Origin of the sequence: Allobosea sp., assembly GCF_017308075.1 — a bacterium.
GTDB lineage: Bacteria > Pseudomonadota > Alphaproteobacteria > Rhizobiales > Beijerinckiaceae > Allobosea.
Window position 1 is genome coordinate 55,262 of the sequence record NZ_JAFKFX010000024.1, and the last position, 114,207, is coordinate 169,468.

The 114,207-nt window shown below is 67.3% G+C and carries 100 protein-coding genes (1 of these 100 running past the window's edge); 54 read left to right on the top strand and 46 right to left on the bottom strand.

Annotation, left to right across the window (positions count from 1 at the left end; translation table 11 throughout):
• The 9 genes from purF to rpsF form a co-directional block, all read right to left on the bottom strand.
• A protein-coding gene (purF, locus tag J0J10_RS03595; protein WP_291645327.1) for an amidophosphoribosyltransferase crosses the window boundary here: on the bottom strand, positions 1–1,160 show its 5' portion. It extends 313 nt beyond the left edge of the window; only the first 1,160 of its 1,473 coding nucleotides appear in the window; the start codon lies at positions 1,158–1,160; its stop codon lies off the left edge, out of view.
• Positions 1,161–1,188: 28 nt separating this feature from the next.
• Positions 1,189–1,887, bottom strand: coding sequence for a CvpA family protein (locus J0J10_RS03600; RefSeq protein WP_291640040.1), 699 nt, complete (start codon positions 1,885–1,887; stop codon positions 1,189–1,191).
• A gap of 193 nt (positions 1,888–2,080) precedes the next feature.
• The gene (gene radA, locus J0J10_RS03605) at positions 2,081–3,505 is read right to left on the bottom strand and encodes a DNA repair protein RadA (RefSeq protein ID WP_291645328.1); all 1,425 of its coding nucleotides are present in this window, start codon (positions 3,503–3,505) and stop codon (positions 2,081–2,083) included.
• Positions 3,506–3,511: 6 nt separating this feature from the next.
• On the bottom strand, positions 3,512–4,642 hold the full coding sequence (gene alr / locus J0J10_RS03610; RefSeq protein WP_291645329.1) for an alanine racemase: 1,131 nt from the start codon (positions 4,640–4,642) through the stop codon (positions 3,512–3,514).
• Entirely contained in the window at positions 4,639–6,129 is a 1,491-nt protein-coding gene (locus J0J10_RS03615; RefSeq protein ID WP_291640047.1) for a replicative DNA helicase, read from the bottom strand. The genes alr and J0J10_RS03615 overlap by 4 nt, the downstream gene beginning before the upstream one ends.
• A gap of 153 nt (positions 6,130–6,282) precedes the next feature.
• Positions 6,283–6,849, bottom strand: coding sequence for a 50S ribosomal protein L9 (gene rplI / locus J0J10_RS03620; protein WP_291640049.1), 567 nt, complete (start codon positions 6,847–6,849; stop codon positions 6,283–6,285).
• Positions 6,850–6,885: 36 nt separating this feature from the next.
• Complete coding sequence (locus tag J0J10_RS03625) at positions 6,886–7,830, bottom strand: DUF2232 domain-containing protein (protein WP_291640051.1); 945 nt, start codon at positions 7,828–7,830, stop codon at positions 6,886–6,888.
• Positions 7,831–8,009: 179 nt separating this feature from the next.
• Complete coding sequence (gene rpsR / locus J0J10_RS03630; RefSeq protein ID WP_038367644.1) at positions 8,010–8,255, bottom strand: 30S ribosomal protein S18; 246 nt, start codon at positions 8,253–8,255, stop codon at positions 8,010–8,012.
• A 3-nt stretch (positions 8,256–8,258) separates the two neighbouring features.
• On the bottom strand, positions 8,259–8,708 hold the full coding sequence (rpsF, locus tag J0J10_RS03635; RefSeq protein ID WP_291640053.1) for a 30S ribosomal protein S6: 450 nt from the start codon (positions 8,706–8,708) through the stop codon (positions 8,259–8,261).
• A gap of 344 nt (positions 8,709–9,052) precedes the next feature.
• Here rpsF and fabD point away from each other — a divergent pair, with 344 nt between their 5' ends.
• The 7 genes from fabD (at position 9,053) to gmk (ending at position 15,688) form a co-directional block, all read left to right on the top strand.
• Positions 9,053–10,000 (top strand): ACP S-malonyltransferase, encoded by a 948-nt coding sequence (gene fabD, locus J0J10_RS03640; protein ID WP_291645330.1) that lies wholly within the window; start codon positions 9,053–9,055, stop codon positions 9,998–10,000.
• Between the two features lie 76 nt (positions 10,001–10,076).
• Complete coding sequence (fabG, locus tag J0J10_RS03645) at positions 10,077–10,814, top strand: 3-oxoacyl-[acyl-carrier-protein] reductase (protein WP_291640057.1); 738 nt, start codon at positions 10,077–10,079, stop codon at positions 10,812–10,814.
• 253 nt (positions 10,815–11,067) lie between these two features.
• The gene (locus tag J0J10_RS03650) at positions 11,068–11,301 is read left to right on the top strand and encodes an acyl carrier protein (protein WP_066468900.1); all 234 of its coding nucleotides are present in this window, start codon (positions 11,068–11,070) and stop codon (positions 11,299–11,301) included.
• A 53-nt stretch (positions 11,302–11,354) separates the two neighbouring features.
• Complete coding sequence (fabF, locus tag J0J10_RS03655; protein ID WP_291645331.1) at positions 11,355–12,620, top strand: beta-ketoacyl-ACP synthase II; 1,266 nt, start codon at positions 11,355–11,357, stop codon at positions 12,618–12,620.
• Between the two features lie 136 nt (positions 12,621–12,756).
• Entirely contained in the window at positions 12,757–14,070 is a 1,314-nt protein-coding gene (gene mltG, locus J0J10_RS03660; protein ID WP_291645332.1) for an endolytic transglycosylase MltG, read from the top strand.
• A gap of 83 nt (positions 14,071–14,153) precedes the next feature.
• On the top strand, positions 14,154–15,035 hold the full coding sequence (locus J0J10_RS03665) for a YicC/YloC family endoribonuclease (protein WP_291645333.1): 882 nt from the start codon (positions 14,154–14,156) through the stop codon (positions 15,033–15,035).
• The gene (gene gmk / locus J0J10_RS03670; RefSeq protein ID WP_452116317.1) at positions 15,035–15,688 is read left to right on the top strand and encodes a guanylate kinase; all 654 of its coding nucleotides are present in this window, start codon (positions 15,035–15,037) and stop codon (positions 15,686–15,688) included. Before J0J10_RS03665 ends, gmk begins: the two co-directional genes overlap by 1 nt.
• 35 nt (positions 15,689–15,723) lie before the next feature.
• On the opposite strand, the gene rsmA is transcribed toward gmk, so the two are convergent.
• The 5 genes from rsmA to lptF are packed head-to-tail and all read right to left on the bottom strand — an operon-like array spanning position 15,724 to position 22,492.
• Complete coding sequence (rsmA, locus tag J0J10_RS03675) at positions 15,724–16,587, bottom strand: 16S rRNA (adenine(1518)-N(6)/adenine(1519)-N(6))-dimethyltransferase RsmA (protein ID WP_291640070.1); 864 nt, start codon at positions 16,585–16,587, stop codon at positions 15,724–15,726.
• Positions 16,584–17,603, bottom strand: coding sequence for a 4-hydroxythreonine-4-phosphate dehydrogenase PdxA (gene pdxA / locus J0J10_RS03680; protein ID WP_291645334.1), 1,020 nt, complete (start codon positions 17,601–17,603; stop codon positions 16,584–16,586). The genes rsmA and pdxA overlap by 4 nt, the downstream gene beginning before the upstream one ends.
• Positions 17,604–17,648: 45 nt before the next feature.
• Entirely contained in the window at positions 17,649–20,165 is a 2,517-nt protein-coding gene (locus J0J10_RS03685) for an LPS-assembly protein LptD (protein WP_291645335.1), read from the bottom strand.
• Positions 20,166–20,213: 48 nt separating this feature from the next.
• A complete protein-coding gene (gene lptG / locus J0J10_RS03690; RefSeq protein ID WP_291645336.1) occupies positions 20,214–21,302 on the bottom strand; it encodes an LPS export ABC transporter permease LptG in 1,089 nt (362 codons plus the stop codon).
• On the bottom strand, positions 21,302–22,492 hold the full coding sequence (gene lptF, locus J0J10_RS03695) for an LPS export ABC transporter permease LptF (protein ID WP_291645337.1): 1,191 nt from the start codon (positions 22,490–22,492) through the stop codon (positions 21,302–21,304). The genes lptG and lptF overlap by 1 nt, the downstream gene beginning before the upstream one ends.
• A gap of 179 nt (positions 22,493–22,671) precedes the next feature.
• On the opposite strand from lptF, the gene J0J10_RS03700 reads away from it, so the two are divergent.
• Genes J0J10_RS03700 through J0J10_RS03710 form a run of 3 tightly spaced genes read left to right on the top strand, consistent with a single transcriptional unit; the run spans position 22,672 to position 25,072 of the window.
• Positions 22,672–24,165: a leucyl aminopeptidase gene (locus J0J10_RS03700; RefSeq protein ID WP_291645338.1), complete on the top strand. Its 1,494-nt coding sequence runs from the start codon at positions 22,672–22,674 to the stop codon at positions 24,163–24,165.
• Positions 24,166–24,212: 47 nt separating this feature from the next.
• Positions 24,213–24,665: a DNA polymerase III subunit chi gene (locus J0J10_RS03705; RefSeq protein ID WP_291640082.1), complete on the top strand. Its 453-nt coding sequence runs from the start codon at positions 24,213–24,215 to the stop codon at positions 24,663–24,665.
• On the top strand, positions 24,662–25,072 hold the full coding sequence (locus J0J10_RS03710) for a hypothetical protein (RefSeq protein WP_291640084.1): 411 nt from the start codon (positions 24,662–24,664) through the stop codon (positions 25,070–25,072). Before J0J10_RS03705 ends, J0J10_RS03710 begins: the two co-directional genes overlap by 4 nt.
• Positions 25,073–25,220: 148 nt before the next feature.
• On the opposite strand, the gene J0J10_RS03715 is transcribed toward J0J10_RS03710, so the two are convergent.
• Positions 25,221–27,095: an ABC-F family ATP-binding cassette domain-containing protein gene (locus J0J10_RS03715; protein ID WP_291645339.1), complete on the bottom strand. Its 1,875-nt coding sequence runs from the start codon at positions 27,093–27,095 to the stop codon at positions 25,221–25,223.
• Positions 27,096–27,249: 154 nt separating this feature from the next.
• On the opposite strand from J0J10_RS03715, the gene J0J10_RS03720 reads away from it, so the two are divergent.
• The 6 genes from J0J10_RS03720 (at position 27,250) to J0J10_RS03745 (ending at position 33,630) form a co-directional block, all read left to right on the top strand.
• Positions 27,250–27,426 (top strand): hypothetical protein, encoded by a 177-nt coding sequence (locus tag J0J10_RS03720; protein WP_291645340.1) that lies wholly within the window; start codon positions 27,250–27,252, stop codon positions 27,424–27,426.
• A 95-nt stretch (positions 27,427–27,521) separates the two neighbouring features.
• Positions 27,522–29,627 (top strand): methyl-accepting chemotaxis protein, encoded by a 2,106-nt coding sequence (locus J0J10_RS03725; RefSeq protein WP_291645341.1) that lies wholly within the window; start codon positions 27,522–27,524, stop codon positions 29,625–29,627.
• A 39-nt stretch (positions 29,628–29,666) separates the two neighbouring features.
• Positions 29,667–30,167, top strand: a complete 501-nt coding sequence (gene coaD, locus J0J10_RS03730; RefSeq protein WP_291645342.1) for a pantetheine-phosphate adenylyltransferase — start codon at positions 29,667–29,669, stop codon at positions 30,165–30,167.
• 120 nt (positions 30,168–30,287) lie between these two features.
• Complete coding sequence (proS, locus tag J0J10_RS03735; protein WP_291645343.1) at positions 30,288–31,619, top strand: proline--tRNA ligase; 1,332 nt, start codon at positions 30,288–30,290, stop codon at positions 31,617–31,619.
• A 13-nt stretch (positions 31,620–31,632) separates the two neighbouring features.
• Complete coding sequence (locus J0J10_RS03740; RefSeq protein ID WP_291641979.1) at positions 31,633–32,931, top strand: lipoprotein-releasing ABC transporter permease subunit; 1,299 nt, start codon at positions 31,633–31,635, stop codon at positions 32,929–32,931.
• 9 nt (positions 32,932–32,940) lie between these two features.
• Positions 32,941–33,630 (top strand): ABC transporter ATP-binding protein, encoded by a 690-nt coding sequence (locus tag J0J10_RS03745; RefSeq protein WP_291641981.1) that lies wholly within the window; start codon positions 32,941–32,943, stop codon positions 33,628–33,630.
• A gap of 56 nt (positions 33,631–33,686) precedes the next feature.
• Here the strand turns inward: J0J10_RS03745 and J0J10_RS03750 are convergent, their stop codons facing one another.
• Positions 33,687–34,634: a DMT family transporter gene (locus tag J0J10_RS03750; RefSeq protein ID WP_291645344.1), complete on the bottom strand. Its 948-nt coding sequence runs from the start codon at positions 34,632–34,634 to the stop codon at positions 33,687–33,689.
• A 449-nt stretch (positions 34,635–35,083) separates the two neighbouring features.
• Between J0J10_RS03750 and dnaE the strand changes: the two genes are divergently transcribed.
• From dnaE to J0J10_RS03765, 3 genes are all read left to right on the top strand, one after another.
• Complete coding sequence (gene dnaE / locus J0J10_RS03755) at positions 35,084–38,554, top strand: DNA polymerase III subunit alpha (protein WP_291645345.1); 3,471 nt, start codon at positions 35,084–35,086, stop codon at positions 38,552–38,554.
• A 242-nt stretch (positions 38,555–38,796) separates the two neighbouring features.
• A complete protein-coding gene (locus J0J10_RS03760; RefSeq protein ID WP_291645346.1) occupies positions 38,797–39,519 on the top strand; it encodes an FkbM family methyltransferase in 723 nt (240 codons plus the stop codon).
• 139 nt (positions 39,520–39,658) lie between these two features.
• Positions 39,659–40,264 (top strand): nicotinamidase, encoded by a 606-nt coding sequence (locus tag J0J10_RS03765; protein WP_366824910.1) that lies wholly within the window; start codon positions 39,659–39,661, stop codon positions 40,262–40,264.
• A 65-nt stretch (positions 40,265–40,329) separates the two neighbouring features.
• Here the strand turns inward: J0J10_RS03765 and J0J10_RS03770 are convergent, their stop codons facing one another.
• A complete protein-coding gene (locus J0J10_RS03770; protein WP_291645348.1) occupies positions 40,330–41,496 on the bottom strand; it encodes a GGDEF domain-containing protein in 1,167 nt (388 codons plus the stop codon).
• Between the two features lie 476 nt (positions 41,497–41,972).
• On the opposite strand from J0J10_RS03770, the gene J0J10_RS03775 reads away from it, so the two are divergent.
• The 3 genes from J0J10_RS03775 (at position 41,973) to pyrH (ending at position 44,883) form a co-directional block, all read left to right on the top strand.
• Positions 41,973–42,977 carry a 30S ribosomal protein S2 gene (locus tag J0J10_RS03775; protein ID WP_291641993.1) on the top strand — a complete coding sequence of 335 codons (1,005 nt, stop codon included), beginning with the start codon at positions 41,973–41,975 and terminating at the stop codon, positions 42,975–42,977.
• A 167-nt stretch (positions 42,978–43,144) separates the two neighbouring features.
• Positions 43,145–44,068 (top strand): translation elongation factor Ts, encoded by a 924-nt coding sequence (tsf, locus tag J0J10_RS03780; protein ID WP_291645349.1) that lies wholly within the window; start codon positions 43,145–43,147, stop codon positions 44,066–44,068.
• Positions 44,069–44,175: 107 nt separating this feature from the next.
• Complete coding sequence (gene pyrH, locus J0J10_RS03785; RefSeq protein ID WP_291641997.1) at positions 44,176–44,883, top strand: UMP kinase; 708 nt, start codon at positions 44,176–44,178, stop codon at positions 44,881–44,883.
• A 24-nt stretch (positions 44,884–44,907) separates the two neighbouring features.
• Here pyrH and J0J10_RS03790 read toward each other — a convergent pair whose 3' ends face one another.
• Complete coding sequence (locus tag J0J10_RS03790) at positions 44,908–45,321, bottom strand: VOC family protein (protein WP_291645350.1); 414 nt, start codon at positions 45,319–45,321, stop codon at positions 44,908–44,910.
• A gap of 266 nt (positions 45,322–45,587) precedes the next feature.
• Here J0J10_RS03790 and frr point away from each other — a divergent pair, with 266 nt between their 5' ends.
• The 12 genes from frr to lexA all read left to right on the top strand — a co-directional run bounded on the left by frr (position 45,588) and on the right by lexA (position 58,570).
• Complete coding sequence (frr, locus tag J0J10_RS03795; protein WP_291642002.1) at positions 45,588–46,151, top strand: ribosome recycling factor; 564 nt, start codon at positions 45,588–45,590, stop codon at positions 46,149–46,151.
• A gap of 57 nt (positions 46,152–46,208) precedes the next feature.
• Positions 46,209–46,976 (top strand): isoprenyl transferase, encoded by a 768-nt coding sequence (locus J0J10_RS03800; protein WP_291645351.1) that lies wholly within the window; start codon positions 46,209–46,211, stop codon positions 46,974–46,976.
• Entirely contained in the window at positions 46,973–47,800 is an 828-nt protein-coding gene (locus tag J0J10_RS03805; protein ID WP_291645352.1) for a phosphatidate cytidylyltransferase, read from the top strand. The genes J0J10_RS03800 and J0J10_RS03805 overlap by 4 nt, the downstream gene beginning before the upstream one ends.
• 5 nt (positions 47,801–47,805) lie before the next feature.
• Positions 47,806–48,987 carry a 1-deoxy-D-xylulose-5-phosphate reductoisomerase gene (gene dxr, locus J0J10_RS03810; RefSeq protein ID WP_291645353.1) on the top strand — a complete coding sequence of 394 codons (1,182 nt, stop codon included), beginning with the start codon at positions 47,806–47,808 and terminating at the stop codon, positions 48,985–48,987.
• Positions 48,988–49,010: 23 nt separating this feature from the next.
• The gene (rseP, locus tag J0J10_RS03815; RefSeq protein WP_291645354.1) at positions 49,011–50,159 is read left to right on the top strand and encodes an RIP metalloprotease RseP; all 1,149 of its coding nucleotides are present in this window, start codon (positions 49,011–49,013) and stop codon (positions 50,157–50,159) included.
• A 334-nt stretch (positions 50,160–50,493) separates the two neighbouring features.
• Positions 50,494–52,989 carry an outer membrane protein assembly factor BamA gene (gene bamA, locus J0J10_RS03820; RefSeq protein WP_452116505.1) on the top strand — a complete coding sequence of 832 codons (2,496 nt, stop codon included), beginning with the start codon at positions 50,494–50,496 and terminating at the stop codon, positions 52,987–52,989.
• Between the two features lie 45 nt (positions 52,990–53,034).
• Positions 53,035–54,099, top strand: coding sequence for a UDP-3-O-(3-hydroxymyristoyl)glucosamine N-acyltransferase (gene lpxD / locus J0J10_RS03825; protein WP_291645355.1), 1,065 nt, complete (start codon positions 53,035–53,037; stop codon positions 54,097–54,099).
• An 89-nt stretch (positions 54,100–54,188) separates the two neighbouring features.
• Positions 54,189–54,647, top strand: a complete 459-nt coding sequence (gene fabZ / locus J0J10_RS03830; protein ID WP_291640535.1) for a 3-hydroxyacyl-ACP dehydratase FabZ — start codon at positions 54,189–54,191, stop codon at positions 54,645–54,647.
• Between the two features lie 64 nt (positions 54,648–54,711).
• The gene (gene lpxA / locus J0J10_RS03835; protein ID WP_291645356.1) at positions 54,712–55,521 is read left to right on the top strand and encodes an acyl-ACP--UDP-N-acetylglucosamine O-acyltransferase; all 810 of its coding nucleotides are present in this window, start codon (positions 54,712–54,714) and stop codon (positions 55,519–55,521) included.
• Complete coding sequence (locus J0J10_RS03840; RefSeq protein ID WP_291645357.1) at positions 55,518–56,387, top strand: LpxI family protein; 870 nt, start codon at positions 55,518–55,520, stop codon at positions 56,385–56,387. Before lpxA ends, J0J10_RS03840 begins: the two co-directional genes overlap by 4 nt.
• Positions 56,384–57,562 carry a lipid-A-disaccharide synthase gene (lpxB, locus tag J0J10_RS03845; RefSeq protein WP_291645358.1) on the top strand — a complete coding sequence of 393 codons (1,179 nt, stop codon included), beginning with the start codon at positions 56,384–56,386 and terminating at the stop codon, positions 57,560–57,562. Before J0J10_RS03840 ends, lpxB begins: the two co-directional genes overlap by 4 nt.
• A gap of 276 nt (positions 57,563–57,838) precedes the next feature.
• Positions 57,839–58,570: a transcriptional repressor LexA gene (lexA, locus tag J0J10_RS03850; protein WP_291640527.1), complete on the top strand. Its 732-nt coding sequence runs from the start codon at positions 57,839–57,841 to the stop codon at positions 58,568–58,570.
• Here lexA and J0J10_RS03855 read toward each other — a convergent pair.
• Positions 58,564–60,750, bottom strand: a complete 2,187-nt coding sequence (locus J0J10_RS03855; RefSeq protein ID WP_291645359.1) for a ComEC/Rec2 family competence protein — start codon at positions 60,748–60,750, stop codon at positions 58,564–58,566. The two genes, lexA and J0J10_RS03855, sit on opposite strands and share 7 nt — an antisense overlap.
• Before the next feature lie 249 nt (positions 60,751–60,999).
• Here J0J10_RS03855 and gltX point away from each other — a divergent pair, with 249 nt between their 5' ends.
• Together gltX and gltA are read left to right on the top strand one after the other, a co-directional pair.
• Positions 61,000–62,418, top strand: a complete 1,419-nt coding sequence (gene gltX / locus J0J10_RS03860; RefSeq protein WP_291645360.1) for a glutamate--tRNA ligase — start codon at positions 61,000–61,002, stop codon at positions 62,416–62,418.
• Positions 62,419–62,728: 310 nt separating this feature from the next.
• Positions 62,729–64,018, top strand: a complete 1,290-nt coding sequence (gene gltA / locus J0J10_RS03865) for a citrate synthase (protein WP_291640521.1) — start codon at positions 62,729–62,731, stop codon at positions 64,016–64,018.
• Positions 64,019–64,422: 404 nt separating this feature from the next.
• On the opposite strand, the gene J0J10_RS03870 is transcribed toward gltA, so the two are convergent.
• The 9 genes from J0J10_RS03870 to J0J10_RS03910 all read right to left on the bottom strand — a co-directional run bounded on the left by J0J10_RS03870 (position 64,423) and on the right by J0J10_RS03910 (position 70,878).
• Positions 64,423–65,634, bottom strand: a complete 1,212-nt coding sequence (locus tag J0J10_RS03870) for a molybdopterin molybdotransferase MoeA (protein WP_291645361.1) — start codon at positions 65,632–65,634, stop codon at positions 64,423–64,425.
• Positions 65,631–66,119, bottom strand: coding sequence for a cyclic pyranopterin monophosphate synthase MoaC (moaC, locus tag J0J10_RS03875; RefSeq protein WP_291645362.1), 489 nt, complete (start codon positions 66,117–66,119; stop codon positions 65,631–65,633). The genes J0J10_RS03870 and moaC overlap by 4 nt, the downstream gene beginning before the upstream one ends.
• Complete coding sequence (trpC, locus tag J0J10_RS03880) at positions 66,116–66,928, bottom strand: indole-3-glycerol phosphate synthase TrpC (RefSeq protein ID WP_291645363.1); 813 nt, start codon at positions 66,926–66,928, stop codon at positions 66,116–66,118. The genes moaC and trpC overlap by 4 nt, the downstream gene beginning before the upstream one ends.
• A 7-nt stretch (positions 66,929–66,935) precedes the next feature.
• Positions 66,936–67,949: an anthranilate phosphoribosyltransferase gene (trpD, locus tag J0J10_RS03885; RefSeq protein ID WP_291645364.1), complete on the bottom strand. Its 1,014-nt coding sequence runs from the start codon at positions 67,947–67,949 to the stop codon at positions 66,936–66,938.
• Positions 67,950–67,963: 14 nt separating this feature from the next.
• Positions 67,964–68,581 carry an anthranilate synthase component II gene (locus J0J10_RS03890; RefSeq protein ID WP_291645365.1) on the bottom strand — a complete coding sequence of 206 codons (618 nt, stop codon included), beginning with the start codon at positions 68,579–68,581 and terminating at the stop codon, positions 67,964–67,966.
• A 143-nt stretch (positions 68,582–68,724) separates the two neighbouring features.
• A complete protein-coding gene (locus J0J10_RS03895) occupies positions 68,725–69,255 on the bottom strand; it encodes a DUF1579 domain-containing protein (protein WP_291645366.1) in 531 nt (176 codons plus the stop codon).
• Between the two features lie 103 nt (positions 69,256–69,358).
• A complete protein-coding gene (locus J0J10_RS03900; protein ID WP_291645367.1) occupies positions 69,359–69,778 on the bottom strand; it encodes a DoxX family protein in 420 nt (139 codons plus the stop codon).
• A gap of 119 nt (positions 69,779–69,897) precedes the next feature.
• The gene (locus J0J10_RS03905; RefSeq protein WP_291645368.1) at positions 69,898–70,323 is read right to left on the bottom strand and encodes a VOC family protein; all 426 of its coding nucleotides are present in this window, start codon (positions 70,321–70,323) and stop codon (positions 69,898–69,900) included.
• Between the two features lie 138 nt (positions 70,324–70,461).
• A complete protein-coding gene (locus J0J10_RS03910) occupies positions 70,462–70,878 on the bottom strand; it encodes a VOC family protein (RefSeq protein WP_291645369.1) in 417 nt (138 codons plus the stop codon).
• A 105-nt stretch (positions 70,879–70,983) separates the two neighbouring features.
• Here J0J10_RS03910 and J0J10_RS03915 point away from each other — a divergent pair, with 105 nt between their 5' ends.
• On the top strand, positions 70,984–71,508 hold the full coding sequence (locus J0J10_RS03915; RefSeq protein WP_291645370.1) for a MarR family winged helix-turn-helix transcriptional regulator: 525 nt from the start codon (positions 70,984–70,986) through the stop codon (positions 71,506–71,508).
• Between the two features lie 61 nt (positions 71,509–71,569).
• Here J0J10_RS03915 and J0J10_RS03920 read toward each other — a convergent pair whose 3' ends face one another.
• The 5 genes from J0J10_RS03920 to J0J10_RS03940 form a co-directional block, all read right to left on the bottom strand.
• A complete protein-coding gene (locus J0J10_RS03920; RefSeq protein ID WP_291645371.1) occupies positions 71,570–72,364 on the bottom strand; it encodes an ABC transporter ATP-binding protein in 795 nt (264 codons plus the stop codon).
• Complete coding sequence (locus J0J10_RS03925) at positions 72,361–73,284, bottom strand: ABC transporter permease (protein ID WP_291645372.1); 924 nt, start codon at positions 73,282–73,284, stop codon at positions 72,361–72,363. The genes J0J10_RS03920 and J0J10_RS03925 overlap by 4 nt, the downstream gene beginning before the upstream one ends.
• A gap of 78 nt (positions 73,285–73,362) precedes the next feature.
• Positions 73,363–74,340 (bottom strand): ABC transporter substrate-binding protein, encoded by a 978-nt coding sequence (locus tag J0J10_RS03930; RefSeq protein ID WP_291640494.1) that lies wholly within the window; start codon positions 74,338–74,340, stop codon positions 73,363–73,365.
• 218 nt (positions 74,341–74,558) lie between these two features.
• Positions 74,559–76,073 (bottom strand): anthranilate synthase component I, encoded by a 1,515-nt coding sequence (gene trpE, locus J0J10_RS03935; RefSeq protein ID WP_291640492.1) that lies wholly within the window; start codon positions 76,071–76,073, stop codon positions 74,559–74,561.
• An 11-nt stretch (positions 76,074–76,084) separates the two neighbouring features.
• Positions 76,085–77,998 (bottom strand): SurA N-terminal domain-containing protein, encoded by a 1,914-nt coding sequence (locus tag J0J10_RS03940; RefSeq protein WP_291645373.1) that lies wholly within the window; start codon positions 77,996–77,998, stop codon positions 76,085–76,087.
• A 149-nt stretch (positions 77,999–78,147) separates the two neighbouring features.
• Here J0J10_RS03940 and tpiA point away from each other — a divergent pair, with 149 nt between their 5' ends.
• The 7 genes from tpiA to J0J10_RS03975 all read left to right on the top strand — a co-directional run bounded on the left by tpiA (position 78,148) and on the right by J0J10_RS03975 (position 84,595).
• Complete coding sequence (tpiA, locus tag J0J10_RS03945) at positions 78,148–78,909, top strand: triose-phosphate isomerase (RefSeq protein WP_291645374.1); 762 nt, start codon at positions 78,148–78,150, stop codon at positions 78,907–78,909.
• A gap of 126 nt (positions 78,910–79,035) precedes the next feature.
• Positions 79,036–79,437 (top strand): preprotein translocase subunit SecG, encoded by a 402-nt coding sequence (gene secG / locus J0J10_RS03950; protein ID WP_291640486.1) that lies wholly within the window; start codon positions 79,036–79,038, stop codon positions 79,435–79,437.
• Positions 79,438–79,594: 157 nt separating this feature from the next.
• Positions 79,595–81,223 carry a CTP synthase gene (locus J0J10_RS03955; RefSeq protein ID WP_291640484.1) on the top strand — a complete coding sequence of 543 codons (1,629 nt, stop codon included), beginning with the start codon at positions 79,595–79,597 and terminating at the stop codon, positions 81,221–81,223.
• Between the two features lie 182 nt (positions 81,224–81,405).
• On the top strand, positions 81,406–81,807 hold the full coding sequence (locus J0J10_RS03960) for a DUF350 domain-containing protein (protein WP_291645375.1): 402 nt from the start codon (positions 81,406–81,408) through the stop codon (positions 81,805–81,807).
• Between the two features lie 10 nt (positions 81,808–81,817).
• On the top strand, positions 81,818–82,453 hold the full coding sequence (locus J0J10_RS03965) for a DUF1190 domain-containing protein (RefSeq protein ID WP_291640481.1): 636 nt from the start codon (positions 81,818–81,820) through the stop codon (positions 82,451–82,453).
• Positions 82,454–82,455: 2 nt separating this feature from the next.
• Positions 82,456–83,622 (top strand): glutathionylspermidine synthase family protein, encoded by a 1,167-nt coding sequence (locus J0J10_RS03970; RefSeq protein ID WP_291645376.1) that lies wholly within the window; start codon positions 82,456–82,458, stop codon positions 83,620–83,622.
• Between the two features lie 94 nt (positions 83,623–83,716).
• Positions 83,717–84,595, top strand: a complete 879-nt coding sequence (locus tag J0J10_RS03975) for a VOC family protein (RefSeq protein ID WP_291645377.1) — start codon at positions 83,717–83,719, stop codon at positions 84,593–84,595.
• Between the two features lie 13 nt (positions 84,596–84,608).
• On the opposite strand, the gene mdoH is transcribed toward J0J10_RS03975, so the two are convergent.
• Together mdoH and J0J10_RS03985 are read right to left on the bottom strand one after the other, a co-directional pair.
• On the bottom strand, positions 84,609–86,828 hold the full coding sequence (gene mdoH, locus J0J10_RS03980) for a glucans biosynthesis glucosyltransferase MdoH (protein ID WP_291645378.1): 2,220 nt from the start codon (positions 86,826–86,828) through the stop codon (positions 84,609–84,611).
• Positions 86,816–88,345 (bottom strand): OpgD/OpgG family glucan biosynthesis protein, encoded by a 1,530-nt coding sequence (locus J0J10_RS03985; protein WP_291645379.1) that lies wholly within the window; start codon positions 88,343–88,345, stop codon positions 86,816–86,818. The genes mdoH and J0J10_RS03985 overlap by 13 nt, the downstream gene beginning before the upstream one ends.
• 358 nt (positions 88,346–88,703) lie before the next feature.
• Here J0J10_RS03985 and glmU point away from each other — a divergent pair, with 358 nt between their 5' ends.
• Positions 88,704–90,059 carry a bifunctional UDP-N-acetylglucosamine diphosphorylase/glucosamine-1-phosphate N-acetyltransferase GlmU gene (gene glmU / locus J0J10_RS03990; protein ID WP_465247157.1) on the top strand — a complete coding sequence of 452 codons (1,356 nt, stop codon included), beginning with the start codon at positions 88,704–88,706 and terminating at the stop codon, positions 90,057–90,059.
• Between the two features lie 107 nt (positions 90,060–90,166).
• On the top strand, positions 90,167–91,993 hold the full coding sequence (glmS, locus tag J0J10_RS03995; protein WP_291645381.1) for a glutamine--fructose-6-phosphate transaminase (isomerizing): 1,827 nt from the start codon (positions 90,167–90,169) through the stop codon (positions 91,991–91,993).
• Between the two features lie 18 nt (positions 91,994–92,011).
• Here the strand turns inward: glmS and J0J10_RS04000 are convergent, their stop codons facing one another.
• The gene (locus J0J10_RS04000; protein ID WP_291641726.1) at positions 92,012–92,407 is read right to left on the bottom strand and encodes a YbaN family protein; all 396 of its coding nucleotides are present in this window, start codon (positions 92,405–92,407) and stop codon (positions 92,012–92,014) included.
• Positions 92,408–92,532: 125 nt separating this feature from the next.
• Between J0J10_RS04000 and J0J10_RS04005 the strand changes: the two genes are divergently transcribed.
• Positions 92,533–93,255 (top strand): DUF502 domain-containing protein, encoded by a 723-nt coding sequence (locus J0J10_RS04005; protein ID WP_291641727.1) that lies wholly within the window; start codon positions 92,533–92,535, stop codon positions 93,253–93,255.
• Here the strand turns inward: J0J10_RS04005 and J0J10_RS04010 are convergent.
• Together J0J10_RS04010 and J0J10_RS04015 are read right to left on the bottom strand one after the other, a co-directional pair.
• Positions 93,245–94,078, bottom strand: a complete 834-nt coding sequence (locus J0J10_RS04010) for an AraC family transcriptional regulator (RefSeq protein WP_291641728.1) — start codon at positions 94,076–94,078, stop codon at positions 93,245–93,247. The genes J0J10_RS04005 and J0J10_RS04010 overlap by 11 nt on opposite strands.
• Before the next feature lie 69 nt (positions 94,079–94,147).
• Positions 94,148–95,041, bottom strand: a complete 894-nt coding sequence (locus tag J0J10_RS04015; protein WP_291645382.1) for a LysR family transcriptional regulator — start codon at positions 95,039–95,041, stop codon at positions 94,148–94,150.
• A gap of 99 nt (positions 95,042–95,140) precedes the next feature.
• Between J0J10_RS04015 and J0J10_RS04020 the strand changes: the two genes are divergently transcribed.
• Positions 95,141–95,989 carry an SDR family oxidoreductase gene (locus J0J10_RS04020; RefSeq protein WP_291645383.1) on the top strand — a complete coding sequence of 283 codons (849 nt, stop codon included), beginning with the start codon at positions 95,141–95,143 and terminating at the stop codon, positions 95,987–95,989.
• Positions 95,990–96,070: 81 nt separating this feature from the next.
• Complete coding sequence (locus tag J0J10_RS04025; RefSeq protein WP_291645384.1) at positions 96,071–96,496, top strand: RidA family protein; 426 nt, start codon at positions 96,071–96,073, stop codon at positions 96,494–96,496.
• Between the two features lie 8 nt (positions 96,497–96,504).
• On the opposite strand, the gene recG is transcribed toward J0J10_RS04025, so the two are convergent.
• Positions 96,505–98,607 (bottom strand): ATP-dependent DNA helicase RecG, encoded by a 2,103-nt coding sequence (gene recG / locus J0J10_RS04030; RefSeq protein ID WP_291645385.1) that lies wholly within the window; start codon positions 98,605–98,607, stop codon positions 96,505–96,507.
• 143 nt (positions 98,608–98,750) lie between these two features.
• On the opposite strand from recG, the gene J0J10_RS04035 reads away from it, so the two are divergent.
• Positions 98,751–99,047 (top strand): FAD assembly factor SdhE, encoded by a 297-nt coding sequence (locus J0J10_RS04035; protein WP_291641733.1) that lies wholly within the window; start codon positions 98,751–98,753, stop codon positions 99,045–99,047.
• Positions 99,048–99,227: 180 nt separating this feature from the next.
• Positions 99,228–102,776 carry a transcription-repair coupling factor gene (gene mfd, locus J0J10_RS04040; RefSeq protein ID WP_291645386.1) on the top strand — a complete coding sequence of 1,183 codons (3,549 nt, stop codon included), beginning with the start codon at positions 99,228–99,230 and terminating at the stop codon, positions 102,774–102,776.
• 102 nt (positions 102,777–102,878) lie between these two features.
• Here the strand turns inward: mfd and J0J10_RS04045 are convergent, their stop codons facing one another.
• Both J0J10_RS04045 and J0J10_RS04050 read right to left on the bottom strand, forming a co-directional pair.
• Entirely contained in the window at positions 102,879–103,910 is a 1,032-nt protein-coding gene (locus J0J10_RS04045; RefSeq protein ID WP_291641735.1) for an AMP-binding protein, read from the bottom strand.
• A 9-nt stretch (positions 103,911–103,919) separates the two neighbouring features.
• The gene (locus tag J0J10_RS04050; protein ID WP_291645387.1) at positions 103,920–105,773 is read right to left on the bottom strand and encodes an extracellular solute-binding protein; all 1,854 of its coding nucleotides are present in this window, start codon (positions 105,771–105,773) and stop codon (positions 103,920–103,922) included.
• A 273-nt stretch (positions 105,774–106,046) separates the two neighbouring features.
• On the opposite strand from J0J10_RS04050, the gene J0J10_RS04055 reads away from it, so the two are divergent.
• Positions 106,047–106,868: an invasion associated locus B family protein gene (locus J0J10_RS04055; protein WP_291641737.1), complete on the top strand. Its 822-nt coding sequence runs from the start codon at positions 106,047–106,049 to the stop codon at positions 106,866–106,868.
• A gap of 81 nt (positions 106,869–106,949) precedes the next feature.
• Here J0J10_RS04055 and mazG read toward each other — a convergent pair whose 3' ends face one another.
• On the bottom strand, positions 106,950–107,789 hold the full coding sequence (mazG, locus tag J0J10_RS04060) for a nucleoside triphosphate pyrophosphohydrolase (RefSeq protein ID WP_291645388.1): 840 nt from the start codon (positions 107,787–107,789) through the stop codon (positions 106,950–106,952).
• Between the two features lie 37 nt (positions 107,790–107,826).
• Here mazG and arfB point away from each other — a divergent pair, with 37 nt between their 5' ends.
• Both arfB and J0J10_RS04070 read left to right on the top strand, forming a co-directional pair.
• The gene (arfB, locus tag J0J10_RS04065; RefSeq protein WP_291642628.1) at positions 107,827–108,246 is read left to right on the top strand and encodes an alternative ribosome rescue aminoacyl-tRNA hydrolase ArfB; all 420 of its coding nucleotides are present in this window, start codon (positions 107,827–107,829) and stop codon (positions 108,244–108,246) included.
• An 88-nt stretch (positions 108,247–108,334) separates the two neighbouring features.
• Positions 108,335–108,796 (top strand): regulatory protein RecX, encoded by a 462-nt coding sequence (locus J0J10_RS04070; RefSeq protein ID WP_291645389.1) that lies wholly within the window; start codon positions 108,335–108,337, stop codon positions 108,794–108,796.
• A 27-nt stretch (positions 108,797–108,823) separates the two neighbouring features.
• Here the strand turns inward: J0J10_RS04070 and J0J10_RS04075 are convergent, their stop codons facing one another.
• The 4 genes from J0J10_RS04075 to J0J10_RS04090 all read right to left on the bottom strand — a co-directional run bounded on the left by J0J10_RS04075 (position 108,824) and on the right by J0J10_RS04090 (position 114,163).
• A complete protein-coding gene (locus J0J10_RS04075; protein WP_291642624.1) occupies positions 108,824–109,804 on the bottom strand; it encodes a Bug family tripartite tricarboxylate transporter substrate binding protein in 981 nt (326 codons plus the stop codon).
• A gap of 169 nt (positions 109,805–109,973) precedes the next feature.
• Positions 109,974–112,286, bottom strand: a complete 2,313-nt coding sequence (locus tag J0J10_RS04080) for a molybdopterin guanine dinucleotide-containing S/N-oxide reductase (protein WP_291645390.1) — start codon at positions 112,284–112,286, stop codon at positions 109,974–109,976.
• A gap of 19 nt (positions 112,287–112,305) precedes the next feature.
• Complete coding sequence (locus tag J0J10_RS04085) at positions 112,306–113,694, bottom strand: FAD-binding oxidoreductase (protein ID WP_291645391.1); 1,389 nt, start codon at positions 113,692–113,694, stop codon at positions 112,306–112,308.
• A gap of 76 nt (positions 113,695–113,770) precedes the next feature.
• On the bottom strand, positions 113,771–114,163 hold the full coding sequence (locus J0J10_RS04090; RefSeq protein ID WP_291645392.1) for a carboxymuconolactone decarboxylase family protein: 393 nt from the start codon (positions 114,161–114,163) through the stop codon (positions 113,771–113,773).
• Between the last annotated feature and the right edge of the window lie 44 nt (positions 114,164–114,207).

The following is a 114,207-nucleotide window of genomic DNA, read 5'->3' on the forward strand; positions in this document are numbered from 1 at the left end:
GCGCCCGCCTCGCGCATCATCTTGACGATCTTGAACGAGGTCGTGCCGCGCACGATCGAATCGTCGACGAGCACGATGCGCTTGCCGGCCACGACGCTGCGATTGGCCGAGTGCTTCAGGCGCACGCCGAGCTCGCGGACCTTCTGGGTCGGCTCGATGAAGGTGCGCCCGACATAATGGTTGCGGATGATGCCGAGCTCAAACGGGATGTTGCTGGCCTGGGCGAAGCCCAGCGCCGCAGGAACGCCGGAATCCGGTACCGGCACGATCACGTCGGCATCGGCCGGCGCTTCGGCGGCGAGCTGGGCGCCCATCGCCTTGCGGCGCTCATAGATGCTCTGGCCCTTCACGACCGAATCCGGCCTGGCGAAGTAGATGTACTCGAAGATGCAGGGCCGTTCCGCCGCCGGCGGGAAGGGCTTGTGGCTCTCGATGCCCTGCTCCGAGATGACGATGACCTCGCCATTCTCGACCTCGCGCACGAATTTGGCGCCGATGATGTCGAGTGCGCAGGTCTCGGAGGCGAGGATCGGGCAACCGTCGAGCTCACCGAGGACCAGCGGCCGGATGCCGAGAGGATCGCGCACGCCGATCAGCTTCTTGTTGGTGATGCCGACGAAGGCATAGGCGCCCTCGATCTGGCGGATCGCCTCGACCAGCCGGTCGATGAAACGCGTCTTGCGGCTGCGCGCCACCAGATGCAGCAGCACCTCGGTGTCCGAGGTCGACTGGTAGATCGCGCCGTCGCGGACGAGATTGCGCCGCAGCGTCAGCGCATTGGTCAGATTGCCGTTATGGGCGACCGCGAAGCCGCCGCCATGCAGCTCGGAAAACAGCGGCTGGACATTGCGCAGAATGGTCTCGCCGGTGGTCGAATAGCGCACATGGCCGATCGCCTGCGTGCCCTTGAGCTTGTCGATGACGCCGGCATCCGAGAAGGCGTCGCCGACAAGGCCGAGCCGGCGCTCGGAATGGAAGCGCTTGCCGTCGAAGGAGACGATGCCGGCTGCCTCCTGGCCGCGGTGCTGCAGCGCATGCAGCCCGAGCGCGGTCAGCGCCGCCGCATCGGCATGTCCGAAAATGCCGAAGACGCCGCACTCCTCGCGCAGGCGGTCGGCATTCGGGTCGAACGCAGCCTCGCAATCGCGGATCTGGCTCATCTGTGGCTCCATCGGGATGGCTCTCCACTCAGGGGCGCGCTGCCGCGGCCCCGGTGCTTCCTGTTGCGCCGGTGGAATCGATCACGCGCTGCAGGGCCTGACGGTCCGGCGCGCCGGGGGCCTGCGTACGACGTTGCGGATCGGTCGAAGGCGTGCCCGCGGGCGGGGTGCGCGGCTCCTCGGCCGGCGCCTCGGTCGGTTCACCGCCGGTCTTGGGCTGCAGCAGCTTCTTGATGAATTCGGAGTCGATGTCCTGCGGCAGCATGGTCAGCAGGCTGCGCCCGGTCTCCTCGAGAATCGGCTTCGAGCGGGAATCGCGCGCCCAGGCCGGCTGCATCTTCTCGGGCACCAGGGCGGTGAAGAAGAGGTAGCCGACGACGGCCAGGAGCAGGCCGCGCCCGGCGCCGAAGACGAAGCCGAGCGTACGGTCGAGCGCGCCGATGCGCGAATCGAGCACGAAATCCGAGATCCGCGCCGTGATCAGCGAGACGATGATCAGCGTCGCCAGGAACAGGCCGGCGATCACCACGACCAGCGCCACCGTCTTGTTCGGGATGTGCTGCTGGGCGATCGGCAGAAGCTGCGGGTGGAACACCCAGGCGATGATCGCGGCGGCCGCCCAGGAGGCGATCGCCAGCACCTCGCGGGTAAGGCCGCGAACGGCCGCCAGCAAAGCGGAAACGAGAACCACGCCGATGACGACGAGATCGAGAAGGGTCACAGGCATGTCAGGGCCGCTTCGCTGAAAATTCGGGTCCAGCCCGCTGGAGATGGGGAGGCCAGGCGGATTTTGCTATACAAGTTCAAGCCTCGCGCGTCACCCATGCAGTCGGCTCATTTTGCACTGCGAGAACCGGCCCGGATCAGGCCGCCCGGCCTGATCGCTGAATCCGTCTCTCCGCCTCCGGATCAAGGCCGTTCTATTGCTCGGCTTGCCGGGCACGCTGACCGGAACGAGCACGCGGCGCGGTCGCGGCAATCTCGGCGACGAGCTCGCCAACATGGCTGATCCGTTTGAGCCCGAGCCCGCCGCCATCGCCCGATTCGGCCCCGCCGACGGCCATGACCGCGCTGCCGAAGCCGAGCTTCGCGGCTTCGCGCAGCCGGGCCGCCGAAACCGAGACCGGGCGGATGGCGCCCGAAAGTGCGATCTCGCCGAAATAGACCGAGCCTGCCGGCAGCACCGCGCCGGTCAGCGACGAGACCAGTGCCGCCGCGACCGCGAGATCGGCGGCCGGCTCGGCGACCCGCAGCCCGCCGGCGACGTTGAGATAGATGTCGTGCTGGCCGAGCTTCAGCCCGCCATGCGTTTCCAGCACGGCCAGGACCATGGCGAGGCGGCTGTTCTCCCAGCCCACGACAGCACGCCGCGGCGTGCCTAGCGCGGTCGGCGCCACCAGGGCCTGGATCTCGACCAGCACTGGCCTCGTGCCCTCGACGCTGGCGAGCACGGCGGCGCCCGGCGCGCCCTGGTCGCGGCCGGTCAGGAACAGGGCCGAGGGATTGCCGACCTCGGAAAGTCCCTGACCGGTCATCTCGAAGACGCCGATCTCGTCGGTAGCCCCGAAACGGTTCTTCTGGCCGCGCAGGATGCGGAAGGCATGCGCGCCTTCACCCTCGAAGGAAAGCACCGCGTCGACCATGTGCTCGACGACGCGCGGGCCGGCGATCTGTCCGTCCTTGGTGACATGGCCGACCAGGATCAGGCAGGCGCCCGAGGTCTTGGCATAGCGGATCAGGGCCTGGGCCGAGCCCCGGACCTGCGTCACCGTGCCGGGCGCGCTCTCGACCTCGCCCGACCACATGGTCTGGATCGAGTCGATCACCACCAGGGCAGGGCGCTCGCCCTGGCCGAGCGTCGCGATGATGTCCTCGACATTGGTCTCGGCCGCGAGGTCGACCGGCGCCTCGGCGAGGCCCATGCGCTGCGCGCGCAGGCGGACCTGGCTGGTCGATTCCTCGCCCGAGACGTAGACGACGCGCCGCCTGGTCAGCGCCATGGCGGCGCAGGCCTGCATCAGCAGCGTCGACTTGCCGATGCCGGGATCGCCGCCGATCAGCAGGACCGAGCCGGGCACGAAGCCGCCGCCGGTGACGCGGTCGAGTTCGCCGATGCCGGAGACGATGCGCGGCGCGTCCTGCGTTTCGCCCTTCAGGCTCTCCAATGCGAAGACGCGGCCGCGTGCCCTGCCGCCGCCGCTGGCCCTGCCGCCGCCGGGCACCGGTGCGGCCTGCGCCTCCTCGGACAGCGACGACCAGGTGCCGCAGGCATCGCATTTGCCCTGCCAGCGATGATAGACCGCGCCGCAGGCTTGGCACGCATAGGTCGGACCGCGCTTGGCCATTACGGCCTAGAGCCCGACATAGCGCCGGGCATGGCGCCGCCCGAGGCTGGTCAGGACTTCGTAGCCGATGGTCTTGGCGCCGGCGCCGACCGCTTCGAGATCGAGCTCGCCGCCGATCAGCGTGACGGGCGCGCCGCGTACCGCTGCACCGGCCGGGGCATGCGTGACGTCGACGATGATCAAATCCATCGAGACGGTGCCGACGAAGGGGCAGCGCAGCCCGCCGACCAGCGCCGAGCCGCCGGGCGAAGCATCGGTCCAGCTCGCATTGCGCGGATAGCCGTCGGCATAGCCGAGGCTGATCGTCGCGAGCCTGCGCCGGCCTTGGGCGGTCCAGCGGCCGTTATAGCCGACCTGGGTGCCGGCTGCGACCTCGCGGACCTGCAGGATGCGGGCTTCCAGCCCGACGACAGGCTGCATCGGGTTCGGCCGGCCGGGAGTCGGGTTGCCGCCATAGAGCGCATAGCCGGGACGGGTGAGCTGGTAGGACGGGCAGTCCGGCAGGAAATGGGCCGACGAATTCTTGAGTGAGGCCGGCACGCCCGGAAACGCCGCCGCGATCTCGGCAAAGGCCGCGATCTGGCGGGCATTGGCCGGGTCGGCGACATCTTCCGAGGAGGCGAAATGGCTCATCACCAGTCCGATCTCGGCCGCGGCGATGACGCCGGAGCGTTCGCGGGCGAGATCGAGCCCTTCGCCGACCCAGAGCCCGAGTCGGTTCATCGCGGTGTCGACATGCAGTGCTGCCGGCCTGACCCTGGCCCCGCCCTGGCGGAAGCCGGCCCATTCCAGCAGCTCCTCATGCGAGCCCAGCACCGGCGAGAGATCGTGCTCGGCATAGGTCGCGCAGCTCTCGGGCGGCAGGCCGTTCAGCACATAAATCGTTGCGTCGCGCGCGACTGCACGGGCGCGGATGCCTTCGGAAAGGTGCGCGACGAAGAAATTCCGGCAACCGGCTGCGGCAAGCGCTGTCACGGCGGGCTCGATGCCGATCCCGTAGGCATCGGCCTTGACCACGGCAGCGGCCTCGGTACCGGCGCGCGCACCGAGGGCGCGCCAATTGGCGACGAGCGCCCCGAGGTCGATCGTGAGAGCGGGGCCGTGGTCGGCGTTCTTCGGCGTGTCGAAGGGGCTCATTCAAGGCGCTCCGGGAGATGGCTCTGGTCGGCCCTGTCGGAGAAGCGCGTCACGTCGGCGTCGAACTGCAGGGCGATGGTTCCGGTCGGGCCGTGGCGCTGCTTGCCGATGATGAGCTCGGCCAGGCCATGGGCCGCTTCCATCTCGATCTGCCATTTGTTGTGCTCTTCGGTGCCGGGGCGCGGCTCCTTACCCTTCAGATAGTACTCGTCGCGATAGACGAACATCACCACGTCGGCGTCCTGCTCGATCGAGCCGGATTCGCGCAGGTCGGAGAGCTGCGGGCGCTTGTCGTCGCGGCTCTCGACCTGGCGTGAGAGCTGGGAGAGCGCCACGATCGGGACCTCGAGTTCCTTGGCCAGCGCCTTCAGGCTGGTGGTGATCTCGGTCAGCTCCTGCACGCGGTTCTGGCTGTTCTTCGAGGAGCCGGCGAGGAGCTGGAGATAGTCGATGAACAGGACGTCGAGCCCCTTCTGGCGCTTCAGCCGCCGGGCGCGGGCCATCAGCTGGGCGATCGAGATACCGCCGGTCTGGTCGATATAGAGCGGCAGCTTCTCGATCTGCGCGGCGACATCGCTGAGCCTGGCGAACTCGGCCTCGGTAAGGCGGCCCTGCCTGATCTTGTAGGAGGAAATGCTGGCCTGCTCGGCGACGATGCGGGTCGCGAGCTGATCGGCCGACATTTCGAGCGAGAAGAAGCCGACAATGCCGCCATCGACGGATTTGAGCTCGCCGTTCTCCTGGCGCTCGGCCCGCCAGGCCTTGGCGATATTGAAGGCGATGTTGGTGGCGAGCGAGGTCTTGCCCATGGCGGGGCGCCCGGCGAGCACGATCAGGTCGGAGCGCTGCAGGCCGCCCATGCGCTGGTCGAGATCGCGCAGGCCCGAGGAAATGCCGGAGAGGCCGCCGGCGCGCTGAAAGGCGCTGGCCGCCATGTCGATGGCGAGCCGCATCGCCTGGTCGAATTTCTGGAAGCCGCCCTCATAGCGGCCCTTTTCCGCCAATTCGTAGAGCTTGCGCTCGGCATCCTCGATCTGCTCGCGCGGCGCCATGTCGACGGGCGCGTCATAGGCGACGTTGACCAGTTCCTCGCCGACACCGATCAGCTGTCGCCGGATGGCGAGGTCGTAGATGGTGCGGCCATAGTCCTGGGCGTTAATGACGGTGGTGGCTTCGGCCGCCAGCCGCGCCAGATATTGCGAGGCGGTGATCCCGCCGAGGTCGAGCTCGCCGACATAGGTCTTCAGCGTGATCGGAGTCGCGATCTTGCCGGCGCGAATCAGCCCCGACATCAGCTCATAGATGCGCCGGTGCAATTCCTCGAAGAAGTGCTCGGGCAGCAGGAAGTCGGAGACCCGGTAGAAGGCGTCGTTATTGACCAGGATCGCGCCCAGCAGCGCCTGCTCGGCCTCGATATTGTGAGGTTGGACGCGGAAATGCGCCTCGTTGTTGTCGAGGCGGGCGATGAGGGCGGTGGCGCTGGACATGGCCTTGGATAAGTCAGAGTCGCGGGGTCATGAACCTGAACGAAATAGGAACATTACGAATACCGAAAACCGTGCCCGCTGTCCACAGCACCAACGAAAAGGGCGCCGTGTTGCCACGGCGCCCATTGACTCCGGACTGGGCCGGAAAGGCGATCAGCGATCGTCGTCTTCGCCGGCCTCGGCCAGCGCAGCGCCGACCTCGAGGCCGAGATCGTCGAGGTCGAAGGCCTCGCGGGCGGTGACGTCCTCGCCGCGCACCTGGCGCTCCGCCTCTTCGGCCGAACGGGCGATGTTGACGGTGACGGTGACCGAGACTTCCGGATGCAGCACGACCGGGACGCTGTGCAGGCCGAGGGTCTTGATCGGGGTGTTCAGGGTGATCTGGCCGCGGTCGACCGAGAAGCCGTCACTCTTCAGCGCTTCGGCGATGTCGCGGGTCGAAACCGAGCCGTAGAGCACGCCGGACTCGCCCGACTGGCGCAGCATCACCACCGAATGCCCGTCGAGCGACTCGGCGACCGTATCGGCTTCGTGCTTGAGCTCGAGGTTGCGGGTCTCGAGTTCGACGCGCTGGTTCTCGAAGCGCTTCTTGTTCTCTTCGGTGGCGCGCAGGGCCTTGCCGCGCGCGAGCAGGTAGTTGCGGCCGTAGCCGTCGCGCACGCGCACGGTCTCGCCCATCTGGCCGAGCTTGGCGACGCGTTCGAGCAGGATGACTTCCATGGTTCTTCTCCTTGATGTTTCGTCGAGAGGTCGATGTCAGGCGGTAGGCGGCGTCGACGATCCGCGCCGGCGCAAGTCGATCAGCGCGTCGGCGATGCCGAGCAGCGCGAGGAAGGGGAACACCGTGATCAGCATGACCAGCAGCGCCAGATAGACCGCGAACAGGGTCGGCATCCGCCAGGCCTTGCCGCGGCTGAGATCGTGCACCGCCGCCAGGCCGGCCAGGCCGAAGGCCGCGATCAGCGCGCCGGTGACGGCCGCGCCGGCCAGGCCGACGAAGCCGCCCATCAGGCTCACCACGAAGCCGGCGATGAGCGCCGCGACCGCCTTGGCGGGCAGGCGGGTCGCCGGAATGAAGGGCCAGGGCCGCGGCAGCCGCCCGGAAAGCTGCACCGCCTTCGCCGCCAGCCAGAGATTGGCGACGATCATCGGAACGAAGGAGGCGCCGGCGGCGGCCGGAACGAGCGCCGCGAGGCGGGCGGCGAGGTCGGCGGCGTCGATGCCGTTCGGCAGGCGTACGGAAGGGCCGACGCCCTCGCCGCCGCTGAGCACGAGCTGCAAGCCGCGCGTCATTATGCTGCGATAGGTCTCGTAGTCGGGTGCGATCGCGAGGGCGCCGCCAACCGTCACCAGCGTGGCGACCGCGGCGATCCAGACCAGCAGCCGTCCGAGCGGATACCACTCGCTAGACCCCTCGCCGTCGGTGCGCGCCAGTAAAGCAAGATAGGCGATCCACCAGGCCGGCAAGGCGGCGCCGATGGCGAAGGCGAGGCCGAGCGGCACTTTCAGCACGACCGCGACTGCAGCGGTGCCGCAAGCCGTCGCGACCAGCCCGGCCCGATGGTTCCAGCCGAGCGCGGCGATGAAGACCGGGAGCGGCGCGACATAGGACAACAGCAGCGCCAGCGGCGATCCGGTGATCACCACTGTGAACAGAAGGGCTGAAACCAGCCCCGCGCCGATGCCGACGATGGGTAGCATGTCCGTCCTGCTGTCCCGCTGCTCTCGCGCGCTTTCCGTCAGATCGGAACAGGCTCGCGGCAGGGTGAGAGGGCTTTTCGCCTCAACATACCCGGAGGGGTTTCACCGCCGGGCGACCAGTAGTTCATCAGTTTGGCAGACCGGTGGCGCCGAGGCGCCACCGGGAGATGTTCAGCCGCTCAGCGGATGACGTAGGGCAGCAGGCCGAGGAAGCGGGCGCGCTTGATCGCCTGGGCGAGCTCGCGCTGCTTCTTGGCCGAGACGGCCGTGATGCGCGACGGCACGATCTTGCCGCGCTCGGAGATGTAGCGCGAGAGCAGACGCACGTCCTTGTAGTCGATCTTCGGAGCGCCTTCGCCCGAGAACGGGCAGGACTTGCGGCGGCGGAAGAAGGGGCGGCGGGCGCCGGCAGATGCGGTCGACATGGATCAGGCCTCCCCGGCGGGGGTTTCGGTGGCTTCGTCTTCGCGGCGCGGACGCTCGCGGCGCGGGCCGCGGTCGAAACGGTCGCCGCCCGGACCGCCACGGTCGAAACGGTCGCCGCGCTCGTCACGGTCACGCTTCTGGAGCATGACCGACTGGCCGTCCTCGAGCGCCTCGACGCGGATGGTCATGAAGCGCAGCACGTCTTCGTTGATGCGCATCTGGCGCTCCATCTCGGCCACGGCGGCCGGCGGGGCGTCGATGTTCAGCAGCGAATAATGCGCCTTGCGGTTCTTCTTGATGCGGTAGCCGAGGGACTTGACGCCCCAGTACTCGACCTTGGCGACCGAGCCGCCATTCGCCTCGAGGATCCCCTTGAACTGTTCGACAAGGGCCTCGACCTGCTGCGCGCTGACATCTTGTCGCGCGAGCAGAACATGCTCGTACAATGCCATGAGTGGCCTTCCTTCTTTCACCTGCTTCGTCCGGCGCGGAGCCCTTCGAGCCCTGGATAAGGCCCGACAGGATTTCATCGAAGGCGGAGACACGGGATGGTGGCTGCCCGGAAGAGCAGCCGAGCGGAGCGGTTCCGGAAGGGAGCGCTCCGCCATCCGTTCAGCCTCCGGCCGAACAAGCAAGGGGCTCGTTACAGGCAGATGGCGCTTTACGCAAGCCGAAAACACCGCAAAATAGCCGCGCAAGTCGAGTTTTGGCCCGTCCGAGCCTTGACTTGGCTGCCCACCGGGTGCGACTGCGCCGCGCAACGTTAACCAGGCGCGATCTTCAGGACCAGCAGGACATGGCGACGGCTTTCATCTTTCCAGGGCAAGGTTCACAGGCGGTCGGCATGGGCAAGAGCCTTGCCGAGGCCTTTCCGGTGGCCCGCGCCGTTTTCGACGAGGTCGACGCAGCTTTGGCGCAGAAGCTTTCGGCGCTGATGTGGGAAGGGCCGTCCGAGGAACTCACCCTGACCGCCAACGCTCAGCCCGCGCTGATGGCGGTGAGTCTGGCCGCGATCCGGGTGCTCGAGGCCGAGGCCGGCCTCTCGCTGGCGCGCGACGCGACCTTCGTGGCCGGGCATTCGCTCGGCGAGTATTCGGCGCTGGCGGCGGCCGGCACTTTCTCGATCTCCGATGCGGCACGCCTGCTGCGCATTCGCGGCGACGCGATGCAGAAGGCCGTCCCGGCGGGTGAGGGAGCGATGGCCGCCCTGCTCGGCGTCGATCTGGATCAGGCCCGTTCCATCGCTGCCGATGCCGCCGAGGGGCAGGTCTGCGAGGCAGCCAATGACAATGGCGGCGGCCAGGTCGTGCTCTCCGGAGCCAGGGCTGCCGTCGAGCGTGCCATCGCGCTCGCTGGCGAGCGAGGCGTGCGCCGCGCCATGCTGCTTCCAGTGTCGGCGCCCTTCCATTGCGCGCTGATGCAGCCGGCGGCCGAGGCGATGCAGGCCGCCCTGGCGGAGGTCGCGATGGCGGCGCCGGTCGTGCCCGTGATGGCCAATGTCGGGGCGGCTCCGCTTTCCGATCCCGCCGCGATTCGCGCCTCGCTGGTGGCGCAGGTCACCGGCACGGTGCGCTGGCGCGAATGTGTCGAGGCCATGGCCGGGGCCGGCGTGACGCAATTCTTCGAGGTCGGCTCCGGCAAGGTCCTCGCCGGGCTGGTCAAGCGCATCGCAGCGGGGGCTGCCGCCTCTTCGATCGGCTCGCCTGACGATGTCGCGAGCTACAAGGCCCAGCGTGGCGTCTAGGACTGTTGCGACGATGAGGGCCGGCTCCTCGCATGGGCCGGCCGACATGACGGCAGAATGCCGAAAAGGAGGAAGAATGCTTGATCTGACCGGGAAGAAGGCGCTGGTGACCGGCGCCACCGGCGGGCTCGGCGGTGCCATCGCCCGGCGGCTGCACGCGCAGGGCGCGGCCGTCGCCTTGTCGGGGACCCGGGTCGAGGCGCTGGAGGCCCTGGCGAAGGAGCTGGGCGAGCGCGTCGAGATCGCGCCCTGCAATCTCGCCGATCGCGATTCGGTCGAAGCCCTCGTGCCGGCGGCCGAAGCCAAGCTCGGCGGCCTCGACATTCTCGTCAACAATGCCGGTGTCACGCGCGACAATCTGTTCATGCGCCTGAAGGACGAGGATTGGGATCTGGTGCTCGCGGTCAACCTGACCGCCGCCTTCCGGCTCTCGCGTGCCGCGGTGAAGAGCATGATGCGCCGGCGCTATGGCCGCATCGTCTCGATCGGCTCGGTGGTCGGCACCTCCGGCAATCCCGGCCAGGGCAATTACGCGGCGTCGAAGGCCGGGCTGATCGGCATGTCGAAGTCGCTGGCCTCCGAGGTGGCCAGCCGGAACATCACCGTCAACGTCGTCGCGCCCGGTTTCATCGAGTCGCCGATGACCGAGGTGCTGAACGAGAAGCAGCGCGAGAGCATCCTCGCCGACGTGCCAATGGGGCGTTTGGGTGTGGGTGACGATGTCGCCGCGGCGGTGGCCTATCTGGCGAGCTCCGAAGCCGGCTACGTCACTGGCCAGACTATCCATGTCAACGGCGGAATGGCAATGATCTGAGTGGGTTGCGATGGTTTTCCGGAACGTTTCGATGCTTCTGGAGAACTCTCGCCAGCCTATTACGAGTGTGTTAACTACCCAGCCGGCGGCGCGACGATCGCCAGCCGGGGGGCTTGACGCCAACCCGGTTGTTGCGTTTGTGCAGCCATGAACACCCGACCGGCGCCCGCGGAGGCGCGAGGGCCGGCCGGGAAACCGATTTCAACGACGCGTCGCTGTCAGCGGTGTGTTTTCAAGGTTTGAGGATAGACCCATGAGCGATGTCGCCGAGCGCGTGAAGAAGATCGTGATCGAGCACCTCGGCGTCGACGCCGACAAGGTCGTCGAAGGCGCCAACTTTATCGAGGATCTCGGTGCGGACAGCCTCGACACCGTCGAGCTGGTGATGGCGTTCGAGGAAGAGTTCGGCGTCGAGATCCCTGACGATGCCGCCGAGACGATCGTGACGGTCGGCGACGCCGTCAAGTTCCTGTCGAAGTCCGCCTGAGCGGCTCAGAGTCCAGCGCGCGAACCAGCGTCTTGACCGAGCGAGGAATACCGATGCGACGTGTTGTCGTCACCGGACTTGGCATGGTGACCCCGCTTGGCTGCGGGGTCGATGCGACCTGGTCCCGCCTGATCGCTGGCGAGAGCGGCGCCGGCCCGATCACGAGCTTCGATGCTTCGGATCTCCCCGCCCGCATCGCCTGCAACATTCCGCGTGGCGATGGCTCCGCCGGCACCTTCAATCCCGATGATTGGATGGAGTCGAAGGAGCAGCGCAAGGTCGACGACTTCATCGTCTTCGCCATGGCTGCCGCCAGCCAGGCGCTGGGCGATTCGGGCTGGAAGCCGGAATCCTACGAAGAGCAGATCCGTACCGGTGTCGCCATCGGCTCCGGCATCGGCGGCCTCGGCGGCATCTATGACGGTTCGCTGCTGCTGAAGGAGCGCGGACCGCGCCGTCTCTCGCCCTTTTTCATCCCGGGCCGGTTGAGCAACCTTGCAGCCGGCTATGTCTCGATCGAGCACGGGCTGAAGGGCCCGAATCACGCCGTCGTCACCGCCTGTTCGACCGGAGCGCATGCCATCGGTGATGCGGCCCGCATGGTGGCGCTCGGCGACGCCGAGGTGATGGTCGCCGGCGGCACCGAATCGGCGATCAACCGCCTCGGCATTGCCGGCTTCTGCGCCTGCCGTGCACTTTCGACCAATTTCAACGACACGCCCGAGAAGGCTTCCCGGCCCTATGACAAGGACCGTGACGGCTTCGTCATGGGTGAGGGCGCCGGCGTCGTCGTGCTGGAAGAGCTCGAGCACGCGCTTGCCCGTGGTGCCCGGATCTACGCCGAGATCGTCGGCTATGGCATGTCGGGCGATGCCTATCACATCACTTCGCCGTCCGAGGACGGGGACGGGGCCTATCGTTGCATGCAGGCGGCGCTGAACCGTGCCGGGCTGCGCGCTTCCGATGTCGACTACATCAACGCCCATGGTACCTCGACACAGGTCGGCGACGAGATCGAGCTGCGCGCCGTCGAGCGCCTGCTCGCGAACGCGCCGCAACGCCCGGCGATGTCCTCGACGAAGTCGGCGACCGGCCATCTGCTCGGCGCTGCCGGGGCGATCGAGGCGATCTTCTCCATCCTGGCCATTCGTGACCAGGTTGCGCCGCCGACGATCAATCTCGACAATCCCTCGGTCGAGACCGAGATCGATCTCGTGCCGCACAAGGCCAAGCAGCGGAAGATCGACGTCGCGCTGTCCAATTCCTTCGGCTTCGGCGGCACCAACGCATCCCTGGTGATGCGGCGTTTCGTCGACTAAGTCGGGGAAAGCGCGCTTTCGCCATAATTTTCGCTAGCCTGTCGCGACCGCGCTGCCAGACTATCGGGCGCGGCCGAGAGGTCGATTCCATGCCGGCAAAACGGCTCGTGATGTCGGAAGATCAGGCGTAAGCACTATGAATCAGCCGCCCCGCGTTGCGCCGAGGAGCCCAAACGAGGCGTTGAAGCCGGTAGCGCCTCCTTCGCCGCCGCCGAAGGTGCGTCGCCGCCGGCGTTCGCCTTTCATCGCGATGCTCAGCGGGCTGTTCACCGCAGCGCTCGTACTCGCCGGCCTCGTCGGTGGCGGCATCGCCTTCGTCGAGAGCCGCAGCCGTGCGCCGGGGCCGCTCGCCAATGATCGGGTGCTGATCATTCCGCGGGAGAGCGGGCTGACCGAGATCGCCGAGCTGCTCCAGCGCGAGGGGCTGATCGAATATCCCTGGGCCTTCCGCCTCTCCGCGCTGCTGTCGGGCAACTGGACCAAGCTCAAGGCCGGCGAATACCTGTTCAAGGCCCGCGTCAGCCAGCGCGACATCATCGACATCATTGCCGAAGGCAAGGCGGTCGAGCATTCCGTGACCATTCCCGAGGGCCTGACCAGCGAGCAGATCATTGCGCGCCTGAAGGAGAACGAGCTGCTCACCGGCGAGATCATCCAGGTTCCGCGCGAGGGCGCGATGCTGCCGGACACCTACAAGTTCCAGCGCGGCTCGACCCGGCAGGCCATGGTCGATCGGATGACGCGCGACCAGCGCCGCATCCTCAACGATATCTGGGCGCGCCGTCCTGCGGATCTGCCGATCAAGACGCCTCAGGAACTCGTCATCCTGGCCTCGATCGTCGAGAAGGAGACCGGGCGAGCCGATGAGCGCACCCGCGTCGCAGGCGTCTTCATCAACCGGCTCAACCGCAAGATGAAGCTGCAATCCGACCCGACGATCGTCTATGGGCTGGTCGGCGGCAAGGGCACGCTCGGACGCGGCATCCTGCGCACCGAGATCAGCCAGGCGACGCCCTACAACACCTATGTGATCGACGGCCTGCCGCCGGGGCCGATCGCCAATCCCGGCCGCGCCGCGCTCGAGGCCGTGGTCAACCATTCGCGGACAAAGGATCTCTATTTCGTCGCCGACGGCAGCGGCGGCCACGCCTTCGCCGAGAGCTTGGAGCAGCACAACCGCAATGTCGCGCGCTGGCGCCAGGTCGAGGCCGGCCGACGCGAGGCCGGCAAGCCGGCGCCCGAAGCGAGCATCGACAAGGCCGAGCCGCCGCCATCGCCGGACTCGCGCACCGAAGCGCCGGGCGGGGCGCGCTCCCAGTCGGCGCAGGGCGGCGCCGAGGGCACGCGGGCGCGCGCCTTCGACGCGTCCGAGGGGACCGATCGCGACCCGCTCCTCAATCGTAGCTTCGACCTGAACAGTCCCAAGGTCGTACCCGCTTTGCGGCCCTGACCGGGGCTTTCCACTTCTCGCGCTTGTCGTCGTGACAAGCCCTGTCTAGGGTCCGGCCGCATTCGCGGCAGGAATTACGCACCATGGCAATCGAAAGCATGACGGGTTTCGCCCGCGAGGCCGGGACCGTCGCCACCCACGCCTTCGCCTGGGAGGTGCGCAGCGTCAACGGCCGTGGCCTTGATGTCCGCGTTCGCGTGCCACCGGGCTTCGAGCAGTTCTCGGAGGCGGCGCGCAAGCAGATGTCGGCGGCCTTTTCGCGCGGCACGCTGCACGTCAATCTCGCCATCACCAGCGCGGCGGCCCCGGCGCGGCCGCGCATCAACCAGGACGCGCTCGCCGGATTGCTCGATGCCGCCGCCCGGGTGCCGCTGCCGGCCGGCATGGCGCCGGCCTCGCTGGACGGCCTGCTCGCCATTCGCGGCGTCGTCGAGATCGCCGAGGAGGCGGAGGATACCGCCTCGGTGCTCGAGAAGCCGGTCCTGGCGGCGCTGGACCGGCTGGTCGGCTCGCTCAAGCAGGCGCGGCTCGGCGAGGGGCAAGCGCTCGAGAGCGTCCTTGCGGGCCATCTCGGCACCATCGCCCGGTTGACCGGCGAGGCCGAAAGCCACCCGGCCCGCAGCGTCGAGGCGGTGAAGGCCCGGCTCGCCGGCCAGGTCGCGGCCCTGATCGAGACCAGCCATACGCTCGACCCGCAGCGCCTGCATCAGGAGGCGGCATTGCTCGCCGTCCGAGCCGATATCCGCGAGGAGATCGACCGGCTGCACGCTCATGTCGCCGGCCTGCGCGAACTGCTCGCCCAGGGTGGGCCGATCGGCCGCAAGCTCGATTTCCTGGCACAGGAGTTCGGTCGCGAATCCTCGACGCTCTGCGCCAAGGCCGGCGATCCCGGCCTGTCGCGCATCGGCCTCGATCTGCGCACGACGGTCGACCAGCTGCGCGAGCAGGTCCAGAACGTGGAATGATGGCGATGGTCGATCTCGTCCGCCCGGCCCGTCGCGGCCTGATGCTGATCCTGTCGTCGCCCTCCGGCGCCGGCAAGTCGACCCTGACGCGCACGCTGTCGCAGAAGGAGACCAATCTCGACCTCTCGGTGTCGGTGACGACGCGGGCGCGGCGCCCCTCCGAGATCGAGGGGGTGCATTATCACTTCATCGAGCGCGAGGTCTTCGACGGCCTGCGCCAGCGTGACGAGCTGCTAGAATCCGCCGAGGTTCACGGCAATGGCTATGGCACCCCGCGCAAGCCGGTCGAGGAGGCCTTGAAGGCCGGCCGCGACGTGCTCTTCGACATCGATTACCAGGGCACGCAGCAAATCCTCGAAAAGGCCCGCGAGGACGTCGTGGCGATCTTCATACTGCCGCCTTCCATGGCCGAGCTGCGCTCGCGCCTGGTGCGCCGGGCCGAGGACGCGCCCGAGGTGATCGCCAAGCGCCTCGCCAATGCCCGCGACGAGATCGCGCGCTGGAGCGTCTATGATTACGTCATCATCAATGACGATCTCGGCGCCGCCTATGAATCCGTGCGGGCCATCCTCGTCGCCGAGCGCCTGAAGCGTGCGCGCGCCACCGGCATGGCGAGCTTCGTCGAGCAACTGCTCGACGAGCAGACGGCCTGAGGAGCCGGCGGCAGCGCTGATTGCGCCGCTGCCGCTTACAGCGCTTCCGCCAGCGCGTTCGCCAGTCGCACGAAGCCCGAAACCGGGACCTCCTCGGCCCGCGCCGTCGGCGACAGCCCGGCCGCCTCGATGATCGGCGTCGGCTCGGCCAGCACCGGTTTCAGGCTCTGCCTGAGCATCTTGCGACGCTGTCCGAAGGCCGCGAGCGTAATGCGCTCGAGCAGGCGCCGGTCGCAGGGCTCGGGCCGTTGCCGCGGGATGAGCTGCACGATCGAGGAGGTGATCTTCGGCGGCGGCACAAAGGCGCTCTTGGGCACGTCGAACAGGATCTTCGCTTCGCAGCGCCAGCCGGTGAGCACCGCCAGGCGGCCATAGGCGGCACGCTGCTCGGGCGTCGCGACGATGCGTTCGGCGACCTCGCGCTGGAACATCAGGGTCAGCGAGCTCCACCAGGACGGCCAGGGCTCGGCGCTGAGCCAGCCGACGAGCAGCGGCGTTCCGATATTATAGGGCAGGTTGGCGACGATGCGCGCCTCCTGGCCGTGCAGCAAGGCCGACAGGTCGACGGCGAGCGCATCGCCGTCGACGACTTCGAGACGCCCGGGATAATGTGCCGCGATCTCGGCCAGCGCCGGCAGGCAGCGCCGGTCGCGCTCGATCGCGATCACGCGCTCGGCGCCGTTCGCCAGCAAGGCCCGTGTCAGTCCGCCTGGGCCGGGGCCGATCTCGACGACGGTCTGCCCGGAGAGCGGCCCTGCGGAGCGCGCGATGCGGCCGGTCAGGTTGAGGTCGAACAGGAAGTTCTGCCCGAGCGCCTTCTGCGCCATCAGGCCGTGGCGCTCGACCACCTCGCGCAGCGGCGGCAGCCCGTCCTGGGCGAGGCTTTCGGGCGCGCTCATTTCCGCTGTTTCCTCTCGGCCTCTGCCATCCTGCCCGCGAGCTTGAGTGCCGCGCAAAGACTGTCGGGTCGGGCAATGCCCTTGCCGGCGATGTCGAAGGCGGTGCCATGGTCCGGCGACGTCCGGATGAAGGGCAGGCCGAGCGTGACGTTGACGCCCTCGTCGAAGGCGATCGTCTTGATCGGGATCAGGGCCTGGTCGTGATACATGGCGAGCGCGACGTCATAGCCGGCGCGTGCGCGTTCATGGAACATCGTATCGGCCGGGTAGGGCCCGCTCGCTTCGATGCCGAGCGCACGCAGCTCCGCGACCGCCGGGGCGACCACGGCGTCGTCCTCGCGCCCGAGCGCACCGCCCTCGCCGGCATGCGGATTGAGACCGCTCAGGGCCAGTCGCGGCCGGGTGATGCCGAAGCGCCGCGCCAGGTCGGCGGCGACGATCCTGCCGGTCGCGACGATCAGTTCGGTCGTGAGAAGGGCTGGCACCGCCGCGAGCGGGACATGGATGGTCACGGGAACGACCGCGAGCCCCTCCGACCAGATCATCATCACCGGTTGCGGCACGGTCTTGCCGCCGCGCCCGGCGAGCTCGGCGAGGAATTCGGTGTGGCCGGGGTGGCTGAAGCCCGCGGCATAAAGCACGCTCTTGGCGATCGGATTGGTGACGAGCGCTGCGGCCCAGCCGTCATTCACGGCCGCGACCCCGGCTTCGATCGCCGCGATCACGCCGGCTGCATTGGCCGGGTCGGGTTTGCCCGGTGTCGCAGGGCGCGCGCCCGCGATCTCGATGACCGGCACGGCTTCGTCGAAGATCGCCTCGGCCTGGTCCCAGTCGACGCTGCGGATCGGGACTGGCAAGCCCAGCCGATCCGCGACGGCCTGGAGGCCGATGGCGCTGCCGAGATAGGCGAAGGCCGGCAGATGCTGCTGCTTACGCAACAGCCAGGCCATCACGCTCAGCTCCGGGCCGACCCCGGCTGGATCGCCCTGGGTCAGGGCGAGCAGATGGTTGCGCAAGCGCGGCCTCCCTCCGGAGCGATGGCGAGACCGCGGCTGGTTTCGTCAGTTGCTGGCGACGCCGTCGCCCGCACTGCTCGTGCCGAGATTCTGCGAGTAGCTGACCTCACCCAGCGTGCGCAGCTCCAGCCGGAACATCACGGTCCGGGTGTCGTTCTTCGCGCCCGCCTGCCGGTCGGCATAGGATTGCGAATAGGTCACGTCGAAGATCGTGCACTCATCCTGGTATCTCAGGCCAGCCGACAGCGCGGCCGTCTGCAGCGGTCCGGTCTTCGGGTAGATCGGAGCGGCATAGGACGCCGGGTAGAGCTGGTGCAGCCCATAGGCGTCGCGATAGCGCTCACGGTCATATTTGTACTTGTCGAGGTCGAACAGCACGCTGCCGCGGACGCTCCAGTACTGCGCGAAGCTGAACGACTGGCTCAGGCTGAGGCCTTCGCGGCGCCGCGGAATCCCGAGCTCGGGCTGCGGCTCATAGCGGCTGTAGCCCAGCGTCGTCGAGAAGATGCTGTGCGAGTACGAGGCCGAGGCGTCGATGCGCTGCGCTTCCCAGTTCGACTCGTCGAAGCGCGCGCCACCCTGGAGCAGCAGGCCCTTGAACGGCTGGTACTGCGCGCGGGCGACATAGTCCGAACGGCGCGTGTCGAGACCCGATTCCAGGCCGGTATTGAGCATGTCGCCGGTGGCGTAGGAGTTGCGTCCACCGAGATGGTAGGACTGGCCGAACAACAGGTTGGCGTAGGAATCCTTGCCGAACGTGCCCGAATAACGCAGGCCGATATTGGCGCGGCTGCCGCCCTCGACGCGGTCATAGCCGGAGAACTTGTTCCACTCGAACAGGTTCGTGTCGTCGAAGACCATGCTCTGCGCATCTTCGTTGGCGATGCGCAGGCTGTTGGTCTCGTTCGGCCGGGCCACGACCTGGGCGACCGGCTCGAGGATATGGGTGCCCCAGGACGTCGTGGCGACGAAGGGATAGCGATAGAGCAGGCCGACGGCCGGCATCGCGCGCCCGAACACCTCGTCCGAGGGGTCGGCGATCGTGGTGACGTGGTAGTTCGTATAGCTCGTCGTGTTCGGATTGATCGAGAACACATCGGCCCGGAGCGAGGCGTAGGGCATCCACACCTGACCAAACGAGTCGGTGAAGTTGCGGCGCCAAGCCACTTCCGCCGTCGCACGCGCAATGTTCCCGGCGAGGCCGCGGATCAGGCAGCTGTCCTTCTGGTAGACCGCGCAGCCATCGAACAGCGAGTATTTCGGCGTGTTGATGAGATAGGTGTTCTGGTTCGGGATCTGCTTGAACGCCGCCGCTTCGCGCGACAGATGCGTGATGTTGACGGTGAAGGAGAGCTCGCCGCCGATCATCGAGGGCTTGTGGAGCCGCTTGTTGTAGTCGATCGCGGGCGCCACGATGGGCTGCTGCTTCTGCCAGTCGAGATAGGTCAGCGGCTGGAAATAATAGCCGCGCATGTCGAACCAGGCATTGGCGCTCTGGCCGTTCAGCGCGACCGTCGAGGTCGATTCCTGCAGGAAGCTGCCGCTGGTGATGCTCTCGCTGCGGATCCGGTAGTTCTTGTAGAAATATCGGTCGGTCGAGCCGGCGACATCCCAGCTGAAGGTCCAGCGTGGATTCAGGAAGACCTTGCCGGATGTCTCGATCGAGCCGCGGAACTTGTCGTTGCCGGCGCCGAACGGGCTCGGGAGGAACGCAGCCTTGTCCTGCTGAAAAATGCCCGCGGCGCGGATGTTGTACGAGCCGTTGGAGAAACGGTGGCGCCATTCCGCCTCGCCGAGCAGGCCCTGGCGGGTGAGATAGGTCGGCGTCAGGGTGACGTCGTAATTCGGCGCGAGATTGATGAAATAGGGCAGGCCGACGCCGTAGCCCAGGGCCGAGGTGTTGACGAATTTCGGCGACAGGAAACCGGTCTTGCGCTTAACCGTCGCGTCCGGCCCCGACATGTAGGGGATATAGGCGATCGGGACGCCGGCGAACTCCAGCCGGGCGTCCTCGTAATAGATCATCTGCTCGGATTTCTTGTGGATGATCCGAGCGGCGCGAACCTGCCAGAAGGGTGGCTTTTCCGGATTTTCGGCACAGGGCTCGCAGGCGGTGTAGATTCCCTTGTCGAAGACGAAGACCTCGCCATCCGTGCGCTCGGCGCGCGGTGCGGAGAAGCGCGTCTTGTCGGTGTTCACGACGCGCAGGGAATCGATGAAGCCGTCGCGGAAATCGTCGGTCAGGTTGAAGCGGTCGCCGGTGATGACGGTGCCGTTCGCTTCGGTGATGCGGGCATTGCCGTTCGCGACGACGCGCTTGCTGATCCGGTCGTAGACGACGCGGTCCGCTTCGATGGTGCGGCCCTGGTAGAGAATCTGGACGTCGCCGACGGCCGAGACGGTATTCTTGTCCTTGTCATAGACGAGTTCGCGCGCGTCGACGACCATCCGCTCCTGCGGCTTGGCGGCTTCCTGCGCCCAGGCGAGGTCCGGTCCAGCGAAAACCGGCGCGAGCGTCGTCGCCAGCGCGGTCGCTGCAGCAAGGCGCGCAATGCGTCTCACGCCGGGAACCATGAACTCAATCCAAAATTAACCATAGGCACCGTACTATTAGCCATCTTCCTGATGAAGGAGGGCGAGGGCGCCGAGCAAGCTGCCCACGATTGCGGGCAGCCATGCGGCCACCGGGGCGTTGACGATTCCCGATGAGCCCAACTCCTCAGATAGTTGTGTCGCCACATAGAGCATGAACCCGGCCGCCACGCCACCTACCACCAGTTTGGTGACACCACCAAATCGGAAAAATCTTAAGGAAACGGATGCTGCTAGGAGAATCATGGCGATGAGCAGCAGCGGGCGCGCTTTCAGCGATTCATAGCGCAATTCATAGCGCGTCGTATCGAGTCCGGCCTTGCGCGTCCGCTCGATCACCGTCGGCATCGACCAGAAGCCGACCGAGTCCGGTGGAGTGAAACTTTGCCGCACCTGCTCGGGCTCCAGATTCGTTGCGACGAGGTATGTCGAGTAGCTCTGTGGCTCTTCCATGACCGAGGTGACCCTCGCATCCGTCAGCTCCCAGTAGCCGTTATGCAGGACCGCCTGCCGCGCCTCGATCCGTTCGCTGAAGCCGCCATCGGGGGCGTAGTTGAAGAAGGCGACCTGCGCCAGGCCGACGCCGTCCTCCAATGCGGCCGCGGCGCGGATGATCGCCTGACCGTCGAGGCTGCGCTGGCGGATCCAGATCTCCTTGCCGCTGGCCAGTTGCCCGGTTCGCGCGAACAGCGAAGCTTCCAGCTTGGTGGCGCGCTGCTTCAGCTCTGCCGCGACGGGATTGTAGATCCCGATCGAAATCAGGCCGACCAGCCCCGCCACCAGCGCCGCCGGCTGCAGGAACTGCCAGGCGGAGATGCCGACCGAGCGTGCCACGACGAGCTCGAGCTTGCGGCTCAGATTCAGGAGGGCGAACATCCCGCCGAACAGCACGGCGAAGGGAAAGATCTGCTCGGCGACCGAGGGGGCGCGGTACAATGCGAGCTGGATGATGCTCGGCGTGGTTGCAAGCGGGGAATCGCCGGCGCGGCGCATCAGCTCGACGAAATCGAGCGTCAGGATCAGGAAGAAGAACGTCCCGAACACGCTCAGAATGGCGCGGAAGAAGCGCTGCGTGAGATAGCGCCCGAAGGTCTTGAACAACAGCATCAGCTTCGCCGAAAGCGCGCCGAAAGGGCGAGGAAAGGTGCTGCGAGCGGCTCTGTCAGCCGGTCCATGACTACCCGAGCGCGGGCGCCGAAGGCGATCATGCTCGCAGAGATCGCGATCGTGACCAGTGGCAGAAGGTAGAGCAGGACGACGGCGAAACCGGAGCGGACGCTGGCGGTCCAGGCGGCATAGGCTCCGATCCGGATCGCTCCGACCAGCAAAATCGCGAGCTGAATCGCGACGGCGCGGCCCTGGCGGGTGGTGCGTGCCTCGCCGAGAAAGGCGAAGGCGACGAGCATGAAGGCGATCGGATAGAGCGGCGCGGACAGGCGGTTGTGCAGTTCGGCGCGGAAGCGGCCTTCCTGGATCTTGTAATAGGGCTCGTTCGGGTCCTGGGTCAGCAACGCCCAGGTCGTCCGCTCACGTGGCTTGTAGATCACCTTGTCGCCATCGCCGCCGCCGGCGCCGTCGGAATCGCCCGACAGCGCCGAAAGATTGAGCGCGTAGCGCTCGAACGAGATGATTGAGCTCGAGTTCCGGTCGCGGCTCTCGCGCTGGATCGTGCCCTTCTCCAGCATCAGGAAGCTGTTGCCGTCGGCTTCCGCCGTCTGGCCGCGCTCGGCGATGTAGACGGCGGGCTGGTTCGGATCGCGCCGGTCCTGCATGAAGATGCCGAGCAGGGCCTGTCCGGAGCGCTCGCGGTAGTGGAAGGTTACGCCGGAATCGAGCGCGACGAACTGGCCTTCCTTGACGACATTGGCGACGAAATCGGCCCGGATCAGGGTGATCAGGTCGCGCAGCGAGCGGAAGCCGGCCGGCATCACCGACAGCGACATCCAGCCGACCAGCGCCGCCGTCACCAGCGTCAGCACGACGAAGGGCCGGGTCAGGCGCTTGGGCGCGACGCCGGTCGCGTTCATCACGATCAGCTCGGAATCGCTGTTGAGCTTGTTCAGCGTGTAGAGCGTCGCCATGAACAGCGCGACCGGCGCGATGCCGGCGATCAATGCCGGCAGCGAGAGCAGGGTCACGGTGAAGAAGATCATCACCGTCTGGCCCTTGCCGGTGATGAGATCGACTTCGCGCAGGGCCTGCGTCACCCAGATCACGCTGGTCAGGCCGACGAGCAGAATGACCGTCGCCGCCGCGGCAATCTTGAGGATGTAGCGGTCGAGCAGTCCAAAACGCACGCGGTTCGATCCTGGGCAGGCGGGCACAAGGGCGAAGGCGCTGCCCTTGGACGGCTCGCCTCGAAGCTCCTATGGTATAGCTTCGATCGTGGCGCAAACGGGAATCGTTTGTGGCCTTCCCGCGCCATTGCCAGTTCATCCCGCCCCTTCCGCCCGCCCTCCGCCAATGTGAGCCGTCGATGTCGCAGCGCCTGAAGCTTGAGATCAAAGCCATGAACGCCATTGCCGGGGAGGACCTCGTCGTCCTTGTCTCGGACAAGCTGATCCCTGCGCCGGCGGCGGAGGAGTGGCTGGGCGAGGGCGGTCGCAGCCTGATCGCCCGAGCGGCGGCGGCCGAACGCTTCAAGGGCAAGGCGCTGTCCGGCCTGACGATCCTGGCGCCGGAGGGGGCAGACTATGAGCGGCTGATCCTTGTGGGGGTCGGGCCCGAGGGCGAGCGCGACAAGCTCGACTTCGCCCTTCTGGGCGGAGCCATCGCCGGCAGACTTGGCCATGGCCGCAGCGCCGACATCATCGCCGCCCTGCCGGGAGGCGATGTCTCCGCCGCCGAGATCGCCGAGATCGGCCTCGGGCTGCGGCTGCGCTGCTATGCCTTCAACCAGTACAAGACCAAGAGCCGCGATGCCGAGCAGAGCGAGGCGAAGACCGCGATCCTGCGTGTCGCCGACTCCTCCGCGGTCAAGAAGGCGCTGAAGGCGCGCGAGGCGATCGCCGGTGGCGTCGAGCTGGCTCGCGATCTCGTGAACGAGCCGCCGAACGTGCTCTACCCCGAGGAGTTCGCCGAGCGCGCGGCGAGGCTCGAGAAGCTCGGCGTCGAGGTCGAGATTCTCGACGAGAAGCAGCTGAAGAAGATCGGCATGCGGGCCTTGCTCGGCGTCGGCCAGGGCTCGCGGCGCGAGAGCCGCGTCGTGGTGATGCGCTGGAACGGTGCTGGCAAGGGCGAGCAGCCGGTCGCCTTCATCGGCAAGGGCGTGACCTTCGACACCGGCGGCATCTCGATCAAGCCGGCTGGCGGCATGGAGGACATGAAGGGCGACATGGCCGGCGCCGCCTGCGTCACCGGGCTGATGCACGCGCTCGCCGCCCGCAAGGCGAAGGTCAACGCGGTCGGCGTCATCGGTCTCGTCGAGAACATGCCGGACGGCAATGCTCAGCGCCCGGGCGACATCGTGACGTCGCTCTCCGGCCAGACCATCGAGATCATCAACACCGATGCCGAGGGGCGGCTCGTTCTCGCCGACGTGCTCTGGTACACGCAGGACCGCTTCAAGCCGCTCTTCATGGTCAATCTGGCGACGCTGACCGGAGCGATCCTGGTCGCGCTGGCACAGGAGAATGCCGGCCTGTTCTCGAACAATGACGAACTGGCCGAGCGGCTTTTCGTCGCCGGCAAGGCGACCGGCGAGACGGTCTGGCGCATGCCTCTCGGTGCCGCCTACGACAAGATGATCGATTCCAAATTCGCCGACATGAAGAACTCGGCTGGCCGTCATGGCGGCTCGATCACCGCGGCGCAGTTCCTGCAGCGCCATGTCAACGACACGCCCTGGGCTCATCTCGACATCGCGGGTACCGGCATGGGTTCGCTCTCGACCGAGATCAACCGCTCCTGGGGCTCTGGCTGGGGCGTACGCCTGCTCGACCGGCTGGTGGCGGACCACTACGAGGCTTGATTCGCATTATCAGCCCGCGCGCATAAGCTGCTGGAAAAGCCGGCATCATGGCCGAGATCTGGTTCTACCACCTGCAGTCTCGTCCGCTCGAGCAGGTCTTGCCGACGCTGCTCGAGCGCTCGCTGGCGCGCGGCTGGAAGGTGGTGGTCGAGTGCTCCAGCCGCGAGCGTCTGGCTGCGCTCGACGACCGGCTCTGGACCTATGCGGACGATTCCTTCCTGCCGCACGGCACCGCAGGTGAACCGGATGCCGCCGGCAATCCGATCGTGCTCACCACCGATGCCGGCAATCCGAATGCGGCGCAGGTCCGTTTTTGCGTCGATGGCGTCCGCATTCCCGACGCATTGGACGATTATGAGCGCGTCATCCTGATGTTCGACGGTGATGATCCGGAGGCACTCGCCTCCGCCCGCGAGGACTGGAAGAAATTGCGAGCGCGGGGCCTGGCTGCGACCTATTGGCAGCAGGATGAGACCGGCCGCTGGGAGAAAAAAGCGTGAAAATCTCCGTGATCGTCGCTCTGGCCATCGGCCTGGGCGGCTGCGCCGTCGACATGGGCGGCTTTTCCTTCGTCTCGGACGAGCGCGGCACGCGCACCAGCAGTGCCACGGCCCGCATCTCGACGCAGGAGGCGATGCTGACGCCGGATGGCGAGTGCGCTGCCGATGTCTCGCTCGATCCCGCGACGCGACCGCTGCCGAAGGAGATCGCGCCCGGTATCACCGAATGCGAGCTGGTCAGGCTGAAGGCCAAGCGGCCGACCGACGTGCTGATCGGCGAGAGCGGCAAGGGCCAGCGCGAGGTCCAGGTACTCTATAACGAGCCGGGCGGACGCGAGATCTACATGTTCACCGACAACCGCCTGAGCCGGATCGTCAAACCGGGCCAGCCCGAGCAGCAGGGCTAGCACGCTCCGGCCGGCTCGTAAGATCATTCCGGCTGGAGCGAAGCGGAACGCCGGAAGCCATCAAAGGTCTCCGGGGGCTCACCGATGGATTCCGGAAAAGTGCCGCGACGCGGCTGGTCCGGAGTGACCATGCAGCCGCGGCATTGCCTCAGGCGCTCTCCAGTTCCTCGCTGAGCGACAGCCATTCCTCTTCGGCCGCGCCGAGCGCCTCGGCGAGCTCGGCGCGCTGGCGCGAGAGCTGCAGCGCCTTGTCCGGATCGCGCGCAAAGGCCGCGCCATTGCCGAGCACCTCGTCGACCTTCTCGATCAGCCCGGTGAGCTTGGCGATGCGCGCCTCGGCGAGGTTGAGCTTCTGGCGCAGTGGTCCTTGCGCCGCGCGCTTCTGGGCGTTGCCCTTGCGCTCGTCGGCCTTGCCGGGGACGGGGGCTTCCTGAGCGGGTTTCTCCCGTTTCGCCTGCTTCTCCTTGCCGAGCACGAAGCTGCGATAATCCTCCATGTCGCCGTCGAAGCTCTTCACCGTGCCGTCTGCGACCAGCCAGAGCCGGTCGGCGCAGGCCTCGATCAGGAATCGGTCATGGCTGACCAGGATCACAGCGCCGGGATAGTCGTTGATCGCCTTGACCAGCGCGGTGCGGCTGTCGATGTCGAGATGGTTGGTCGGCTCGTCGAGGATGAGCAGATGCGGGCCGCCAAAGGTGGCGATGCCGAGCATCAGCCGGGCCTTCTCGCCGCCGGAGAGATTCTTGACCGGCGTGTCGGCCTTGGCTGCGGGGAAGCCGATCTGCGCCGTGCGGGCCCGCACCCGGGCCTCCGGCTCGTCCGGCATCAGCTGGCGGATATGGCCGACCGGCGTGTCCTCCATGCGTAGCTCGTCGAGCTGGTGCTGGGCGAAATAGGCGGTCTGGAGCTTGGACGAGCGCTTCATCTCGCCGGAGAGCGGGGCGAGGCGGCCGCCGATCAGCTTGCAGAAGGTCGACTTGCCGTTGCCGTTCGAGCCTAACAGGGCGATGCGATCGTCCGGCGCCAGCGTCAGGTTGAGTCGCTGCAGCACCTTGCGCTCGCCATAGCCGGCGCTGGCACTTTCGAGCACCACCATCGGCGGCGAGAGCGGCCGTTCCGGCTCCGGAAAAGAAAATGGCTGGACGTCGCGATCCTGGATGACCGCGATCTCCTGCATCTTCTCGAGGCGCTTGACGCGCGACTGCGCCTGTCGCGCCTTGGTCGCCTTGGCCTTGAAGCGGTCGACGAAGGCCTGGAGATGCTTGCGTTCGGCATCCTGCTTGTCGCGCGCCTTGGCGAGATGAGCCTGCTTCTCGGCGCGCAGCTTCTCGAAGGCGCTGTAGCCGCCGCGATAGATCGTCAGCTTGCCCTGGTCGAGATGCAGGATGTGGTCGACGCAGGTATCGAGCAGTTCGCGGTCATGGCTGACGACCAGAACGGTATGCGGGTAGCGCTCAAGATAGTCGTAGAGCCAGAGCGTGCCTTCCAGGTCGAGATAGTTGGTCGGCTCGTCGAGCAGCAGAAGGTCGGGCTCGGAGAACAGCACCGCGGCGAGTGCGACGCGCATGCGCCAGCCGCCCGAGAAATCCGAGCAGGGGCGCTGCTGGGCTTCCTCGTCGAAGCCGAGGCCGTGCAGCACGGTCGCGGCGCGGGCCGGGGCAGAATGGGCGCCGATATCGGCGAGCCGGGTCTCGATCTCGGCGATGCGCATCGGGTCGGTCGCGCTCTGCGCCTCCTTCATCAGGGCGGCGCGCTCGGTGTCGGCGGCGAGGACGACGTCGATCAGCTTCTCGGGCCCGCCCGGCGCCTCCTGCGCCACCCCGCCGATCCGCATGCCCCGTGGCAGGCTGACGCTGCCGCCTTCCGGAGAGAGGTCGCCGGTGATGATGCGGAACAGGGTGGTCTTGCCGGTGCCGTTGCGGCCGACCAGCCCGACGCGCGCGCCTGCCGGCAGTGCCGCGCCGGCCTTGTCCAGCAGCAGCCTGTCGCCGAGCCGGTAGGTGATGTCGCTGAGGGTGAGCATGGGCTGGCTTTAGGCAAACTTGCCAGGGCGATGCAAACCAGAAATGGGGCAGGGCGGCCCAGTCACGAATTCGACATATTCCGGCCACGCTGGGGCCCGCCGCCTACCGCACCCAGGAAATCGATGTAACGCCCTGATTCGCAAAGAACAATCCATGCAGATCGGCTTCCTCGTCCCGTATCGGCGTCGCGTTTCGCTCATGGCTGTCTTCGTCATCCTCCTGGCCTTGGTGGTCGGCAGTGCCGCCGCGCTCGCGGCGCTCGCCCCGTCTCCGCATCCATTCCGTGGTATTACGACGCCGTCCTCCGCGCCGGTTGCTGACTTTAGGTAAAGTTAACCTACTTCAGGTTGTATCTCTCCCGATTAGCGTTAGATCGGGCGGGGAAAACAGCGGTGTACAGCCTTAGGGTACGGCTTCCCGCCGCTATGCTCGCGCTTGCCTGCCTCGCTGCGGTGACGGTCGGTGTTTCAGCCTATCTCGCCGTCACCAGCTGGGCCCGGGAAGCGTCGCGCGCCCGGCTCCATGCGCTGGCCGAAAGCCATTCGCGCGCCATCGAACGGCGGCTGGTGTTGCTGCGCTCGGAGCTGGCCGTCCAGGCGCGCAGCGCCTTTACGGTGGCGGCGCTCGACGAGCTCGGCAAATGGCTGGAACTGGGGCCGCATGACCTGAATGCCGTTCTCAGCCATTATCAGGGCGATGGCATGCGGCCGCTGCCGGAGCGTCTGGCGTTGAACGGCCACGGCCACCAGCACGGCTACTCCTGGCGCCATGTCCGGATCCACGAGACCTATGCCGCCGCGCTGAAGCAATTCAACTACGCCGACATCTACCTTGTCTCGATGAAGGGACGGGTCGTCTACAGCGCCACCAAGGGGCCGGAGTTCGGCCGCCTTCTCAGCGATCCGGAGTTCGTCGGCAGTGGTCTTGCACAGGTGGTCGAGGAGGCGCGCCACCAGCCGGCAGGCACGCAGATCCTGCGGGATTATGCCCCCTATGACCTGATCGGCGGCGAGCCGCGCGCCTTCCTGGCCGCCCCCTTCTACGATATCGAGCTCGATGCCACCGAGCAGGTCGGCACGCTCGTCATCGCCGTCAATTCAGGGTTGATCGACGATGTTCTCAGCGCCAACGCCGCCGGGCGCGGCGAGATCGGCGTCTATGTGGTCGGCGAGGACGGCTTCACGCGCTCGAGCCCGGCAGCCCGCCGCGAGGCATCCGCCCCGAGCGATTCGCTCGACCAACGCCGACTCCCCAGCCGCGGGGATGATGGGCTGCTCCGCATGACCAGTCATGACGGAACCGCGCTCGTCGCCACCGGGCGCTCGATCGCGGCCGGCGACTGGCGTTGGCAGCTCTGGCTGACCGAGCCGGAGCGCGCGGCCTTCGCCGTCGTCGGCAAGATCCGCGGTGCGATCGTCACCGCCGGCCTGCTCGTCCTGGCGCCGCTGCTCGGCTTTGCGATCCTGCTCGGCTGGTCCGTGGCGCGTCCGATCGGCGGCCTCTCCGATGCGCTTGCCGGCATTGCCGCCGGCCGCACCGACCAGGCGATTCCGGGTGCGCAGCGCCGCGATGAGATCGGTGGCATCGCCGCTTCGATCGGCACGATACGCGAGACCCTGCAACGCGAGACGCAATGGCGCGAGGCGCAACAGGAGACGCGCCGCGCCGAGGCCGAGCGGCATCGCCGCAGTCTGCTTGGTGAGCTGGCGGGCGAGCTCGAGCAATCGGTGCGCACCGTCAGCACCTCGGTGGCGACCGCGGCCGGTGCGCTCGCGGCGACCGCCAACCAGCTCAGCGAGAGCGCCGGCGCGGCGAGGACCGGCGCTGCCGATGCCGAGCTGTCGACCGGGAATGCGATCGCCCGTGTCCATTCGATCGAGCGCGCGGCCCAGGATCTGCTCGGCGCGGTCGAGAGCCTGTCCGGCGAGGTCAGTCGTTCCGATGTCACGGCCGGGCAGGCGAGGCGGCACGCCGATGATGTCAGCGAGGTCGTCGACGGGCTGGCGAGCGGCGCGGCCCGGGTCTCGGAGGTGGTCGGCCTGATCTCGGCGATCGCCGGACAGACCAATCTGCTCGCCCTCAACGCGACCATCGAAGCGGCGCGTGCCGGCGAGGCTGGCCGCGGCTTCGCGGTCGTCGCCGCCGAGGTGAAGTCGCTTGCGGCCCAGACGGCCGGTGCGACCGAGGATATCGCACTGCAGATCGACGCCATGAACAAGGCGACGGCGGCGACCGTCGACGGCATGGCCGGCATCCATGCCATGGTGCAGGAGTTGAGCGAGGCGACGCGGCGTACCGCGCAGACCATGCTGCGCCAGCATGAGGCGACCCATGCGATCGCCGCCGACGTCGTCGCCGCGACACGGGAGATCGTCCAGATCGGTCAGGCGACCGGCCAGCTTTCGCTCGCCTCGCGCCACACCGCCGGCTCGGCCGATGCGGTGCTGGCTGCGGCAGATGAGCTGACCGGGCTGGCGCAGGCGCTGGAAGGGCGCGTCGACCGGCTGATCGCAGAGCTTCGCGTCGCCTGAACGCTTGTCGACGCCCGGCGCTTTGGCTAACGCTGGCGCATGCGTACCGCCTTCTACACCGGCTCCTTCGATCCCGTCACCAACGGCCATGCCGACGTCATCGCGGCAGCGGCGAAGCTGTGCGACCGGCTCGTGCTCGCGATCGGGGTCCACCCCGGCAAGAAGCCGGTGCTGTCCGTCGAGCAGCGGGCCGAGCTGCTGCGTGTCGTCGCCGAGCCGCTGGCCCGGGCGGCCGGCGCGCGCGTCGAGGTCGTGACCTTCGACGATCTCGCGGTCGACGCCGCGCGCAAGGCCGGAGCCAGCATCATCATTCGCGGCCTGCGCGACGGCACGGATCTCGACTACGAGATGCAGATGGTCGGCATGAACGCGGCGATGGCGCCGGAGCTGCAGACCGTGTTTCTGCCGGCGACCCCGCTGACCCGCCATATCACCGCCACCCTGGTGCGTCAGATCGCTGCGATGGGCGGCGATATCTCGGCCTTCGTGCCGGCGCCGGTCGAACACGCGCTGAGGGCTGCCTTCGCCACCGAGAGGTGAGGGCGCTGTCCAGCGTTTAAGGCACTCGCCGGGTTGCAATTTCGCGACCGGGATGGTGTTTCTGGAACCTTGCCGACTCGCTGCGCCGGCCGGCGCAATCTCCTCCTGAAGAGCCCTGCGATGCGCCTCTCCCGCTATTTCCTGCCGATCCTGCGCGACACGCCCAAGGAGGCCGAGATCGTCTCGCATCGGCTGATGCTGCGTGCGGGCATGATCCGCCAGCAATCGGCCGGCATCTATTCCTGGCTGCCGCTCGGTCTGCGCGTCCTCAACAAGATCAGCGCCGTGGTCCGCGAGGAACAGAATCGCGCCGGCGCCGTCGAGATCCTGATGCCGACGATCCAGTCGGCCGATCTCTGGCGTGAGAGCGGGCGCTACGACGCCTATGGCAAGGAGATGCTGCGGATCAAGGATCGGCACGACCGCGAGATGCTCTATGGCCCGACCAATGAGGAGATGGTCACCGAGATCTTCCGCTCCTATGTCAAGTCCTACAAGGACTTGCCGCTCAACCTCTACCACATCCAGTGGAAGTTCCGGGACGAGGTCCGTCCGCGCTTCGGCGTGATGCGAGGCCGCGAGTTCCTGATGAAGGACGCCTATTCCTTCGATCTCGACCAGGCCGGCGCGCGCCATGCCTACAACCGGATGTTCACCGCCTATCTGCGCACCTTCGCGCGCCTCGGCCTGAAGGCGATCCCGATGCGTGCCGATACCGGCCCGATCGGCGGTGACCTCAGCCATGAGTTCATCGTGCTCGCCTCGACCGGCGAGAGCCAGGTCTTCTGCCACCAGGATTACCTGAACTTCGAGACGCCGGTCGTCGACACTGATTTCGACAGCGTCGCCGGGCTGCAGGGCGTCGTCGACAAGTGGACCAGCCTCTACGCCGCCACCGAGGAGATGCACGACGAGGCGGCTTTCGGCGCCATTCCGGCCGACAGGCAGGTTTCTGCCCGCGGCATCGAGGTCGGCCATATCTTCTATTTCGGCACCAAATATTCCGAGCCGATGGGCGCGACGGTCGCCGGCCCGGACGGGCGCGAGACCCCGGTCCATATGGGCTCCTACGGCATCGGCCCGAGCCGGCTCGTCGCCGCGCTGATCGAGGCCGGCCATGACGAGGCCGGCATCGTCTGGCCCGACGAGATCGCCCCCTTCGACATTGCGGTGCTCAACCTGAAGACCGGCGATGCCGCGACCGACGCCGCCTGCGAGCAGCTCTACAAGGGCCTCGCCGCCAAGGGCTACGACATGCTCTATGACGACCGCGACGAGCGGCCGGGCGGCAAGTTCGCCACCGCCGACCTGATCGGCATGCCCTGGCAGGTGATCGTCGGGCCGAAATCCCTCGCCGAGGGCAAGGTCGAGCTCAAGCGCCGCGCCGGCGGCGAGCGCGAGCTGGTCTCGCTGGAGGCGGCGCTGGCCCGCTTCCCCGGCAAAAGCGCGTGAACGGAGCGTGGCGATGAGCACGGCCAGCGAGGCGGCGCCCGTCGCAGCGGTGCCCACCGGCACGAAGCCCTTCGCCGGCTTCGAATGGCTGCTCGCCGGCCGTTATCTGCGCACGCGCCGCCGCGAAGGCTTCGTCTCGGTGATCGCCGGCTTCTCGTTCCTTGGCATCCTGCTCGGCGTTGCCACGCTGATCATCGTGATGTCGGTGATGAACGGCTTCCGCAAGGAGCTGCTGGAGAAGATCGTCGGCGTCAACGGCCACATCTTCGCCACCCCGATCGACCGCCCGCTCGATGACTACGAGGCGGTGGCGCAGCGCCTGCGCAAGGTGCACGGCATCAAGTTCGCGATCCCGCTGGTCGAGGGGCAGGCGCTCGCCTCCTCGCAGGTCGGCAATGGCGGCGTGCTGGTGCGCGGCATCTCGGAGGAGGACATCAAGTCGATCCCCTTCGTCGCCAACAACATCAAGCAGGGCACGCTCGACGGCTTCGGAACGGCTGGCGGCGTCGCCATCGGTCGGCGGCTTGCGGCCTCGCTCGGCCTGCAGGCCGGCGACACCATCACCATCGTCACCCCGCGCGGAGCCTCGACACCCTTCGGCACGGCGCCGCGGATCAAGGCCTACCCGGTCACGGCAGTGTTCGAGATCGGCATGTCGGAGTTCGACGCCTCCTTCGTCTTCATGCCGCTCGGCGAGAGCCAGGCCTATTTCAACCGTGACGGCGACGTGAACGTCATCGAGATCTTCATCGACGATCCCGACCGGACTCAGGCGGTGCGCGATGCCATCGAGGCGGACGCTCCGCGCCCTCTGGTCCTGTCCGACTGGCGCCAGCGCAACCGGACCTTCTTCAACGCGCTCGAGGTCGAGCGCAATGTGATGTTCATCATCCTGACCCTGATCGTGCTGGTCGCGGCGCTGAACATCGTCTCCGGCCTGATCATGCTGGTGAAGGACAAGACCGAGGACATCGCGATCATGCGCACCATGGGGGCCTCGCGCGGCACGGTGCTCCGCGTTTTCCTGATCACCGGCGCGACGATCGGCGTGGTCGGGACCCTGGGCGGATTGCTGCTCGGCGTCGCCTTCGCCAACAACATCAAGTCGATCATGGGGGCCATCAACTGGATCACCGGGGCCAATCTCTGGGATCCGACCGTGCGCTTCCTCAGCGACATCCCCTCGGTGATCGATTGGCGCGAAGTCGCCAGCGTCGTCGGGATGGCGCTCGTCCTGTCGCTGCTGGCGACGCTTTATCCGGCCTGGAAGGCGGCGCGGCTCGACCCCGTCCAGGCCCTGCGGATGGGCTAGGGGCAGGCCATGGCAACCGAGACCCCTGCGCTCTTTCTGTCCCAGATCGAGCGCTTCTATCCGCAGAGCGACGGGCCGCTGGAAATCCTGCGCAAGGCCGATTTCGCGATCTGGCCGGGCGAGCTCGTCGCGCTGGTCGCGCCGAGCGGTACCGGCAAGTCGACGCTGCTGCATGTCGCCGGCCTGCTGGAGAGCCCCGATGCCGGCGAGGTCTTCATTGGCGGCGTCGCGACCTCGCAGCTCGACGACAAGGGCTTGACCCGGCTGCGACGCACCGAGATCGGCTTCGTCTACCAGTTCCACCATCTCCTGCCCGAGTTCTCGGCGCTGGAGAACGTCGTGCTGCCGCAGCGCATTCGCGGCCTCGGCAAGCAGGAGGCTTCCGAGCGGGCGACCGAGCTCCTGACCTTCCTGGGCCTGGGGGACCGGCTCGACCATCTGCCGAGCGAATTGTCGGGCGGCGAGCAGCAGCGCGTCGCCATCGGCCGCGCCGTCGCCAATGCGCCGCGCGTGCTCCTGGCCGATGAGCCGACAGGCAATCTCGACCCGCACACCTCGCTGCACGTGTTCGGCACGCTGGTGGCGCTCGCGCGTGCTTCGGGCCTCGCGGCACTGATCGCGACCCATAATCTCGACCTCGCCTATCGCATGGACCGGCGCGTCACCATTCGCGACGGGCTGGTCGTGCCGCTCGACTAGGATCAACTCAGATCGCGGCGCGCTGAGCGGTACGAGGCAGGGCTCTTTGCGCGGACTCAGGGCGATCGCGCTTTCCGGCGCGGCGCCACGACGATCAGGCCGGCGATGACGATCACCGCGATGCCGGCCCAGGTCGCCGGCGCCGGAAAGTCGCCGAAGATGACAAGGCCCAGCGCCGTCGCTCCGACCAGTTCGAGATAGACCAGCGGCGACAGCGTCGAGACCTGGGCGAAGCGGAAGGCGCTGATCGTCATCAGATTGCTGGCGGCCGAGATCAGGCCCATGAGCAGGATGAGTATGATGCCCTCGCGGTCGGGCATGCTCCATTGGAAGATCACGAAGGGCGTCAGCATGGCGATGCCGAGCGCGAGCTGCAGCGTCAGGGTCGAGAGCGGCGAGGAGGCCTTCGCCGTGGCACGCGTCATCACGAGATAGCAGGCCATCAGCGCGCCCGAGGCCAGGGCGATCAGCGTGCCGCTGCTCGTCTCGGCGCCGGGGCGGACGACCAGGAGCGCGCCGCCAAAGCCGAGCCCGACGGCCGCCAGCCGGCGCCAGTCGAGTCGCTCGCGCAGGATCAGGGTCGCGAGCAGGGTGGCGACGATCGGGGCGACGAAATAGGCACCGAGCGCATCGGCGAGCGGGACATGCGTGATCGCCATGTAATAAAGCGTCATGGCGCTGACGAGGAAGGCGGTCCGGATGATCTGCGGCAGGAGCTGCCCGGGCGCGATCAGCGGCTCCGGCGAACGCCATTGCGCGATGGCGACGACCGGAAGCAGGAAGCCGAGCGCGGCGACATAGCGAGCCCAGCTCAGGAAGGGTGCCGAATGCGCACCGCTGAGATATTTGGCGATCGCGTCGGAACTCGGGATGATCAGCATCGAGCCCGCCATCAGCGCAATGCCCAGTGCGGCGCTGCGTCGCTGATCGGAGCCGTTCGGCTGAGGGGCCTCGCCCGCCACCGCGGTGGCTGCGCGCGAGACCGATTTCTGATGCGTATCCATAACCCGATCCCGAGCGCCGCCTTCGCTCCGATGAAGACGAGCGCCGCGCCGGGCTTGGCCCGGACTCGAACCAGACGCAAGCATCCGGAGCGGGTAAGTTTTTGTTAACCGCGGTCACTTGCCCAGCAGATGGAAATAACCCATCGGCATTGACCAGAACAAAAAGTGAACTAATCTGAACATAGATCGAACACAGGAGATCGACATGCTGATCGCTCGCAAGCTGATGGCCGGTGCCGCCGAATTCTTCGCCCTCGCGCTCTTCGTCGGAATGATCTGGGTCTGGGCTGCGCTGGCAGCTGGCCCGAGCGTTTGAGGTCGATGTCGCCCGACCTGCCGGCATTGCCGCGGCACTGTCCAGGTCGTGCCGCTTCGGCGTCCACAGTCCGGGCCATGTGATGTCTCGACCCTGGAGCGGCGCTGCGCGATAACCCGCCCGAGAGGGCATCATGAGCGACCGGAAGAACGATTCGCAGGTTGAGGACGAGGTCGGATTCGTCCACCTCCATGTCCATTCGAGCTATTCCCTGCTCGAAGGCGCGATCCAGGTCGGTGCGCTCGCCAAGCTCGCGGCCGGCGACGGTCAGCCGGCCATGGCCCTGACGGACACCAATAATCTGTTCGGCGCGCTGGAGTTCTCCGAGAAGCTCGCCGGCGTCGGCGTGCAGCCCATCGCCGGGGTGCAGCTCAGCGTCGATTTCGGCGATGACGACACTGGCGGTCGCAAGCCGGTCCAGCCGGTGATCGGCCATCTCGTCCTGCTCGCCATGAACGAGGCCGGCTACGGCAATCTGATGAAGCTGGTGAGCCAGGCCTGCCTCGCCGCCGGCGCCGGGCAGCCGGTGGTGACCATCGCGCAGCTCGCCGAATCCGGGGAGAATCTGATCGCCTTGACGGGCGGTGCGGGCGGCCCGCTCGACCTTGCCTTGCGTGCCGGCCAGCAGGCGCAGGCGCAGGCGCGATTGCAGAGCCTGCAGGCGATCTTCGGCGACCGGCTCTATGTCGAGCTGCAGCGTCATGAACGCGAAGACGGTCCCTCGGTCGAGGCTGCGCTGCTCAGGCTCGCCTATGATGCCGACCTGCCGATCGTCGCCACCAACGAACCCTATTTCGGCAAGCCCGCCGATTTCGAGGCGCACGACGCCCTGCTGGCGGTGGCGGCCGGACGGCTGCTCTCCGACCATGAGCGCCGCCGCGTCACGCCCGAGCATTATTTCGCGACGCGTGCAGAGATGAAGCGCCGCTTCGCCGATCTTCCGGAGGCGCTGGCCGCGACGGTCGAGATCGCGCGGCGCTGCTCCTGGCGCGTCGGCACCCGCAAGCCGATCCTGCCGCGCTTTGGCGAGGAGGGCCGAGACGAAGCCGAGGAGCTCGAAGCGCAGGCTCGCGCCGGCCTTGCCGCCCGCCTGGCCAAGCACGGGCCGGCCGCGAACTTCACCGCCGAGGATTACGACAAGCGGCTCGATTTCGAGCTGTCGATCATCACCCGGATGAAGTTCCCGGGCTATTTCCTGATCGTGTCCGACTTCATAAAATGGGCCAAGGACCATGGCATTCCGGTCGGCCCCGGCCGTGGCTCGGGTGCCGGCTCGCTGGTCGCCTATGCACTGACCATCACCGACGTCGACCCGCTGCGCTTCGGCCTGCTGTTCGAGCGCTTCCTCAACCCCGATCGCGTCTCGATGCCGGACTTCGACATCGACTTCTGCCAGTACCGGCGCGAAGAGGTGATCGAATACGTCAAGCACCGCTATGGCGAGGAGCGCGTCGCCCAGATCATCACCTTCGGCACCTTGCAGGCGCGCGGCGTGCTGCGCGACGTCGGCCGCGTCCTGGAAATCCCCTATGGCCAGGTCGACAAGCTGACCAAGCTGGTGCCGCAGAACCCGGCCAAGCCGATCACGCTGCCAGAGGCCATCGCCGGCGAGCCGAAGCTGCAGGAGGCCGCGGCCGAGGAGCCGGTCGTCGGTCGTCTGCTCGAGATCGCGCAGAAGCTCGAGGGTCTGCACCGCCACGCCTCGACCCACGCCGCCGGCGTCGTCATCGGCGATCGGCCGCTGGAGCAGCTCGTCGCGCTCTCGGTCGATCCGCGGACCGGCATGCGCGTCACCCAGTTCAACATGAAATGGGTCGAGCAGGCCGGACTGGTGAAGTTCGACTTCCTCGGCCTGAAGACGCTGACGACGCTGACCATCGCCGTCCAGCTCATCGCCCAGCGCAATATCGCGGTCGATCTGGCGCAGCTGCCCTTCGATGACCCGCCCACCTACGCCATGCTGGCGCGCGGCGAGACCGTCGGCGTGTTCCAGGTGGAATCGGTCGGCATGCGCAAGGCGTTGGTCGAGATGAAGGCCGACCGGATCGAGGATCTGATCGCGCTGGTGGCGCTCTACCGCCCCGGCCCGATGGACAACATCCCGACCTATTGCCGCCGGAAGCTCGGGCTGGAGGAGCCAACCTATCTCCACCCCGGCATGGAGCCCTACCTCTCCGAGACGCATGGCATCATCGTCTATCAGGAGCAGGTGATGCAGGTGGCGCAGGCGCTCTCGGGCTACTCGCTCGGCGAGGCGGATTTGCTGCGCCGCGCCATGGGCAAGAAGATCAAGGCGGAGATGGACGCCCAGCGCGACCGTTTTGTGAAGGGCGCCATCGACAACGGCATCAAGAAGGAAATCGCCTCGGAGATCTTCGACCTGCTGGCGAAGTTCGCCGATTACGGCTTCAACAAGAGCCATGCCGCGGCCTACGCGGTCGTCGCCTTCCAGACCGCCTATCTCAAGGCGAATTTCCCGGTCGAGTTCATGGCGGCGTCGATGACGCTCGACATCGGCAATACCGACAAGCTCTCCGAATTTCGTCGCGAATCGGAGCGGCTCGGCATCAAGGTCGAGCGGCCCTCGATCAACCGTTCCGGTGTCGATTTCGACGTGGCCGATGGTGCGATCCGCTACGCGCTCGGCGCGATCAAGGGCGTCGGGCGCGCCGCGGTGGAATCGATCGTCACGGCGCGGGCCAAGCAAGGCCCTTTCCGTGACCTGGCCGATTTCGCCCGCCGGATCGATACCCGCCTGGTCAATCGCCGCACCATCGAGGCGCTGATCTGCGCCGGCACGCTCGACGAGATCGAGCCGGAGCGCGCCAAGGCGATGGTCGCGGTCGACGGCATGCTTGCGCTCTCGAACCGCGTTCGCGACGAGGCAGCGGCCGGACAGCTCGACATGCTCGGCAACGGCGGGAACGCGGAAGCCTTCCGCATTCCGCCCTTCGAGCCCTGGGCTCCCGCCGAGCGCCTGCAGCGCGAGCACGATGCTGTCGGCTTCTTTCTCTCCGGCCACCCGCTCGACGATTACGAGCATGTGCTGAAGCGGCTGCGGGTGCAGAGCTATGCCGACTTCGCCCGCGCCGTGCGCGCCAGCGGCACATCGATCGCCAAGGTCGCCGCCTCGGTAATCGACAAGTCGGAGCGGCGGACCAAGTCCGGCAACAAGATGGGCATCGTCCAGCTCTCCGATCCCACGGGCCAGTTCGAGGCGATCCTGTTCTCGGAAGGCTTACAGCGTTATCGCGACCTGCTCGAGCCCGGCGCGGCGCTGGTGATCAGGCTCTCGGCCGTGCTCGACGGCGAGGAGGTGCGCCCGCGCATCGAGGATGTCGAGCGGCTCGACGAACTCGCCTCGCGCCAGAAGCAGGATCTCTGCATCTTCCTGCGTGACGACAAGGCGCTCGGCTCGATCGCCGAGCGGATCAAGTCTCGCGGCGATGGCGCCCGCGCCGTCGGAAAGGTCTCGCTGGTGATGATCCTCGACGACGGCGCCCAGGAGGTCGAAGTCGAGCTGCCCGGCCGCTATCCGATCAACCAGCAGGTCGCGAATGCCGTCCGCGCCGCGCCAGGCGTGATCAACGTCGAATTGCGCTGACGGACGGCAGGACGAAGCAGAGGCTGCCCTGGCCTTCATCCTGAGGAGCAGCCGGAGGCTGCGTCTCGAAGGATGTTCCCGGAGGCTCAGCAACCAGCTGGGCCATCCTTCGGGACGCGTTCCCGTTGCGCACGCTTCAGGATGAGGGGGGAGAACGGCCGGAAGCGGTTTCTTGAGCTTGCGCCGTAAGCTGCTGCTGGCTCAGAGTGTTTGCAGAAGACGATGACGTCCGGGGGGACTTGATGAAGCAGTATGTCGCGCGCATTCCGATGAGCCTTGCCGTGCCGGACGCCATGCATTGGGCGATCAAGGACGTGCTCGAGGGCGAATACGAGGCGGGCTTCGACGGGGGCGGCCTCGACATTCTCGATATCGGCGCCAATGTCGGTTCCTTCGCGCTCTGGGCGACGGCCCGTTGGCCGGGCAGCGTCGTCACCTCCTATGAGCCACATCCCGGCACCTTCGAGTTCCTGAAGCGCAACACCGATCGGCGTCGCGACATCCGGCCGGTCAATGCGGCGCTGTTTCCCGGCGGCCTGAAGACGGCAAGCTTCGTCAGCCGCTTCGCCGGCGACGGCGAATCGGGCCTCGCCTCCTATGCCGGCGACACCTTCGTCGATGGCGCCATGGTCGAGCGCTACGAGGTCGCGGTGGTCGATCCGGCGAGCCTGCCCTCGGCCGATATCGTCAAGATCGACATCGAGGGCGGCGAGGGCGACGTCCTCGACCATCTCGACCTGTCGAAGACGTCGCTGGTGCTGCTCGAATATCAGAACCGCAAGAACCGGCTGCAGCTCGAAGCCCGGCTCGCTGCGGATTTCGACCTCGTCGACACCGTGGAGCATATCTGGGACCCGCTGCTCGAACAGGGCTGCTATCGACAGGACCTCGCCGGCGACGTCTATGGTCGCATGTTCGCGGCCCGCAAGGGTATGACGCGGATGACGAGGTCGGCGACGCCGTGACGGCGGGCCGATCGGGCGCGGCGCCGCCCGTCAGGGCGCGAAAGCGCGCGGTCGGAGGGAGAATTCAGTGATCGATGCCGGGACGGCGCTCGTCGTCGTCGATGTCCAGAACGATTTCTGCGCTGGCGGCAGCCTCGCAGTGCCCGGGGCCGACGAGATCGTGCCGCTCGTCAATGCGCTCGCCGCCCGTTTCTCGACGGTCGTCCTCACCCAGGACTGGCACCCGGCCGGCCATGCCTCGTTTGCCTCCAGCCATACGGGGCGCGCGCCCTTCGAGGAGGTCGAGATGCCCTATGGTCCGCAGGTGCTCTGGCCGGATCATTGTGTGCAGGGGCAGGATGGCGCCGACTTTCATCCGGCACTTGAACTGAGCGCCGCACAGGCCGTGATCCGCAAAGGTTTTCACCATGCGGTGGACAGCTATTCCGGTTTCGTCGAGGCCGATGGCCGCACGCCGACCGGCCTCGCCGGCTATCTCCGCGAGCGCGGCGTCGGGCGTATCGTCATCGCTGGGCTCGCCACGGATTTCTGCGTCAATTGGACGGCGCAGGATGCGGTCCGAGGCGGCTTCGAAGCGATCGTCGTCGAGGAAGCATGCCGCGCAATCGACCTCGAAGGCTCGCTGGCGCGCGCCTGGGCGGCAATGACGGCACTCGGCATCCGGCGCGCGTCCATGGCGGAAATCGCCGCCATAGCATCGGACCGAAAAGTGGACTCCACTTTTCGGAAAACTCCGATGCGATAACAAAAAGCTAGATCACCGTAACGGCGTCCGAACGGACGCGCGGCGATCTAGCTGCGGTTCCGCCTTCAGCGCCAAGCCGTCGCCGGATGGAGCTCGGCTCGGTCGCGGCCGAGGCGTTTTGAGCGATAGAGCGCTTCGTCGGCCTGCTCCAGCAGTGCCTGCAAGCGATTCTCCGCTGCGTTTCCTTCGGCGATGCCGATGCTGAGCGTCGGCTTCACCCTGGCCTTGCCCCAGGCCTTCAGGGCCCGGTCGAAGGCGTCGCGGATGCGATTGGCGACGCCGATCGCCTCGGCCGCCGTCAGATGCGGGAGCACCACGACGAATTCATCGCCGCCATGCCGCGCCAGAATATCGCTCGCCCGCAGCTCGCTGCGCGCCGCATCGGCGAAGATCAGCAGGATCTGGTCGCCTGCGGCGTGGCCATGGGTGTCGTTGAGCCGCTTGAAATGGTCGATGTCGATGAGCAGGACCGCGAATCTGTGCGGCCGCTTGGCTGCCTCCGCCGTCAGTTCCTCGATTGAATGCTCCAGCCCGTTTCGATTCAGGGTGCCGGTCAGTGCGTCCTGCTGCGCGAGCGAGACGAGAGCGTTGCGATGGCGCTCGGTGACCAGCAGCAGGAGGGCGCAGCCGCGCAGCAGCAGGAAGGCGGTGCCGGTGACCGCCAGCCAAGGCTGTGCGGCGTTGGGCGTGAAGAGTTCGGGGCCGAGCTGGCCGGAAGCGGCAAGATAGCCATTGAGGGCAAAGACCGTCACCGTCGGCGCAAACAGGCCGACGAGGATCGCACCGGAGATCAGCCGCTCGCGCCCCAACAGATTGAGGCCTTCTCGCACCACGGCCGCGTCGCAGCAGGCCGCGAGTACCGACATCAGGATGACGCGATTGGCAAAGCCTTCCGGCCCGCTCCAAAGCAGCAGCAGGATCCCGGCGACCGCGACGGCGCCGAAATAGACTGGCAGGCGGGGCGGGCGCCTCGCGAAATCCCTGATGCTGTAGAGCGTCAGCAGATAGCCGGTCCAGCTGGTGAGATTCGCGAGTGGGATCGAGACCGGATCTGGAAGCGAGCCGCGCAGCGCGATCCCGACCACGCCGATTCCGACCAGCAGATTGCTCAAGCCCCACCAGAGCGGCCAGCGCTCGAAGCGCCCGGTGGCGAAGGCGAGCAGTTGTACGAAACCAAGGAGAGTGCAGGTGATCGCGCCTGCCAGATAAATCGTCCTCAGGTCTAGAACCAAGCGTCCAGGTCCATCTCTGCTGCCTGCGGACTCCCTAGCCTAGCTGAGTGAATCCTTGGTTCACGCGGCGTCAGCGAACGGCAATCCGTCGCGGTAGTCCGGTGGTGCCCTCGCTGCTGTCCGATGAGCGTGCGGCAGCCCGCCTGCGGACAATGGCGCGGTCGATCATTGTCGAGCTTTAATGCGATAATTGATAAATGCAATAATATCAATATATTGATAGTATATGTTGATTGTTCAGTTTATCGGCCGGTTTCCTGTAAACGGTCGGCTGAGCCCATTGTCTCTGTCTCTTTTGAGACGTCGACCGAGCCGTTCCGGCTTGGCTGCGCCTTGCAATTGCGCGGAGTCCGCTGTAAGGCGCAGGCCATTCCACATGGGGAGCATCACCTCGGCATACGAGGCGTTCCGGTGACCGGCCAGCCCATGGCCGGCTCATTCGCTCCCCAGAGGCTCAACCGGAAGGACAAGACACCATGGCTCTGCCCGATTTCTCCATGCGCCAGCTGCTCGAGGCCGGCGCCCACTTCGGCCACCAGGCTCACCGCTGGAACCCGAAGATGTCGCCCTATATCTACGGGACGCGCAACAACATCCACATTCTCGACCTGTCGCAGTCGGTGCCGATGCTCTCGCGCGCCCTCCAGGCGGTCAGCGACACTGTCGCGCGTGGTGGTCGCGTGCTTTTCGTCGGCACCAAGCGCCAGGCCCAGGACGCCATTGCCGACGCCGCCAAGCGTTCGGCCCAGTACTATGTCAACTCCCGCTGGCTCGGCGGCATGCTGACCAACTGGAAGACCATTTCGGCCTCGATCCAGCGCCTGCGCAAGGTCGATGAGCTGCTGAACGGCAGCGGCACCGGTCTGACCAAGAAGGAGCGCCTGATGCTGGCTCGCGAGCGTGACAAGCTCGAGAAGGCGCTCGGCGGCATCAAGGACATGGGCGGCACGCCCGACATGATCTTCGTGATCGACACCAACAAGGAGCAGCTGGCGATCAAGGAGGCTCAGCGCCTCGGCATCCCGGTCGCCGCCATCGTCGACTCGAACTCTGATCCGGACGGCATCACCTTCCCGGTTCCGGCCAATGACGACGCCGGCCGCGCCATCCAGCTCTATTGCGACCTGATCGCCCGTTCGGCCATCGACGGCATCTCGCGCGCCTCGGGCGACCACGGCATCGACCTCGGCGCCGCCGAGGCCCCGATCGTCGAGACCGCTCTCGCCGATTCGGCCGTCGACGCCGCCCCGGCTTTCGAGCTGCTGACCGCGCCGCGCGGCGCTCCGGACGATTTCATGAAGCTCTCGGGCATGGGCCCGGAGATCGTGCAGAAGCTCAATGATGGCGGCATCTTCCACTTCTGGCAGCTCGCTGCCATGAGCCCGGCCGATGTCAGCAAGGTCGATCACGATCTGAAGCTCGCCGGCCGCATCGAGAGCCAGGGCTGGGTTGCCCAGGCGCGCGATCTCGCCGACGCCTGATTTTTCGGGATGGCGGCGCGTCATCGGCGTGTCGCACTTCCACACTGACTAGAGCCGAAGCAGCGCCGGCGGCCGGAAACGGAGCGTCGGCGTTTGCCGATCGGAACCAGAACCAGAATTGCGGCACGCCATCGGGCGACGCCGCCAAGACAGCAAGGACGACGCAAATGGCTGCGATCACCGCCGGCATGGTGAAGGAACTCCGCGACAAGACGGGCGCGGGCATGATGGACTGCAAGGCCGCGCTCTCGGCCACCGACGGCAACATGGAAGCCGCCATCGACTGGCTGCGCGCCAAGGGCCTGTCCAAGGCCGCCAAGAAGGCCGGCCGCGTCGCCGCCGAGGGTCTCGTCGCCGTCGTCGTGCGCGGCACGAGCGGCGTCGTGGTCGAGGTCAACTCGGAGACCGACTTCGTCGCCCGCAACCTCGAATTCCAGGCGCTGGCCCGCACCATCGCCGATGTCTCGCTCGAGCGCGGCGGTGATGTCGAGGCGCTTGCCAGCCATCACTATCCGGGCGGCGGCACGGTCGCCGACGCCATCGCCAACGCCATCGCCACGATCGGTGAGAACATGACGCTGCGCCGTGTCGCTCAGGTCTCGGTTTCGGCCGGCACCATCGGCTCCTATGTCCATGGCGCGGTCACCGACGGTCTCGGCAAGATCGGCGTCATCGTCGGTCTGGAAACCTCGGGCCAGGGCGACGATCTTGCCGCGCTCGGCCGCCAGGTCGCCATGCACATCGCCGCCAGCAACCCGGTCGCGCTCGACCTCGCCTCGGTCGACCCCGCCGTGCTGGAGCGCGAAAAGGGCATCCTGGCCGAGAAGAACGCCGGCAAGCCCGAGCACGTCCTCGCCAAGATCGTCGAGAGCGGCATGAAGAGCTACGCCAAGGAATACTGCCTGCTCGAGCAGGCCTATATCCATGACGGCTCCAAGTCGGTCGCCCAGGCGCTCAAGGAGGCCGAGGGCAATGTCGGCGGCCCGATCAAGATCACCGGCTTCGCGCGTTTCGCGCTCGGTGAGGGCATCGAGAAGGAAGAGCAGGATTTCGCGGCCGAGGTCGCCGCCGCCGGCGGCACCGCCGGCTGAAAACCCGGTTGATAGAGAACAGAAAGGCCGCGCCTTGCGCGGCCTTTTTTGCAAGAAGCTGAGATCGCTCCGAATCCGAGAGTGGCAGCACGAAACGGAGAGCCCCGATGAGACCTAAACGCGTGCTTGTGAAGCTCTCGGGCGAAGCCCTGGCCGGCGCGACCGGAAATGGCCTCGACGGCGCGACGCTGACCGCGCTGGCGGCGGATATCTCGGCTGCGGCGCGCGAAGGCGTCGAGATCGGCATCGTCGTCGGCGGCGGCAATTTCTTCCGTGGCGTCCAGGGGCTGAACAAAGGCCTCGACCGCACCAGCGCCGACTCGATCGGGATGCTCGGTACGGTGATGAACGCGCTCGCGCTCGAACATGCGATCGAGACGGCCGGCGCGCCGGCCCGCGCCATGTCGGCGGTGCCGATGCCCTCGCTTTGCGAGAGCTATGCGCGCAAGCGGGCGCTCGACCATCTCAGCAATGGCAAGGTCGTGATTCTCGGCGGCGGTACCGGAAATCCCTATTTCACCACCGATACCGGCGCGGCGCTGCGCGCGGCCGAGCTCGATTGCAGCCATCTGCTGAAGGCGACGCAGGTCGACGGCGTCTACACCGCCGATCCGAAGACGGATCCGAATGCCGTGCGTTTCGATCGGCTGACCCATGTCGAGGCGATCACGCGCGATCTGAAGGTGATGGACACCGCCGCCTTCGCGCTCGCCCGCGATGCCGGGCTGACCATCGTCGTCTTCTCGATCGCCGAGCCCGGCATGCTGGCCGCGGTGCTGCGCGGTGAGGGCAGGGCGACCTACGTCACCCCCTGATCGCGCAGATATAGCGAGCGCGCCTCAGTAGTTCGGCCACAGGCCGGGCGTCGCCAGCTCGAGCATATGGCCGTCGGGATCGCGGAAATAGAGGCTCCTGCCGCCGCGCTCCCAGCTCATCCGCCCTTCGATCGCGATCCCCTGCTGCTGCAGCCGCTCGTCCCAAAGGGCGAGCTCGGCGGCCTCTACAGCGAAGCAGATATGCAGGGGGCCGTGCCCGTCATGCGGCGGGATGCTTCCCCCGGCGGAGGATTGCGTTCTGAGCGACTGGCCGCGCAGGAACAGCAGCAGCACGCTTTGGCCGCCGACGTCATAGGCGCACAAGGTGCCCGTCTCGAGCATCGGTGCCAGGCCGAGCTTGCCTTCATAGAAGTCACGGGCGCGTCCGAGGTCGTCGACATAGAGCGCGGTTTCGATGATGCGGCTGAGGCGGGGCACGGGCTCGCTCCTCGGTGGTTCGCGACAAAAGGGCCGATGGACTAGCGCTGCTGTCCAGATCGGCTATGAAGCAAAGGGCGGCTTGCTTGCCGCCGCAAGGCTTCGCGGGCGGGTGCAGTACCGGCCTTGGCGAGGCTCCTGTCCAGTTTGCTCCGGCAAGATGCCGCCGAGGCACGAAATCCTTGACCCTGTGCGAGCCGCTCGCCATGGTCGCGCGCATTTCCGGTTCGGTCCTTTGCCGGGTTTCGACAAGGTTTTTGAAGACGATGGCCCAAACCACTTTCGATCTCGCCGATCTGAACCGCCGCATGGACGGCGCCGTCCAGTCCTTCAAGAGCGATCTCGCTTCGCTGCGCACCGGTCGCGCCTCGGCCAATGTGCTCGATCCGATCACGGTCGAGGCTTACGGCGCGCGTACGCCGCTGAGCCAACTCGCCACCGTCAGCGTGCCGGAGGCGCGCCTGCTTTCCGTGCAGGTCTGGGATCGCAGCATGGTCCAGGCGGTGGAGAAAGCGATCCGGGAATCCGATCTCGGGCTCAACCCGCAGACGGAAGGGCAGGTGCTGCGCATCCGCATCCCCGAATTGAACGAGCAGCGCCGCAAGGAGATGGTCAAGGTCGCGCATAAATATGCCGAAGAGGCCAAGATCGCCGTCCGCCATGTCCGCCGCGACGGAATCGATCTGCTCAAGAAGCTCGAAAAGGACGGTCACCTGCCCAAGGACGACGTGACGCGCCAGTCCGATCAGGTGCAGAAGGCGACCGACAAGCATATCGGCGAGATCGATCAGGCGCTGGCGTCGAAGGAAAAGGAAATCCTGCAGGTCTGAGTTTCGGCGCAGGGCGGCAATCATCGACGGACGGGCACGGCCCGAAGAGGCATAGGAATGTCAGACGGCCCGCGCCCGCTATCGCCCGGCATCGAATCAGCCCCGGCCCATGTCGCGATCATCATGGACGGCAATGGGCGCTGGGCGCAGATGCGTGGCCTGCCGCGGCAGGAAGGCCACCGCCGCGGGCTCGAGGCCTTGCGGCGCACCGTCCGCAATGCCGGCGATCTCGGGATCCGGGTCCTCACCCTCTATTCGTTCTCGACCGAGAATTGGCGCAGGCCGAAGGCGGAGGTGTCCTTCCTGCTCGGCCTGCTTCGCCGCTTCGTCGAGAACGATCTCGCCGAGCTGCATGAGGCCGGCGTACGTGTCCGCATCATCGGCAGCCGGGCCGATCTCGCGCCGGATCTGCGCCTGCTGATCGAGCGTGCCGAGAGCATGACCGCCGGCAATCAGGGGCTGACCCTGGTGGTCGCCTTCAACTACGGCTCACGCGACGAGCTCGCCCGCGCCGCCCGCGCGCTCGCCGCCGATGCCGCCGCCGGCCGGCTGGACCCGCAAGCGATCGACGAGGACATGCTGGCCGCCAGGCTCGACACCGTCGGCTTGCCCGAGCCGGATCTGGTGATCAGGACGTCCGGCGAGACGCGCATCTCGAATTTTCTGCTCTGGCAGGCGGCCTATGCCGAGTTCGTCTTCACCCCGGTGCTCTGGCCGGATTTCGACCGCAAGGCCCTCGAGGAGGCCGTGGCCGAGTTCCACCGCCGTGAACGTCGCTTCGGTGGCGTCACCGAGCCGACCGCCTGCAATGTGGGGGTCGCGTGAGTGAGCGCTCCGGCGACATCGTGAAGGGCGTCGCGTCCGAGCTGCGCCTGCGCGTACTGTCCGCGCTGGTGCTGGCCGCCATCGTCTTGTCGGTGACGCTGCTGGGCGGGCCGGTCTTTCGCCTCGTCTGGGTGCTGGTCGCCGGCGTGGTCGCCTATGAATGGCTTGCCATCGTCGGTGCGCGCAATCCGATCGCCGGCGGCGTCGGCGTGGTGCTCGCCGGTTTCGCGCTCGGCTTCGCGCCGCTGAGCGATCCGGCCCTGGCGGGCGTCTCGGCGGTGCTGGCGTTTGCCGGGGCGGTCACGACCACGCGCGTCGAGGATCGGCGTGCGCTGGAGGCCTGCGGCGTCGCCTATGCGCTGTGCTTTGCCCTGGTGACGCCGGCGCTGCGCCAGGTGCCGGAAATCGGGCTGTTCCTGATCGGCTGGACCTTCGCCGTGGTCTGGTTCACCGATATCGCCGCCTATTTCACCGGCCGGGCCCTTGGTGGCCCGAAACTGATGCCCAGCGTCAGTCCGAAGAAGACCTGGTCGGGCGCGCTCGGCGGCGCGCTGGCCGGCACGGCCGGAGGCATGGCGGTGTGGGCTTTGATGCCGGCGACGGCTGGTCTGGGCTTCGGCGTCGTTCTGGCGATTTCGCTGGCCGCTTCTGTCGTCAGCCAGGCCGGCGACCTGTTCGAATCGGCGATCAAGCGGCGCTTCGGTACCAAGGATTCGAGCCGGCTGATCCCGGGTCATGGTGGGTTCCTCGACCGCCTCGACGGCTATTGGGCGGTGCTGGTCTTCGCGGGCATGCTGCTTTATCTGGCCCGCCTGGGGCACTGATCGCCATGCGCCGTCACGTCACCATTCTCGGAGCGACCGGCTCCGTCGGCCGTTCGGCCCGCGAGGTCATCGCCGAGAATCCGGAACGTCTTGCTGTTGCCGGGGTGGTCTCCGGCCGCGACGTCGCCGGTCTTGCCCGGGTCGCGCGCGAAAGCGGCGCAAGCTTCGCCGCCATCGCCGATGAGGGCCGGGCCGGGGAACTGCGCGATGCGCTCGCCGGCAGCGGCATCCGCCATGGCGCGGGGCGCTCGGCGGTGCTCGATGCGGTCGCGCTCGATAGCGATATCGTCGTCAGCGCGATCTCGGGAGCAGCCGGCCTCGAGGCGACCTTCGCCTCGCTTCTGCCCGGACGCCTGGTGGCGCTGGCCAACAAGGAGAGCCTGGTCTGCGCGGGCGCGGCGGTGATGGCGCAGGCGTCCAGGCTCGGAGCGCGGATCCTGCCGCTCGATTCCGAGCACAACGCCCTGTTTCAGGTGCTCGGCGATGAACCGATATCGGCTGTCCGCTCGATGACCCTGACCGCGTCGGGCGGGCCGTTCCGGACCTGGTCGGCCGAGCGGATCGCGGCAGCGACCCCGGAGCAGGCGCTCGCTCATCCGAATTATGCGATGGGCGCCAAGATCACGATCGATTCCGCCAGCATGATGAACAAGGGGCTCGAACTGATCGAGGCCCGCTTCCTGTTCGGGCTCGGCGCCGATCAGGTCGATGTCCTGGTCCACCCGCAGCAGATCGTGCACGGGCTGGTGAACTTCCGCGATGGCTCGGTGAGCGCCGGCATGGCCATTCCCGACATGCGCGTCGCCGCGGCCCATTGTCTCGGTGTCGACGACCGGCTCCATGCGCCCGCAGATCGCTTTCTCGATCTCGCGAACTGTGCACCGCTTGCTTTCGAACGCCCTGATCTCGCCCGCTTTCCCGCGCTTGCTCTCGCCATGGCAGCCTTGGCGCAAGGCGGCGCCGCGCCGGCGGTTCTGAACGCTGCGAACGAGGTCGCGGTGGCGGCGTTTCTGGCGCGGCAGCTTCCGTTCTGGGCGATTCCGGCCCTGGTCGAAGCCGTCTGCGAGCACGCCGGCGGTGCGCGGGGCGCGGCTCCGGAGAGCGTCGCCGCCGCGCTCGATATTGACCAAGAAGCCAGAATCCGGGCGCGGGCGCTCTTGTCGGAGGGCCGCTTCGCTGTCACCTAATGACGGCAAGTCGGGAGAGTTTTATGGATATTCTGGGATCGGTCTGGCACGCGGGGGGCTTTCTGCTCGGCTACCTCGTGCCCTTCCTGTTCGTCCTGACCATCGTCGTGTTCGTCCATGAGCTCGGCCATTTCCTGGTCGGTCGCTGGTGTGGCGTCGACGTCAAGACCTTCTCGATCGGCTTCGGGAGGGAGCTCTTCGGCTTCAATGACCGCCATGGCACGCGCTGGCGCTTCGCGCTGATCCCGCTCGGCGGCTACGTCAAGTTCTCTGGCGATGCCGATGCCTCGAGCACGCCGGATGGCGAGGCGGTGGCCAGCATGAGCCCCGAGGAGCGCGCGCGCTCCTTCCCGGCGCAGTCGGTCGGCGAGCGCACGGCGATCGTCGCCGCCGGACCGATCGCGAATTTCCTGCTGGCGATCGCGATCTTTGCCGGTACCGCCTACAGCTTCGGCAAGCCCGTGCTGGCGCCGCGCGTCGATGTCATCACGCCGGGCGGAGCGGCGGAGCGCGCCGGAATCAAGGCCGGCGACCTCATCCGGAAGGTGGACGATCGCGAGATCAAAAGCTTCGCTGACCTGCAGCGCCTGATTTCCATCCGCCCGGGCGAGTCATTGCCTCTGACCCTCGAGCGGGACGGGGCGACCATGCTCCTGACCGTGACGCCTGATCTCGTCGAGACCGCCTCGGCCTTGGGCAAGCAGCGCCTCGGCATCATCGGCGTGCAGGCTTCGTCGAAGCCGGGCGACTGGACCACGCAGCATTTCACTCTGCTTGAATCGCTGAGGCTCGGGGTGAGCGAAACCTGGTTCGTGGTCGAGCGGACCTATGACTACATCGCCAAGCTCATCAAGGGTAAGGAGTCGACCGACCAGCTTTCCGGACCGATCCGGATCGCCCAGGTTTCCGGAATGGTCGCATCGAGCGGTGGCCTGCTCGCCCTGATCAATCTGGCCGCGATTCTCTCGGTCTCGATCGGATTGATGAACCTGTTCCCGGTGCCGATGTTGGATGGCGGCCATCTGATGTTCTACGCGGTCGAGGCCGCACGCGGCCGGCCTTTGAGCGAAAGGGCGCAGGAGATCGGCTTCCGGGTCGGCCTCGGCCTGGTGCTGATGCTGATGCTGTTCGTGACCTGGAACGACCTCGTCCACGTCCGCTCGCTGCTCTGAGCGGCGGCCGTTAACGGAACGCGCCGAATCCGACCTTTCCGGTTGTGATATCCCTGCCACTCTGCCGCGCCGGATTATGGCATTTTCTAGCCGTTTCCGGTCGCGGGACCCGATTTTCCCGGGGGCTGCGCGTGACCTGACGGCAACGAACGGCGTAAAAACACTTTGTTAACGACAATGCTGGTTTGCGTCCCGCGGGAAACTTTGTAGAAGCGTTTGGTCTTCAATGTCGCCTCGCTCCCGTTGTTCGCGGGGGTCCCCTTGCGGGGGTGGGTGACCCAAGAATGGAATAGGCGACCCGATGACGTCGACGCTTCAGAGCCGGTCCTTGAGAATGCGGCTCTCTCGATCAGTCGGACTTTCGGCCTTTATGCTGGCCGTAAGCGGTGGCGTGGTGTTTGCGCAGGCCGTGATTGTCCAAGGAAACAGGCGCGTCGATGCGGAGACGATCCGCTCCTACGTGACCGCGCAGGGTTCCGGGAACCCGGCGGAGATTCGTCAGAATCTCCTCTCGACCGGACTCTTCTCCAATGTTCAGGTCAGCCGCCGCGGCTCGCAGACCGTCGTCTCCGTCCAGGAGAACGACTCGATCAACCGCGTCGCCTTCGAGGGTAACCGTCGCCTGAAGAGCGATGTCCTGCTCGGCCAGGTCCAGTCCAAGGCCAACGGCCCGATGAGCCAGGCGCTGATCGACGCCGACGTCGAGCGCCTCAAGGAAGTCTACCGTCGTGCCGGCTATGGCTCCGCGACCATTTCCGGCCGCATCCAGCCGCTGCCGAACGGCCGTTCGGACGTCGTTTTCACCATCGTCGAGAGCGGCAAGACCGGCATCAAGGAGATCAATTTCTCCGGCAACGGCGTGTATTCGTCGTCGCGCCTGCGCAATCTGATGACCTCGACGGAATCCAATTTCCTCAGCTTCATCAAGACCTCGGACGTTTATGATCCGGATCGGGTCGCCGCTGACCTCGAATTGATCCGCCGCTACTACCTGAAGAACGGCTATGCCGATTTCAGGATCGTGGCGAACGATGCGCGCTTCGACGACGCCAAGGGCGGCTGGGTGATCGACATCACCGTCGACGAGGGGCAGCAGTACCGCGTCGGCAACGTCTCGGTGGATTCCCATCTGCGTGACGTCGATCCGGCTGCGCTGCAGCGGCTGGTCAGCACCTCGTCCGGCGATACCTACAATGCCGAGGCGGTCGAGCGTTCGCTGGTCAACCTGACGACCGAGGTTTCGCGCCGCGGTTACGCCTTTGCCCAGGTTCGTCCGCGTGGCGAGCGGGATGCCAACGGCCAGCTGATCGGCATCACCTATGTCGTCGAAGAAGGTCCGCGCGTCTATGTCGAGCGGATCAACGTGCGCGGCAACACCCGGACCCGCGACTATGTCGTGCGCCGCGAGCTCGATCTCGGCGAAGGCGACGCCTACAACAAGGTCTTCATCGACCGCGCCGAGCGTCGTCTCAACAATCTCGGCTTCTTCAACAAGGTCCGTATCACCAACGAGCCGGGCAGCGCGCCCGATCGCGTGGTCGTCAACATCGACGTCGAGGACAAGGCGACCGGCTCGTTCTCGATCGCCGGCGGCTATTCGACCTCGGACGGCATGATCGGCGAGGTCTCGCTGTCGGAATCGAACTTCCTCGGCCGTGGCCAGTATGTCCGTATCGCCGGCACCATGGGCCAGCGGACGCAGGGCATCGATTTCTCGTTCACCGAGCCCTATTTCCTCGGTCGCCGCATCGCGGCGGGCTTCGATCTGTTCTCTAAGTTCAACGACAACTACAATATCGGCCGTTTCGAGAGCCGTGTGACGGGCGGGCAGGTGCGCTTCTCCTTCCCTATCACGGAGGAGTTCTCGATCACGCCGCGCTACTCGATCTATACGACCGAGATCAAGATTCCGAACACGGCCAGCCGTCCCTACAACGACTGTACCTATCCGATCGACGGGATCACGCCCGGTACGCCGAGCGGCCCGACGGCCAACAACATCTATAACTGCTTGACCAATGGCGAAGCGTCGATCGCGGTGAAGGAAGCCGCCGGCACGACCCTGACCTCTCTGGTCGGCCTCAACTTCAACTATAACTCGCTCGACAACTATCAGAGCCCGCGCAACGGCTTCGTGGCCGAGATCAAGCCGGAATTCGCCGGTGTCGGCGGCGACTCGAAGTTCCTCCGCGTCAGCGCCGATGCGCGCTACTACAAGGAGTTCCTCGAGGACTTCGTCGGTATCGTGCGTGTCCAGGGCGGTCACGTCCAGGCGACCGGCGACAATCTGCGCATGATGGACCACTACTTCCTCGGTCCGTCGCTGGTGCGCGGCTTTGCGCCGTCGGGCATCGGTCCGCGCGACGTGCTCAACGACCCGACGGCCAACGCGCTCGGCGGCACCACCTATTTCGGTGGCTCGCTCGAGGTGCAGTTCCCGATCTTCGGCCTGCCGCGTGATCTTGGCCTGAAGGGCGCGGTCTTCGCCGATGCGGGCACGCTGTTCGATTATGATGGCGGCTCGAAGGGGATCACCAACCCGGGCTTCCTCGGTTGCCCGAACGGATCCGAGGCGCGGCAGTTCAACGTCGTGACCAACTCGGCCTATCAGAACAACGTGGCCTGCGTGCGCGACAAGAACGTGATCCGCTCCTCGGTCGGCGTCAGCTTGCTCTGGCAGTCGCCGCTGGGTCCGATCCGCTTCGACTACGCCTACGCCTTGTCGAAGGATGACGGCCAGTGGGGCACCAACCCCATCACCGGCATCTCCGGCAAATATGGTGGCGACCGTCTGCAGGCCTTCCGCTTCTCCGGCGGCGCCCGCTTCTGACATCCCCCGGCAGGGCGCCTCGCGCGCCCTGCGACGGACCATCTCATGGCAGATCCCAGTTTCTTTCCCGTGGCGACCTCGTTGTCCTTCAACGAGGTCGCTTCGCTTTGCGGCGTCAACCTGCCCGAAGGGGCCGACCCGGCGCGACGCATCGAGGGGGCGGCCCCGCTCGAGACGGCCGGCGCCAGCGATGCGGCCTATATGGACAACCCGAAATATGTCGCGGCGCTCGCCAGCACCTCGGCCGGGATCTGCTTCGTCTCGCCGCGCTTCGCCGATCGCGTGCCGGCCGGCACCGTAGCCTTGGTGACGCCGGCGCCCTATCACGCCTTCGCCAGGCTGCTCGCGACCTTCCATCCGCAGGCGCTGCGGCCGGGCTCGATGTTCGGCGCCGCCGGAGTCGCGCCGGGTGCATTCGTGCATGCCACGGCGCGGCTGGAGGCCAATGTCACCGTCGATCCCGGCGCCGTGATCGGGCCTGGTGCCGAGATCGGTGCCGGCAGTATCATCGGCCCCCATGCGGTGATCGGAGCGCAGGTCCGGATCGGCCGGGATTGCAGCATCGGTGCCGGTAGCAGCCTGCAATGCGCGCTCGTCGGCAACCGCGTCATCATTCATCCCGGGGCACGGATCGGCCAGGACGGTTTCGGCTTCGCCATGAGTCCGAAGGGGCACATGAAGGTGCCGCAGGTTGGCCGGGTCATCATCCAGGATGATGTCGAGATCGGCGCCAACAGCTGCATCGACCGTGGCGCCAGCCGCGACACCGTGATCGGCGAAGGCACCAAGATCGATAACCTCGTCCAGATCGGCCACAACTGCGTCATCGGCCGCCATTGCGTCATCGTCTCGCAGGTCGGCATCGCCGGCTCGAGCACGCTGGAGGATTTCGTCGTGCTGGGCGGGCAGGTCGGCCTTGCCGGCCATCTGACCGTCGGCATGGGCGCGCAGGTGGCGGCTCAGAGCGGCGTCGCGGGCGATGTTCCGCGCGGCGCGCGCTATGGCGGCTATCCGGCCCAGCCGGCTTTGAGCTGGGCGCGGGAATCGGCGCTGCTCAAGCAGCTCGTCGCCAAACGTGGCAAGACGACGGGCAGCGGCGAAAGCGATTGATCTGCGGCCGGCTTCCGGCAGTGCAGCTTTCATGGCACAGAATGAGCGACCGGGGCACGGCCCGTAGGCGCTTGGGGAGAAGTAACACGATGACGGAAGCGGCGAAATCGCTCGGCGTGGCCGATATCCAGAAGATCATGGCCTGCATTCCGCATCGCTATCCTTTTCTGCTGGTCGACCGTGTCATCGAGATGGATGGCGATGCTTCCGGCATCGGCATCAAGAACGTCACCGTCAACGAGCCTCAGTTCACCGGCCATTTTCCCGGCCGTCCCGTCTTTCCGGGCGTGCTGATGATCGAGGCCATGGCCCAGACCGCAGGTGTGCTGGTGGTCAGCTCGCGCGGCGAGGACGAGGCTGCGGTCTCGACCGTGCTTTTCACCACGATCGACAAGGTCAAGTTCCGCAAGCCCGTCGTTCCCGGCGACAGCCTGCGCTTCCACCTCACCAAGATCGCGCGGAAGCGCAATATCTGGTTCTATCGCGGTGAGGCCAAGGTCGACGGTGTGCTCGTCGCCGAGGCCGAACTCTCCGCCATGGTGATGTGAGACGCGACGCAGTCTGATCCGCGCCGCCGCTTTCGACCGAACCCAAGTTCACAGGTCCCTTTACATGAGTGCCACGATCCACCCGATGTCGGTCGTCGACCCCGCTGCACGGCTGGGTGAGGGCGTCATCGTCGGCCCGTTCTGCACCGTCGGCCCGCAGGTCACGCTCGAAGACGGGGTCGAGCTGATCAGCCATGTCGCCGTCGCGGGCGTCACCAGCATCGGCGCCCGCACCAAGGTCTATCCCTTCGCCTCGATCGGCCATCCGCCGCAGGATCTGAAGTACAAGGGTGAGCCGTCGATCTTAACTATCGGCGCCGATTGCGTGATCCGCGAGGGTGTCACGATGAACCCCGGCACCGAAGGCGGTGGCATGAAGACCGTGATAGGCGATCGCGGCCTCTTCCTGGCCAATTCGCATGTCGGCCATGACTCGATCATCGGCAGCAACGTCATCTTCTCGAACAATGTGATGTGCGCCGGGCACGTCACGGTCGGAGATTTCGTCATCGTCAGCGGCGGCACCGGCCTGCATCAGTTCATCCGGGTCGGCGACCATGCCTTCATCGGCGGCGGCGCCGGGGTGATGCATGATGTCATCCCCTTCGGCATGGTGCGCGACAACCCGGCCCATCTGGCCGGTCTCAACCTGGTCGGCCTGAAGCGTCGCGGTTTCTCGCGTGAGCAGATCCATGAGCTGCGCCGCGCCTATCGCCTGCTGTTTGCCGATGAAGGCACCTTGTCGGAGCGGGTTGAGGACGTCGCCGGCGAGTTCGCCTCGCATCCGTTGATCCACGAGATCCTCGATTTCATCCGCAGCGGCGGCGAGCGGGCGATCTGCGTGCCGCACGACGTCAACGCACCGGACCGGTGACCCCGGGCTCGGCCGAAACGGCGGGCAGACGGGCCGGGCTGCGCCTGGCCATCCTGGCCGGTAGCGGCGAATACCCGGCCCATGTCGCCCGCAACGCGCTCGCGGCCGGGGCGGAGGTTTATGTCGCGGCGCTTTCGGGCGCGGCGAACATCGCCGATTTTCCCGGCTGCGAAGCGCAGGAATACCGGCTCGGCCAGCTCGGCCGCCTGCTCGGCGCGCTCAAGCACCGCAACGTCACCGATATCGTGATGATCGGGGCGTTGCCGCGACCGAGTTTCGGCGCGCTGGCGCCAGAACTCTCGACCCTGAAATACCTGCCGCATTTCGCGCGCGCCTTCCAGGGCGGCGATGACCATCTGCTTCGGGGCGTCGTGAGCTTCTTCGAGGGGCAGGGGTTCCGGGTCGGGAGCCCGGCGGAGATGGCTCCGGAGATCGTCGCGCCGCTCGGCGCTCTCGGGCGGATCGTCCCGACTCCAATTGCCCGCAGCGCCTTGCTGCGCGGCTTCGACCTGCTGGCGGCCTTGTCGCCCTTCGATATCGGCCAGGGCGCAGTCCTCGCCGATCATCGCGTGATCGCGGTCGAGGCGGCCGAGGGAACCGATGCCATGCTCGAGCGTGTCGCCGGACTGGTGAGGGCAGGGCGCCTCAAGCTGGCAAAGGGCGATGGTGTCCTCGTTAAAGCGCCGAAGCACGGCCAGGACCTGCGCGTCGACATGCCCGCGATCGGGCCCGAGACCGTCGCGCGGCTCGCCGAGATCGGCCTCGCCGGAATCGCGGTGAAGGCCGGAGGCGTGCTCGTCGGCGATCGTGCCCGTCTGGCCGCGAGCGCCGATGCCGTGGGCATCTTCATCGAGGGCGTGCCTTGAGCACGCCGCCCTTCCGGCTTTTCGTCGTCACAGGCGAGGCCTCTGGCGACGCGCTCGGTGCGCGTTTCGTGCAGCAGCTTCGCCACCGGCTTGCAGGGCGCCCGCTCGATCTGCGCGGCGTCGGAGGCGAGGTTCTGGCGGCGGAAGGCTTGGCGAGCATCTTCCCCCAGGAGGACATCGCGGTGATGGGCTTCGGCCCGGTCGTCGCCCGCCTGCCATTGCTGCTGCGTCGCATCTCTGACGCGGCGCAGGCTGCTGCCGCCTTCGCGCCCGATCTGATGCTGACGATCGACGCGCCTGACTTCAGCCTGCGCGTCGACAAGAAGCTGCGCCGGCTCGATCCTGCCGTGCCGATCGCGCACTGGGTCTGCCCGAGCGTCTGGGCCTGGCGCCAGGGCCGGGCGCGGCGCATGCGCCCGCATGTCGACAGGATCCTGGCGCTCCTGCCCTTCGAGCCGGAGGCGCTTGCGCGTCTCGGCGGACCCGACACCGTCTATGTCGGGCATCCGCTGATCGAACGGCTGGCGGAGCTGCGCCCCGGCCCGGATGAGGCCAGGGTTCGGGCCGACGCGCAGGCGCCGCTTATCCTCGTCCTGCCGGGCAGCCGTGGCTCCGAGATCCGCCACCTCATGCCCGCCTTCGGCGAGACGATTGCGCGCATCGCCCGGGCATTGCCGCGGGCACGCTTCGTCTTGCCGGCCGTGCCGCGTCTGGTCGAAGCCGTTACCGGGATCGTCGCAAGCTGGCCCGTGAAACCCGAGATCGTGACGGGGGAGGCGGCCAAGCTCGCGGCCTTCCGTCAGGCGCGCGCGGCACTCGCCGCCTCCGGAACGGTGACGCTCGAGCTCGCCCTGGCGCAGGTGCCGACCGTCGCCGCCTATCGTGGTGCCGGCTGGGAGGCGGCGCTGGCCCGCCGCCTGATCAAGCTGCCGACGGTCATCCTGCCGAACCTCATTCTCGGCGAGAACGTCGTTCCCGAGTTCATCCAGGACGATGTGACGCCGGACGCGCTGGCCCTGGCTCTCACCGCGGTGATCGGCGACGGTGCGGCGCGCGACCGCCAGCTCGACGGTTTCGCCGCGCTCGAGCACAGGATGCGCAGCGCCGGCCCGAGCCCGGCCGCCAATGCCGTCGATGCGGCGCTGGCGCTGCTGCGGCAGCAGCCGGCATCGTAGCGCGGGATCGCCGAATTCGCCGCGGATCGGCAGTCCGCGGCGGTCAAGCCCACTGCCGCGACGGCCATCATCGTGCCCGGAATCGCTGGCCTGAGCTCTGTCGCCGCTCCGTCTCTTCTTGCTGCCTTGTTTTCCGCAAAGCTTCGCGCGCAAGGAGAAGGACAGCTTCCGCGCCCTGCAAGAGCGTGCTGAACCTCTCTTGCGGAACACATGGCGAACAGGTATGTTGTTCGTGCTTTGTTTCGATTCCGATGCGAAAGGCTGGGCGGCGAGATCATGCTGACACGCAAACAGTTCGAACTGCTTCGCTTCATCCATGAACGCCTGCGCGAATCCGGCGTCCCGCCCTCCTTCGACGAGATGAAGGATGCGCTCGACCTGCGCTCCAAATCCGGCATTCACCGGTTGATCATGGCGCTGGAGGAGCGCGGCTTCATTCGCCGGCTACCGAACCGCGCCCGGGCACTCGAAGTCATCAAGATGCCGGACGGAATCGGCGGTGCGCCGGGGCAGCGCGCCCGTTTCAGCCCGTCCATCGTGCAGGGCGGGCTCGGCCAGACTCCGCCTGCCCCAGCCGCCAACCTCGCCAAGCCGCGGCCCGCCACCGCCGAGGAGAACGGACGCACGACCGTTTCCATCCCGGTGATGGGCCGAATCGCCGCTGGCACGCCGATCTCGGCGATCCAGGATCGCAGCCACAGCGTCTCCATGCCGGCCGACATGCTCGGCGGCGGCGAGCACTACGCGCTGGAGGTCCGCGGCGATTCGATGATCGAGGCCGGCATTCTCGACGGTGACACCGTCGTCATCCGCAAGCAGGACACCGCCAACACCGGCGATATCATCGTCGCCCTGATCGATGACGAGGAGGCGACGCTGAAGCGCCTGCGCAAGCGCGGCTCCTCGATTGCCCTGGAGGCCGCCAACCCGGCCTACGAGACCCGCGTGCTCGGCCCGGACCGCGTCAAGATCCAGGGTCGGCTCGTCAATCTGATGCGGCGCTACTGAAGCAAGCTGGTGTCCTCCGACTGCTCGGCCGTTGCAGCGGCGGGCAGCGAGGTGGCAGGGGCGCGTCCCGGCTCCGGTGACGAAGGCGTGTCGACGGGAGCAGGCCGGGCCCGGGTCCAGGGCCGCAGGCGCGTCGCGTCCTCTGCGGTGTAGGCGCGCCAGTTTCCGCCAGGCGAGGAGCCCAGCGCCGTCGCCCCGTCACGCGTGAGCGCAGCCCGGTCGATCAGCCGGGCGGTGCAGCTGCCATTGGCATGGAGCGGCGTCACGACGAGATCGGCGCGCTGGCAATCCTCGACGATCGCGATGCGGTCGCGAGTGTAGGCGACTTTGCGGCCGTCCCTGAGGCGGATCACGCAGCCGCGCGCATCGCAGGCGGCGCCTTCTCGCAAGGCCGGATCGTCCGGGGAGCGGGAATCCCCGTCGGCATGGAGCCATTGCGCCAGGACGAAACGGCTCGGCTTGCCTGCGAGGACGAGCCGCCCTTCGGGGCCGCGTACCAGAATGCCGGAACCGTCGCGCTCGATCAGGATGTCCGGCCGCGTCGGGTCCGTGGCGAGCGCCAGACCGGCGCAGAGCGGCAGTGCCGCCAGGTAGCGCAAGGCCGTCGTCCACAAGGTCAGCCAGAGCAGCGCCAGGGCGAACAGGGCGAGCGCCAGGGCGTCGAAGGCCGGCAGCACCACTGTCGAGCGCTCGATCCCGGCAACCCAGTGGGCGAGCCGCAGGACGAGGCCGGAGGCCCAGCCCATCAGGGCCCAGGCGGGCCAGTCGAGCCCGAAGGGATAGGCCAGCACGCCGAAGACCGCGGCCGGCATGACGATCAACGAGACGAAAGGCAAAGCGAGTGCGTTGCCGAGCAGGCCGAACGGGTTGAAGGTCTGGAAATGATAGACGCCGAAGGGTGCCGTCGCCGCCGTCGCCAGCAAGGTGGTGACGACGATGCCGACCGCGGAGAGCCAGAGCGGCCGCAGCGGCCAGGGCCAGCTCGCAGCGGCCGGGTCGGGTGAGCGCTCCTGCCAACGCTCGGCGAAGGCGATCAGCGCGGCGACCGCGCCGAAGGACATCTGGAAGCTCGGCCCGAGCAGCGCTTCGGGCTCGCGCAGCAGCACGATGATCGCGGCGAGCGCGAGATTCCGCATGCTGAGGGCCGGTCGGTCGACCAGGATGGCGCCGAGCATCACCAGGGTCATGATCAAGGAGCGGACCGTCGCGACCTCGGCGCCCGAGAAAACGCAATAGGCGGTGGCGCCGAGCATGGCGGCGAGTGCGGCGAGCTTCTTGATCGGCCAGAAGAGCGCGAGGCCGGGCGACAGCGCCAGCAGTGCCCGCGCCAGCCAGAAGATCGTGCCGGCCGCCAAAACCATGTGCAGGCCGGAGATCGAGACGATGTGGTAGATGCCGGCGGCGCGCAGATCGTCATTTGTCGGCTCAGTGATCAGGCCGCGCTTGCCGGTGACCAGGGCGGCCGCCATCGCGCCCGCCTGCCCGCCGCCGATCGTGGCGATGCGCTCGGTCAGCGCATTGCGCGCCTGGTCGATGGCGATGCTCCAGGCGAGCTGCCGCGACGGCCGAGAAGGCGCCGGTGCCAGCGCGACCTTTCCGGCAATGCTGCCGACCGCGCCGATGCCGCGGAAGAAGGCGTCGCGGGCGAACTCATAGCCGCCGGGACGCGCCGGTCCAGGCGGCGGCAGGAGCCGCGCGGTCGCCATGATGTGATCGCCGGGCTTCAAGGTCGTCGCGGTGGTGCTGATGCGGACGCGCCTTGGGCGCTGCTGCGGCTCGACGCCCGGCAGGTCGGTGACCAGGACGACCAGACGGACGCCCTTCTCGCGCTGCTCCAGCGTCTCGACGAAACCGGTGATCTTGCCGACATGGAGCCGGGAGAGCGCCGGTGCCGCGATGCTCGCCGCCCGCCAGGCTCCGGCGCCGAAGCCGGCAAAGAGTGCGCCTAGCGTGATGCAGACGAGCATGGCGCGGCGCCTGTGGCGCAATAGCAGCGCGGCGAGCGCGGACAGGGCGAGGCCGGCCAGCGGCGCCGCCGGGCTCGGCTCACGATCGGCGAGGAAATACAGGACGACGCCGAGCCCGAGCGGCACCGGAAGCCAGTTGAAGAGGCGCCGCCGCTCGATCTCGGTTTCGAGCATGGCGCGGAGCGGGGCGTACCAGTTCGACGGGGTCCACACCGGGCTCAGCGACAGCCGATACGCCCACCTTGCCCCGCCCCGCCAGGCGAGGGCGCGCGCGGAGGCCTTTCGGCGACGCCCGGGCGGTGCGGAAAGCATCGGCCTCCCTTTCGCCACCGGAACAGGAAGACGCTTAACGGCGGCCGCAAAGCCATGTTACAGCGACCGCGCCGGTTGTCAGCCCCGGCCGAGACCGCCCATGAGCCGGCTCTCGCCCTTCATCCGCCCGTTCCGTCGGAGTCCTTCTTCATGAGCGATGAGGTCGTCACGCGCTTTGCGCCGTCGCCTACCGGATTCCTCCATATCGGTGGCGCCCGCACCGCCCTGTTCAACTGGCTCTATGCCCGCCGCCATGGTGGCAAGATGCTGCTGCGCATCGAGGATACCGATCGCGAACGCTCGACCGATGCCGCCATCGCCGCGATTCTCGACGGCCTATCCTGGCTCGGTCTCGATTGGGACGGGCAGACCGTCTACCAATTCCAGCGTGCCGCCCGGCATCGCGAGGTCGCCGAGCAGATGCTCGCAGCCGGCAAGGCCTATTATTGCTATGCGACCCCGCAGGAACTTGACGAGATGCGCGAGAAGGCCAAGGCCGAAGGCCGGCCGATGCGCTATGACGGGCGCTGGCGCGACCGCGATCCGGCGACCGCACCGGCCGGCGCCAAGCCGGTCATTCGCCTGAAGGCCGAGCAGACCGGCGAGACTGTGGTCGAGGACGAGGTCCAGGGCCGCGTCGTCTGGCAGAACGAGAACCTCGACGATCTCGTCCTGCTGCGCTCGGACGGCAACCCGACCTATATGCTCGCCGTGGTCGTCGACGATCACGATATGGGCGTCACCCATATCATCCGCGGCGACGACCACCTCACCAATGCCGCGCGGCAGACGCAGATCTATCAGGCGATGGGCTGGAAGGTGCCGAGCATGTCGCACATCCCGCTGATCCATGGGCCGGACGGTGCAAAACTGTCGAAGCGCCACGGTGCGCTCGGCGTCGACGCCTATCGCGCCATGGGCTATCTGCCGATCGCGCTGCGCAACTATCTGCTGCGTCTCGGCTGGAGCCATGGCGACCAGGAGATCTTCTCACCCGAGGAGATGATCTCGTTGTTCAACCTGTCCTCAATCGGCCGCTCCCCGGCGCGGTTCGACTATGCCAAGCTGGAGAGCCTGAACGGGCTCTATATGCGCCAGTCGGAGGATCGCGAGCTGCTTGAAGCGCTGAAGGCGATCCTGCCCGAGATCGGTCCGGCCCGTGGACTGCCCGCCGAACTCGACCCGGCGCTCGAACGCCGCTTCCTGGCGGCGATGCCTGGGCTCAAGGAGCGGGCCAAGACTTTGGTCGAACTGCTGGACAGCGCCTTCTATCTCTATGCCCAGCGCCCGTTGGCCCTTGAGCCCAAGGCCGCGGCGCTGCTCGACGATGCCGCGCGGGAGCGGATGCCGAAACTGGCAGAGAAGCTCGCAGCGCTGCCGGACTGGGCTCCCGCGGCGCTCGAAGCGGCCGTGCGGGAATTCGCCGAGGCGAGTGCCGTCAAGCTCGGCCAGGTCGCGCAGCCGCTGCGGGCCGCGCTGACCGGGCGCACCACCTCTCCCGGCCTCTTCGACGTCATGGCGGTGCTGGGGCGCGAGGAAGCCCTGGCGCGGCTCTCCGACATCGCCTGAGCGGGCATGGCGGAGGCAGCAGTGCCGCAGTGCGGGATCGCACGGTCACCGCCATGTTTCTCGCTGTTGAACGCCTCTCGGAAATGGTCTAGCAACGCGGCGTGGCGGCTGCTCCCCAACGGAAGCAGTCGCGGCCAAAAATGCTTTAAAATCAGTCTGATGAACGCTTTTTCGCCGCAGCGGCATCCTCATATCCCGCCCTGGAGCCGGCATAGTGGAGCTTCGGGCGGCGCCTGATGACCAGTGATCGGTCGGAACGACATTCGGCCGCCGAGATGATTTGAGATCGAGCCTGAAAGGATCGGCATCCATGAGCGGAACCACGAGTCAGTTGAATGTCGACGGCAAGACCGTCGACATGCCGGTCAAGTCTGGATCGATCGGGCCTTCGGTCATCGACATCAGCAAGCTCTACGCTCAGACCGGGATGTTCACCTACGATCCCGGCTTCACCTCGACCGCGAGCTGCGAGTCGCAGATCACCTATATCGACGGCGACGAGGGCGTTCTGCTCTATCGCGGCTACCCGATCGAGCAGCTCGCCGAGCATGGCGACTTCCTCGAGACCTGCTATCTGCTGCTTTATGGCGATCTGCCGACCGCGGCCCAGAAGGCCGATTTCGACTATCGCGTCACGCGCCACACCATGGTGCATGAGCAGATGGCCCGCTTCTTCCAGGGCTTCCGCCGCGATGCGCATCCGATGGCGGTTCTGGTCGCCTCGGTCGGTGCGATGTCGGCCTTCTATCACGACTCCACCGACATCTCGGACCCGCAGCAGCGCATGATCGCGTCGATGCGGATGATCGCCAAGATGCCGACGCTGGCGGCGATGGCCTACAAGTACACGATCGGCCAGCCCTTCGTGTATCCGCTGAACTCGCTCGACTACAGCTCGAACTTCCTGCGGATGTGCTTCGCCGTGCCGGCGGAGGACTACAAGGTCAATCCGGTGCTGTCGCGCGCGCTCGACCGGATCTTCATTCTGCACGCCGACCATGAGCAGAACGCCTCGACCTCGACCGTGCGCCTCGCCGGCTCCTCGGGCGCCAATCCGTTCGCCTGCATCGCCGCCGGCATCGCCTGCCTCTGGGGCCCCGCCCATGGCGGCGCCAACGAGGCCGCTCTCAAGATGCTCGAGGAGATCGGCACGGTCGAGAACATCCCGAAATACATCGCCAAGGCCAAGGACAAGAACGATCCGTTCCGCCTGATGGGCTTCGGGCACCGCGTCTACAAGAACTACGATCCGCGCGCCAAGATCATGCAGAAGACCACGCATGAGGTGCTGAACGAGCTCGGCATCAAGGACGATCCGCTGCTCGACGTCGCGATGGAGCTGGAGCGGATCGCTCTCTCCGACAGCTACTTCATCGAGAAGAAGCTCTATCCGAACATCGACTTCTATTCGGGCATCACGCTCAAGGCGATGGGCTTCCCGACCTCCATGTTCACCGCGCTGTTCGCGCTGGCGCGTGCCGTCGGCTGGATCGCGCAGTGGAAGGAGATGATCGAGGATCCGTCCCAGCGCATCGGCCGTCCGCGCCAGCTCTACACCGGCGCGCCGAAGCGCGATTACGCACCGATCGGCCGGCGCTGATCGACACGCATCGCAATTGCCAGGGCCGCGACGGGCAACCGTCGCGGCCTTTTCCGTTCAGGCGCGGCCTGACCGCAGGACAGTGACATGGCAGAGCCCGCCGGGTCGATGTGAAGCCGCGGCGGGAAGATGTCTGACGACGAGAAGCGTCCGATCGAGTGACAGGGCCGCTAATGGCTGAGGGAAGGAGCCGAGAGCGCCGATGTCGGCTTCGACCGTGGCGGCCGCACCGGCGAGGGAACTGCCATTTCGGCCGGGTCGAGCGAGCCTCCGCCAGCGCGTACCGGTTGCTTCAGCATGAACGGGCCGAAACGTCGCGCCAGCTGTGCCCCTCAAGGCCATCTCGATCGACGAAGTCGCCTACGGCGGCACACGCGCTATCGGCGCTGCCGCTGACCCGCCAGTCAGCGCAGCCGGATGATCCGGCAGGGATCACCGGCCTTGGCCGGCTCGGCGAAGACCGGCCGGATGACCAGCGCCTCGGCCCGGGCGAGGTTCGCCAGCATCGAGGAATCCTGTTTGGGGAAGGGTTTCACCCGGCGCTCGCCGGCTTCCGTGACGAAGGCCGAGCGCAGATAGTCCTGGCGCTCGTCATTCGCCGGCAGGTCGACGGCGAGAATCGCAGGCTCGCCGCGGTCGCGCTCCGGCTCGGCCATGCCGAGCAGGGCCTCGATCAGCGGCGTGACGAAGAGGTGGCCGCAGACGATCGAGGAGACCGGGTTGCCCGGCAGGCCGAGGGCGACCATTGGGCCGAGCCTCCCCATCATCATCGGCTTGCCCGGCCGCATCGCGATCTTCCAGAAGCCGAGATCCATGCCTTGCGCCTTGAGCGCGGCCTGGACGAGGTCATGTGCGCCGACAGAGGCGCCGCCGAGCGTGACCAGCACATCGGCCTTCGCCGCCTTGGCCGCCTCGATGCGGGCCGCGAGATCGGGATGGTTGTCGCGGGCGATGCCGAGATCGAGCGCCGTGCCGCCGGCCTGCTCGACCAGGGCGGCCAGCGCATAGCTGTTGGAGGCGACGATCTGGTCGGGGCCGACCGGCTCGCCCGGCAGGACGAGCTCGTCGCCGGTGGCGAGAATCGCGACCACGGGCTTGCGACGCACCGGAAGCTCCGGATGCCCCATCGCGGCGGCGAGGCCGAGCGCAGCGCTGTCGAGCCGGCGGCCGGCCGCGAGCAGAACCTCGCCGCTGCCGAAATCGAGCCCGGCGGCGCGCACGAACTGGCCCTTGCCCGCCGCCTTGGTGACCCGGATCACCGGGCCGTCGACACCCTCTGCGTTCTCCTGGATCAGGATGGCGTCGGTGCCTTCCGGCAGCGGCGCGCCGGTGAAGATACGGACCGCCTCGCCGGGAGCGACCGAGCCGGCAAAGCCGCGGCCGGCGGCGGATTCGCCGATCACCCGCAATTCCTTGCCGGGCTGGAGATCATCTGCGCGGGCGGCATAGCCGTCCATCGCCGAATTGGCGAAGGGCGGCTGGGTGCGTAGCGCCGCGATATCTGCCGCCAGAACCCGGCCTGCGCAACGCGCCAGCGGCAGCATTTCCGTGCCGGTGGTTCCGGGAACGCTGTCGAGCAGCGCGCGCAGCGCGACGGCAACCGGTGTCAGGCTCATCTCTGCCCTTCCGCAACTTCGTAGACGCCGGACTTGCCGCCGGATTTGTGGACGAGCTGGATCGCTTCGATACGCATGCCGCGATCGACCGCCTTGACCATGTCGTAGACCGTCAGGCAGGCGACGCTGACGGCGGTCAGCGCTTCCATCTCGACGCCGGTCTTGCCGGTGAGGCGCACCTCGGCCCGTACGCGCACGCCGGGCAGGGCCTCGTCGATGGAGAGATCGACCGCGATCTTGGTCAGCAGCAACGGGTGGCAGAGCGGGATCAGCTCATGGGCGCGCTTCGCCGCCATGATGCCGGCGAGGCGCGCGGTGCCGAGCACGTCGCCCTTCTTGGCGTCGCCGGCGCGCACGATCGCGAGCGTTTCCGCCTGCATCACGACGCTGCCTTCGGCGATCGCGGTTCGGGCCGTCTCCGCCTTGTCGCCGACATCGACCATATGGGCCTGGCCCTGGCTGTCGAGATGCGAAAGCCGGCTCACGCCGCCGCCTCCGCGCCCTTTCCGGTCAGCAGCTGGCGGGTCGCGCCGGCGACATCCTGCTGGCGCATCAGGCTCTCGCCGACGAGGAAGGTGTTGACGCCGCAGCCCTGCAGCCGGGTGATGTCGGCATGGCTGAAGATGCCGCTCTCGCCGACAAGATGCCGGTTGGCCGGGACCAAAGGTGCCAGGCGTTCGGTCACGCTGAGGCTGACCTCGAAGCTGCGCAGATCGCGGTTGTTGATGCCGACGAGGCGGGTGTCGAGCTTCAGCGCCCGCTCGAGCTCGGCCTCGTCATGGACTTCCGCCAGCACGGCCATGCCGAGTGCCTTGGCGGTTTCAGTCAGCTCGCGGGCCGCGGCATCGTCGACCGAGGCCATGATCACCAGGATGCAGTCGGCGCCCCAGCTACGCGCCTCGAAGACCTGATAGGGCTCGAACATGAAGTCCTTGCGCAGGCCCGGTAGGCCCGAAGCCTCGCGCGCCTGCGCGAGATACTCCGGCTGGCCCTGGAAGGAGGGGGTGTCGGTCAGCACCGAAAGGCAGGCGGCGCCGCCTTCGGCATAGGCCCTCGCCAGGGCCGGCGGGTCGAAATCCGGCCGGATCATGCCCTTGGACGGGCTCGCCTTCTTGATCTCGGCGATCAGCGCCGGCAGCCCGGCCTTACGCTTGGCTTCGAGCGCGCCGAGGAAGTCACGTGCCGGTGGCATGGCGGCGGCGCGGCGTTCGATCTCGGCCTGCGGCACGGTGCTGCGCGCTGTGGCGATCTCTTCGCGCTTATAGGCCTCGATCCGCTTCAGAATGTCCGACATGGCCGCCTCAGGCGTTCGAGCTGGCGACGAGCGTGGCGAGTACGCCCTTGGCCTTGCCGCTGTCGAGCGCCTGATAGGCCTGGGCCAGCCCGTCACCGAGCGTTGCGGCCTTGCCGGCGACGACCAGCGCCGCTGCGGCATTGAAGGCGGCGATGTCGCGGAAGGCGCTCTTCTGGCCGTCGAGCACGTCCTGCAGGGCCTTGGCGTTCTGCTCCGGCTCGCCGCCGCGCAGATCCTCGGGCTTGGCCCGGGCGATGCCGACATCCTCTGGGGAAATCGAGAAACTCTCGATCTTGCCGTCCTTCAGCGCAACGACGCGGGTCGGGCCGGTGGTGGTGATTTCGTCGAGCCCGTCCGAGCCGTGCACGGCCCAGATCGATTGCGAGCCGAGCGAGGCGAGCACCTCGACCATCGGCTGGAGCCAGGTCTCGGAAAAGGCCCCGACCAGCTGCTGCTTGACCCCGGCCGGGTTGGAGAGCGGCCCGACCAGGTTGAAAATGGTGCGGGTGCCGAGCTCGGTGCGCACCGGCGCGACATGGCGCATCGAGGCGTGATGGGCCGGCGCGAACATGAAGCCGACGCCGGCATCGCGGATGCTGCGCTCGATCCCGGCCGGCTCGAGCCCGACCTTGACGCCGAGCGCCGTCAGCACATCCGCCGCGCCGGAGCGCGACGAGGCCGCGCGGTTGCCATGCTTGGCGACCGGAACGCCGCAGGCCGCGGTGATGATCGAGGCCAGGGTCGAGACGTTGTAGGACCCCGACGCATCGCCGCCGGTGCCGACGATGTCGATCGCATCCGCGGGCGCGGAGACCGTGAGCATGCGGGCGCGCATGGCGCTGACCGCGCCGGCGATCTCCTCGGTGCTTTCGCCGCGCACGCGCAGCGCCATCAGGAAGGCGGCGGCCTGAGCATTGGTGACACCGCCCGAAAGCATGGTCTCGAAGGCGTCGCGGGCCTCCTCGCGGGAAAGCGAGGCGCCGGTCGCGACCTTGGCGATGAAGGGCTTGAAGTCTTCCATGGGAACTCGATCGATCAGGCTGTCGCGGAAAGGGCGGCGGTGTCGGACGCGGCCGACCATCGTTCGGCGAGATCGAGGAAATTGCGCAGGATCGTCGCGCCATGCTCCGAAGCGATGCTCTCCGGATGGAACTGCACGCCATGCACCGGCAGCTCGCGATGCGAGAGCGCCATGATCATGCCGTCGCCGGATTCCGCCTCGATCGAGAGAATCTCGGGGCAGGTTTCACGCTTCACCACCAGCGAATGATAGCGCGTCGCCTCGATCGGACCGTTGATGCCGTGGAACAGGCCGCGCGCGCGATGCGTCACGGTCGAGACCTTGCCGTGCATCGGCAACGGCGCACGCACGACTTCGCCACCGAAGACCTGTCCGATCGTCTGCAGGCCGAGGCAGACGCCGAAGAGCGGCACCTTGCCGGCGCCTTCGCGCACGAGATCGAGGCAGATGCCGGCCTCGTTCGGCGTGCACGGGCCGGGCGAGAGCACGATCGCGCCATGCCCGCCGGAGAGCGCTTCAGCGACCGTCAGCGAGTCGTTGCGGCGAACCTCGACCTCGGCCCCGAGCCCACCGATCAGGTGGACCAGGTTCCAGGTGAAGCTGTCGTAATTGTCGATCAGCAGGATGCGCATCGCCGTCCGGGGCCGTCCCCACCCGTTGTCATTGCGATTGCACATGGCCCCGAACGCGCGTGCGGGTCAAGCATGAGGGCGCGAAGCCGGTCGGATCTCGCCCTCGGCAGATGTCGGCCGCGGCTGCGTGCGCTCCCTTCGCGCTATCTCTTGCGGCGGTAATGCGCGGTCATGAAGCCATGCCACTGCCCGTCCGGGCCGAGTGCGCGCGAGGAGAGCGTATGATGGTCGTCGCTCTCGATCTCGAGGATGTCCTGATACCTCGCCGTCTTGGTCGGATCGCTGAAATCAGGCCCTTCGGTGTCGAGAGTGAGGATCTTGCCTGAAGCGTCGAGCTTGCCGGAATAGACCCATTGGTTGGACATCATCGATCCGATGAAGCTGCCGACGAACACGTTCTTCAATGCGTCGTAGCCGAGGGTGAGCCGGGTCTGCGCCGGCGAGCCGTCCGGCATCTTGCCCTCGCCGTCGCCGACGATCCAGAGGCCGCCGAACGAGGTCGTCCGATGCGTCCCGCTCGATTTCATCGGCGGCTGGTCCGGGCCCATCAGGCAATCGGCCTCATAGGTCCACTCGCCCACGAGCTTGTGCAGCCATTCATGCTCCTTCTGCGGCACGGCCGGTGTGCAGCCTGCGGCATCCTGCGGCTTGTCGGCGTCGGTTGTGCTGGACATGGCGGCATTCCTCCTTTGCTGGTGCCCTTTCGAAAGCACTGCCAGCGAGATTGCCTCGGCCGTTCGTCAGCCTGCGACAGGATGGAACGCAATCCGCAGATCGTCAGGTGTCTTGGCGCAGCGGGAACAGGCGGCGGAGCCGGCCATCCCGGAGGTACAGCCCGCCCCAGGCGATCAGGCCGAGATAGAGGCCGAAGAAGAGATGGCTGAAGAGCGGGCTGCCGACACGCAGATGCGTCGCCATGGCGCCGCCGAGCAGGCCGGTCAGCAGGATGGCGCCGAGAATGCTGGTTCGCGGCAGCGCGTAGAGCAGGGCGATCGCCAGCGTCATCACGCCAAGCCCGCGCGCCAGCTCGGGCGAGCCGGAATAGCCGAGCTGCTGCATGGTCTTGGTCACCACCGAAAGCGGTGCGAGCTTGATGCCGCCGTCGAAGATCAGGAAGGCGACGACGAGTCCGCTCATGGCACGGCCGATCCAGAGCGCCGCCGGCGGGGTGGCTGCGATTTCGGCTTCCGACTGCATGGTTCTCTCCGGAACGGCATGGCGCGACGGGGCATGGCTTCGCCGGCCCGGCGCGCGAAAGGCGGCCGGCGAAAGTTTCGTGGAACTGGCATGCGGCGTCGGCTTCTCGCCGCTCGTCGCTATTTGACCGCCGAGACCAGCGCCCAGAGGAAGCCGAACGGGTCGCGGTACTGGCCGTAGCGGTCGCCCCAGAACATCACCTCGACCGGGGTGACGACCTCCATGCCGGCATCGACGCCGCGCCTCCACCAGAAGTCGATATCGTCGACGCGCAGGGTGAGCGTGCAACCCTTCGGCGCCTCCCAGGGATAGCCATATTCCGGATAGGGGTCGCTCAGCATCAGCGAGCCGCCATTGACGTAGAGGTGGATGTGCATGGTCCGCCCCTTCTCGTCGAGCGGCTGGCGGGCGACCTCCTCGGCTCCGAACGCCTTCTGGTAGAATTCCGAGGCCTTCACCGCGCCGTCGACGCTGAGATAGGGGACGACGCCGCCGCGGGTCTCGGGTTGGGCTTGGGGCTGTTTGGCTTCTGCTGGCTGCGACATGGCGAAACTCCCTTCACTTGGATTGCAAGCTTCACTTGGATTGCAAGTCGAGTTCGAATTCCCCGGCCGATCCTGCCGCGTTCCGAGGCCGGAACGATGGCGAGCCGGCAGGGAGGCGTGGCTGGGCGGATCAGGGCCTCATTCGGCTCCCTTGAGTTCGATCGCGTTGCCGTCGGGGTCCCGGACATAGATCGCCTGGCCTTCGCCCTCGGCGCCGTAGCGCGAGCCGGCCGCGACGACGGCAACACTATGGCGCTCCAGATGGGCGCGCAGGCTCGCCTCGTCGAACGGCCTGATCCCCAGGCAGATATGGTCGACATTGCGGCCCTCAGGGCCCGGCGCGGCCCCGCCGGTGCGGCCGAGCGGGCCGGCGACATCGACGAGGTCGATCAGCGAGCGGCCGGCGCGCAGCTGCACCAGGCCGAGCTCGTCCTGGCGGCGCTCGAGCGGGCAGCCGAGCACCTCCCGATAGAAGGCCAGCATGCGCGGCGTATCGGCAGTCCGGAACACGACATGGTCGAGTCCGGCGAGGCTGAACGGGATCTGCTCCGACATCGCGTCCTCCATTTATCTTGATGTAAAGATAAATTTCTTCATGTCTTGACGTCAAGATATATCCGTCGTTCTGCTGACAGGATCGGGCAGGAGTGGGAGACCGGGATGGATGCTGCGGCTGGCGGGGAAGGGGACCATGTCGATCGGTTGCGCGCGCAATGGGCGCGCGAACTGCCCGATCTCGATACCGAGCCCATGGGGGTGATCGGCCGGGCGCGGCGGATCACCCTGCGACTGCGTCCCGCCATCGAGGCCGTGTTCACGCGCCACGGCGTCGATGCCGGCGAGTTCGACGTGATCTCGACCCTATTGCGCGCGGGCGAGCCCTGGCGGCTGACGCCGACCGAGCTCTACCGCACGCTGATGATCTCCTCGGGCGGCCTGACCGCCAGACTCAACCGGCTCGAAGCTGCCGGGCTGATCAGGCGCTGCGAGGCGCCGGAGGATCGGCGCAGCCTGCTCGTCGAGCTCACAAAGGCCGGCCGCGCCAAGGCCGAAGCTGCCTTCCGCGAGGACATGGCGCTCAAACGACGCCTGCTCGACGGGCTGAGCGTGGCCGAGAAGGAGCAACTTGCCTCGCTGCTGCGCAAGCTCGCTCTCAGCCTGGAGGCCGGTCCCGCCCAGGACTGAGCGATGTCGGGAAAGGCAGGTGCCGGTTTGAAGCGCAGGCGCAGGCGATCAGCGGAAGCGCTCAGCTCAGCAGCAGGCTGTCGTCCGATAGTTCCTCGCCGCGGACCTGCTTGAACAGGCGCAGCAGGTCTGGCACGTCCATCGCCTTGCGGCGCTCGCCTTCGATGTCGAAGACGACCTTGCCCTCGTGCAGCATCACCGTGCGGCTGCCATGGTCGAGCGCGTCGCGCATCGAATGGGTCACCATCAGCGCGGTCAATTTCTGCTCGTCGACGATGCAGCGGGTCAGGTCGAGCACGAAGGCGGCGGTGCGCGGGTCGAGCGCTGCGGTATGCTCGTCGAGCAGCAGGGTCTTCGTACCCGCCAGCGTCGACATCAGCAGGCTGACCGCCTGGCGCTGACCGCCCGAGAGCAGTCCCATCGAATCGCCGAGGCGGTTCTCCAGCCCGAGGCCGAGCATCGCCAGCCTGTCGCGGAACAGCGCCCGGCGCGATGTGTCGAGTGCGGCGCCGAGACCGCGTGCCCCGCCGCGCGCCTGAGCCAGCGCCATGTTCTCCTCGATGGTCAGGCGCTCGCAGGTGCCGGCCATCGGGTCCTGGAAGACGCGCGCGATCAGGCCGGCGCGCTTCGGCGTCGGCCAGCGCGTCACGTCGATGCCGTCGACCTCGACCGTGCCGCGCTCGGCCCGGGCATCGCCGCTGAGGACATTGAGCAAGGTCGACTTGCCGGCGCCGTTCGAGCCGATGACGGTGACGAATTCGCCATCGGCCACCTTCAGGTCGAGACCGCGCAGCGCCCGGTTCTCCAGCGGCGTACCGCGTCCGAAGGTGACGTGGACATCCCGCACGCTGATCATGGCGCGCTCCGCTTGAACAGGCTGCGCAGCGGGTTGGCGACACCGGGCAGCATCAGCGCGATGCCGACCAGCACCGCGGTGACGAGATTGAGGTCGGAAGCCCGCAGGCCGAGCCAGCCGGCGTTCAGCGCGAGCGCGATGGCGAGGCGATAGGCGATGGCGCCGATCAGGCAGGAGAAGATCGCCACGACGATGGACCGGCTACGGAAGATCGTCTCGCCGAGGATCACGGCGGCGAGGCCGGCGATGATGGTGCCGGTGCCGATGCTGACATCGGCGAAGCCGGCTGTCTGCGCGAACAGGGCGCCGGCCAAGGCGACGAGGCCGTTGGAGAGGGCGACGCCGACATAGACATGCATGTCGGTGCGGATGCCCTGCGCCCGCGCCATGCGCGGATTGGCGCCGGTGGCGCGCATGGCGAGGCCGAACTCGGTCTTCAGGAAGCGGGCGAGCAAAGCGGCGATCACGGTGACGATGATCAGCAAGGCCAGAACGCGCAGGGTCGGGCGGCCGGGCAGGCCGGTGGCGGCGATCAGCGGATTCAGCCAGGTGAAGAACTCGATCACCGTCGGCCGGTTCATCAGCGGGATGTTCGGCACCCCCATCACCCGCAGATTGATCGAGAACAGCGCCGTCATCGTCAGGATGCCGGCGAGCAGATGCAGGATCGCAAAGCGGATGTTGAGCCAGGCGGTCACGGTGCCGGCGAGGCAACCGGCGATGATCGCCGCCAGCGTCGCGATCACGGGATTGACGCCGCCGGCGATCATCGCCGCCGCGACCGCGGCGCCGAGCGGCAGGGTTCCGTCGACCGTCAGGTCGGGAAAGTCGAGCACGCGGAAGGTGATGTAGACGCCGAGCGCCACGAGAGCGAACACCAGTCCGATCTCTATGGCGCCCAGAGTGGCGATGAGGCTCATCGGTCGCCCTGCTTGTTCTGGTCGAAAACGGCGAGTTAGGCGGCCGTTGGCGGCGGCGTTGTGCGCCGCCGCTTCACCTCAGTTGATGACCTGCTTGGCGCGCGCCAGCACCGCCGGCGGAACCGTGACGCCCATCGCGGCGGCGGCCTTGGCGTTGATCACGAGATTGCTGCCGCTGGCATTGCTGACCGGAATGGCGCCGGGCTTCTCGCCCTTCAGAATCCGCACGACGACCGCGCCGGTCTCGAGCCCGACCTGGAAATAGTCGAAGCCGATCGAGGCGACCGAGCCCTTCTGGACCGACTCGGTGTCGCCGGTGAAGACCGGCAGCTTGTTGTCGGTGCCGACGGCGAGCACCGTGCCGAGCGCCGAGATGATGGTGTTGTCGGTCGGCAGATAGAGCGCGTCGACCTTGCCGACGAGACTCTGCGCGGCGGCGGAGACATCGGCGGTCCGGCCCGCCGAAGCCTCGACGATCTGGAGGTTGCGGGCCGGTGCCAGCGCCTTTACGGCGTTGAGCAGCGCGACGCTGTTGGCTTCGCCAGGATTGAAGACGACGCCGATCTTCTTGGCTGCGGGCACCAGTTCCTTGATCAGGTCGAACTGGGCTTCGAGCGGCGAGAAGTCGGAAATGCCGGTGACGTTTCCGCCCGGCGCCTTGCGGTCCTTGACGATCTGGGCCGCGACCGGGTCGGTCACGGCGGTGAAGACCACCGGAATCGTCTGCGTCGCCGTGACCATCGCCTGGGCTGAGGGGGTCGCGATCGCGACGATCACGTTCGGATTCTCGCCGGCGAATTTCTGCGCGATCTGGGCTGCCGTCGCCGGCTGGCCCTGCGCGGATTCGTAGCGGAAGCTGAGATTGGCGCCGTCCTTGTATCCGGCCTCCTCGAGCGCCTTCTTGACGCCGTCGCGGGCGGCATCGAGCGCCGGGTGCTCGACGATCGCGGTGACGGCGACGGTCACCTTCTGTTGGGCCTGTTGCGCGAAGGCGGCCGTTCCGGCCAGGAGTGCCAGGGCGATGCCGCTGCCAATCAAGCTTGCGCCGAGACGCATGGTCTTCTCTCCATCAATTTCCGGGCCTTGCCTGCTGGCTTCAGGTCTCCGCAGCGGCGGCAGGGCCAGTCATGGCTGTTATTCGAGCCGGCCAAAGCGCCCCCGGATCGGGGGCTGGCGGCCTCGACCGGAGCCACTATGCGCGGCGGGAAACGCACGAGGCAAGTGAGGCAGCCGCATGGCAAGCCGGTGCGGGCGCAGGTGAGGATCGCCGCGGTTCACTGCCCGCGTCGGCTGCGTGCGGCGAAGCGGACGGCTTCCTCCGCAGCCTTGAACAGCGCCTTGGCCTTGTTGACGCATTCGGTCTGCTCGGAAGCCGGGTTGGAATCATAGACGATGCCGGCGCCGGCCTGGACCTGCATGCGCCCATCCTGGACCACGGCGGTGCGCAGCACGATACAGGTGTCCATCTCGCCATTGGCACCGAAATAGCCGATGCAGCCGCCATAGGCGCCGCGGCGATCCTTCTCAAGCTCGTCGATGATCTCCATCGCCCGGACCTTGGGCGCGCCGGAGACGGTGCCGGCCGGGAATCCGGCGATCAGTGCCGAAAGCGCATCATGCTCTGGGGCGAGGCGGCCCTCGACGTTCGAGACGATGTGCATCACCTGGCTGTAACGCTCGATAAAGAACGAATCCGTGACCCTGACGCTGCCGATCTCGGCGACGCGGCCGACATCGTTGCGGCCGAGATCGAGCAGCATCAGATGCTCGGCACGCTCCTTGGGGTCGGCGAGCAGATCCTCGGCGAGCGCGTTGTCGGCCTCGCTCGTCGCGCCGCGCGGACGGGTGCCGGCAATCGGGCGGATGGTGACATTGCCCTCGCGCATCCGGACCAGGATCTCGGGGCTCGAGCAGACGATCTGGAAGTCCTCGAAGTCGAGATAGCAGAGGAAAGGCGCTGGATTGATCCGGCGCAGCGCCCGATAGAGCGCGAAGGGCGGCAGTTCGAAGGGAGCTTCGAAGCGCTGCGACAGCACGACCTGGAAGATGTCGCCGGCGCGGATGTATTCCTGCGCGCTCAGCACCATCGCTTCGTATTCGGCTTCGCTGGTATTCGAGACCGGCTCGGGATGGGACAGGCCGGCGATGTCTATCGCGGCTTCGGCCGGGAGCGGTGATTCAAGCGCATGCACGACAGCTTCGAGCCGTTCCTGGGCTCGTTCATGCGCGATGGCGGCGGACACGCCCGGCTGATGCCGCACCGGTGAGACCACGGTGATCTCGTCGCGCACGGCGTCGAACACCACCATCAGCGTCGGCCGCATCAGGATTGCGTCGGGCACGCCGACGCCGGTTTCCTTCGGCTCGGCCAGGCGCTCCATCAGGCGCACCATGTCGTAGCCGAGATAGCCGAACACGCCTGCCGCCATCGGTGGCAACCCGTCCTGGTCGGGGATCGCGCTTTCCGCCAGCAGCGAGCGCAGGCTCTCGAAGGCGGGTCGGGCGTCCGGCAGGAGGGCGTCGCCGAGGGCCGGCCGGCACATCGCGGCCTGGCCGTGATGGCAGCGCCAGATCAGATCGGGCTCGAGCCCGATCATCGAATAGCGCCCGCGCACGGCGCCGCCTTCGACCGATTCGAGCAGGAAGGCCGGGCCCTTGCCGGCATGGCGCAGCTTCATGAAGGCCGCGACGGGCGTTTCGCAGTCGCCGACCAGGCTCAGCGTCACGAGCTGGGGCTGGCCGGCGTCGTAGGCGGCGGTGAAACGTTCGAGGTCGAAGGCCGACGCCATGCTTGGAACTCTCAGTTCTGCGTGCCGCCGGTCGCGTTGCGGAAGGCGGCCTGGTTGACCGAGACGCCGAGATCCTTCTGCAGCTTGCCGACATATTGCATCAGCACATCGTCGCTGAGGCTCGAGGTGAACAGGCGTACGAAGTTCTCGGCTTCCTCGGTCGTGCGCATATAGGGCGGCACCGTCGCCGCCTTCACCTGGAACAGGATGCGTCCCTGACCATCGGCCGCAGCGGACGCGCTCTTGCCGACGGGGGTGCCGAAGATCAGCGAGACGACATTGCGGGGCAGGGCGTCGCTCTGGTCCTGGCGGCCGAGGTCGCTCGCCTCCTCGGGGTTCAGCCCGGCGGCGGTGACGACCGTGGCGAAGTCCTCGCCGGCATCGAGACGCTGGATCAGCTCGCGCGCCTTGGCCGAGAGCTTCGCGGCGACTTCGTCGGCGCGCCACTGTCGCTCGACCTCGGCCTTGACTTCGTCGAAGCTGCGGTCGCGCGGCGGCTCGATCTTGGTGACCTCGTACCAGACATAGCCGCCATTATTGGGCAGGCGCAGCGCCTCGTTGTCGACGCCGATATCCGAGCCGAAGATCGCCGTCAGCGTCGCATCGCCGCCCGGTAGCGGGGCTTCCTGCGCGCCGTCGGGCTTGCGCAGGCCGGCATCGACCGGCCCGACCGGCCGAAGGGTCAGGCCGAATTCCTTGGCGATCTCGCCTAGCGGGCGGGCCGAGGCGCGCTGGTCCTCGATCTTGTCGTGCAACTCGGAAATCTGCGCGGCGGCCTTGCTGGTCGCGACCTCGTTGCGGACCTCGGCGGCGACTTCCTCGAAGCTCTTCAGACGCTCCGGCTCGATCTCGCTGACCCGCAGGAGCACCGCGCCGAAGCCGCCCTGGACGGGCGCACTGACGGCCCCCTGGGCAAGGGCGAAAGCCGCGTCGCGGACGGCCGGATCGAACAGGCCCTCGCGGGTGAAGGTGCCGAGCGTCAGATCCTGCTCCGAGACGTTGCGGGCTGTGGCGATCGCTTCGAAGGTCTCGCCGCCATCGATCTTCGCCTTGGCGGCCTGAGCCTCCTCGATGCTCGGGAAGCTGATCTGCTGCACGGTGCGGCGCTCGGGCGAGCCGTAGCGTTGCGTCTTGACCGACTCGTAATGCGCCCTGGCGTCGGCATCGGAGACCTTGGCGGCGTCGGCGAGATTGGCCGGGGTCAGAGCCAGTACATTGGCGTTACGGAATTCCGGCGCGCGGAACGCGGCCTTGCGCTCTTCGAAGAAGCGCTTGAGCACGTCCTCGGCGGGCGTTGCGATCTCGCCGGCCGCGGTCTCGGGGATCACCGCATAGGCGATGTCGCGCTTCTCGTTGCGCAGCCGGTGCCCGAGCTCCTGCAGCGCGACGGGGGCGGAGATGCCGCCGATCACCATCTCGGCGAGCTCCTGGCGCATCGTCGCGGCGCGCTGCTCGCGCACGAAGGCCTGCTCGGTCAGGCCGATGGCCCGCAGCAATTCGTTGAAGCGGTTGCGGTCGAAGGCGCCGGAAGCGTTCTTCAGATTCGGATCGTTGAAGATCACGTCGCGCACCGTGTCGTCGGAGACGGCGAGCCCCATCCTGGTGGCGACCTGATCGAGCGTCGCCTCGGTGATCAGGCGCGACAGGACACGCTGGTCGACACCGAGCGCGCGGGCGATTTCCGGCGTGATCGAGCGCCGCTGCTGACGCGTCAGCATCTGGGTCTCGTTCTGATAGGCCGTCCGCATCTGCTCGATGCTGATCTCTCTCTTCCCGACGATGGCGACGGCGTTGCGGCCATAGCCCTGGAAGATGTCGCCGACACCCCAGATCGCGAAGGACAGGATCAGGAACCCGAACATCAAGGCGACGAGGAGCTTGCCGACCAGGCTTTGCCCCGCCTTGCGGATGCCCTGCATCATCATTTTGCTATCTTCCTGTCCTGTCGGCGGCGTCGCATTTGCGCGCCGCTTATAGGTAGAGAGGCTCGCCTCGGCAATCGCCGGCTCTTGCTCGTGATTGCGAACCGATCCCGGCGTTGCTAGTGCCCTTGCAGGAAAATTCGGAGGTGGACGTGACGGCAAGCATCAAGCCGCTGGTGGCGGGCAACTGGAAGATGAACGGCCTGAAGGCCGATCTCGGCATCGCCGCCGGGATCGCGCGCGGCCATGACGGCGCCCTGCGGCGCCAGGTCGATCTCGCCATCTGCCCGCCGGCGACGCTGCTTTTTCCGATGACGGCCGCGCTGATCGGCTCGCGGATCGCCACCGGCGGTCAGGATTGCAGCCTGCGTGAAAGCGGTGCCTTCACCGGCGAGGTCTCGGCTGCGATGCTGGCCGATGCCGGCGCGCAATTCGCCATCGTCGGCCATTCCGAGCGCCGTACCTTGCATGGCGAGCGCGACGCCACCGTGAAAGCCAAGGCGGAGGCAGCGCAGGCGGCATTGCTGGTTCCGATCGTCTGCGTCGGCGAGACGAAGGAAGAGCGCGAGGCCGGCAAGGCGCTCGCCGTGGTCAAGAAGCAGCTGCGCGGCTCGGTGCCTGAAGGCTCGACCGGCGCGACGCTGGTCGTCGCCTATGAGCCGGTCTGGGCGATCGGCACGGGTTTGACCCCGACCGTGGCGGATGTCACCGAAATGCATGCGGCGATCCGGGCCGAGCTCGGCCGCATTCTGGGCAAGGCCGCGGCCGCAGGCGTCCGGCTGCTCTATGGCGGCTCGGTCAAGCCGTCGAATGCCGCCGAACTGATGGGGGTTGCCGATGTCGACGGTGCGCTCGTCGGCGGCGCCAGCCTCAAGGCCGAGGATTTTCTGGCGATCGCCCGTGCCTGCGGCTGAGGCCGATCGTTTGAAATCGCTTGTGGTGCGGCGCGCCTGCCCATGCTAAGGGCAGCGCCGAAACACGGATCCGGCGCCGATACGCTCCTCTTGGCGATCGCGCGCGCCATACCCATTTCGTGAGCCATGCAGAACGTTATCATCGTCATCCACCTGCTCATCGTGATCGCGCTCGTCGGCGTCGTCCTGCTTCAGCGCTCGGAGGGCGGCGGCCTCGGCATGGGCTCGGGCGGTGGCGGCGGCGTCGGCGGCTTCATGACCGGCCGCGGCCAGGCCAATGCGCTGACGCGCGCGACGGCGATCCTGGCGGGCCTGTTCTTCATTACCTCGATCACGCTGGCCGTGCTCGCGACCCATGGCCGGACCCAGCGTTCGATCATCGACGGTGCTCCCGCTCCGGGGGCCACGGCTCCGGCCGTGCCGAGCGCACCTTCGGCTCCCAATGCCGGCGGCGTCCTCGACCAGCTCAGGCAGATGCAGAATCCCGGCGGCTCGCAGCCGCCGACCCCGGCGGCGCCGGGTCAATGATCGGGGCGGGGCAGGGGCCGGGAAACCGGCCCTTCTCTTTTGAGGGCAGGGCGACCGGAAGCCGGCTCTGCTCTATTGTGGATAAGCACGCAGCGCACATCCGACCCTCATCGGCGCGCTTAGCGAATCGCAATCTTGGCGTTAAAGGTGACCTCCCATGACGCGGTATGTTTTCATCACCGGCGGCGTGGTGTCCTCGCTCGGCAAAGGCCTGGCGTCGGCGGCTCTCGCAGCCCTTCTGCAGGCACGTGGCTATACGGTCCGCCTGCGCAAGCTCGACCCCTATCTCAATGTCGATCCGGGCACGATGAGCCCGTATCAGCATGGCGAAGTCTTCGTCACCGATGACGGAGCCGAGACCGATCTCGATCTCGGGCATTACGAGCGCTTCACCGGCCGGCCCTGCAACAAGGGCGACAACATCACCACCGGCCGCATCTACATGGACATCCTGACGCGCGAGCGCCGGGGCGACTATCTCGGCGCGACCATCCAGGTCATCCCGCACGTCACCAACGCCATCAAGGAGTTCGTGCTCTCCGGCAATGAAGGCTTCGACTTCGTGCTGGTCGAGATCGGCGGCACGGTCGGTGACATCGAGAGCCTGCCCTTCCTCGAGGCCATCCGCCAGACCAATCAGCAATTGCCGCGCGGCCAGTGCATCTTCCTGCACCTGACGTTGCTGCCCTATATCCCGACCGCCGGCGAGCTGAAGACCAAGCCGACCCAGCATTCGGTCGCAGAGCTGCGCTCGATCGGCATCCAGCCCGATATCCTGCTCTGCCGGACTGATCGCGAGATCCCGCGCGAGGAGCGTCGCAAGCTCGCCTTGTTCTGCAATGTCCGCGAGACGGCGGTGATCGAGGCCCGCGACGTGGCGTCGATCTACGACGTGCCGCTCTCCTATCACGCCGAGGGGCTCGACAACGAGGTCCTGGCGGCGTTCGGCATCGATGCCGGGGCGGAGCCCGATCTCAGCAATTGGCGGCGCATCTCCGAGCGCGTGAAGAGCCCCGAAGGCGAGGTCACCATCGCCATCGTCGGCAAGTATACGGGGATGAAGGATGCCTATAAGTCGCTGATCGAGGCGCTGACCCATGGCGGCATCGCCAACCGGGTCAAGGTCAATCTTGACTGGATCGAGTCCGAGGTCTTCGAGAAGGAGGACCCGACCCCCTTCCTCGAACATGTCCACGGCATCCTGGTGCCCGGCGGCTTCGGCCATCGCGGAGCCGAGGGCAAGATCAAGGCGGCGACCTTCGCGAGGCAGCGCAAGGTGCCCTATTTCGGCATCTGCTTCGGCATGCAGATGGCGGTGATCGAGGCGGCCCGCTCGCTGGCCGGCATCGAGGGCGCGAACTCGACCGAGTTCGGACCGACCGACGAGCCCGTCGTCGGCCTGATGACCGAATGGATGCGCGGCAACGAGATCGAGCAGCGCACAGCCGGCGGCGATCTCGGCGGTTCGATGCGGCTCGGCGCCTACGCCTCCCGTTTGTCGGCCGACACCAAGATTGCGAAGATCTACGGCTCGACCGAGATTTCGGAGCGGCACCGCCATCGCTACGAGGTCAATATGGGCTATCGCCAGCAGCTTGAGGCGCGCGGCCTGCGCTTCAGCGGCGTCTCGCCCGACGGATTGCTGCCGGAGACGGTGGAATATGCCGACCATCCCTGGTTCATCGGCGTGCAGTACCATCCCGAGCTGAAGTCGCGGCCTTTCGAGCCGCATCCGCTCTTCGCCAGCTTCATCGAGGCGGCGGTGGTGCAAAGCCGTCTGGTCTGACGGGCCGTTCGGGGATCCCCGGCCGCGCAATTACTGCACTGACAGTCACAAGGCGCGCTTCGCATCTTCCTTCCGAAGGCGAGGCGCGCAATGCCGTTGCCATTCATCCTGCGGCAGTCTGGCGCATCTGCGCGGCTGCCGTATAGTGAGCTCTCCGGGCGCAGGTATTCGCTGGGGGCGGCATGACGATCTCGATGGCCGGCTTGCCGGCGTTCTTCCTCTATTTCTGTGTCGGCTTCGCGCTGATCTCCGGGTTCGCCGCTGCCTATCTGCGCTTGACCGCCCATGACGAGATAGCGCTGATCCGCAACGGCAATCTCTCAGCGGCAATCGCCTTCGGCGGCAACATCGTCGGCTTTTCGGTGCCGCTCGAAAAGGCGATCGAGCAGGCCAGCAGCATTCCCGATCTGGTCATCTGGGCGGTCATCGCCATGCTGATCCAGTTCGGTGCCTATGGCTTTGCCCGCATCGTGATCCCGGACCTCTCGCGCAAGATCGAGGAGGATCGGCTTCCCTCGGCCGCGATGCTGGCCGTGATCGCCGTCATCAGCGGCACGCTGGCCGCCGCCAGCATGACCGAGTGAGGAGGTCTCGATGAAGCGCTCGACCCAGATCGGCCTTGCCGCAGTGGGTGTGGTGCTCGTTGCGAGCTACTGGTCCCTCTCCGGCGGCGAGACCGACGATTCGCTGATCTACAGCAATGTCGCGGAATGCCGAGCCGGCAACCAGCTCAGCGCCAGCCAATGCGAGCAGCGCTTCAACGAGGCCGCCGCGAACCATCTGCGCGAGGCCAGGAAATTCGGCAGCACGGCGGCCTGCGAGCAGGAATATGGCAGCGGCGGCTGCCAGAGCGCGGTCTGGAATGGAGCCCAGGTCGCCATTCCCGCGTTGGCCGGCATCATGCTGGCGCGCCAGTTCATGGCGGGCGGTGGCGCCGCCCAGCCGCTTCTGCCGCCGACCAGCTCCGCCTGCCCGCCAGGCACGCGCCAGCCGGGTTCAGGGCGCCCGGAATGCGAGCAGCCGGCACGCAGCGCGTCATCATCGTCATCATCCAGCAGCGGCTACTATGGCGGCAGCAGCAGCCGCTCGCGCGCCTATACGACAACCTCGGGCCAGGCCATGGTCGCCCGCAACATCTCCTCGACCGGCATGGCGAGCACGCCGAGCGTCGCCTCGCGCGGCGGTTTCGGCTCGAGTTCACGCTCCTATTCCTCGTCCTCCTCGTCCTGACCATGCGCCGGCTTTCCCTGTCGCCACGCCCGGACTGGCAGGCTCAGGTCGAGCGCCTGGGCTTCGCCTTCCACACGATCGAGGGCGAGACCTATTGGGACGAGAGCGCGGCCTATGGCTTCTCGCTCCGGCAGATCGAGGATGACATCGAGGCACCGACCGGGGCGATCGAGCAGCTCTGCTTCGCCTTCGTCGAGCGCGCCATCGCCGATGAGGAGATCATGCGCCGGCTCGCCGTGCCGGAAGCGCAATGGCAACTGATTCGCGACAGCTGGCAGCGCGGCGACCGGAACCTCTACGGCCGGCTCGACCTCGCCTATGACGGCAAGGGGCCGGCCAAGCTGCTCGAGTACAATGCCGACACGCCGACCTCGCTGTTCGAGGCGGCCGTGGTGCAATGGGACTGGCTCGAACAGGCGATGGCCCGGGGCCTGCTCTCGCGCGGTTGCGACCAGTTCAATTCGCTGCACGAGCGGCTGGTCGCGGCCTTCGGCCAGCTTCGCGAGCCGGCGCCGGAGCGCATGCATTTCACCTGCGTCGAGGGCAGTGCCGAGGACAAGGGCACGGTCGACTACCTGATGGACTGCGCCACGCAGGCCGGGATCGACGCCCGCTTCAGCTTCATCGAGGAGATCGGCCTGCTCGCCGATGGGCGCTTCTGCGATGGCGCCAGCCTGCCGATCGAGATGCTGTTCAAGCTCTATCCCTGGGAATGGCTGTTTCGCGAGCACTATGCCGGCGCGCTCGCGACCTCGCGCTGCCGCTTCGTCGAGCCGCCCTGGAAGGCGCTGGTCTCCAGCAAGGGACTGCTGCCCTATCTCTGGGAGATGGCGCCGGGTCATCCCAATCTGCTGCCGGCCTATTTCGAGGGCGATCCACGCTGCGCCGAGCTCGGCGCCAGCCATGTCCGCAAGCCGCTCTATTCGCGCGAAGGCGCCAATGTGACACTGGTCGAGGGCGGGACGGTGCGCGACAGCGACGACGGTCCCTATGGCGCCGAGGGCTTCGTGCTGCAGGCGGTGGCGATGCTGCCGAATTTCGACGGGAACTATCCGGTCCTCGGTTCCTGGCTCGTCGCCTCGCAGCCCTGCGGCCTCGGCATCCGCGAGGATGCGACGCCGATCACCAAGAACACCTCGCGCTTCGTGCCGCATTTCATCGAGGCCTAGAAAGCCGCGCGAACCACCGGTGCCCGCGCACCCGGCGCAGGATGGGCTAACATGGTGCGAATCGACCGCCCTGTTTCTGCGAGCCCAGCCAGCCATGAACCAGCCTTCGCCTTCGCGCGGCCTCGACCATCTCGTCATCGGCGTCGCCGATCTCGATGCGGCAGGCGAGTTCTATGCCAGTCTCGGCTTCCGGGTCGGTGCGCGCAATCGCCATCCCTGGGGTACGGAAAACCGGATCGTCCAGTTTCCCGGCGCTTTCCTGGAACTGATCACCGTCGGCGACGGCACGGCGATTCCGCCGCATGGCCAGCATCTCTTCTCCTTCGGCGCCTTCGTCCGCGACGCATTGGCGCGCGACCAGGGCATGTCGATGCTCGTCCTCGAAAGCCAGGATTCGCACGCCGATGCAGCGGGCTTCAGGCAGGCGGAAATCGGCGATTTCGAGCCGTTCTTCTTCGAGCGGCAGGCCACGCGGCCTGATGGCTCGCAGGTTCGCGTCGCCTTCAGCCTGGCCTTCGCCGCCAATCCCGCAGCGCGCGAATGCGGCTTCTTCGTCTGCCAGCAGCACGAGCCGCAGAATTTCTGGAACCCGGCCTTCCAGCAGCACGAGAATGGCGCGAGCGGGCTTGCCGCGACCTTCATGGTCGCCGCCGAGCCGCTGGCGCAGCGCGATTTCCTCTCTGCCTTTTCCGGTGCGGCGGCGATCGAGACCGCCGATGGCGGCCTGCGTCTCGATCTGGCGCGGGGCCGCATCGAGGTACTCACGCCCGGGGCTGCCGACGCGCGGCTCGCTGATGACGCGGCGAATCGGGCGGAGCCCCGTTTCGCCGGCTTTGCCGTGACGGTTCCCGATCTGGCGCGGGTCGAAGCCAGCCTCGGGCGCCAGGGTGTCGGATATCGCCGCAGCGAGCGCAGCCTCGTCGTGCCGTCGGGCGCCGGGCTCGGCTGCGCCATCGTCTTCGAGCAGGGCTGAACGCGGGTCTGGCCTACCGGGCCGGCGCTTCGGCGCCGGCATGGGCCGGCCCTTCCGGCAGACTGGCGAGCAGGCCGAGCAGGGCCCGGTCGTGCAGCACGACCATGCGCTCCTTCGGCTTCAGCCAGATCGCCGCGTCCGAGACGGTCTCGGCATCGACCAGCTTCGCTTGCGCCACCGCCCGCTCGGGCTCGATCTCGCCGCGTCGGCGCGGCTGGACCTGCGGCAGCATGCTCTCATGCGCCGAGCGCAGCACCTGGTCGGCATGCAGCGCCACGAGTCCGTCGGCATCGTCATAGCCAGCCTTCATGAATTCGGCCTGCAGTGCGTTGGCGCGTGTCGCGATCGCCGGCGGCGCGCCTTCCTCGGGCGTGACGAGCAGGTTGTGCCGCTTCAGCCAGAGGCCGAGCGCCAGCTGGCCCGAAGCCCAGGACAGCGGGATCGCCAGCACGAGGCCGACGATGGTCGGCGACATCCAGGCGAAGAGCGAGGTCGCGATCATGAAGGCCGAGAGACCGGCGATCAGGCCGAGCATGGTGTGGGTGCGATGCCGCCGCACGATGTCCTTGAACGGGATCGAGCCGTCGTCGCGGCGCTGCGGATTCCAGCCCGTGTCGCGGCCGAGCAGGATCTGGAAGACCGAGCCGGACTGGATCACCATCATGATCGGCGCGAAGATCGCCGAGAACAGCACTTCGAGCAGGGCCGAAAGGGTCAGGCGGACGCCGCCGCCGCAGGCGCGCCGCAGCTTGCCGTCGAACAGCGTCAGCAGCAGCCCGAACAGTTTTGGCGCCAGCAGGATCGCCATGGTCAGCGCGAACAGGTTCAGCGCGCGCTCGGGGTCGAAGCGCGGCCAGATCGGGAACAGCGTGAACTCATGGGTGAAGTATTCGGGCCGCGCGTAGTTGACCTGCAGCACGATCAGGATGCCGACCACCAGCTGCATCAGCCAGAAGGGCGAGGCGAGATAGGCCATCATGCCGGTGGCGAAATGCTGCCGCGTCGCCAGCGTCAGCCCCTTGGCGCCGATGACGCGCGAATGCTGCAGATTGCCCTGGCACCAGCGCCGGTCGCGCGTCGCGATGTCGATCAGCGAGGGCGGGCTTTCCTCATAGGAACCGGTCAGATCCGGCAGCATGTAGACCGACCAGCCGGCACGCCGGATCAGCGCCGCTTCGACGAAATCATGGCTGAGCACATGGCCGCCGAAGGGCGGCTTGCCCTTCAGGTCGGGCAAGCCGCAATGATCGGCGAAGGCCTTCGTCCGGATGATCGCGTTATGGCCCCAGTAATTGCCGTCGCGCCCGGACCAGACCGCAAGCCCGGTCGCGATCACCGGTCCGTAGACGCGCGCCGCGAACTGCTGGAGGCGCGCGAAGAAGGTGTTGCGGTTGATGATCAGCGGCAGCGACTGGATGATGCCGGCATCGGGATCGGCCTCCATCGCCGCCGCCAGGCGCACGATGCAGGTGCCGGTCATCAGGCTGTCGGCGTCGAGCACGACCATATGGGCGTAGTGCCCGCCCCAGCGGGTGACGAAATCGGCGATGTTGCCGGCCTTGCGGTGATGGTTCTTCGGCCGATGGCGGTAATAGATCCGCGCCTCCGGTCCCAGTCGCTGGCGCAGCGCCAGGAAGGCACGCTCCTCCGCGACCCAGATGTCCGGGTTGGTCGTGTCGGAGACGATGAAATAGTCGAAATGCTCGCCGAGCCCCGTCGCCTCGACCGATTCGCGGATCGCGGCCAATGCCGCGAAGGTGCGCGCCGTCGACTCGTTGTAGATCGGCATCACCACCACGGTCTTCTGGCTCAGCGTCTCGGCGCGCGGGCTTTTCAGCAGGCCGAACAGCAGGGTGACGAAGCCGAGGATCGCGCTGGTGAAGGCAAGCGCGATCCAGGAGAAGTTCACGGTGAACAGCAGGAGCAGCACATACTGCAGGAAGGTCGTTCGGCTGACCGACACGACATTGTACATCTCCCAGGCGCCATAGGCCGTCAGCGCCCAGGCGCCGCCGAAGACGAAGAGGCGCGCCAGCCAGGGCGTGCGCCAGGCCGACGGCGCAGCAGGAGCGCGCCGCTCCGCCCCCTTCCAGCGACGGAAGGACTGCACCGGCATGTCGAGCCTGTTCTCCGGCGGTGTCGCCTCGAAAGGCGCCGGCCATGTCGCGATCTCGCCTTCCGGCTTGCGGACGATCTCGTCCACCGTCGCGTGCTGCGTGCTCACCATGTCCATCGATTCAACCAGGTCTCGGATACCGCCTGGCCGCCGGCGTCGAGAACCAGGCGAAGCTCCGAGAGATTCTCGTTGCCGGGGTCGACTTCGAAGCCGACGCGCATGGTCCGCCGCTCGGGGAAAGGCCAGAGGCGTAGATTATGCACTGCGCCGGGGGTGGCGGTCACGATCGCTCTCGTCGCGGCGACCAGCCCGGCATCGGCCAGCCGCTCGCCGGTGAAATCGACGATGAAGCGCCGGCGGCGGCCCTGCGTGCCGCGCCCCTGCCTGGTCCGGGTGGCGAGCGCCAGCGGCGGCCGATCCGGCGGTTGCCAGCACCACGCCTGACGATAGGCCACGGTCGTCTCGCTGCCAGCCGCGATCGGCTGTCGCGGCCGCCAATAGGCGATGATGTTGTCGTTGAGTTCGGAATCGGTCGGGATCTCGATCAGCTGGACCGAGCCCTGGCCCCAATCCCCGAGCGGCTCCATCCAGACGCTCGGGCGCAGCTCGAGTCGCTGGTCGTCGTCGAGGAAGGCATTGGGGTCGCGCTCGCGCTGCACCAGCCCGAAGCCCCGCGGGTTCGAGTCCTGGAAGGAGGAGACCTGCAGATTGGCGGGGTTGCTGAGCGGCCGGTAGATCCACTCGCCGCTGCCGGACTGCATCTGGACACCGGAGAGTTCGTGCACGGCCGGTCGCACATCGTCGAAGGTGCGCCGGCTCTGCGGGCCGGCGAAGAAGGTGCCCATCGTGCAGCCGAAGCCGACATGATCGAGATTGGCGCGGGCGAACAGCGTCATCTCGACGTCGATGAAGGTCATGTCGCCGGGCCGCAAGGTCATGCGCACGGCGCCCGCGACGCTTTCGGAATCGAGCAGCCCGTGGATGATCAGCACGCCGGAGGCCGGGCTTGGCCGCTCGATCCAGAAGGCGCGGAAGAAAGGGATTTCCTCGCCGCGCGTTTCGCCCGGGCGCAGAATCAGTGCCCGGGCCAAGGCGCCGAAATTCTGGCCGCGAGCCAGCGAGCGGAAGAAGGTCGCGCCCTGGAAGGTCGCGACCTCGAACGGGCGCTCAAGGCCCGTCGCGACCCGAAATCCCGAGAATTGCAGATCGAGCCCGGCCGGGGGCGGGGTGACCCGGCCATAATCGAACTTGCCGCGGTCGAAAGCCACGCGGCGCACCACGTCATCCTCGACGGCGAACAGGCTGACCGGCGCCGAAAAGACATAGCCGCGATGCATCGGCTCGATCGTGAAGCCGCGATTTTCGCCGGCCCAGATCAGTCCGCCGGGCTGGGCCCTTATGCCGACATACTGATCATAGGGCAGGGTGGCGTAGCCCTCGGGCAGGTCGGTGGCAGTCAGCGGCACCATCGGGCGGCGCGACAGCATCCGCGCCGCTTCGACGACGAGCGAGGCTTCGAAGCGCTGGCCTTCGGCGATGACCGATTGCACCAGGCCCGCCCAGCTCGACTGGGCATGTGCCGGCGTGCCGGCCACCAGGCGCTGGGCGACGAGACCGGTCGCAGCAGCGCTCAAAAATCGACGACGATTCAAGGATTTCGACATCAGTTCCAACATGCGCCGTCGGCGGGCCGGCCGCTTTGCGCTTCTAGAGCATTTTGCGGCGAGCTGGAAAGCGCGCGCCACTTTGTAAGGTGAAAAAAAGAGCCTCGCGGCTTTCGCAAGGCCATGCCCCGGATCGCTCGCCCCTTCCAGCCAAGGCTTTGCGGAAATTCCGCTTTCGCTTCGGCCGTCGACTTTGCCAAATCCGCCTCGGATCGGCTATCCACTCCCCGCGCAACACCCGCCTGCGCCGGACCGATGGCCGGCTTCGGACGTATCCGCGTCGACCGCTATTCTCCCGACAGCATGAGACTCGAAGATCATGACGGAAATGCAGCCCGCCCGAACCTGCCTCGCCATCATCCTTGCGGCCGGCGAGGGCACGCGGATGAAGTCGGCCCGACCGAAGGTGCTGCATGAGATGGCGGGGCGCTCGCTGCTCGGCCATGCGCTTGCGGCCGTTTCCGCCGCTGGAGCGGATTCGCTCGTCGTCGTCATCGGCCCGGACCGCCCGGATGTCGCCGCGGAGGTGAGCAGGCTCGCTCCGCATGCCAGGATCGCGGTTCAGGCCGAGCGCAAGGGTACGGCCCATGCGGTTCTCGCGGCGCGCGCCAGCCTGGCCGAGGATCATGACGACGTCCTCGTCGCCTTCGCCGACACGCCTCTGGTGCGGCCCGAAACCTATGCCGGCCTGCGACAGGCGCTGCGCCAGGGCGCTGGTGTTGCGGCGCTCGGTTTCGAGGCCCGCGACCCGAGCGGCTATGGCCGCTTCGTCACCCGGGACGGGCAGCTCGAAGCCATCGTCGAGCATAAGGATGCCGATGCGGCGACGCGGGCCATCCGGCTTTGCAATGCCGGGCTGATGGCTCTCGATGGGAAGCGCGCGCTCGCCATCCTCGACGCCATCGGCAACGCCAACGCCCAGAACGAATACTATCTGACCGATGCGGTCGAAGTCGCTCGCCGGCAGGGGCTGACGACCATCGCGCTGATCGCGCCGGAAGCCGAGGTGCAGGGCGTCAACGACCGCGCCCAGCTCGCCGGGGCCGAAGCCGATTTCCAGAAGCGCCGGCGCCTCGAGGCCATGGCGTCGGGAGCGACCCTCATCGCTCCGGACACCGTGTTCTTCAGCCATGACACCCGAATCGGCCGCGATGTCGTGATCGAGCCGAATGTCGTCTTCGGACCGGGCGTCAGCGTTGCCGACGGGGCGGTGATCCACGCCTTCTCGCATCTGGAAGGTGCGAGCGTCGGAGCTGGCGCGACGATCGGCCCCTATGCCCGGCTGCGGCCGGGCGCCGATCTCGCCGAAGGGGCCAAGGTCGGCAACTTCGTCGAGATCAAGGCGGCGACGATCGGCGCCGGAGCCAAGGTCAACCATCTCACCTATATCGGCGATGCGGAGATCGGTGCGGCCGCCAATATCGGCGCGGGAACCATCACCTGCAATTATGACGGCTTCTTCAAGTCGAAGACGATCATCGGCGAGGGCGCCTTCGTCGGCTCGAATTCGGCGCTGGTCGCGCCGGTGACGATCGGTGCCGGCGCCTATGTCGGCTCGGGGTCGGTGATCACCCGCGACGTGGCGCCGGACGCGCTGGCCGTCGCGCGCGGCCGCCAGGTCGAGCGCGAAGGCTGGGCGGCGGACTTCCGGGCCGCGGCGAAGGCCCGCAAGGCGGCGCGCTAGCCGGCTCCGTGCCGTCGCGTTCACAGTTCGACATTCATCGTGATTGGGCATTCGGCGCCGGGCGCATTATTGCGGACGGCAACGAAAACTTCCCGTGAGGCATAGGCATGTGCGGAATCGTAGGCATTCTCGGCAAGGAAGCTGTCGCTGGGCAGGTGGTCGAGGCGCTGCGGCGGCTCGAATACCGCGGCTATGACTCGGCCGGGGTCGCCACGCTCGAGCATGGCAGGCTCAGCCGTCGGCGCGCCGAGGGCAAGCTCAAGAACCTGGAGGTCCGGCTGTCGAGCGAGCCGCTCGACGGGCTGATCGGCATTGGCCATACCCGCTGGGCCACGCATGGCCGACCGAACGAGACCAACGCCCATCCGCATGCCACCGCCAAGCTGGCGGTCGTCCATAACGGCATCATCGAGAACTTCCGCGAGCTCAAGGCGGAGCTCCAGGCTGACGGGCACGTCTTCGAGACCGAGACCGATACCGAGGTCGTCGCCCATCTCGTCACCCGCGAGCTCGACCGTGGCAAGGACCCAGTCGCGGCGGTCGGCGCCTGCCTGCCACGCCTGCGCGGCGCCTTCGCGCTCGCCTTCCTGTTCGAGGGGCAGGAGGATCTGCTGATCGGCGCGCGCAAGGGCTCGCCGCTGGCCGTGGGCATCGGCGACGGTGAGATGTATCTCGGCTCCGATGCACTCGCGCTGGCGCCCTTCACCAATCTGATCGCCTATCTCGACGAGGGCGACTGGGTGGTGCTGAATCGTGGTGGCGCGACCTTCTACGACGCCTCTGGGGCGCAGGTGGAGCGCCGCGCCCAGCGCGTCGCCGCCGGGGCCTTCCTGGTCGAGAAGGGCAACCACCATCACTTCATGGCCAAGGAGATCTATGAGCAGCCGGAAGTGGTCGGCCACACGCTGACGCATTTCGTCGACATGGCGAATGGCCGTGCCCGGCTGCCTTTCGACGCGCCTTTCGACTGGAAGGCCTTGTCGCGGCTTTCGGTTTCGGCCTGTGGAACGGCTTATTATGCTGGCCTGACCGCCAAGTACTGGTTCGAAAAGCTGGCGCGGCTGCCGGTCGAGATCGATGTCGCCTCCGAGTTCCGTTATCGCGAGGCGCCGCTGCCGGCGAATGGGCTCTCGCTCTTCGTCTCGCAGTCCGGCGAGACCGCCGACACGCTCGCCTGCCTGCGCTACGCAAGGCAGGAGGGGCAGCACGTCCTGTCGGTGGTCAACGTCCCGACCTCGACGATCGCCCGCGAGAGCGATGTCGTGGCGCCGACCCTGGCCGGGCCGGAAATCGGCGTCGCCTCGACCAAGGCCTTCACCTGCCAGCTGACGGCGCTCGCCGGCCTCGCACTGGCGGCCGCCCGTGAGCGCGGCACGCTCTCGGCCGAGCAGGAGGCACGCTACGTCCAGGAGCTGATCGCGCTGCCCGGGCTGATGGCGCAGGCCCTGACCCTGGAGCCGGAGATCGAGAAGCTCGCGCGCAAGCTGTCGCGGGCACGCGACGTGCTCTATCTCGGGCGCGGAACGGCCTTCCCGCTGGCGCTCGAGGGCGCGCTGAAGCTCAAGGAAATCAGTTACATCCACGCCGAAGGTTATCCGGCGGGCGAGCTCAAGCACGGACCGATCGCGCTGATCGACGAGGAGATGCCGGTCATCGTCATCGCCCCGCATGACGCCTTGTTCGAGAAGACGGCGTCCAACATGCAGGAAGTCGCGGCGCGTGGCGGGCGGATCATCCTGATCACCGACGCCAAGGGCGCCGCCGAATGCGGCGTCGAGCCCGAGACGACGATCATCATGCCGGAGATGGACCCGCTCTTCGCGCCGATCGTCTACGCCGTTCCGATCCAGATGATCGCCTATCAGACGGCCGTCTTCATGGGCAAGGACGTCGACCAGCCGCGCAATCTGGCGAAGTCCGTCACCGTCGAGTGAGCGCGGGCCGAGCCTGATTCAATCGCCGGCCGGCTCCGGCCGGCTGGCGACATAGGTGCCTGCCGCGATCAGGCAGGCACCGGTCACCCACAACGCGACCGGCGGCGCATCGCTCGCCGCCACCAGGGCGAAGCTCAAGGCCATCGAGCCGCAGGCGATGTACTTGGTCTTGCGCGCGATCGAGCCGGTCCGCCGCCAGGCCACGACCTGTGGTCCAAGTTTCGGATGGCCGAGCAGCCAGGCCTCGAAGCGCGGCGAAGAGCGCGAGAAGAACCAGGCCGCTGCGATCAGGAAGATCGTGCCCGGCATCAGAGGCAGCACGAGCCCGATCACGCCGACGGCGGTCAGCACCCAGCCGGCGACGAAATAGAGGGAGCGGCGCCAGGGGCCGTGCTTTCTGGAAGGCTCGGACACGCGCGCCTTGTCGCCATCGGAGAATCAGGGGCTAGCCAGAAGCGGCTGCTAGGCTATCGTCGCATATTGCGGTGCAAGCTCGAAGCCCCGCAAGCCTTGGAACCGACCGAAGCCCAGGACAGTCGATGGCCGCAGCCCGCCCGCCCGATCCGCATCTCGTCGTTCATCCCGACATGCTGCGGCCGAGCTTCGGTACCAGGCTCCGCCGCTATTTCCTGACCGGGCTGGTGCTGGCGGCACCGCTCGCCATCACCGCCTCGGTGACCTGGTGGTTCGTGAATCTGGTCGATGGCTGGGTCAAGCCGCTGGTTCCGGCGCAGTTCTGGCCGGACACCTATTTGCGCTTTCCGGTGCCCGGCTTCGGCGTCGTCATCGCCCTTGTCGGGTTGACCCTGCTCGGCTTCTTCGCCGCCAATCTCGTGGGACGCACGCTGATCGGCGCCAGTGAGGCGCTTCTCAACCGGATGCCCGTGGTGCGCGGGCTCTACAAGGGCGTGAAGCAGGTCTTCGAGACGATCTTCTCCCAGTCCGGGACCTCCTTCCGCAAGGTCGGCATGGTGCAGTTTCCGCAGCCGGGAATGTGGTCGATCGTCTTCATCGCCCAGGAAGCAGCCCCCGAAATCGCCGGTAAGCTGCCCGATAGCGACGAGCAGATCGGCGTCTTCCTGCCCTGCACGCCGAACCCGACCACCGGCTTTTTCTTCTATCTGCCACGGCGAGAAGTGGTCGAGGTCGCGATCTCGGTCGAGGAGGGCGCCAAGCTGATCATGTCCGCCGGCATGATCCAGCCCGGCGACGCCCTGGGACGCAACGGCGCCAATGGCAATGGGGGGCGGATCAGCCCTTGAGGGCGAGCCAGATCTCGACGACGCCATTGCCGGTCGCGGCGTCGAAGCGTTCGTCCATGCGTTCCAGGGTCGGCCCCATTGCGGGCTCGCGGCCGGACTTGGGCAGCCAGTCGCGCCAGATTGCCTCGAAGCTCTGCTTGATCGCGGTGATGTGGCCGCGGTGCTCGAACACCGCATAGAGCTGCTCCGGCACACGCAGCCGCTCGAACTCCGCGGGCAGCTCGGAAAAGCTCGAGACCTCGGCGCCGGCGATGTAGTCGAAGGCGCCCTGATCGTCGCAATTATGGCTCGCGCCATAGGCGACATGCCCTACCTGTCCGGGGATATGGCCGAAATGCGGGGCGATCTTCTGCCAGAGCAGGGGGATTCCGGCGGTGTTCTCGACCGAGAAATGGCCGCCGAAACCGGCGATCAGCAACGGCTTGCCGGTGACGAGACGCGGCTCGCCGAGCGGGCTGGAGGAGATGGCGTTCATGGGTAGCGGCTCCACGAGGGTGAGCGAGGACAGATCGCGCCGGGCCCGCAGCTCTTCCGGCGTCAGGCCGAACTGCTCGCGGAAGGCGCGGGTGAAGGCCTCGTGCGAGCCGTAGCCCCAATCCAGCGCGACCGAGAGGATGTCGGGCGCGCCATTGGCGAGCTGGCGTGCCGCCTCCGTCAGCCGTCGCTCGCGCACATAGCGCATCACCGAACGGCCGGTCGCCACGCCGAAGGCGCGTACGAGATGGAACCGGGAGACGCCGCTGACCTCGGCGATCTCGTCGAGCGAGAGCGGCGCGGCAAAGCGGCTTTCGATGCACCAGAGCGCTTTCTTGATCGGATCCATTGGGGTCTCACGAAGCGCGGCCACGATGGCGCCGGCATGGCGCCGGCGCTTGATCGGGATTGCTGCCGGCTATTTTTGCAGCGTCTTGACGACGTCGAGAAAGGCCCGCAGCGCCGGCGGCACGGCGCGATGCCCGGGGTAATAGACCGCCACCCCTTCCGGAGCCGGCGCCCAGGCGGTGAGGATCTGGCGCAGGCGTCCCTCGACCAAGGCCGTCTCGGCGGCCGGGCTGGCGACATAGGCGATGCCGAGATCATTGATCGCGGCCTCCACCATCAGCTCCTCGTCGTCGAGGATGACCGGTCCGCCGACTTCGATCGTCAGCTCCTGCCCGGCCCGTTCGAACTCCCAGCGATAGAGCTTGCCGCTCGGCATCCGGTGACCGATGCAGCGATGGCTCTCCAGTTCCTCCGGACTGCCCGGCTCGCCGAAGCGTTCCAGGTAGGCCGGTGAGGCAACGCAGATGAAGCTGATCGCGGCGCCGAGCGGAACGGCGACCATGTCCTTGTGGATCGATCCGGCAAGGCGCACGCCGGCATCGAACCCCGCCGATACGATGTCGACCAGCCGCCCTTCGACGACGATGTCGACGATGACGCCCGGAAAGCGCTCGGCCATCACGGGCAGCACCTCGCGTACCAGTAGCGTCGCCACCAGCCGCGGCACGTTGATCCGGACCTTCCCGGCCACGCTGCCGCGGAAGGTCGCGATGCTGTCGAGGGCATCGTCCAGGGTGGCGAGAGCCGGCTGAAGCCGGCCGAGCAGCTCGAAGCCCGCCTCGGTCGGTGAAACGCTGCGCGTCGTGCGGTTCAGCAGGCGCACCCCCATGCGCTCCTCAAGGGCACGCATCGCATGACTCAAGGTGGATGGCGCCATGCCGAGCTCATCGGCCGCATGGCGGAAGCTGCGCCGGGTGGCGACGGCCACGAAGGCCGTGAGGTCGTTGAGCGAAGGGCGGTTCATTGCTGGCTATCTGGCATCAACCCATACGGATTTTAGCGTCTAATCCGCACAATGCTTCGCCTCTATCTCATGCCGGTGTCAAACCGGGAGATGTGGAACATGCAGAAAACCTGGCTCATAACCGGCGTTTCGTCCGGGCTCGGCCGGCTCTTGGCGCAGAAGGTGCTGGCGCGCGGCGATCATGTCGTTGGAACCAGCCGCAGGGCGGATGCGCTGTCCGATCTGCGCGAGCGCTATCCGCAGCGACTTGGCATCCTCGCGCTCGACCTCAGGGATCAGGCTGCCGTGCGCGGCGCGGTCGACCTCGCCTTCGAAGAGCGCGGTCGTATCGACATCGTCGTCAGCAATGCCGGCTATGGTCTCGTCGGCGCAGCCGAGGAGGTCAGCGACCAGCAGGTCCGCGACATCGTCGCGACCAATCTCATGGGTTCGATCACGCTGATCCAGGCGGCGCTGCCGCATCTGCGCAAACAGGGCGGTGGCCGGATCCAACAGCTCTCGAGCGAGGGCGGGCAGATTGTCTATCCCGGCCTCGGTCTCTATCACGCGACGAAATGGGGCATCGAGGGCTTCGTCGAAACCGTGGCGCTGGAGGTCGCGCCCTTCGGCATCGAACTCACCCTGGTCGAGCCCGGTCCGACCCGAACGGAGTTCGGCGGTAATCTCGCCCACGCCGAAGCCCTCGATGCCTATGAGGAGACGCCCGTCGGCCAGACCCGGGCAGCGGTTCGTGGCTCCTGGGTGATCAAGGGTGACCCCGAGCGGGTGACCGAGGCGATGATCGGGCTCGCCGACCGGAAGGGACCGCTTCCCAGGCGGCTCGTGCTCGGCGCCGATGCCTATGCCCGCATCCGGAAGGCGCTCGGCGGCCGGATCGACGAGCTCGACAGCCAGAAGGAGATCTCGGTCGCGGCGGACTTCACCGAGGCCGAACTCGCGCGCCTCTAAACGCTGGTCCCGTCGGCCCGCCAAGCGAAATGCAACGGGATCTCAATTCAATTTCTCATTCGAAGATCATGAGGCAATGACATGCCCAAACGCGACGCGATTTTCCCAGCCGGCCGCCACGCCCTCTATGACGTCCATCAATATTCCGCCGCCATCCGGCATGGCGACCTGCTCTTCGTCTCCGGACAGGTCGGGAGCCGAGAGGACGGCTCGCCCGAACCGGTCTTCGAGGACCAGGTCCGCCGGGCCTTCGCCAATCTGCGCGCCGTGCTCGCGGCGGCGGATGCGAGTTTCGACGACGTGATCGACGTGATTTCCTTTCATACCGACCCGCAGGCGCAGTTCGACAGGATGATGACCATCCGAGCCGAGGAAATCGGCGAACCGCCCTATCCGGCCTGGACCGCGGTCGGCGTGACCTGGCTCGCCGGGTTCGACTTCGAGCTCAAGGTGGTCGCCCGCATTCCACCCAAAGCTGCCGAAAGCGCGCCGGTCGCACACGGCTGAGCGCGTCCTCAGCCCGCGCGGAGCAACCTGATCGCGACGTCGCGCTCGAACAGATAGAGCAGGGTCCTGATCGCCTGGCCGCGCGGCGTCTCCAGATTGGGATCGCGCTCGATCAGCAGCCGGGCATCGTCGCGGGCTGCCGCAAGCAGATCGCCATCGACCTCGGGCCGGGCGATGCGCCAGTCGGGCGAGCCCGACTGCTTGGTGCCGAGAACCTCGCCTTCGCCGCGCAGGCGAAGATCCTCTTCGGCGATGCGAAAACCGTCCTCGGTCTCGCGCATGATCGTCAGCCTCGCCTCGGCCACCGGCCCGAGCGGGCCTTTGTAGAGCAGGAGGCAGGTCGAGGCGGCCGAGCCGCGGCCGATCCGGCCGCGGAGCTGATGGAGCTGGGCGAGGCCGAAGCGCTCGGCATGCTCGATCACCATCACCGAGGCATTGGGCACGTCGACGCCGACCTCGATCACGGTGGTCGAGACCAGCAGGCGCGTTTGCCCGGCGACGAAGGCCGCCATCGCCGCATCCTTGTCGCGCCCCGGCATCTGGCCGTGCAGCAGGCCGACCTTGTCGCCGAACGCGTCCTGCAGCGCCTCGAAACGCTGCTGTGCCGCCGCGACGTCGAGCGTGTCGGACTCCTGCACCAGCGGGCAGATCCAATAGACCTGCGCACCGGCCTCGATGGCGCGGCCGACGGCCCCGACCACCTCGTCATAGCGCTCGGAGGAGATCGCCTTGGTGGCGATCGGCTTGCGGCCCGCCGGCTTCTCCGAGAGGATCGAGACATCCATGTCGCCGAACCAGGTCAAGGCGAGTGTGCGCGGGATCGGCGTCGCCGTCATCACCAGCACGTCGACCGCTTCGCCCTTGGCGCCGAGCAGCAGGCGCTGGTGCACGCCGAAACGATGCTGTTCGTCGACGACCGCAAGCGCGAGGTCGTGGAAGTCGACGCCCTCCTGGAACAGCGCATGGGTGCCGACGACGATGTCGATTTCGCCGCTGGCAAGCCCGGCCAGGACCTGGCGGCGTCCCGCGCCCTTTTCGCGGCCGGTCAGCAGAGCGAGCTTCAGCCCGGCCTTTTCGGCGAGCGGCGCCAGGCGCTCGGCATGCTGGCGGGCGAGGATTTCGGTCGGCGCCATCAGCACCGATTGCCGTTTTGCCTCGGCTGCCGCGGCCATCGCCATCAGCGCGACCACGGTCTTGCCGGAGCCGACATCGCCCTGCAGCAGGCGCAGCATGCGCTCGGGCTTTTCCATGTCGTCATGGATATCGGCGACGGCCTTGCGCTGGCCGTCGGTGAGCCTGAAGGGCAGGGCGGTTTCTATCGCCCGGCGCAGGGCGCCGTCGCCCGCCGTGACGCGGCCGGCCATCTTCTTCTGCTGGCGCCGGACGAGGGCGAGCGCGATCTGGCTCGCCAGCAATTCGTCATAGCCGACGCGCCGGCGCGCGATCGTATCGCCCTCGACGGCTCGCAGATCCGGCGGATGATGCAGCGCCTGCATGGCCGGCCGGAAGGCGGGAAAGCCGGCCTTGGCCAGGAAGCCCTCATCCTGCCATTCCGGCAGCTCCGGACAGCGCTCGGCCGCGCCGGCGACGATCCTCGCCATGATCCGCCCGCCGACGCCCTCGGTCAGGCGGTAGACCGGCTCGATCGAGGGCAGGGTTGCGGCGAGCTTGGGATCTAGCACCCGGTCGGGATGCACCATCTGGCGCATACCGTCCCAGAGTTCGAGCTTGCCCGAGATCAGCCTGTAGGCGCCGACGGGCAGGGTCTGGAGCAGATGGCGGACATCGGCATGGAAGAAGACCAAGGTCACGTCGCCGCTCTCGTCCTCGACGAGGATGCGATAGGGCGCCTTCGCCTTGCTCGGTGGCGGCGGGCGGTGCTCGCTCACCCGCGCCGCAAAGGTCGCGATCTCGCCGATCGGCGCCTCGGCGATGCTCTCGCTGGGGCGGCGGTCGACGGCGCCGCTCGGCAGATGGAAAAGCAGATCGATGACGCGGGCATCATGGCTCTCGTCGCCGAGGAACTTGTCGAGCAGCTTGCCGAGCTTCGGGCCGACGCCGGAAAGCGCGGTGGCGGGGGCAAACAGCGGATCGAGGATCGAGGGACGCAAAGGAGCCGCTCACAGCATGTCAGGAGTGCGAGGATCGCGGCGCGGGCACCGCTGACTTCGTCGGATTCCCTCGCTATATAGCCCGCGAAGGCTGGCTCGGCGACGGGCCGGTCCGTTCCGCATTCGCCAGCGTGAGGACAACGATGAGTGGCTCGACCCGCAGCAGCGCCGATCTCGACCCGCGCCGGCGCAAGATCCTGTTCCGCGCCTGGCATCGCGGCATGCGCGAGACCGATTTGATCATGGGCCGCTTCGCCGATGCGGAGATCGGCGGGCTGAGCGAGGCAGAGCTCGACGAGTTCGAGCGGCTGATCGAGGTGCTAGACCGCGACCTGCTGAGCTGGATCACCGGCGAGGCGGAGGTGCCGGAGAACTACGACAGCGCGCTGTTCCGCCGGCTGAAGGCGTTCCACAACCACACCAAGCCGATTCATGTGTGAGGGCTTGGCCTGCTCCCTTCATTGTCATTCCGGGGCTTCGCGCAGCGAAGAACCCGGAACCCACGACTGGGTGAGCGGCCAGGAACCACGCACCAGATGTTCCACTCAGTCGTGGGTTCCGGGTTCGCGCCTGCGGCGCCCCCCGGAATGACAAGCCATAGTCAGAATTGAAGCGTCCCGATGAGCATTCCGCCTCCCGCCCAGATCGCCAAGCCGCAGCTCGAGCGCATCCTCGATGCGCTGCGCCGCGGCGACAAGCCGATGCTCTCCGGCGTGCCGGACGGTTTCGATTCCGTCGTGCTCGCCGACCTGACGCGCGCCCGCGCCAAGAAGGCGGAAGGGACGGCGATGCTCGTCTTCGTCACCCGCGACGGCCAGCGCCTGCAGGTGATCGAGAATGCGCTGCAATTCGTCGCGCCCGATCTCGAGGTGATGAGCTTCCCGGCCTGGGACTGCCAGCCCTATGACCGGGTCTCGCCGGCGCCCTCCATCGTCGCGCACCGGATGACGACGCTGTCGCGGCTCGCCAAGACCAAGTCGGGCGAGCGGCCGCGCCTCTTGTTGACCACCGTCAACGCCGCGCTCCAGCGCGTGCCGGCCTTCTCAAAGGTTGCTTCCGAGAGCTTCTCGGCGGCGCCGGGCAACATGGTCGACACCGAGGAGCTGGCACGCTGGCTCGACGTCAACGGATATCTTCGGACCTCGACCGTGCGCGAGACCGGCGAGTTCGCCGTGCGCGGCGGCATCGTCGATCTCTACCCGCCGGGCATGCCGGCGCCGATCCGGCTCGATTTCTTCGGCGACACGCTGGAATCGATCCGCACCTTCGATCCGGAGACGCAGCGCACCACTGGGCAGTTGCGGGGCCTGGACCTCGTGCCGATGTCCGAGGCGCAGATGACGAGCGACTCGATCCGTCGCTTCCGCCAGTCCTATATCGCGACCTTCGGCACGCCGGGGCGCGACGACACGCTGTACGAGGCGGTGAGCGAGGGCAGGCGCCCGGCCGGCCTCGAGCACTGGCTGCCGCTGCTGGCCGAGAAGCTCGACACGCTCTTCACCTATCTGCCGGACGTGCCGATCGTTCTCGATCATCATGTCGATGATGCGGTCGGCGAGCGCATCAGCCTGATCAAGGACTATTACGACGCCCGCAAGAGCGCGCTCGACCAGCCTTCGCCGGGCTCGATCCCCTACAAGCCGCTGCTGCCGGAGGCGCTCTATCTCTCGCCGGCCGATTGGCGCGGCATCGTCGGCGAGGCCGGTGTCGCCTCGCTGACGCCATTCCAGCTGCCCGAGAGCGAGGGCAAGCTCGTCGTCGATCTCGGCGGCAAGCAGGGCCGCAGCTTCGCCGCCGAGCGCGCCGACAATTCCGGCAGCGTCTTCGACGCGGCCGTCGCGCATGTGAAGGCGCTGGAAGCCGATGGGCGGCGCGTCATCCTCGCCGGCTGGTCGGAAGGCTCGCGCGAGCGCCTCGCCCATGTCCTCGCCGATCACGGCCTGAAGTCCGTGCAGATGACCGGCTCGCTGCGCGCCGCCTTCGACCTCAAGCCCGGCACCACGGCGCTGGCGGTCTGGGGCTTCGAGACCGGCTTCGAGGCCGGACGGCTCGCGGTCATCGGCGAGCAGGACATTCTCGGCGACCGGCTGGTGCGCCCGCGCCGCAAGACGCGCCGTCCGCAGGACTTCATCAACGAGCTCTCCTCGCTGACGCCCGGCGACATCGTCGTCCATGTCGACCACGGCATCGGCCGTTTCGTCGGCTTGCAGACGATCACGGCGGCCGGGGCGCCGCATGACTGCCTCGAAATCCACTATGCCGGCGAAGCCAAGCTGTTTCTGCCGGCGGAGAATATCGAGCTGCTTTCGCGCTACGGCTCGGAGGACACCGAGGTCGTGCTCGACCGGCTCGGCGGTGGCGGTTGGCAGGCGCGCAAGGCCAAGCTGAAGCAGCGCATCCGCGAGATGGCGGGCAAGCTGATCCAGATCGCCGCGGCCCGCGCCCTCAAGGAGGCGCCGCGTCTCGTGCCGCAGGACGGGCTCTATGACGAGTTCTGCGCCCGTTTCCCCTATGAGGAGACCGAGGACCAGCAGAATACCATCGACGCCGTGCTCGACGATCTCGCCGCCGGCCGGCCGATGGACCGGCTGGTCTGCGGCGATGTCGGCTTCGGCAAGACCGAGGTCGCGCTGCGCGCCGCCTTCACGGCCGCGCTCGCCGGCAAGCAGGTCGCGGTGGTGGTGCCGACGACGCTGCTGGCGCGCCAGCATTATCGCAACTTCGCCGAGCGCTTCGCCGGGCTCCCGGTCAAGGTCGGCCAGGCCTCGCGCTTCGTGCCGGCGGCCGAACTCAAGGCGGTGAAGCAGGGTATCACCGACGGCACCATGGACATCACGGTCGGTACCCATGCACTGCTCGGCAAGGGCGTCGACTTCAAGGATCTCGGCCTTGTCATCGTCGACGAGGAGCAGCATTTCGGCGTCGCCCACAAGGAGAAGCTGAAAGAGCTGCGGGCCGAGGTGCACATGCTGACCTTGTCGGCGACGCCGATCCCGCGCACGCTCCAGCTCGCCATGACCGGTGTGCGCGAGCTCTCGATCATCGCGACGCCGCCGGTCGACCGGCTGGCCGTGCGCACCTTCGTCACGCCCTTCGACCCGCTGATCGTGCGCGAGGCGCTGCTGCGCGAACGCTATCGCGGCGGGCGCTCATTCTATGTCGTGCCCCGGATCGAGGACATCGCCGAGGTCAAGGACTTCCTCGACAAGCAGGTGCCGGAGTGCAAGGTCGGCATCGCCCATGGCCAGATGGCGGCGGGCACGCTGGAAGACGTGATGACCGCCTTCTACGAGGGCCAGTACGACATCCTGCTCTCGACCACGATCGTGGAATCCGGGCTCGACATCCCGACCGCCAACACCCTGATCGTGCACCGCGCCGACATGTTCGGCCTTGCCCAGCTCTACCAGCTGCGTGGCCGCGTCGGCCGCTCGAAGATTCGGGCCTATGCGCTGTTCACCGTGCCGGCCAACCGCAAGCTCACCGATCAGGCCGACAAGCGCCTGAAGGTGCTGCAGTCGCTCGACACGCTGGGCGCCGGCTTCCAGCTCGCCAGCCACGACCTCGACATCCGGGGTGCCGGCAACCTGCTCGGCGACGAGCAGTCCGGCCATATCAAGGAGGTCGGCTACGAGCTCTACCAGCAGATGCTGGAAGAGGCGGTTGCGGCGCTCAAGGCCGGCGTCGAGATCGAAAGCGATGCGCACTGGTCGCCATCGATCCAGATCGGCGCACCGGTGATGATCCCCGAGCACTATATCAGCGATCTGACGCTGCGGCTGACGCTCTACAAGCGCCTCTCGACAATGGACGACGACGCCGAATTGCAGTCCTTCGGTGCCGAGCTGGTCGACCGCTTCGGCCCGCTGCCGGAAGAGGTGCAGCAACTGCTCGAGATCGTGGCGATCAAGTCGCTGTGCAAGCGTGCCAATGTCGAGAAGGTCGAGGCCGGGCCGAAGGGCATCATCATCGCTTTCCGCGACAATGAGTTCGCCAATCCGGAAGGGCTCGTCTCCTATGTCGCGAAGCAGGGTTCGCTCGCCAAGGTGCGCCCGGACATGCGCGTCGTCTTCATCGACGATTTCGCGACGGCGGAGCAGCGCCTGAAGGGCACGCGCCGGCTGCTCGCCGATCTCGCGCGCATCGCCGAACGCAAGAAGGCGGCATAGAGAGCGTTTTCGAGCAGTAGGCACCGGTTCGTGTGAAGAAGCCGCGATAAGAGGCCGATGCTCGCGACCGGCGACCAGCCCGTCTGTTCCCCGGCCGGCTGGTCAGGCTGTCTTGCGGCGCAAGACCCGGACCGTTCCGGGCGCCTGCGCGATGACATCGACGATCGCAATGTCCGGCCGCTCGATTGCGAGCGCGGCCGGGGGCTCGTTGCCGCGACGCACGAAGACGAGGCTAGAGAGCGCCTTGTGCCCACCCAGGCGCGAGCGGGCCAAGGCCGGCTCCATCGCCGCCGGAACGACGAGATGGACCATCCGGCCCCCCTCGAGGCAGGCATGCAGGTCCTCGAGCATGAACAGGCCGAGCGGCAGCAATTCGACGCCGGTTAGGAGCGCTATGCCCGGACCGGTCGCCAGCGCCGCAAGGTCGGCGCCGACCAGGGTGGTGATGATGCGCGACGAGGCGAGGGGCTTCAGTACGCGCGAGATTTCCAGCGCCTTGGCGAGGACGTCCTTCTCCTGAACCGCGAAGGGGCCACTGAAGTCGCCGTCGTCGACGACGCTGATCGCCGCGCGTGCCGTGGCGGCGACGGCCGGCTGGGCCGCGCCATGGCCGAGGAGCTGGTCGAGCGCCGCGACGCCGTCGGGCACATCGGTGCCGAAGCCGCCGATGAAACGCATCCCGAAGGCCCTTGCGGCCACGTCGCGCAGCAGGAGCAGCGGCCGCAAGGTGCCGATCCGGCCGACGCCGAGCGCCATCACCGCGCCGGATCGCTCGATCATGCCGAGAAGCGCGGCCTCGTCGGCATGGGGCGGTAGCGGCATCGGCGACAAACCGGCGCGCAGGCAGGCGAGGATCGAGATCAGCGCCTCCGGTCCGAGCGGCGCGAGAATCGCGACACGCGCCGCCGGCTGCGGCCGTGCCAGGGTCAGAAGCCCTGCCAGCCGCTCGACCCGGGCATCGAGCTCGGCAAAGCCGAAGGCACCAGGAGCGACGCCGCTCCAGTCACGCCGGCCCGGCGGGTCGCGAAAGGCCGGCTCATAGCCTCGCTTGGCGGCGAGGGCCTTAAGCAGCTCGTCGAAATCGAGGCCCTCGACCAAAGCAGCGATGGAAATCTCATCCTGTTCAGGCCGCATGCGCCGGCCTCAATTCGCCGGCGCCGGCGCCGCGGGGACCCGGGCGAGCGACTCGTTGGAGAAGAAATAGCGCGGCCGCCTCTGCGGCAGCAGGATATTGCGCGAGCGCGCCAGCCAGGTTTCCGGGAGGTAGTACAGCGGTACCGCATAGAACCCCGACAGCAGCAGCCGGTCGAGTGTGCGCACCGAGGCGACGAAGTCCTCGCGCGAGGTCGCGGCAAGAAGCCGCTGCAGAGTCGCGTCTACGGCTGGCGAGCGCACGCCGGCATAGTTCAGCGCGCCTTTGCGTCCGGCATTGGCCGAATGCCAGCGCCCGACCTGCTCATTACCGGGCGAGGCGGAAGCCGGCCAGGTCCACTGGATCATGTCGAAATCGAAGGCGGAGAGGCGGCGCCAGTATTGAACGTCGTCGATCAGGCGGACGGATACGGCGATGCCGAGCCGGGAGAGCGATGAGGCATAGTTCAGTGCGAGGCGCTCCTGCGGCCGGTTGGTCACCGTGATCTCGAAGCCGAAGGGGGTGTTGTCGCCGCGTTTGCGCAATTCGCCGTCGCGCAATTCGTAGCCGGCGGCCTCGAGCAGGTCGAGCGCGCGCCGTGCCTGATCGCGATCCCGGCCCGAGCCATCGGTCGCGGAGGGGACCCAGGTTCCGGCCAGGATGTCCTGGCGCACGGCGCCCGGGAAGGCGGCGAGCAGCGCCTTCTCCCGCTCGTCTGCAGGGACGCCGAGCGCCGAGAGCTCGGAATCGGCGAAGAAGCTGCCGGCCCGCCGATAGACCCCGTAGAACAGGTTGCGATTGGCCCATTCGAAATCGAACAGGATCGCCAGTGCCTCGCGGACCCGGATATCGGCGAAGGCCGGCCGGCGGGTGTTGAAGACCAGCCCGGTCATGCCCTTCGGCGTTTCGAAGCGCAGCGTATCGCGAACGATCCGGCCGTCGCGCACCGCCGGCACATCATAGCCGGTCATCCAGCGCGTCGGGTCGCCTTCCAGGCGAACGTCATAAAGTCCTGCCTTAAAGGCCTCGAACAAGGCGTTTGAATCACGATAGAAATCGTAGCGGATCTCGTCGGCGTTGAAGAGCCCTCGGGTGAGGGGATGCTCTTCGGCCCAGAAATCCGTGCGGCGCTTCAGCACCAGAATCTCGCCGGGTTTGACCTCCTCGACCCGGTAGGGACCGGAGCCGAGCGCCGGCTTGAAGCTGGTTTCGCCGAATTTCTCCGGATCGGTCGCATGTTTGGCGAAGATCGGCATAGTGCCGATGATGAGCGGCAATTCCCGGTTGGAGCCGTCGCCTAGCTCGAAGACGACCGTGCCTGGCGAAGGCGCTTCGGCCTTGGTCACTTTGGCGAGGCTGGAGCGGTGAAACGGCTTGCCCTTGGTCTTCAGCATCTCATAGGTGAACAGGACATCCGCTGCCGTCACCGGCTGCCCGTCCGAGAAACGTGCTCGGGGATCGATCTCGAATAGCAGGCGCGTGCGCTCTGGATTGAGCTCGACCCGGCTGGCGAGCAGGCCATAGGCGGTGAAGGGCTCATCGGCCGAGCGGAAGAGCAGGCTCTGCTGGACATAGCGCGGCACGGCATCCGGCGCGACGCCGAGCACCACCAGCGGATTCAGGCTGTCGAAGGTGCCCTGCTGGCCGAAGATGATTCGGCCGCCCTTGGGGGCCGCAGGGTCGGCATAGGGCAGATGCGCAAAGCCCTTGGGCAAAGCGGGCTCGCCATGCATGGCGATGGCATGGTCGCTTCCCGCCGCGGCGGCGCGCGGCGCCATCGAGAACAGCGCGATCGAGGCCACGCCCGCGAGGACGAGTCCGAAAACGCTGCGCTGGAGCGCGGATGCGACGATATTCCGGAACATGAGCGGCCCTGATTCCCTGCCGGACCATAGCATGGGGGCCAAGCCGAAGATGAGACGCAAATCATCGGGAGAAACTTACGCTGCGGCGGCTGTTCGGGCTGGAAACCGGTGGCAGAACTCGCTAGACGCAAGCTGAGGCGTCATTCTAACGCCTTAATCGCGCTTGATGTGCTCATGCCGCTCCCGGCTCCGGCACCATGCCGGTTGAGCTTTCGGTGTTGCGCGCGGCCAGTTGGTGGCGCTTCCCCAGTTTGCACGTTCGAGGAACTTCAGATGTCCGCTTCGTCTTGCCTGCCCCTGCACCAGGGCGCCACCGCGAAGAGCACGATCCGCGGCCTCGCGCTCGTGCTGGGCGCGGCCGTCGCTCTCGCCCCCTTCTCCGCCCTTGCCCAGGCGCAGCGTCCTGCCGCCAAGCCACCGGCGGCTCAGCAGCAACAGCAGCCGGCCCAGGGCCAGGCCGCCCAGAACGGCCCGACCGTCGTGCAGGTCAAGCCCGAGCCCTCGCAGACGACCTGGACCAAGGTCTGCGGCAAGGACCCGGCCGCCAACAAGGAAATCTGCTACACCACCCGTGATTTCGTCTCGGATCAGGGCCAGCCGGTGCTCGCCGTCGCCGTGTATGACGTCAAGGGCGACCCGAACAAGATCGTGCGCTTCCTGATGCCGCTCGGCCTGCTGATCCAGCCCGGCATCCGCTTCGGCGTCGACACCGCCCAGCCGAGCCCCGGCCGCTTCGCGATCTGCTTCCCGAATGGCTGCTTCGCCGAGGCGCAGGTCAAGGACGATTTCCTCAACCAGATGAAGAAGGGCTCGAATCTCAACATCAGCGTCCAGAACCAGGGCGCTCGCGAGGTTTCGTTCTCGATCCCGCTGACGGATTTCGCCAAGGGCTTCGACGGCGCGCCGATCGATCCCAAGGTGCTCGAGGAGCAGCAGAAGCAGCTGCAGGACGAGCTGGCCAAGCGCCAGGACGAGCTGCGCAAGCGCCTCGGAGGCAGCGGCGCCAGCGCGGCTCCGGGCACCCCCGGTGCGCCGGCGGCGCCGGGCGCCGGGACCATGCCCGCGCCCGGCGCGACGCCGGCCCCGAAGCCCTGATCGCGCGTCACGCGCCCAATTCCGACGCCGGACCGAAAGGTCCGGCGTTTTTCGTTCCGGGGATGGTCGGACGGCGCGGGCTCAGTCCGGGCCGGCGCGCTCGGCCTGCTTGACCTGCTGCCAGAGCGCCTCCAGCTCGTCGAGCGAGGCCTCGGCGGGCTTGCGCCCATCCTCGGCCAGGCGCGCTTCGATTCCGGCGAAGCGCCGTTCGAACTTGGTGCTGGCCGCGGCGAGGCAGGCCTCCGGATCGATATCGACATGGCGGGCGAGATTGGCGACGACGAAGAGCAGGTCGCCGATCTCCTCGGCGATGGCGGCCTTGTCGTCGCCTTCCAGAGCTTCGGCGATCTCGTCGGTCTCCTCCCGGATCTTGTCGAGCACGAGCCGGGCATCCTTCCAGTCGAAGCCGACCGTCGAGGCTCTCGCCTGCAGCTTCCAGGCGCGGGTGAGGGCCGGCAGGGTGGTCGGAATCCCGGCCAGGACGCTTTGCTCCTCCGCCGGTGCGGGCAGCCCGGCCGCTTGCCGCGCCGCCGCCTTGTCGGCCCGCTCCTGCGCCTTGATCTGGCCCCAGAGCTGCTTGACCTCCGCCGGAGAGAGGTCGCGCGCATCGCCGAAGACATGCGGGTGACGCCGGATCAGCTTGCCGGTGATCGCCTCGACGACATCGGGAAAGGCGAAGGCGCCGGCTTCCTCCGCCATGCGGGCATGGAAGGCCACCTGGAGCAGAAGGTCGCCGAGCTCGTCCTTGAGATCGACGAGATCGCCACGGGCAATGGCGTCGGCGACTTCATGGGCCTCCTCGATCGTATACGGAGCGATCGAGGCGAAGTCCTGTTCGAGATCCCAGGGGCAGCCGGTTCCCGGCGTGCGCAGGGCGGCCATGATCTCGATCAGGCGGGCGATATCGCGATCGGGCTTCAACGCTGCAATTCTCCTTGGGCTGCGCTACCGTCCTCCCATGATTCAAGTGACACCGTCCATTGCGATCGACGAGAGCCTGATCGAGGAGAGCTTCGTGCGCGCCTCGGGGCCGGGCGGGCAGAACGTCAACAAGGTCTCCTCGGCGGTCCAGCTGCGCTTCAACAGCGCGGCGGCCGATCTTCCGGACCATCTGCGCGAGAAGCTGCCGCGCGTCGCCGGGAAGCGCATGACCCAGGACGGCACCATCATCGTCGTGGCGCAGCGCTTTCGCGACCAGCAGCGCAATCGGCAGGACGCGCTCGAACGCCTGCTCGCGATCCTGCGCGAGGCGGCCGAGCGTCAGAAGACCCGCCGGCCGACCAGGGCGACCTATGGCTCGCAGCAGCGCAGGCTCGCATCCAAGGCGAAGCGCAGCCGCGACAAGAGCCTGCGCTCGGGCAAGCCCGGCGATGACTGAGCTTGAGGCCGGCGCGAGACGGGCAGGAAACGCGGGGCAGGGCCGGGCGCCGCGGCCGATCACTCCGACCTATCTGCAAAGAGCGGCGATGCACTACCTCCATCGCTATGCCGCCTCGTCGAGCCAGTTGCAGCGCGTTCTCGAACGCAAGGTCGAGCGCAGCTGCCGCCATCATGGCGGCGAACCGCGTGAATTTTCCGAGATGGTCGCGGAGGCGGTTGCGGCCTGCGTCAGGAGTGGCCTGGTCGACGACCAGCGTTTTGCCGAGGCGAGGGCGCAGACCCTTCGGCGCAAGGGGCGCTCGGCCCGGGCCGTCACGGCCGGGCTCGCGGCCAAGGGTATCGCGCGCGAGATCGTCGCGGCGGCCCTGCCCGACAGCGAGGAGGACGAGCTTGCGGCGGCGCGCATCGCCGCAAGGCGCAAGCGGCTCGGCCCCTGGAGCCGCCCCGGCTCGGAACCGGATCGCCAGAAGCAGCTTGCCGCACTGGCGCGCGCCGGCTTCAGCATGAAAATCGCCCGCGCCGTGATCGACAGCGCGGGCGACATCTAGGCCCGTATCGGCCTTGTCTTGAAGCGCTCAGTCCGGCTTGACGTTGGCGTCGGCGACGACCTTGCCCCAGCGCGCGACCTCGGCGTTGACGAAGGCGCCAAAAGCCGGGCCGTAGAGATTCGGGGTTTCCGAGCCGTTCTTCTTCCAGGCTTCGCTGACCATCGGCGCCGCGAGCGCCTTCTTCACCTCCGCCGTCATTTTCTCGACGACCTCCGGCGGCGTGTTCTTCGGCGCCCACATCGCATACCAGGTCGAAACCTCGTAGCCGGGCAGGCCGGCCTCAGCCGCGGTCGGCACGTCGGGGAAGGCGGCGGTGCGCTTGGGCGCAGCGACGGCCAGCGCCCGGAGCTTGCCGCCGGCGATCTGTGCTGCCGAGGAGCCGAGCCCGTCGAAGGCAAGATCGACCTGGCCGGCGACCAAGTCCTGCATCAGCGGGCCGGCACCGCGATAAGGCACATGGGTGAAATTGGCCTTCGACATCAGCTTGAACAGTTCACCGGCGAGGTGATGCGTCGTGCCGTTGCCGGCCGAGCCGTAATTGAGCTTGTCCGGGTTCTTCCGGCCGAACTCGATCAGCTCCGCCAGCGTCTTGGCCTCGACCTTGCCGGGGTGGACGACCACGACCTGGGGCGGCTGCGCGATGATACCGATCGGGATGAAGTCGGTCTGGATGTTGTAGTCGAGCTTGGGATAGAGCGCCGGCGCGATGGCGTGGTGGGCCGCGCCGATGAAGAAGGTGTAGCCGTCGCCCGCCGCCTTGGATGCGGCCGAGGCGCCGACCGTGCCGCCGGCACCGCCGCGATTGTCGATCAGGATGCGCTGTCCGAGCTGCTGCTCGAGCTGCGCGGCCAGCGGCCGGGCGAAGGCGTCCGTGCCGCCGCCGGCCGGGAAAGGTACGATGAAGCTGACCGGCTTCTGCGGCCAGGCCTGAGCCTGTACCGGCGCCGAGGGCACGAGCTGGACGAGGGCGGCGAGCGCGATCGCGCCGAGCCAACCGGATTTGAGCATTCTGATCCTCCCCAATGGAACGCGGGAGAGGCTCTTTCCGGCCTCGTGCCCGCCTGCAAGCCCGGCAATGGCAGCCGAGCGTTCGCGAGGATTAGGACATCACTGCTGACGAATGGCAAGAGAGCGCCGCCGCGGTTCCGCGACCGCCAGTTCGTCCCAAATCGGGGCTTCAGATCAGGGTGGGCGGCTCGTAGCAGGTGATCGGCGGAAGCTCGCCCTTATGGCGCTCGATCTCGACCAGGCAGGAATGGGCGATCGTCGCCTGTCCGAGCCTGGACGAGCCGCGATCCTGGGTCAGCACGTTCGGATTGCCGTGCTTGTCGAGCGAGCCGACGAGGCCTGGTTCGAGTGGGTCGTACCAGGCGCCCGTCGCCATCTGCACGACGCCTTGCATCACCGCATCGCAGACGACGATGCCGGCGAGACAGGCCCCGCGGTCGTTGAAGACACGCACGATGTCGCCGTCCGACAGACCACGCAAGCGCGCATCCTCGGGATGGATGCGCAGCGGCTCGCGGCCGGCGATCTTGGTCGAACGAGACAGTGCGCCATTGTCGTACTGGCTGTGCAGCTTACTCGCCGGCTGGTTCGAGATGAGATGCAGCGGGAAGCGCTCGGCGAGCGCTGCGCCGAGCCATTCGCGCGGCACGAGCCAGCTCGGATGGCCCGGACAATCGTCATAGCCGAAGCCTGCGATCCTCTCCGAGAACAGCTCGATACGGCCGGAAGGTGTCTTCAGCGGCCGGGCTTGCGGATCGGCGACGAATTCGGCCAGCAGCGGCTTTTGATCCTGCGGCTCGGGGAGGGTGACGATGCCGGCCTGCCAGAAGCTCTCGAAATCCGGCAGTTCCATGCCGTATTCGGCGACGCGCTGGCGCGCCACGGTATAGAAGTGCCTGATCCAGCCCTCCTCGTCGCGGCCTTCGGTGAAGGTCTCGCGCGCGCCGAGGAGGCCGGCGAGATCGGCGAAGATCTCGTAATCGCTGCGCGCTTCGCCGATCGGCGCGCTGATCGGGTGGCAGGCGGCGATCATTCGGTCGCGGGCCGAGCTCGCAATGTCGTTGCGCTCCATGGCGGTGCTGGCCGGCAGCACGATGTCGGCATGGCGGGCCGTCGCATTCCACCAGGATTCGTGGACGATCACCGTCTCCGGCCGGCGCCAGGCCGCGATCAGCCGGTTGATGTCCTGGTGATGATGGAACGGATTGCCGCCGGCCCAGTAGATCAGCCGGATATCGGGATAGCGCCGCTTCTCGCCGTTGAAGTCATAGGGCGCCCCCGGATGCAGCAGCGCATCGGCGATCCGCGCAACCGGAATCGAGTCGGCGATGGCGTTGCTGCCTTGCGGCAGGGTCGGCCAGGAAAACGGATAGACCGCATTGCCCACGCCGTTCGCTGAGGCGTAGCCGAAGCCGAAGCCGCCGCCGGGCAAGCCGATCTGGCCGATCATTGCGGCGAGCGCGATCGCCATCCAATAGGGCTGCTCGCCATGCTCGGCCCGCTGCAGAGACCAGGACATCATGATCATGGTGCGGCGCCGGGCCATCTCGCGCACCAGCGCCCGCATCGTTTCGGCCGGAACGCCGGAAATCGCCTGCGCCCATTCGGGGGTCTTGGGCACGCCATCGTCGGCACCGATAACATAGCCGGCAAATCGTTCGAAGCCGGTCGTGCAGCGCGCCAGGAATTTCTGATCGTGCAGGCCTTCTTCGATCAGTGTGTGGGCGAGCGCGAGCATCAGCGCGACATCGGTGTTGGGCCGTGGCGCGATCCATCTGGCATCGAGCTCGGCCATCGCGTCGTCGCGGATCGGGCTGATGCAGACGAAGGAGGCCCCCTGGTCGCGACAAGCGGTCAGGCCCTCGCGCAATAGATGGCGGCTGATGCCGCCTGAGCCGACCTGCGCGTTCTTGTGCGGGGCGCCGCCGAACATCACGATCAGTTCGGCATGGCCGGCGAGCTGGCCCCAGCTCGTGTGCCCGGCGTCGAGGCCGCGCTTGTCGCCGAGCACATGCGGCAGGATCGCGTCGGCCGCGGCGAAGCTGTAGTTCGAGATTGAGCGGACATAGCCGCCGACCGCGTTCAGGAAGCGATGCACCTGGCTCTGGGCGTGATGGAAGCGGCCGGCGCTCGACCAGCCATAGGAGCCGCCGAAGATCGCGCCATTGCCATGGCTTTCGCGCACCCGCTCGATCTCGCGCGCCACGAGATCGAGTGCCTGCGGCCAGTCGATCTCGACGAAGGGCTCAGCCCCGCGTCCGGCGCCGCCGGCGGTAGCGCCCTTTTCGAGGAAGGAAGCGCGCACCGAGGGCCGCCTGATCCGGCAGCCATCGTCCAGCGCGCCGATCATCGAGGCGCCGAGCGGGGAGGGGTCGGGATCGTGCTCATAGGGTTCGAGCGCGACGGCCGCCCCGTCCTGCATCCGCGCCCGATAGACGCCCCAATGGGTGGTGACGGTCGGCTGCTCGGGCGTGATCAGCATGGCATTGCCTTATTTTCCGTCAGAGGGTGGCGCTCATGCCGAGCTTGCCGGGGTTCATGATCCCGTGCGGGTCGAGCGCCAGCTTCAGCGCCCCCATGACCTCGATGCCATTGCCGTGCTCGCGCCGCAGATATTTCAGCTTTCCGAGGCCGACGCCATGCTCGCCGCTGGCGGTCCCGCCGGATTCCAGGGCGCGCATCACGACGTTCTCGGCCAGGCGCTTGGCCTCGGCGACTTCCTCCTCGGCATCGGGCATGACGAGATAGGAGACGTGGAAATTCCCGTCGCCGACATGGCCGTTGATCTTGAACTTCAGGAAGGAGGCGTCGCCATCGGCCCGGGCCGCGGTCATGTTGTCCGCCAGTGCCGAGATCGGCACGCAGGCGTCGGTCACGAACATCGCCGCACCCGGACGCATGGCGCGCGTCGCCGGGTTGGAATCGTGGCGGGCCTTCCACAGGCGTTCGCGATCCTCGCGTTGCGTGGCCCACTGGAAGCCGCGTCCGCCATTCTCGGCCGCGAGCGCCTCGACGATTTCGGCCTGCTCGCGGATGCCGGCCTCGGTGCCGTGGAATTCGAGGAACAGGGTCGGCGCGACCGCGAGGCTCATCTTGGAGTAGTGGTTCGAGGCCGCGATCGCGATGTCGTCGAGGAACTCGATGCGGGCGATCGGCACGCCGCTCTGGATCGTGGCGATACAGGTGTCGACGGCGCCCTTCAGGCTGTCGAAGGGGCAGACCGCCGCCGAGATCGCGGCCGGCACCGGATGCAGCCGAAGCGTGATCTTGGTCAGCACGCCCAGCGTTCCCTCGGCGCCGACGAAGAGCTTGGTCAGGTCGTAGCCCGTCGAGGATTTGCGCGCCCGGCTTCCGGTGCGCAGCAATTCGCCGTTCGGCAACACCACTTCGAGCGCCAGCACGTTCTCGCGCATGGTGCCGTAGCGCACCGCATTGGTGCCGCTGGCGCGGGTCGAGGCCATGCCGCCGATCGAGGCGTCGGCGCCGGGATCGACCGGGAAGGTCAGCCCCGTCGCGCGCAGATGCTCGTTGAGGGCCTTGCGCGTCACGCCGGGCTCGACCACCACGTCGAAATCGCTCTCATGCACGGCGAGGACGCGGTTCATCCGCGACATGTCGAGGCTGACGCCCCCGGCGACGGCGAGAATCTGGCCCTCCATCGAGCTGCCGACGCCATAGGGCACGATCGGTACGCGCGCCGCCGCGCAGGCCGCGACGACGCGCTGCACTTCGGCGGTCGACTGCACGAAAACCACCGCATCCGGCAGCATGGTCGGCAGATAGGAAAGATCCTCGCCATGGTGTCGGCGGACCGCCTCGGCGGTCGAGATCCGCTCGCCGAAATGCGCGCGCAGGGTTTCGACGACGGCCGCCGTATCGCCATAGCTCATGATCGCAATCCATCTGTCTGCAGGTCCGCCCCCGGCATGCGCGTGGCATCGGGGGCGGGTTCGCTCGGCAAGCCGCTTACCCGAGCGAGGGGTCGATCGGAACCCGGTAGCCGTTGACCAGGCGATTGGTCTCGTTGGCCATGCCGACCACCGCCATCACCTCGCCGAACATCGCGTCGGTCATCCCGGCCTTGCGGGCGGCGGCGGTATGGCTGGCGATGCAGTAGCCGCAGCCATTGCTGGTGCTGACCGCGAGATAGATCATCTCCTTGACCAGCGGGTCGAGCGCGCCTGGCGCCATCACCTCCTTCACGCTCTCCCAGGTACGCCGCAGACCAATGGGATCATGTGCGAGGTACTTCCAGAAGTTGTTGACGTCCTTGAGGTTCCGCGAGGTCTTGATGTCGTCGTAGACGGCGCGGACCGCTGGCGGCGCGTCGGCATATTCGATCGGCTTCAATCGGCTCATCTTGATGTCTCCGGTATGGTCGTTCGGGGTTCGGCAGGATCGCT

Excerpts from the sequence above, each read along its gene's own strand:
- J0J10_RS03600 (WP_291640040.1), bottom strand. The coding sequence starts at position 1,887 with ATGCCTGTGACCCTTCTCGATCTCGTCGTCATCGGCGTGGTTCTCGTT.
- radA (WP_291645328.1), bottom strand. The coding sequence starts at position 3,505 with ATGGCCAAGCGCGGTCCGACCTATGCGTGCCAAGCCTGCGGCGCGGTC.
- alr (WP_291645329.1), bottom strand. The coding sequence starts at position 4,642 with ATGAGCCCCTTCGACACGCCGAAGAACGCCGACCACGGCCCCGCTCTC.
- J0J10_RS03615 (WP_291640047.1), bottom strand. The coding sequence starts at position 6,129 with ATGTCCAGCGCCACCGCCCTCATCGCCCGCCTCGACAACAACGAGGCG.
- rplI (WP_291640049.1), bottom strand. The coding sequence starts at position 6,849 with ATGGAAGTCATCCTGCTCGAACGCGTCGCCAAGCTCGGCCAGATGGGC.
- J0J10_RS03625 (WP_291640051.1), bottom strand. The coding sequence starts at position 7,830 with ATGCTACCCATCGTCGGCATCGGCGCGGGGCTGGTTTCAGCCCTTCTG.
- rpsR (WP_038367644.1), bottom strand. The coding sequence starts at position 8,255 with ATGTCGACCGCATCTGCCGGCGCCCGCCGCCCCTTCTTCCGCCGCCGC.
- rpsF (WP_291640053.1), bottom strand. The coding sequence starts at position 8,708 with ATGGCATTGTACGAGCATGTTCTGCTCGCGCGACAAGATGTCAGCGCG.
- fabD (WP_291645330.1), top strand. The coding sequence starts at position 9,053 with ATGGCGACGGCTTTCATCTTTCCAGGGCAAGGTTCACAGGCGGTCGGC.
- fabG (WP_291640057.1), top strand. The coding sequence starts at position 10,077 with ATGCTTGATCTGACCGGGAAGAAGGCGCTGGTGACCGGCGCCACCGGC.
- J0J10_RS03650 (WP_066468900.1), top strand. The coding sequence starts at position 11,068 with ATGAGCGATGTCGCCGAGCGCGTGAAGAAGATCGTGATCGAGCACCTC.
- fabF (WP_291645331.1), top strand. The coding sequence starts at position 11,355 with ATGCGACGTGTTGTCGTCACCGGACTTGGCATGGTGACCCCGCTTGGC.
- mltG (WP_291645332.1), top strand. The coding sequence starts at position 12,757 with ATGAATCAGCCGCCCCGCGTTGCGCCGAGGAGCCCAAACGAGGCGTTG.
- J0J10_RS03665 (WP_291645333.1), top strand. The coding sequence starts at position 14,154 with ATGGCAATCGAAAGCATGACGGGTTTCGCCCGCGAGGCCGGGACCGTC.
- gmk (WP_452116317.1), top strand. The coding sequence starts at position 15,035 with ATGGCGATGGTCGATCTCGTCCGCCCGGCCCGTCGCGGCCTGATGCTG.
- rsmA (WP_291640070.1), bottom strand. The coding sequence starts at position 16,587 with ATGAGCGCGCCCGAAAGCCTCGCCCAGGACGGGCTGCCGCCGCTGCGC.
- lptG (WP_291645336.1), bottom strand. The coding sequence starts at position 21,302 with ATGCTGTTGTTCAAGACCTTCGGGCGCTATCTCACGCAGCGCTTCTTC.
- J0J10_RS03700 (WP_291645338.1), top strand. The coding sequence starts at position 22,672 with ATGTCGCAGCGCCTGAAGCTTGAGATCAAAGCCATGAACGCCATTGCC.
- J0J10_RS03705 (WP_291640082.1), top strand. The coding sequence starts at position 24,213 with ATGGCCGAGATCTGGTTCTACCACCTGCAGTCTCGTCCGCTCGAGCAG.
- J0J10_RS03715 (WP_291645339.1), bottom strand. The coding sequence starts at position 27,095 with ATGCTCACCCTCAGCGACATCACCTACCGGCTCGGCGACAGGCTGCTG.
- J0J10_RS03720 (WP_291645340.1), top strand. The coding sequence starts at position 27,250 with ATGCAGATCGGCTTCCTCGTCCCGTATCGGCGTCGCGTTTCGCTCATG.
- J0J10_RS03725 (WP_291645341.1), top strand. The coding sequence starts at position 27,522 with ATGCTCGCGCTTGCCTGCCTCGCTGCGGTGACGGTCGGTGTTTCAGCC.
- coaD (WP_291645342.1), top strand. The coding sequence starts at position 29,667 with ATGCGTACCGCCTTCTACACCGGCTCCTTCGATCCCGTCACCAACGGC.
- proS (WP_291645343.1), top strand. The coding sequence starts at position 30,288 with ATGCGCCTCTCCCGCTATTTCCTGCCGATCCTGCGCGACACGCCCAAG.
- J0J10_RS03740 (WP_291641979.1), top strand. The coding sequence starts at position 31,633 with ATGAGCACGGCCAGCGAGGCGGCGCCCGTCGCAGCGGTGCCCACCGGC.
- J0J10_RS03745 (WP_291641981.1), top strand. The coding sequence starts at position 32,941 with ATGGCAACCGAGACCCCTGCGCTCTTTCTGTCCCAGATCGAGCGCTTC.
- J0J10_RS03750 (WP_291645344.1), bottom strand. The coding sequence starts at position 34,634 with ATGGATACGCATCAGAAATCGGTCTCGCGCGCAGCCACCGCGGTGGCG.
- dnaE (WP_291645345.1), top strand. The coding sequence starts at position 35,084 with ATGAGCGACCGGAAGAACGATTCGCAGGTTGAGGACGAGGTCGGATTC.
- J0J10_RS03760 (WP_291645346.1), top strand. The coding sequence starts at position 38,797 with ATGAAGCAGTATGTCGCGCGCATTCCGATGAGCCTTGCCGTGCCGGAC.
- J0J10_RS03775 (WP_291641993.1), top strand. The coding sequence starts at position 41,973 with ATGGCTCTGCCCGATTTCTCCATGCGCCAGCTGCTCGAGGCCGGCGCC.
- tsf (WP_291645349.1), top strand. The coding sequence starts at position 43,145 with ATGGCTGCGATCACCGCCGGCATGGTGAAGGAACTCCGCGACAAGACG.
- pyrH (WP_291641997.1), top strand. The coding sequence starts at position 44,176 with ATGAGACCTAAACGCGTGCTTGTGAAGCTCTCGGGCGAAGCCCTGGCC.
- frr (WP_291642002.1), top strand. The coding sequence starts at position 45,588 with ATGGCCCAAACCACTTTCGATCTCGCCGATCTGAACCGCCGCATGGAC.
- J0J10_RS03800 (WP_291645351.1), top strand. The coding sequence starts at position 46,209 with ATGTCAGACGGCCCGCGCCCGCTATCGCCCGGCATCGAATCAGCCCCG.
- dxr (WP_291645353.1), top strand. The coding sequence starts at position 47,806 with ATGCGCCGTCACGTCACCATTCTCGGAGCGACCGGCTCCGTCGGCCGT.
- rseP (WP_291645354.1), top strand. The coding sequence starts at position 49,011 with ATGGATATTCTGGGATCGGTCTGGCACGCGGGGGGCTTTCTGCTCGGC.
- bamA (WP_452116505.1), top strand. The coding sequence starts at position 50,494 with ATGCGGCTCTCTCGATCAGTCGGACTTTCGGCCTTTATGCTGGCCGTA.
- lpxD (WP_291645355.1), top strand. The coding sequence starts at position 53,035 with ATGGCAGATCCCAGTTTCTTTCCCGTGGCGACCTCGTTGTCCTTCAAC.
- fabZ (WP_291640535.1), top strand. The coding sequence starts at position 54,189 with ATGACGGAAGCGGCGAAATCGCTCGGCGTGGCCGATATCCAGAAGATC.
- lpxA (WP_291645356.1), top strand. The coding sequence starts at position 54,712 with ATGAGTGCCACGATCCACCCGATGTCGGTCGTCGACCCCGCTGCACGG.
- lexA (WP_291640527.1), top strand. The coding sequence starts at position 57,839 with ATGCTGACACGCAAACAGTTCGAACTGCTTCGCTTCATCCATGAACGC.
- gltX (WP_291645360.1), top strand. The coding sequence starts at position 61,000 with ATGAGCGATGAGGTCGTCACGCGCTTTGCGCCGTCGCCTACCGGATTC.
- gltA (WP_291640521.1), top strand. The coding sequence starts at position 62,729 with ATGAGCGGAACCACGAGTCAGTTGAATGTCGACGGCAAGACCGTCGAC.
- J0J10_RS03870 (WP_291645361.1), bottom strand. The coding sequence starts at position 65,634 with ATGAGCCTGACACCGGTTGCCGTCGCGCTGCGCGCGCTGCTCGACAGC.
- trpC (WP_291645363.1), bottom strand. The coding sequence starts at position 66,928 with ATGTCGGACATTCTGAAGCGGATCGAGGCCTATAAGCGCGAAGAGATC.
- trpD (WP_291645364.1), bottom strand. The coding sequence starts at position 67,949 with ATGGAAGACTTCAAGCCCTTCATCGCCAAGGTCGCGACCGGCGCCTCG.
- J0J10_RS03890 (WP_291645365.1), bottom strand. The coding sequence starts at position 68,581 with ATGCGCATCCTGCTGATCGACAATTACGACAGCTTCACCTGGAACCTG.
- J0J10_RS03895 (WP_291645366.1), bottom strand. The coding sequence starts at position 69,255 with ATGTCCAGCACAACCGACGCCGACAAGCCGCAGGATGCCGCAGGCTGC.
- J0J10_RS03900 (WP_291645367.1), bottom strand. The coding sequence starts at position 69,778 with ATGCAGTCGGAAGCCGAAATCGCAGCCACCCCGCCGGCGGCGCTCTGG.
- J0J10_RS03905 (WP_291645368.1), bottom strand. The coding sequence starts at position 70,323 with ATGTCGCAGCCAGCAGAAGCCAAACAGCCCCAAGCCCAACCCGAGACC.
- J0J10_RS03910 (WP_291645369.1), bottom strand. The coding sequence starts at position 70,878 with ATGTCGGAGCAGATCCCGTTCAGCCTCGCCGGACTCGACCATGTCGTG.
- J0J10_RS03915 (WP_291645370.1), top strand. The coding sequence starts at position 70,984 with ATGGATGCTGCGGCTGGCGGGGAAGGGGACCATGTCGATCGGTTGCGC.
- J0J10_RS03920 (WP_291645371.1), bottom strand. The coding sequence starts at position 72,364 with ATGATCAGCGTGCGGGATGTCCACGTCACCTTCGGACGCGGTACGCCG.
- J0J10_RS03925 (WP_291645372.1), bottom strand. The coding sequence starts at position 73,284 with ATGAGCCTCATCGCCACTCTGGGCGCCATAGAGATCGGACTGGTGTTC.
- J0J10_RS03930 (WP_291640494.1), bottom strand. The coding sequence starts at position 74,340 with ATGCGTCTCGGCGCAAGCTTGATTGGCAGCGGCATCGCCCTGGCACTC.
- trpE (WP_291640492.1), bottom strand. The coding sequence starts at position 76,073 with ATGGCGTCGGCCTTCGACCTCGAACGTTTCACCGCCGCCTACGACGCC.
- J0J10_RS03940 (WP_291645373.1), bottom strand. The coding sequence starts at position 77,998 with ATGATGATGCAGGGCATCCGCAAGGCGGGGCAAAGCCTGGTCGGCAAG.
- secG (WP_291640486.1), top strand. The coding sequence starts at position 79,036 with ATGCAGAACGTTATCATCGTCATCCACCTGCTCATCGTGATCGCGCTC.
- J0J10_RS03955 (WP_291640484.1), top strand. The coding sequence starts at position 79,595 with ATGACGCGGTATGTTTTCATCACCGGCGGCGTGGTGTCCTCGCTCGGC.
- J0J10_RS03960 (WP_291645375.1), top strand. The coding sequence starts at position 81,406 with ATGACGATCTCGATGGCCGGCTTGCCGGCGTTCTTCCTCTATTTCTGT.
- J0J10_RS03965 (WP_291640481.1), top strand. The coding sequence starts at position 81,818 with ATGAAGCGCTCGACCCAGATCGGCCTTGCCGCAGTGGGTGTGGTGCTC.
- J0J10_RS03970 (WP_291645376.1), top strand. The coding sequence starts at position 82,456 with ATGCGCCGGCTTTCCCTGTCGCCACGCCCGGACTGGCAGGCTCAGGTC.
- J0J10_RS03975 (WP_291645377.1), top strand. The coding sequence starts at position 83,717 with ATGAACCAGCCTTCGCCTTCGCGCGGCCTCGACCATCTCGTCATCGGC.
- mdoH (WP_291645378.1), bottom strand. The coding sequence starts at position 86,828 with ATGGACATGGTGAGCACGCAGCACGCGACGGTGGACGAGATCGTCCGC.
- glmU (WP_465247157.1), top strand. The coding sequence starts at position 88,704 with ATGCAGCCCGCCCGAACCTGCCTCGCCATCATCCTTGCGGCCGGCGAG.
- glmS (WP_291645381.1), top strand. The coding sequence starts at position 90,167 with ATGTGCGGAATCGTAGGCATTCTCGGCAAGGAAGCTGTCGCTGGGCAG.
- J0J10_RS04005 (WP_291641727.1), top strand. The coding sequence starts at position 92,533 with ATGGCCGCAGCCCGCCCGCCCGATCCGCATCTCGTCGTTCATCCCGAC.
- J0J10_RS04010 (WP_291641728.1), bottom strand. The coding sequence starts at position 94,078 with ATGGATCCGATCAAGAAAGCGCTCTGGTGCATCGAAAGCCGCTTTGCC.
- J0J10_RS04015 (WP_291645382.1), bottom strand. The coding sequence starts at position 95,041 with ATGAACCGCCCTTCGCTCAACGACCTCACGGCCTTCGTGGCCGTCGCC.
- J0J10_RS04020 (WP_291645383.1), top strand. The coding sequence starts at position 95,141 with ATGCAGAAAACCTGGCTCATAACCGGCGTTTCGTCCGGGCTCGGCCGG.
- J0J10_RS04025 (WP_291645384.1), top strand. The coding sequence starts at position 96,071 with ATGCCCAAACGCGACGCGATTTTCCCAGCCGGCCGCCACGCCCTCTAT.
- J0J10_RS04035 (WP_291641733.1), top strand. The coding sequence starts at position 98,751 with ATGAGTGGCTCGACCCGCAGCAGCGCCGATCTCGACCCGCGCCGGCGC.
- mfd (WP_291645386.1), top strand. The coding sequence starts at position 99,228 with ATGAGCATTCCGCCTCCCGCCCAGATCGCCAAGCCGCAGCTCGAGCGC.
- J0J10_RS04045 (WP_291641735.1), bottom strand. The coding sequence starts at position 103,910 with ATGCGGCCTGAACAGGATGAGATTTCCATCGCTGCTTTGGTCGAGGGC.
- J0J10_RS04050 (WP_291645387.1), bottom strand. The coding sequence starts at position 105,773 with ATGTTCCGGAATATCGTCGCATCCGCGCTCCAGCGCAGCGTTTTCGGA.
- J0J10_RS04055 (WP_291641737.1), top strand. The coding sequence starts at position 106,047 with ATGTCCGCTTCGTCTTGCCTGCCCCTGCACCAGGGCGCCACCGCGAAG.
- arfB (WP_291642628.1), top strand. The coding sequence starts at position 107,827 with ATGATTCAAGTGACACCGTCCATTGCGATCGACGAGAGCCTGATCGAG.
- J0J10_RS04070 (WP_291645389.1), top strand. The coding sequence starts at position 108,335 with ATGCACTACCTCCATCGCTATGCCGCCTCGTCGAGCCAGTTGCAGCGC.
- J0J10_RS04075 (WP_291642624.1), bottom strand. The coding sequence starts at position 109,804 with ATGCTCAAATCCGGTTGGCTCGGCGCGATCGCGCTCGCCGCCCTCGTC.
- J0J10_RS04080 (WP_291645390.1), bottom strand. The coding sequence starts at position 112,286 with ATGCTGATCACGCCCGAGCAGCCGACCGTCACCACCCATTGGGGCGTC.
- J0J10_RS04085 (WP_291645391.1), bottom strand. The coding sequence starts at position 113,694 with ATGAGCTATGGCGATACGGCGGCCGTCGTCGAAACCCTGCGCGCGCAT.
- J0J10_RS04090 (WP_291645392.1), bottom strand. The coding sequence starts at position 114,163 with ATGAGCCGATTGAAGCCGATCGAATATGCCGACGCGCCGCCAGCGGTC.